This window comes from Acinetobacter sp. ANC 4173 (assembly GCF_004331255.1).
Classification (GTDB): domain Bacteria; phylum Pseudomonadota; class Gammaproteobacteria; order Pseudomonadales; family Moraxellaceae; genus Acinetobacter.
Window position 1 is genome coordinate 173,014 of record NZ_SJOF01000002.1, and the last position, 115,343, is coordinate 288,356.

General features: G+C 39.2%; 104 protein-coding genes and 3 pseudogenes (2 of these 107 only partly in view). 40 read left to right on the plus strand and 67 right to left on the minus strand.

Going from position 1 to position 115,343, the window contains the following annotated elements; translation table 11 throughout:
* The 21 genes and pseudogenes from E0H94_RS03240 to E0H94_RS03340 form a co-directional block, all read right to left on the minus strand.
* Window positions 1-815, minus strand: the start of a protein-coding gene (locus tag E0H94_RS03240; RefSeq protein ID WP_131325110.1) for an IucA/IucC family protein. Its footprint begins 1,114 nt before the window's first position; only the first 815 of its 1,929 coding nucleotides appear in the window; the start codon lies at window positions 813-815; its stop codon lies off the left edge, out of view.
* A gap of 2 nt (window positions 816-817) precedes the next feature.
* Window positions 818-2,668, minus strand: coding sequence for an IucA/IucC family protein (locus tag E0H94_RS03245; RefSeq protein ID WP_131325111.1), 1,851 nt, complete (start codon window positions 2,666-2,668; stop codon window positions 818-820).
* A gap of 23 nt (window positions 2,669-2,691) precedes the next feature.
* Window positions 2,692-4,128 (minus strand): DHA2 family efflux MFS transporter permease subunit, encoded by a 1,437-nt coding sequence (locus tag E0H94_RS03250; RefSeq protein WP_131325112.1) that lies wholly within the window; start codon window positions 4,126-4,128, stop codon window positions 2,692-2,694.
* Window positions 4,129-4,142: 14 nt separating this feature from the next.
* A complete protein-coding gene (locus tag E0H94_RS03255) occupies window positions 4,143-5,549 on the minus strand; it encodes a lysine N(6)-hydroxylase/L-ornithine N(5)-oxygenase family protein (RefSeq protein ID WP_131325113.1) in 1,407 nt (468 codons plus the stop codon).
* Entirely contained in the window at window positions 5,542-7,332 is a 1,791-nt protein-coding gene (locus E0H94_RS03260; RefSeq protein WP_131325114.1) for an IucA/IucC family protein, read from the minus strand. The genes E0H94_RS03255 and E0H94_RS03260 overlap by 8 nt, the downstream gene beginning before the upstream one ends.
* A gap of 512 nt (window positions 7,333-7,844) precedes the next feature.
* Window positions 7,845-9,161: an NAD(P)/FAD-dependent oxidoreductase gene (locus E0H94_RS03265; protein WP_131325115.1), complete on the minus strand. Its 1,317-nt coding sequence runs from the start codon at window positions 9,159-9,161 to the stop codon at window positions 7,845-7,847.
* Window positions 9,162-9,815: 654 nt separating this feature from the next.
* Window positions 9,816-12,035, minus strand: coding sequence for an OsmC domain/YcaO domain-containing protein (locus tag E0H94_RS03270; protein WP_131325116.1), 2,220 nt, complete (start codon window positions 12,033-12,035; stop codon window positions 9,816-9,818).
* Between the two features lie 431 nt (window positions 12,036-12,466).
* Window positions 12,467-12,922 (minus strand): copper resistance protein NlpE N-terminal domain-containing protein, encoded by a 456-nt coding sequence (locus tag E0H94_RS03275; RefSeq protein ID WP_227548537.1) that lies wholly within the window; start codon window positions 12,920-12,922, stop codon window positions 12,467-12,469.
* Window positions 12,923-14,980 carry a TonB-dependent receptor gene (locus tag E0H94_RS03280; RefSeq protein WP_227548545.1) on the minus strand — a complete coding sequence of 686 codons (2,058 nt, stop codon included), beginning with the start codon at window positions 14,978-14,980 and terminating at the stop codon, window positions 12,923-12,925.
* A 198-nt stretch (window positions 14,981-15,178) separates the two neighbouring features.
* A complete protein-coding gene (locus tag E0H94_RS03285) occupies window positions 15,179-15,580 on the minus strand; it encodes a DUF2946 domain-containing protein (RefSeq protein WP_319922781.1) in 402 nt (133 codons plus the stop codon).
* Window positions 15,581-15,920: 340 nt separating this feature from the next.
* Complete coding sequence (gene hutG / locus E0H94_RS03290) at window positions 15,921-16,841, minus strand: formimidoylglutamase (RefSeq protein WP_131325118.1); 921 nt, start codon at window positions 16,839-16,841, stop codon at window positions 15,921-15,923.
* Window positions 16,842-16,919: 78 nt separating this feature from the next.
* Window positions 16,920-18,125 (minus strand): imidazolonepropionase, encoded by a 1,206-nt coding sequence (gene hutI / locus E0H94_RS03295; RefSeq protein WP_131325119.1) that lies wholly within the window; start codon window positions 18,123-18,125, stop codon window positions 16,920-16,922.
* 52 nt (window positions 18,126-18,177) lie between these two features.
* A complete protein-coding gene (locus E0H94_RS03300; RefSeq protein WP_131325120.1) occupies window positions 18,178-19,590 on the minus strand; it encodes an amino acid permease in 1,413 nt (470 codons plus the stop codon).
* Between the two features lie 75 nt (window positions 19,591-19,665).
* Window positions 19,666-21,195, minus strand: coding sequence for a histidine ammonia-lyase (hutH, locus tag E0H94_RS03305; RefSeq protein WP_131325121.1), 1,530 nt, complete (start codon window positions 21,193-21,195; stop codon window positions 19,666-19,668).
* An 87-nt stretch (window positions 21,196-21,282) separates the two neighbouring features.
* The gene (hutU, locus tag E0H94_RS03310) at window positions 21,283-22,959 is read right to left on the minus strand and encodes a urocanate hydratase (RefSeq protein WP_131325122.1); all 1,677 of its coding nucleotides are present in this window, start codon (window positions 22,957-22,959) and stop codon (window positions 21,283-21,285) included.
* A gap of 416 nt (window positions 22,960-23,375) precedes the next feature.
* Entirely contained in the window at window positions 23,376-24,131 is a 756-nt protein-coding gene (hutC, locus tag E0H94_RS03315; RefSeq protein WP_165495578.1) for a histidine utilization repressor, read from the minus strand.
* A 342-nt stretch (window positions 24,132-24,473) separates the two neighbouring features.
* On the minus strand, window positions 24,474-26,651 hold the full coding sequence (locus tag E0H94_RS03320; protein WP_131325123.1) for a TonB-dependent siderophore receptor: 2,178 nt from the start codon (window positions 26,649-26,651) through the stop codon (window positions 24,474-24,476).
* A gap of 287 nt (window positions 26,652-26,938) precedes the next feature.
* Entirely contained in the window at window positions 26,939-27,829 is an 891-nt protein-coding gene (locus E0H94_RS03325; RefSeq protein WP_227548546.1) for a LysR family transcriptional regulator, read from the minus strand.
* A gap of 53 nt (window positions 27,830-27,882) precedes the next feature.
* A complete protein-coding gene (locus E0H94_RS03330; RefSeq protein WP_131325125.1) occupies window positions 27,883-29,235 on the minus strand; it encodes an MFS transporter in 1,353 nt (450 codons plus the stop codon).
* Window positions 29,236-29,285: 50 nt separating this feature from the next.
* Complete coding sequence (gene salA, locus E0H94_RS03335) at window positions 29,286-30,575, minus strand: salicylate 1-monooxygenase (protein ID WP_131325126.1); 1,290 nt, start codon at window positions 30,573-30,575, stop codon at window positions 29,286-29,288.
* Window positions 30,576-30,786: 211 nt separating this feature from the next.
* A pseudogene (locus tag E0H94_RS03340) lies at window positions 30,787-31,230 on the minus strand (TonB-dependent receptor domain-containing protein); the annotation flags it as partial.
* A gap of 100 nt (window positions 31,231-31,330) precedes the next feature.
* On the opposite strand from E0H94_RS03340, the gene E0H94_RS03345 reads away from it, so the two are divergent.
* Complete coding sequence (locus E0H94_RS03345; RefSeq protein WP_131325127.1) at window positions 31,331-32,287, plus strand: NAD(P)-dependent oxidoreductase; 957 nt, start codon at window positions 31,331-31,333, stop codon at window positions 32,285-32,287.
* A gap of 77 nt (window positions 32,288-32,364) precedes the next feature.
* Here E0H94_RS03345 and E0H94_RS03350 read toward each other — a convergent pair whose 3' ends face one another.
* From E0H94_RS03350 to gudD, 5 genes are all read right to left on the minus strand, one after another.
* Window positions 32,365-33,078 (minus strand): FadR/GntR family transcriptional regulator, encoded by a 714-nt coding sequence (locus tag E0H94_RS03350; RefSeq protein WP_131325128.1) that lies wholly within the window; start codon window positions 33,076-33,078, stop codon window positions 32,365-32,367.
* Window positions 33,079-33,333: 255 nt separating this feature from the next.
* Window positions 33,334-33,528 carry a type II toxin-antitoxin system prevent-host-death family antitoxin gene (locus tag E0H94_RS03355; protein ID WP_131325129.1) on the minus strand — a complete coding sequence of 65 codons (195 nt, stop codon included), beginning with the start codon at window positions 33,526-33,528 and terminating at the stop codon, window positions 33,334-33,336.
* A 67-nt stretch (window positions 33,529-33,595) separates the two neighbouring features.
* On the minus strand, window positions 33,596-35,182 hold the full coding sequence (locus E0H94_RS03360; protein ID WP_131325130.1) for an aldehyde dehydrogenase (NADP(+)): 1,587 nt from the start codon (window positions 35,180-35,182) through the stop codon (window positions 33,596-33,598).
* Window positions 35,183-35,212: 30 nt separating this feature from the next.
* Window positions 35,213-36,124, minus strand: coding sequence for a 5-dehydro-4-deoxyglucarate dehydratase (gene kdgD / locus E0H94_RS03365; protein WP_131325131.1), 912 nt, complete (start codon window positions 36,122-36,124; stop codon window positions 35,213-35,215).
* 248 nt (window positions 36,125-36,372) lie between these two features.
* Window positions 36,373-37,707 carry a glucarate dehydratase gene (gene gudD, locus E0H94_RS03370; protein WP_131325132.1) on the minus strand — a complete coding sequence of 445 codons (1,335 nt, stop codon included), beginning with the start codon at window positions 37,705-37,707 and terminating at the stop codon, window positions 36,373-36,375.
* Between the two features lie 291 nt (window positions 37,708-37,998).
* Here gudD and E0H94_RS03375 point away from each other — a divergent pair, with 291 nt between their 5' ends.
* From E0H94_RS03375 to E0H94_RS03385, 3 genes are all read left to right on the plus strand, one after another.
* Window positions 37,999-39,360 carry an MFS transporter gene (locus E0H94_RS03375; protein WP_131325133.1) on the plus strand — a complete coding sequence of 454 codons (1,362 nt, stop codon included), beginning with the start codon at window positions 37,999-38,001 and terminating at the stop codon, window positions 39,358-39,360.
* Between the two features lie 74 nt (window positions 39,361-39,434).
* A complete protein-coding gene (garD, locus tag E0H94_RS03380) occupies window positions 39,435-40,985 on the plus strand; it encodes a galactarate dehydratase (protein WP_131325134.1) in 1,551 nt (516 codons plus the stop codon).
* Window positions 40,986-41,064: 79 nt separating this feature from the next.
* Complete coding sequence (locus tag E0H94_RS03385; protein WP_413773003.1) at window positions 41,065-41,955, plus strand: DMT family transporter; 891 nt, start codon at window positions 41,065-41,067, stop codon at window positions 41,953-41,955.
* Window positions 41,956-42,187: 232 nt separating this feature from the next.
* On the opposite strand, the gene E0H94_RS18990 is transcribed toward E0H94_RS03385, so the two are convergent.
* Window positions 42,188-42,346: an NAD(P)-dependent oxidoreductase gene (locus E0H94_RS18990; RefSeq protein WP_227548538.1), complete on the minus strand. Its 159-nt coding sequence runs from the start codon at window positions 42,344-42,346 to the stop codon at window positions 42,188-42,190.
* A gap of 377 nt (window positions 42,347-42,723) precedes the next feature.
* Here E0H94_RS18990 and E0H94_RS03395 point away from each other — a divergent pair, with 377 nt between their 5' ends.
* Window positions 42,724-43,323, plus strand: a complete 600-nt coding sequence (locus E0H94_RS03395) for a TetR/AcrR family transcriptional regulator (RefSeq protein ID WP_131325136.1) — start codon at window positions 42,724-42,726, stop codon at window positions 43,321-43,323.
* Window positions 43,324-43,543: 220 nt separating this feature from the next.
* On the plus strand, window positions 43,544-43,738 hold the full coding sequence (locus tag E0H94_RS18960; RefSeq protein ID WP_319922782.1) for a YdhR family protein: 195 nt from the start codon (window positions 43,544-43,546) through the stop codon (window positions 43,736-43,738).
* A 20-nt stretch (window positions 43,739-43,758) separates the two neighbouring features.
* Here E0H94_RS18960 and E0H94_RS03405 read toward each other — a convergent pair whose 3' ends face one another.
* Entirely contained in the window at window positions 43,759-44,001 is a 243-nt protein-coding gene (locus E0H94_RS03405; protein WP_131325137.1) for a hypothetical protein, read from the minus strand.
* 300 nt (window positions 44,002-44,301) lie between these two features.
* On the opposite strand from E0H94_RS03405, the gene E0H94_RS03410 reads away from it, so the two are divergent.
* Complete coding sequence (locus E0H94_RS03410; RefSeq protein WP_131325138.1) at window positions 44,302-44,493, plus strand: hypothetical protein; 192 nt, start codon at window positions 44,302-44,304, stop codon at window positions 44,491-44,493.
* Here the strand turns inward: E0H94_RS03410 and E0H94_RS03415 are convergent.
* Both E0H94_RS03415 and E0H94_RS03420 read right to left on the minus strand, forming a co-directional pair.
* Window positions 44,477-45,106, minus strand: coding sequence for a LysE family transporter (locus E0H94_RS03415; RefSeq protein WP_131325139.1), 630 nt, complete (start codon window positions 45,104-45,106; stop codon window positions 44,477-44,479). The two genes, E0H94_RS03410 and E0H94_RS03415, sit on opposite strands and share 17 nt — an antisense overlap.
* A 140-nt stretch (window positions 45,107-45,246) precedes the next feature.
* Window positions 45,247-45,822 carry an FxsA family protein gene (locus tag E0H94_RS03420; RefSeq protein WP_131325140.1) on the minus strand — a complete coding sequence of 192 codons (576 nt, stop codon included), beginning with the start codon at window positions 45,820-45,822 and terminating at the stop codon, window positions 45,247-45,249.
* Window positions 45,823-46,177: 355 nt separating this feature from the next.
* Between E0H94_RS03420 and E0H94_RS03425 the strand changes: the two genes are divergently transcribed.
* Together E0H94_RS03425 and ruvC are read left to right on the plus strand one after the other, a co-directional pair.
* Window positions 46,178-48,271 carry a TonB-dependent siderophore receptor gene (locus E0H94_RS03425; RefSeq protein WP_131325141.1) on the plus strand — a complete coding sequence of 698 codons (2,094 nt, stop codon included), beginning with the start codon at window positions 46,178-46,180 and terminating at the stop codon, window positions 48,269-48,271.
* Between the two features lie 235 nt (window positions 48,272-48,506).
* Window positions 48,507-49,052, plus strand: a complete 546-nt coding sequence (gene ruvC / locus E0H94_RS03430) for a crossover junction endodeoxyribonuclease RuvC (RefSeq protein ID WP_116763599.1) — start codon at window positions 48,507-48,509, stop codon at window positions 49,050-49,052.
* A gap of 17 nt (window positions 49,053-49,069) precedes the next feature.
* Here the strand turns inward: ruvC and E0H94_RS03435 are convergent, their stop codons facing one another.
* Both E0H94_RS03435 and E0H94_RS03440 read right to left on the minus strand, forming a co-directional pair.
* Window positions 49,070-49,348, minus strand: a complete 279-nt coding sequence (locus tag E0H94_RS03435; protein ID WP_131325142.1) for an acylphosphatase — start codon at window positions 49,346-49,348, stop codon at window positions 49,070-49,072.
* A gap of 1 nt (window position 49,349) precedes the next feature.
* A complete protein-coding gene (locus E0H94_RS03440; RefSeq protein ID WP_131325143.1) occupies window positions 49,350-50,840 on the minus strand; it encodes an NAD(P)H-hydrate dehydratase in 1,491 nt (496 codons plus the stop codon).
* A 21-nt stretch (window positions 50,841-50,861) separates the two neighbouring features.
* Between E0H94_RS03440 and queG the strand changes: the two genes are divergently transcribed.
* A complete protein-coding gene (gene queG / locus E0H94_RS03445) occupies window positions 50,862-51,962 on the plus strand; it encodes a tRNA epoxyqueuosine(34) reductase QueG (RefSeq protein ID WP_131325144.1) in 1,101 nt (366 codons plus the stop codon).
* Between the two features lie 299 nt (window positions 51,963-52,261).
* Entirely contained in the window at window positions 52,262-53,251 is a 990-nt protein-coding gene (gene bioB, locus E0H94_RS03450; protein ID WP_131325145.1) for a biotin synthase BioB, read from the plus strand.
* Window positions 53,252-53,363: 112 nt separating this feature from the next.
* Here the strand turns inward: bioB and E0H94_RS03455 are convergent, their stop codons facing one another.
* The 6 genes from E0H94_RS03455 to E0H94_RS03480 form a co-directional block, all read right to left on the minus strand.
* Window positions 53,364-53,588 carry a hypothetical protein gene (locus E0H94_RS03455; protein ID WP_131325146.1) on the minus strand — a complete coding sequence of 75 codons (225 nt, stop codon included), beginning with the start codon at window positions 53,586-53,588 and terminating at the stop codon, window positions 53,364-53,366.
* A 451-nt stretch (window positions 53,589-54,039) separates the two neighbouring features.
* Window positions 54,040-54,741, minus strand: a complete 702-nt coding sequence (locus E0H94_RS03460; RefSeq protein ID WP_131325147.1) for a VIT family protein — start codon at window positions 54,739-54,741, stop codon at window positions 54,040-54,042.
* A 199-nt stretch (window positions 54,742-54,940) separates the two neighbouring features.
* Window positions 54,941-56,401, minus strand: coding sequence for an OmpA family protein (locus E0H94_RS03465; protein WP_131325148.1), 1,461 nt, complete (start codon window positions 56,399-56,401; stop codon window positions 54,941-54,943).
* A gap of 157 nt (window positions 56,402-56,558) precedes the next feature.
* Window positions 56,559-57,794, minus strand: coding sequence for a dihydroorotase (locus E0H94_RS03470; protein WP_131325149.1), 1,236 nt, complete (start codon window positions 57,792-57,794; stop codon window positions 56,559-56,561).
* A gap of 9 nt (window positions 57,795-57,803) precedes the next feature.
* Window positions 57,804-58,820, minus strand: a complete 1,017-nt coding sequence (locus tag E0H94_RS03475; RefSeq protein ID WP_131325150.1) for an aspartate carbamoyltransferase catalytic subunit — start codon at window positions 58,818-58,820, stop codon at window positions 57,804-57,806.
* Window positions 58,821-59,069: 249 nt separating this feature from the next.
* Window positions 59,070-59,423 (minus strand): hypothetical protein, encoded by a 354-nt coding sequence (locus E0H94_RS03480; protein ID WP_131325151.1) that lies wholly within the window; start codon window positions 59,421-59,423, stop codon window positions 59,070-59,072.
* Window positions 59,424-59,673: 250 nt separating this feature from the next.
* Here E0H94_RS03480 and rlmKL point away from each other — a divergent pair, with 250 nt between their 5' ends.
* On the plus strand, window positions 59,674-61,878 hold the full coding sequence (gene rlmKL / locus E0H94_RS03485) for a bifunctional 23S rRNA (guanine(2069)-N(7))-methyltransferase RlmK/23S rRNA (guanine(2445)-N(2))-methyltransferase RlmL (protein WP_131325152.1): 2,205 nt from the start codon (window positions 59,674-59,676) through the stop codon (window positions 61,876-61,878).
* A 93-nt stretch (window positions 61,879-61,971) separates the two neighbouring features.
* Here rlmKL and E0H94_RS03490 read toward each other — a convergent pair.
* The 4 genes and pseudogenes from E0H94_RS03490 to E0H94_RS03505 form a co-directional block, all read right to left on the minus strand.
* Window positions 61,972-62,178, minus strand: a pseudogene (locus E0H94_RS03490) (cation:dicarboxylate symporter family transporter); the annotation flags it as partial.
* Between the two features lie 170 nt (window positions 62,179-62,348).
* Window positions 62,349-63,638: a DUF945 family protein gene (locus E0H94_RS03495; RefSeq protein ID WP_131325153.1), complete on the minus strand. Its 1,290-nt coding sequence runs from the start codon at window positions 63,636-63,638 to the stop codon at window positions 62,349-62,351.
* Window positions 63,639-63,848: 210 nt separating this feature from the next.
* Window positions 63,849-66,428: an ATP-dependent chaperone ClpB gene (gene clpB / locus E0H94_RS03500; RefSeq protein ID WP_131325154.1), complete on the minus strand. Its 2,580-nt coding sequence runs from the start codon at window positions 66,426-66,428 to the stop codon at window positions 63,849-63,851.
* 294 nt (window positions 66,429-66,722) lie between these two features.
* Window positions 66,723-67,145: an OsmC family protein gene (locus tag E0H94_RS03505; RefSeq protein ID WP_116763217.1), complete on the minus strand. Its 423-nt coding sequence runs from the start codon at window positions 67,143-67,145 to the stop codon at window positions 66,723-66,725.
* Between the two features lie 148 nt (window positions 67,146-67,293).
* Between E0H94_RS03505 and crp the strand changes: the two genes are divergently transcribed.
* Window positions 67,294-68,001 (plus strand): cAMP-activated global transcriptional regulator CRP, encoded by a 708-nt coding sequence (gene crp, locus E0H94_RS03510; protein WP_116763219.1) that lies wholly within the window; start codon window positions 67,294-67,296, stop codon window positions 67,999-68,001.
* Between the two features lie 158 nt (window positions 68,002-68,159).
* The gene (locus tag E0H94_RS03515) at window positions 68,160-69,209 is read left to right on the plus strand and encodes an NADP(H)-dependent aldo-keto reductase (RefSeq protein ID WP_131325155.1); all 1,050 of its coding nucleotides are present in this window, start codon (window positions 68,160-68,162) and stop codon (window positions 69,207-69,209) included.
* Between the two features lie 184 nt (window positions 69,210-69,393).
* On the opposite strand, the gene E0H94_RS03520 is transcribed toward E0H94_RS03515, so the two are convergent.
* The 5 genes from E0H94_RS03520 to E0H94_RS03540 all read right to left on the minus strand — a co-directional run bounded on the left by E0H94_RS03520 (window position 69,394) and on the right by E0H94_RS03540 (window position 73,982).
* On the minus strand, window positions 69,394-70,170 hold the full coding sequence (locus E0H94_RS03520) for a M48 family metallopeptidase (RefSeq protein ID WP_131325156.1): 777 nt from the start codon (window positions 70,168-70,170) through the stop codon (window positions 69,394-69,396).
* Window positions 70,171-70,282: 112 nt separating this feature from the next.
* Window positions 70,283-70,591, minus strand: a complete 309-nt coding sequence (locus E0H94_RS03525; protein ID WP_131325157.1) for a hypothetical protein — start codon at window positions 70,589-70,591, stop codon at window positions 70,283-70,285.
* A gap of 169 nt (window positions 70,592-70,760) precedes the next feature.
* Window positions 70,761-72,080, minus strand: coding sequence for an adenylosuccinate synthase (locus E0H94_RS03530; protein ID WP_131263104.1), 1,320 nt, complete (start codon window positions 72,078-72,080; stop codon window positions 70,761-70,763).
* A 69-nt stretch (window positions 72,081-72,149) separates the two neighbouring features.
* Window positions 72,150-73,316 (minus strand): ATP phosphoribosyltransferase regulatory subunit, encoded by a 1,167-nt coding sequence (locus E0H94_RS03535; RefSeq protein ID WP_131325158.1) that lies wholly within the window; start codon window positions 73,314-73,316, stop codon window positions 72,150-72,152.
* 213 nt (window positions 73,317-73,529) lie between these two features.
* Entirely contained in the window at window positions 73,530-73,982 is a 453-nt protein-coding gene (locus E0H94_RS03540) for an Lrp/AsnC family transcriptional regulator (RefSeq protein WP_131325159.1), read from the minus strand.
* Window positions 73,983-74,124: 142 nt separating this feature from the next.
* Between E0H94_RS03540 and E0H94_RS03545 the strand changes: the two genes are divergently transcribed.
* Both E0H94_RS03545 and E0H94_RS03550 read left to right on the plus strand, forming a co-directional pair.
* Window positions 74,125-74,877 carry an AzlC family ABC transporter permease gene (locus E0H94_RS03545; protein WP_131325160.1) on the plus strand — a complete coding sequence of 251 codons (753 nt, stop codon included), beginning with the start codon at window positions 74,125-74,127 and terminating at the stop codon, window positions 74,875-74,877.
* Complete coding sequence (locus E0H94_RS03550; RefSeq protein WP_131325161.1) at window positions 74,874-75,173, plus strand: AzlD family protein; 300 nt, start codon at window positions 74,874-74,876, stop codon at window positions 75,171-75,173. Before E0H94_RS03545 ends, E0H94_RS03550 begins: the two co-directional genes overlap by 4 nt.
* A gap of 17 nt (window positions 75,174-75,190) precedes the next feature.
* On the opposite strand, the gene E0H94_RS03555 is transcribed toward E0H94_RS03550, so the two are convergent.
* Complete coding sequence (locus E0H94_RS03555) at window positions 75,191-75,502, minus strand: hypothetical protein (RefSeq protein ID WP_044738604.1); 312 nt, start codon at window positions 75,500-75,502, stop codon at window positions 75,191-75,193.
* Window positions 75,503-75,763: 261 nt separating this feature from the next.
* Between E0H94_RS03555 and E0H94_RS03560 the strand changes: the two genes are divergently transcribed.
* On the plus strand, window positions 75,764-76,285 hold the full coding sequence (locus E0H94_RS03560; RefSeq protein ID WP_131325162.1) for a hypothetical protein: 522 nt from the start codon (window positions 75,764-75,766) through the stop codon (window positions 76,283-76,285).
* A 46-nt stretch (window positions 76,286-76,331) separates the two neighbouring features.
* On the opposite strand, the gene E0H94_RS03565 is transcribed toward E0H94_RS03560, so the two are convergent.
* The gene (locus E0H94_RS03565; RefSeq protein ID WP_131325163.1) at window positions 76,332-77,354 is read right to left on the minus strand and encodes a type I glyceraldehyde-3-phosphate dehydrogenase; all 1,023 of its coding nucleotides are present in this window, start codon (window positions 77,352-77,354) and stop codon (window positions 76,332-76,334) included.
* Between the two features lie 400 nt (window positions 77,355-77,754).
* Here E0H94_RS03565 and alaS point away from each other — a divergent pair, with 400 nt between their 5' ends.
* The 3 genes from alaS (at window position 77,755) to csrA (ending at window position 82,292) form a co-directional block, all read left to right on the plus strand.
* Window positions 77,755-80,448, plus strand: coding sequence for an alanine--tRNA ligase (gene alaS, locus E0H94_RS03570; RefSeq protein ID WP_171462035.1), 2,694 nt, complete (start codon window positions 77,755-77,757; stop codon window positions 80,446-80,448).
* A gap of 65 nt (window positions 80,449-80,513) precedes the next feature.
* Window positions 80,514-81,794, plus strand: a complete 1,281-nt coding sequence (locus E0H94_RS03575; RefSeq protein WP_131325164.1) for an aspartate kinase — start codon at window positions 80,514-80,516, stop codon at window positions 81,792-81,794.
* A gap of 243 nt (window positions 81,795-82,037) precedes the next feature.
* Window positions 82,038-82,292 (plus strand): carbon storage regulator CsrA, encoded by a 255-nt coding sequence (gene csrA / locus E0H94_RS03580; RefSeq protein ID WP_116763239.1) that lies wholly within the window; start codon window positions 82,038-82,040, stop codon window positions 82,290-82,292.
* 55 nt (window positions 82,293-82,347) lie between these two features.
* On the opposite strand, the gene rnhB is transcribed toward csrA, so the two are convergent.
* Window positions 82,348-82,920: a ribonuclease HII gene (gene rnhB / locus E0H94_RS03585; RefSeq protein ID WP_131325165.1), complete on the minus strand. Its 573-nt coding sequence runs from the start codon at window positions 82,918-82,920 to the stop codon at window positions 82,348-82,350.
* Window positions 82,921-83,475: 555 nt separating this feature from the next.
* Window positions 83,476-83,853, minus strand: a complete 378-nt coding sequence (locus tag E0H94_RS03595; RefSeq protein ID WP_131325360.1) for a hypothetical protein — start codon at window positions 83,851-83,853, stop codon at window positions 83,476-83,478.
* 228 nt (window positions 83,854-84,081) lie between these two features.
* Between E0H94_RS03595 and E0H94_RS03600 the strand changes: the two genes are divergently transcribed.
* A complete protein-coding gene (locus E0H94_RS03600) occupies window positions 84,082-84,636 on the plus strand; it encodes a cytochrome b (RefSeq protein ID WP_131325166.1) in 555 nt (184 codons plus the stop codon).
* Between the two features lie 54 nt (window positions 84,637-84,690).
* Here the strand turns inward: E0H94_RS03600 and E0H94_RS03605 are convergent, their stop codons facing one another.
* Entirely contained in the window at window positions 84,691-85,689 is a 999-nt protein-coding gene (locus E0H94_RS03605) for an adenosine deaminase (RefSeq protein ID WP_131325167.1), read from the minus strand.
* A gap of 63 nt (window positions 85,690-85,752) precedes the next feature.
* Window positions 85,753-87,075 (minus strand): NCS2 family permease, encoded by a 1,323-nt coding sequence (locus tag E0H94_RS03610; RefSeq protein WP_131325168.1) that lies wholly within the window; start codon window positions 87,073-87,075, stop codon window positions 85,753-85,755.
* Window positions 87,076-88,328: 1,253 nt separating this feature from the next.
* On the opposite strand from E0H94_RS03610, the gene E0H94_RS03615 reads away from it, so the two are divergent.
* Window positions 88,329-89,039 carry a transglutaminase-like domain-containing protein gene (locus E0H94_RS03615; protein WP_131325169.1) on the plus strand — a complete coding sequence of 237 codons (711 nt, stop codon included), beginning with the start codon at window positions 88,329-88,331 and terminating at the stop codon, window positions 89,037-89,039.
* A 758-nt stretch (window positions 89,040-89,797) separates the two neighbouring features.
* On the opposite strand, the gene E0H94_RS03620 is transcribed toward E0H94_RS03615, so the two are convergent.
* Both E0H94_RS03620 and E0H94_RS03625 read right to left on the minus strand, forming a co-directional pair.
* Complete coding sequence (locus E0H94_RS03620; RefSeq protein WP_131325170.1) at window positions 89,798-90,055, minus strand: hypothetical protein; 258 nt, start codon at window positions 90,053-90,055, stop codon at window positions 89,798-89,800.
* Between the two features lie 680 nt (window positions 90,056-90,735).
* The gene (locus tag E0H94_RS03625; protein ID WP_227548539.1) at window positions 90,736-90,975 is read right to left on the minus strand and encodes a hypothetical protein; all 240 of its coding nucleotides are present in this window, start codon (window positions 90,973-90,975) and stop codon (window positions 90,736-90,738) included.
* A 469-nt stretch (window positions 90,976-91,444) separates the two neighbouring features.
* Between E0H94_RS03625 and E0H94_RS03630 the strand changes: the two are divergent.
* From E0H94_RS03630 to E0H94_RS03650, 4 genes and pseudogenes are all read left to right on the plus strand, one after another.
* A pseudogene (locus E0H94_RS03630) lies at window positions 91,445-92,588 on the plus strand (IS3 family transposase).
* Window positions 92,589-92,959: 371 nt separating this feature from the next.
* Complete coding sequence (locus E0H94_RS03635; protein ID WP_165495579.1) at window positions 92,960-93,853, plus strand: hemolysin E; 894 nt, start codon at window positions 92,960-92,962, stop codon at window positions 93,851-93,853.
* A 19-nt stretch (window positions 93,854-93,872) separates the two neighbouring features.
* Window positions 93,873-94,094, plus strand: coding sequence for a hypothetical protein (locus tag E0H94_RS03640; protein WP_131325173.1), 222 nt, complete (start codon window positions 93,873-93,875; stop codon window positions 94,092-94,094).
* A 495-nt stretch (window positions 94,095-94,589) separates the two neighbouring features.
* Window positions 94,590-95,330: an outer membrane protein gene (locus E0H94_RS03650; protein WP_131325174.1), complete on the plus strand. Its 741-nt coding sequence runs from the start codon at window positions 94,590-94,592 to the stop codon at window positions 95,328-95,330.
* Window positions 95,331-95,505: 175 nt separating this feature from the next.
* On the opposite strand, the gene E0H94_RS03655 is transcribed toward E0H94_RS03650, so the two are convergent.
* The 4 genes from E0H94_RS03655 to E0H94_RS03665 form a co-directional block, all read right to left on the minus strand.
* Entirely contained in the window at window positions 95,506-96,495 is a 990-nt protein-coding gene (locus E0H94_RS03655; protein WP_131325175.1) for a phage late control D family protein, read from the minus strand.
* A gap of 196 nt (window positions 96,496-96,691) precedes the next feature.
* Window positions 96,692-96,826: a hypothetical protein gene (locus E0H94_RS18865; protein ID WP_264757538.1), complete on the minus strand. Its 135-nt coding sequence runs from the start codon at window positions 96,824-96,826 to the stop codon at window positions 96,692-96,694.
* Between the two features lie 76 nt (window positions 96,827-96,902).
* Window positions 96,903-98,396 carry a hypothetical protein gene (locus E0H94_RS03660; protein WP_131325176.1) on the minus strand — a complete coding sequence of 498 codons (1,494 nt, stop codon included), beginning with the start codon at window positions 98,394-98,396 and terminating at the stop codon, window positions 96,903-96,905.
* Between the two features lie 79 nt (window positions 98,397-98,475).
* Window positions 98,476-98,844, minus strand: a complete 369-nt coding sequence (locus E0H94_RS03665) for a hypothetical protein (RefSeq protein ID WP_131325177.1) — start codon at window positions 98,842-98,844, stop codon at window positions 98,476-98,478.
* A gap of 86 nt (window positions 98,845-98,930) precedes the next feature.
* On the opposite strand from E0H94_RS03665, the gene E0H94_RS03670 reads away from it, so the two are divergent.
* A complete protein-coding gene (locus tag E0H94_RS03670) occupies window positions 98,931-99,131 on the plus strand; it encodes a hypothetical protein (protein ID WP_227548540.1) in 201 nt (66 codons plus the stop codon).
* 90 nt (window positions 99,132-99,221) lie between these two features.
* Here the strand turns inward: E0H94_RS03670 and E0H94_RS03675 are convergent, their stop codons facing one another.
* Window positions 99,222-99,746, minus strand: coding sequence for a hypothetical protein (locus tag E0H94_RS03675; protein ID WP_131325178.1), 525 nt, complete (start codon window positions 99,744-99,746; stop codon window positions 99,222-99,224).
* A gap of 206 nt (window positions 99,747-99,952) precedes the next feature.
* Between E0H94_RS03675 and E0H94_RS03680 the strand changes: the two genes are divergently transcribed.
* A complete protein-coding gene (locus E0H94_RS03680; protein WP_131325179.1) occupies window positions 99,953-100,246 on the plus strand; it encodes a hypothetical protein in 294 nt (97 codons plus the stop codon).
* Between the two features lie 973 nt (window positions 100,247-101,219).
* Here E0H94_RS03680 and E0H94_RS03685 read toward each other — a convergent pair.
* From E0H94_RS03685 to E0H94_RS18870, 3 genes are read right to left on the minus strand one after another with little or no spacing between them, the layout of a single operon-like run.
* Window positions 101,220-101,435, minus strand: coding sequence for a hypothetical protein (locus tag E0H94_RS03685; RefSeq protein WP_131325180.1), 216 nt, complete (start codon window positions 101,433-101,435; stop codon window positions 101,220-101,222).
* Complete coding sequence (locus E0H94_RS03690; protein ID WP_131325181.1) at window positions 101,432-102,238, minus strand: Rha family transcriptional regulator; 807 nt, start codon at window positions 102,236-102,238, stop codon at window positions 101,432-101,434. The genes E0H94_RS03685 and E0H94_RS03690 overlap by 4 nt, the downstream gene beginning before the upstream one ends.
* Window positions 102,235-102,366 (minus strand): hypothetical protein, encoded by a 132-nt coding sequence (locus E0H94_RS18870; protein ID WP_264757539.1) that lies wholly within the window; start codon window positions 102,364-102,366, stop codon window positions 102,235-102,237. Before E0H94_RS18870 ends, E0H94_RS03690 begins: the two co-directional genes overlap by 4 nt.
* Window positions 102,367-102,650: 284 nt before the next feature.
* Here E0H94_RS18870 and E0H94_RS03695 point away from each other — a divergent pair, with 284 nt between their 5' ends.
* Genes E0H94_RS03695 through E0H94_RS03705 form a run of 3 tightly spaced genes read left to right on the plus strand, consistent with a single transcriptional unit; the run spans window position 102,651 to window position 105,231 of the window.
* Window positions 102,651-103,709, plus strand: a complete 1,059-nt coding sequence (locus tag E0H94_RS03695) for a hypothetical protein (protein ID WP_131325182.1) — start codon at window positions 102,651-102,653, stop codon at window positions 103,707-103,709.
* A gap of 2 nt (window positions 103,710-103,711) precedes the next feature.
* Window positions 103,712-104,401 carry a hypothetical protein gene (locus E0H94_RS03700; protein ID WP_131325183.1) on the plus strand — a complete coding sequence of 230 codons (690 nt, stop codon included), beginning with the start codon at window positions 103,712-103,714 and terminating at the stop codon, window positions 104,399-104,401.
* Window positions 104,401-105,231, plus strand: a complete 831-nt coding sequence (locus E0H94_RS03705) for a hypothetical protein (protein WP_131325184.1) — start codon at window positions 104,401-104,403, stop codon at window positions 105,229-105,231. The genes E0H94_RS03700 and E0H94_RS03705 overlap by 1 nt, the downstream gene beginning before the upstream one ends.
* A gap of 1 nt (window position 105,232) precedes the next feature.
* On the opposite strand, the gene E0H94_RS03710 is transcribed toward E0H94_RS03705, so the two are convergent.
* From E0H94_RS03710 to E0H94_RS03720, 4 genes are all read right to left on the minus strand, one after another.
* Entirely contained in the window at window positions 105,233-105,694 is a 462-nt protein-coding gene (locus E0H94_RS03710) for a type II toxin-antitoxin system YafO family toxin (protein ID WP_131325185.1), read from the minus strand.
* A 2-nt stretch (window positions 105,695-105,696) separates the two neighbouring features.
* Window positions 105,697-105,861 carry a hypothetical protein gene (locus E0H94_RS18450; protein ID WP_165495580.1) on the minus strand — a complete coding sequence of 55 codons (165 nt, stop codon included), beginning with the start codon at window positions 105,859-105,861 and terminating at the stop codon, window positions 105,697-105,699.
* Between the two features lie 425 nt (window positions 105,862-106,286).
* Window positions 106,287-107,315 carry a phage portal protein gene (locus tag E0H94_RS03715; protein WP_131325186.1) on the minus strand — a complete coding sequence of 343 codons (1,029 nt, stop codon included), beginning with the start codon at window positions 107,313-107,315 and terminating at the stop codon, window positions 106,287-106,289.
* Window positions 107,315-109,099: a terminase large subunit domain-containing protein gene (locus tag E0H94_RS03720; protein ID WP_044738606.1), complete on the minus strand. Its 1,785-nt coding sequence runs from the start codon at window positions 109,097-109,099 to the stop codon at window positions 107,315-107,317. The genes E0H94_RS03715 and E0H94_RS03720 overlap by 1 nt, the downstream gene beginning before the upstream one ends.
* A 1,094-nt stretch (window positions 109,100-110,193) precedes the next feature.
* On the opposite strand from E0H94_RS03720, the gene E0H94_RS03725 reads away from it, so the two are divergent.
* From E0H94_RS03725 to E0H94_RS03765, 9 genes are all read left to right on the plus strand, one after another.
* Window positions 110,194-111,015: a GPO family capsid scaffolding protein gene (locus E0H94_RS03725; protein ID WP_131325187.1), complete on the plus strand. Its 822-nt coding sequence runs from the start codon at window positions 110,194-110,196 to the stop codon at window positions 111,013-111,015.
* 17 nt (window positions 111,016-111,032) lie between these two features.
* A complete protein-coding gene (locus tag E0H94_RS03730) occupies window positions 111,033-112,043 on the plus strand; it encodes a phage major capsid protein, P2 family (protein ID WP_131325188.1) in 1,011 nt (336 codons plus the stop codon).
* 7 nt (window positions 112,044-112,050) lie between these two features.
* Window positions 112,051-112,734, plus strand: coding sequence for a phage terminase small subunit (gene gpM / locus E0H94_RS03735; RefSeq protein WP_131325189.1), 684 nt, complete (start codon window positions 112,051-112,053; stop codon window positions 112,732-112,734).
* Window positions 112,735-112,829: 95 nt separating this feature from the next.
* Window positions 112,830-113,282: a head completion/stabilization protein gene (locus tag E0H94_RS03740; protein WP_131325190.1), complete on the plus strand. Its 453-nt coding sequence runs from the start codon at window positions 112,830-112,832 to the stop codon at window positions 113,280-113,282.
* On the plus strand, window positions 113,279-113,488 hold the full coding sequence (locus E0H94_RS03745; protein ID WP_131325191.1) for a tail protein X: 210 nt from the start codon (window positions 113,279-113,281) through the stop codon (window positions 113,486-113,488). The genes E0H94_RS03740 and E0H94_RS03745 overlap by 4 nt, the downstream gene beginning before the upstream one ends.
* Before the next feature lie 2 nt (window positions 113,489-113,490).
* Window positions 113,491-113,850 (plus strand): putative holin, encoded by a 360-nt coding sequence (locus E0H94_RS03750; protein ID WP_044738534.1) that lies wholly within the window; start codon window positions 113,491-113,493, stop codon window positions 113,848-113,850.
* Window positions 113,847-114,119, plus strand: coding sequence for a phage holin family protein (locus E0H94_RS03755; RefSeq protein ID WP_131325192.1), 273 nt, complete (start codon window positions 113,847-113,849; stop codon window positions 114,117-114,119). Before E0H94_RS03750 ends, E0H94_RS03755 begins: the two co-directional genes overlap by 4 nt.
* Window positions 114,116-114,970: an N-acetylmuramidase domain-containing protein gene (locus tag E0H94_RS03760; protein ID WP_131325193.1), complete on the plus strand. Its 855-nt coding sequence runs from the start codon at window positions 114,116-114,118 to the stop codon at window positions 114,968-114,970. Before E0H94_RS03755 ends, E0H94_RS03760 begins: the two co-directional genes overlap by 4 nt.
* Window positions 114,967-115,343 carry the 5' portion of a phage tail protein gene (locus tag E0H94_RS03765; protein WP_131325194.1) on the plus strand. 154 nt of this gene lie beyond the right edge of the window, so the window shows 377 of its 531 coding nt (coding positions 1-377); it begins with the start codon at window positions 114,967-114,969; its stop codon lies off the right edge, out of view. The genes E0H94_RS03760 and E0H94_RS03765 overlap by 4 nt, the downstream gene beginning before the upstream one ends.

Sequence of the window (115,343 nt, forward strand, 5' to 3'; positions counted from 1 at the left end):
CAAATATGCATCGGTAAAACCAGAAACTCATCGCCGATTTCTTTTTGATTTAATTCCTGCTCTAAGGCAGCATATTGCTCATGATCTAAAAAAATTTTAGCGGGTTGCTGAGTTTCAATCTGCGTGACCGCCTGACCATAGACCAGTTTTGCTTTTTTAACTGCGACCCAACGCACAGGAACAGGCTGGGAAAACTCTGGGCTAAATTGCAGATACTCCTCTGCCGAAAAACCATCTTTTAATTTGGCCAGCGGGTGATATGGACGATCCCTGAGTCCTGCATATTGTTCAAGTTGAATAAACAATTCGGCAGGACAATCTAAACCCCACGTTTTGGTACGAATCTGATGATGTGCAGTGAGCTGACTTTGCATCATGCTCAGTTGCAGATCATCTCTAAATGTCTCTAATTTTGCAGTTTCACAATGAGAAAAGTAGCCAAAACGCTGCATCACATCAAAAAAATCTAATGCGCTTAATGCGCGTAATTGATAATTCTGATCTGCTTGAATCCATACTTGGTAAGCAGGCATATGCGGTTGAATGACCCAATCCTGTTGAATTGCCTGCTGTAACGGGAGAACCATAAATTCCGAAAAATCGGCGTGAAATAAAAGTGCGAAAGAGGTTTGATCTAGATACGTCTCGAACAAAGCATTGAAATTCTGCTCAAAACGATCTTTTAACAGTGCCAATGCTTGTGTCTTAGTAAAAATGACATGTTCTGGAATATAACCTTCCACCAAAAAACTATTCACCAAATCCACCAAAATCATTTGGGTCGTTACGGTTGGTGAAAACAACATCGTATTCATCTTTAACCCTCTTGAGCAGTTGGTTTGCGGAACTGATAAAGTGGATTGTTCACCAGACGAAGTTGTACCTCGCCATCTCCAAATAAACGTCTTTTGGTTAAAGATTCAATGCAGAACTGCGCAGCAAACACATCAAATTTTTCATATCTATTTTGATGTTCAGGATTTTGTTGTTGGAAATGATGAATAATGTTGGCCGCAATTTGCCAAAATTGTTGTTCAGGAAAATTGATTTTCTGCTGTAATGTCATCGCAATATCGCTTAGAGCAACGAAAAATAAACAGGCACAACTAAAATCTCGTACGGCATTTAAATCATCGGTCAAAATAAATGACATGCGATTGGCTTTTGCATGTTCTGCGGGTAAGGCATGTAATTGAGGGTATTCATGAGGATGGGTTAAATGTTCTGGACTAAAGCGAACACCATCATGAAAATCTTTTAAAATAATGCGCGTAGGCCAGCCATTTTTATGCACTAAAATAATATTTTGACCATGCGATTCCGAGCCAATACCTTCTGCATGTAATAGAAATAAAATCGGTTGAATCACCACAGAGAGGAATTGTGTCAGCCATGCTTCCGTACCATATTTTTCTAGCCATGGTTGAATCAGCAACTGCCCATCACGTTGAACATGACTGACGCCATTAAGCGGAATCGCATCTTCTTCTGGCTTTAAGTAAGCGTGAACACTTTCACGCCACAAACTCCCAATCGTGCCATAGGCTTGTTTGGCGTGTGATGCAGGTAATTTGCTAAAATCAACCGCAGTGGCATGCACTTCTCTTAAAATTGCAAAATCTAAAGACTTTGCCAGTTCACTATTTTCAATTAAACGCTGTAACCAATCCGTAATTAACGGACCATTCATTGCAGCATGTGCCGCTAAAATTCGTGAACTGGAAGTATTGGTTAAACTCATTGCAAGTTTAATGTAGGGCTTTTCTGGATGCTGTAAATTGGTCAACGTTCTTAAGGACTGTTGCGCAATGTACGCATCACTGCCGTGACCTAAATAGACAATTTTTTGTTTCGCAATTTCTTCAAAGAATGTATGAACCAGCGTATTTTCCCACTGCCAAGGATGTACGGGTAGCCAGGTATATTCGCTGGTATTTAAATCCTGAGCTTTCAAAGTTTGAGAAAACAGCGCTTGATCTTGCTCAGTCAATTGTTGCTGTAAAAACTGTTCCGCATGAATAGACTTCGAGGCATTTTCTGAGAGCAAGGAATGATGAATGGCTAACCATACCAAGTGGATCGGCTGTGCGTATTCCACCCCATATTTCAGGTTGTCCTGTAAGCTAAAGCCAACACGCGACTTGTAACAAGGATGATAAGGATGACCCTCCATTAAATACGTTTCTAGAACATCATAATTGTGCTGTGTCGCAGGAAGTTGAAATTGGTTCTGGCAGTGTTGTGATTGCACATCATGAATAAATGTTCGTTTTAATTCATAAATGAAATCTTCCAATTTAGCTGCATTTGGAATCGCACGGACAATTTCCTCAATCACTTGATTTAATTGTGCCACTGACTGTTGTCCTGCATGGTCTTGACGAATCACCTCTTGTTCATCCAAACGAACTAAACCAAAGCTCAGATAGTGCTTACCGGCTGCACGGTACTGAATTTCTTTTTGATTTTGATCTAATGCTTGGATGATAAATACGTCATTTTCCAATTTTGCATCAATCACTTCTTCAAAAATTAAAGCCTGAAGCAATTGTTTGATGACACGTTGTTCTACTTTCTTCATTGCAGTTTGATCGGGTTGTTGCCAAGCTAAAGTTGCGACATAAGAGGCATTGTTTTTGTGCGTTAATGTGGGATGTAAATGACCCATAACCGATTCCTTCATATTAAATTTTAAATGTGTATATGTTGCTGTTTTTGATGTGGAAACTTCCATGCAAAAGGCAGTGCCAAGAGCGTTATGCAGGCGCAGAAGAAAAAAAGCTCTTGAATGACGTGCCTTTGTACGATGGCTAATTCATGACTTTCTAAGAAATTTTGCGTGTGTATTTGCAAATAAAGTGCGGCAATCACGACTGCAATTGCAGCGCAAAGCCTACGCAATAAGTTATTTACCGCCGCACCATGTGTCACAAGTTCTGGATTGGGTAAGTGATTCAGTCCTGCTGTGGTCGCAGGCATATAAGACAAGCCAAACCCCAAACCATGCACCACCATGCATAGCATTAATAAAACGATAGAGTGATTAGCTGCCAACCCTAAGCCGACAAAGGATATTGCGGTCAGCACGATACCCACACTTAACAGCCGTTTTGCCCCATGCTGATCTAAATAGCGACCAGCACGTTTACTACACAAGCTGGTGGTTAAGGCACTACTCATGAGTAACAGCCCTGACCAAAGTGGACTTAACTGCAAACTATTTTGAATGAGTAAAGGAATCAAAAATAAGCTCAAAAATAAGCCGATGGTATGCACAACCGATAACATCAAACTGTAATTAAACTCACGACTTTGAAATAAAGACCAAGTAATAATGGCATCTGGCTTTTTTCGGCTAGCCCAAAAAAATCCAAACCCTGCCAAACCACTCAGTCCCAATAACCACCAGAACGTAGGCTGATAGACATCCTGCAATTGTTGAATGAGACTTAAGGCCAACACGAAGCAAATAATGAAAATTGACAATAATCCAAAACCAAGCCAATCAAATTTTAAATTTTGCATGGCGGGTTGCCGAGGCAGATAAAACCACCCCACAATTAAAGCAATGATTGCCAATGGCACATTCAACAAAAATAAGGCATGCCAACTGGACACAGCGAGCATCAATGCACCTAACATTGGACCACAGGCTAAGGTCAGCATAATCATTGCTCCCCATAGCCCCGTTGCTGCACCCCTCTGTTCTTTTGGTGTAACTGAAAAAATAATTCCCAATGACAAAGGAATCATCAAGCCACTGGCAAATCCTTGTAAGGCTCGGACCGTTAACACGGTCTCAAATTGTGAAGCGAAAGCCCCAAAAACCGAGCTCAACATAAAAAGACTTAATGCGGCTAAATACACACGACGCTTACCCAAGCGCTGACTGAGAAAACCTGTCAGCAGCAAACTTAGACTCATGGTCAAAAGGAAAATTACCATGACCCAACTTACTGTTGCTTCAGCAATTTGGAAATCTTGCATCAGTTGCGGAATAGCAGGATTAAAACTACTGTTATTAATACTTACTGTACCTGTACCCAGCATCACTGAGAGCATGACGCAACGTTGCGACACCAAAGCATCAGAAGTTGCGTGAGAATCTAACTTTGACATTTCAGCCATGCCTATTCCCAGCCCTACTTCATCAAATATTCAGGATAGTGATCCGCAGCTTTTCTTGAAATCTGCGATGACATCACATCCGTACGAATATTGGTTTTGGATATTGCACTCTTCATAAATGGACGTTCAGATTCTTGGTAGTGAAAATCCTGAAAACTTTGTCGTCCTTCAATATTGAAATAGGACTCACCCAAAATCTGATTGGCAATTTTTGCAGAACGAAAAGCCCCTAATCCGAGGTCAGGTGTACCCACGCCATGATGTCGCAAATCAGTATTCTGAATATAAATCTTGCCCTCACCTTGATAGTTCAGTTGATGATGTTCATTGATCTCCCAATGATTTTGTCCATCTAAGGGAATATCACGACTCAACTTAGTTAAAAAGTCCAACGAAGGATATTGATAACCCGTTGCCGCAATCACCATGCTGGCCTGAAGGTTTAAAACTTGCTGTTTCTGGGTTTGAAAAAATTTCAGTTGAATATTTCTTTCATTGATTATTTCTGCATTTTCAAGCTGATGATGTCCTGCAATCGTGACATGTATCTCTGCATCTCCAATGCTACGCTGATATAAGCGCTCATAAATATCACGAATGGTTTTAGCACTAATGCCTTTATATAAATTTGCCTGTGTCACAGGTAAAGTATCTTTGAGTTTTTTAGGCAAGTGATAAAAATAAGACATATAGTCTGGACTAAAACTTTCCAAACCGAGCGGCGTATTTTCCATTGGGAAAAACCCAGCCGAACGCGTCAGCCAATATAAATGAAATTGTGATTTACCCGTTTCAGGATGTATTTGCTTGTCAAATAAATCTATGAATATTTCAGCGGCAGACTGACCTGAACCAATCAGAACTACATTTCCAGATAAATGATCCTTGCACTGATCAATATAATTGGATGAATGTATACACTGCGGTGTCTGCTCCGCCACCCTTTCTAGAGGCTGCGGTAACTTAGGTATGGTGCCTGTGCCTAAGACTAACTTTTGGGTTTGTTGAACCGACAAACGACCTTTATGCTCAGTAATCACCTGAAAACCACCTGAAATCGGTGCAATATCTGTTACTCGGCTTGCAAACTGTAAATTACGTAATTGTTTGACCACCCACTGGCAATAGTGATTATATTCTTGCCGTGGAATATACATATTTTCCCGAAAATAAAACTTATATAAGCGCTGATGGGCTTTTAAATAATTCAGAAAACTATAGGGGCTGGTCGGTTCGACTAAACTGACCAAGTCCGCCATGAAGGGAACTTGCATCATCGCATTCGGCAACTGTATGCCTGAATGCCAGTCAAACGCATGCCGCTTATCCACAAATTGATATTTCAGTGAAGCATGTTGATTGAGCAATGCAGCCAAACTTAAATTAAATGGTCCTAAACCAATACCGATAAAATCAAGCATGTTCAGCCTCCACTACAGTTTGCGCAACATACAGTGGGTTTTTTAAATTGACATAAATCGACTGTTGAGAAATATCAGCTTGTAGCTCGTCCAATTCATACAAACGCGTCATCAAATTTCCCTTATAAGGGAATGTCGTTTGATGTAACACTGTCTTTAACAGTTGGCTTTCCGGATATTTTTGATACGCTTGAATCAAATAAGATTGTAATTTTTCAATCAGTTGCTGTTCTTCAACCACACCTGTTATGCCAATTGCATTAATCAAGCCAAACAAGGTATTCCCAATAAAGTAATATCGGAAACGCTCATCCACTAAAGCCTGCGGGCAAACTGCCTGACCATCTGTCGCCAAGGTCGGAAAACGTGCCAAAATTTCGTTGGCTAGCTCTTGAATATAATAAAAACCCTGATTGTCTCTAAACCAAACATTTTTTGGCATTCCATCTTCAAGTTCAATCAGTGTATTTTGCTGATGGGCTTCAAATGCCATACCAAATTCATGGTACAACTCCATAAGGGGTAAAATTGTAATTTTTAAAAAGCGCTCAAACCACTGTAAAGCCACATCTGTTTGACTCAGTCCTGTCTGCTTTGAAATATCAGCAAAAATTTGACTAAAACGATTTTTAGATTCAAACGGATGATCTTGGCACAATGCAGCAATACAGGTTACATCATCACTTTGCTTGAACGGATTTTCCCGTAGAATACAGATGGTTTCATCCAGAACTTGACCATTCACTTTTAATGCAATCCAAGCAGGGTCACTGATGGTCTGTAATCGTGGATTACGCTGTCTAAAATCTAACAGACAGTCATCATTCCATAATTGGTAGCTCAATAAACCACGATGGCACTCTTTATAGAGATTTACACGAATCGAATTGGTCACAGCCACAGTCATTGAAGCCTTAAACATCCAAGGCGCTTGCTCACTATATAAAGTCCGCACTGATGTCGTCGCCTTAACATCCCAACCCAAAGCACCAAAATCAATCAATGCTCCCTCATGTAACAACTGCTGATACCAGTCTTTGTCTTTTAAATATCTTGCCTGCCACGGATGCAAAGGTAGCAAAACATAATCAGGGTGCTGCGCCATTTTTTCATGATGATACGTATTAAAGTATGGCGCTAAATCTTGTTTTAATTGACTTGGAATCGATAAATTATGCGCATTATCATGAATGACATAATCTGGATGCACATATAAAAAATGCATTTTAAAAGCAGTCTGGGTTTCTGGAGAATAACGCTTCCAATCATCTTGCACGAAACCCTGACGGCTCTTTGGTGAAGGATGCATACTATGTCCAAGAACAAGCGCTTGCTCACTTTGAACAAAGTTTTGCTTCGACGCAATGACGTCATCCATTTGATCTTTTCGATGAGTTAAAAACTGTTGTAATGCTCGACGGCTTTGAATCCAGCATTCCAGTAAAGATGAAGTATCTAACTGTTTTTCATTTTCTTTTATGGTTAGATTTTCCAATAAATTAGCGGCCAAATTTACCGCACTAATTTTTAGAATTTCATCATCTTGCTCAACCCATGGTAAATCAGCCAAACGATGCCGACCCACTTTACTCATATATTCAAGCGGTGCATAAACATATCCAGCAATGCTATCCAAAGGAATACACACCAAAACCTTGCCCTGACCCTGCTCACGTAAATGTTGTGATTGCTCGGCCACAGGAATCAAATATCCATTTCCTGTTTCTTGTAGATATGAATTCATTAAATGTTGTAAAGCGATCTTATCCGTAATTGATTTCATCGTTATCACTTCTATCTATTAAGTAAAAATAGTGTGATGCGTAAGATATACTAATCAATTTAAAATGCAAATGATAATTACTATTAATTACACTATCATTTACAACAGTGTCTATCCTGTCTCAGATATCATCAATAAGGTGTGTTTATCAATACAAAATTGAGGATGACAATGGAAAATGTTGTGCAATACTTGAATGCTGGGTTGTGTTTAACAAGACTTGCTAAGCCTATTGCCTCTACGATTTATGACACTGCTTGAGTGAGGGTTTCAATAAAGGTTTATTCAGTCGCGATCAAAGTTGGAGATTATGATGTAAACCTTGAAGCGATAAAGCATGAAAATTATTTAACTCAACCACGAACAATATTTTTTAATTGGGAGTAAATTTGCGTAAAAAAAGCTCAAATTTAACCTGATCATTAGCCCAATAACGGAGTAACAAACAAATCAAATTTGAGCTGGCTCTTTATAAAAATTTATATCAATAGACTAAATTTCTCTTTGAAATATCAATGCATTTTTAATTGCGGTCTAGCCGACTTAGATAAAACATCCTTTAACATCAAAATGCTGGTTTTAAATAGTCCATGCAATGCAATTTGATGAAATCGGTACAGTGACATATACATTAAACGAGCAACAAAACCTTCAATATTGATATTGCCCATGACATGCCCAACACTATTACGGTCGCTTAAAGATACGAGTGAGCCTTTATCCTTAAATACAAATTCTGGAAGCGGTTGACCTGCGATATAAGCCGCTAAGGCTTTTTCCAAAAAAATTGCCTGTTGATTGGCGACTTGTGCGCGCGGTGCTAAAGGACGCTCCTTGCCTTTTGGTATATAACTCGCGCAATCCCCCATTGCAAAAATAGAATCATCCCGTGTCGTTTGCAAGGTCGATTTGACGATGAGTTGATTAATACGATTGGTTTCTAATTCTGCAATGTTATTGAGAAAATCTGGCGCTTTAATTCCCGCAGACCAAACCTTTAAGTCAGCAGCTAATTGTGTTCCATCATCAAAATAAATGTATGTGTCATCAATCTTTTGCACTCGGCTTCTGGTTTTTACATGAATACCCATGTTGAGTAATTCTGCTTCAGCTAAACTTGATATTTTCGTGTTCAGTGCAGGTAATACGCGATCTGCCGCCTCAATTAGGGTAATACACACATTATCGGGTTGAATACTGTCTAAACCATATTTACAAAATTGATGTGCTGCAAAATGTAATTCCGCTGCCAATTCGACCCCAGTTGCACCCGCACCAATGATCGCGATATTGAGTAAACTGTGTTGCGTATCTTCAATTAAGGTATTGGCTTGTGCTTGGAGATACAGATTTAAAAACTCTTTCTGTAAATAATCTGCCTGTGCACGAGAATCTAGACATACACAATGTGCTTTTGCACCTTCAGTATTAAAGTCGTTTGAAGTCGATCCTACTGAAACCACTAAAATATCGTAAGCAATAGAACGACATGGCGCAATTTGATCACCTTGATGAGAACTTAATTCTGCAAGTTGAATCTTTTTTTCGGTACGATCGATATTGATCATTTTTCCCAAAAAGAACTCAAAATGATTTTTATTGGCATGCGCAAAATAATTCAATTCATCATCATGTGAATTCAATGTTCCTGAAGCCACTTCATGTAAAAGTGGTTTCCAAATATGGGTTAAAGTTGCATCGACCAAGATAATTTCGGCTTTATTTTTTTTGCCTAAACGATTCCCTAAACGCGTAGCAAGTTCGAGCCCGCCTGCTCCACCACCGACAATCACGATGCGTGTCTTACAATTTTTGTTTTCCAGTTGCATTGTTGTTTCTCCAATTGTTTGATGGTTAGGAAACGTTCGATTCATAATCATCAAATAATTGTCTAGCGTTCCGTTGCGCTTAGAGTTGTATCAAAATGTATCGTAAAATAATAAAATAGAAACAAATGATAGTGAACATTTATTTAAAAAATAATGGTGAAATTTTATTTAAAATTAACAGCTTTATTGCGCAAATCCATCTTTTTATAACTTTAAATTAAATATTTAAAAAAATAATTTTTATATAAATTTCAATATTTTATTTATATTAAATTTTAAAAAGCACACAAGTTGCGTAAAAAATAAACGATATTAAATTCTAATTTTTTAATAGACAATTCAACTTTCAATTGTTCTTTTTTTAACCAAAAAGACAATACCGAAGAAAAAAAGAAAAGATTACACCCATCAGAGTTCACTCATCAGGAAGAATTCCCACACGAACCATTTAGAAAATCATGGTTTTTTAAAACTAAAAATAGCCCCAAATTTTGAATAATTTTTTATATGCTGTATTTAAAAGTCAGTCATGAATATACAAATCTTGCTACTTAAATAAGACCGTTTTTAATTATGATATCAAGAAAAAGTCATACCCCTTTTCCAAGAAGTATGACTAAAATTATTAGATTAACTGCAACCCAATTAAATCAATTAGACCAACAATTCAGCTTTGGCAAGATTCGAATATTTGGCCCGTGCAGCATGTAGTTTTTGATAACTATCAAGTAAACGTTGATGACGATCTAATCCTTCAAGTTTCATACTGGTTGGCGTTAAACCATAGAATCGAACACTACCATCAACTGAACCTACGGCTGCATCCATGTGTTCATCACCAAACATACGACGGAAATTCACTTCATAATCTTCAAGTTCCATTTCATCATCCAGTTCAACTTCTAACACGACATTTAAGCATTGATAGAACAAGCCACGTTCAACCGTATTGGTGTTGTATTGCAGGAAGGTTTCAACCAGATCTTTGGCTTCTTCAAATTGCTGTAAAGCCAAATAAATCATCAGTTTAAGTTCTAGAATCGTGAGCTGCCCCCACACTGTGTTGTCATCAAACTCAATCCCGATCAGGGTTTTGATGTCGGTGTAGTCATCCAATTCACTTTCTTCTAGACGTTCAACCAAGGCTTCGAGTTGTTCATCATCTAGGCGATGCAAATTCAGCGTGTCTTCACGGAACCACAACGCCTTATTGGTATTATCCCAGATTAAATCTTCGACCAAATATACTTCTGAATAGTCAGGCACTAAAATACGGCAAGCTGTAGCACCTAAATGCTCATAAACAGCCATATAAACTTCTTTGCCCATATCCTTAAGAATATCAAACAAGATTTTGGCTTCATCGATATTTTTCGCATGCCCTTCAGCACTAAAATCCCAATTGACAAAGTCATACTCAGATTTTGCACTAAAGAAACGCCAAGACACCAAGCCACTCGAATCGATAAAGTGTTCTACAAAGTTGTTCGGTTCAGTGACTGCCTGTGAACTAAAGGTTGGACGTGGTAAATCATTTAGCCCTTCAAAACTACGACCTTGCATTAACTCGGTTAAGCTACGTTCAATCGCCACTTGCATATTGGGATGAGCACCAAACGATGCAAATACGCCACCAGTCCGCGGATTCATTAAGGTGACACACATCACTGGGTACTTTCCGCCTAATGATGCATCTTTCACCAAAATAGGGAAACCTTGCTCTTCTAAGCTTTTAATCCCTTCAATAATGCTTGGATATTGCGCCAGTACATCCGCAGGTACATCTGGGAGTGCAATTTCACCTTCAATGATTTCACGCTTCACCGCACGTTCAAAAATCTCGGATAAGCATTGGACTTGAGCTTCGGCAAGGGTATTACCCGCACTCATACCATTACTTAAATATAAGTTTTCAATCAAATTGGTTGGGAAATACACCACTTCACTATCGGACTGACGTACGTAAGGTAATGAGCAAATACCACGCTCGGTATTGCCTGAGTTGGTGTCATATAAATGCGTACCCAAAAGTTCATTTTCAGGGTCATAAATTGCTTTGCAATACTCATCCAGAATCTCTGGCGGCAATTCACCATTTGGACCAGGTTGGAACCATTTTTCATCTGGATAATGTACAAATTCGGCATTGGCAATTTCTTCGCCCCAGAATTGATCGTTGTAGAACAAATTACAGTTCAGACGTTCAATAAACTCGCCCAAGGCTGAAGCTAAAGCACTTTCTTTGGTTGCACCTTTACCATTCGAGAAACACATTGGAGAATGCGCATCACGAATATGTAACGACCACACATTAGGTACAATATTACGCCAAGATGCAATTTCAATTTTCATGCCTAAGTTCGCCAATAACCCAGACATATTGGCAATGGTTTCCTCTAAAGGTAAGTCCTTGCCGGTGATGTGAGTCAGGTGTTCAGACGCCAGATTCGGCATTAAAAGCGCTTGTGCATCTGCATCAATACTTTCAACTTCTTCAATGACAAACTCAGGTCCTGTTTGAATGACTTTCTTTACTGTACAGCGGTCAATCGAACGTAAAATCCCTTGGCGGTCTTTTTCTGAAATATCGGCTGGTAGCTCAACTTGGATTTTAAAAATCTGTTTATATCGGTCTTCAGGATCAACAATATTATTTTGTGATAAGCGAATATTATCGGTTGGAATGTTACGCGCAAGGCAATAGACCTTAACAAAGTAAGCGGCACACATCGCTGAAGATGCTAAGAAATAGTCGAATGGTCCTGGGGCTGAACCATCGCCTTTGTAGCGAATAGGTTGGTCAGCAATTACAGTAAAGTCATCAAATTTAGCTTCGAGTCGAAGGTTATCGAGATAATTGACTTTAATTTCCATGTTGGCACCTAATGATGCTTATATGCCTACACAGACAGATAAGCGTCGAAAATATTGAATTAAAAGCAGAATGCAATGAAGAAATTGGTTTGCAAAAAGAATCAGCCAAAGGCTTGGCGCTGATTAAAAAACGGCTTAACGAATGCGCGTAGATTTTACAGATTTCTGGCTCAAAGTGGAAATGCTATCTTGAGATTTATGCAATTTTTCCAATAAGCCCGTGCATTTTAAATGTGCACTATATTCGATTGCTCGATTTTTCAAAACAAAAAACATATCCAAACAATACACATAGTATTCTTTGAGCAAATGAATCCTGTATTGATGAAACATCGTGATATTTCCCTGAATTCTCAGGGAAATATCAAAAGTCTATTCTTGGGTCAATTCGACCCGTGCAAGCTTGGCATCACAATTTTGATGACAATATGCTAACTCAATTTCTCTAACTGAAAATCTTCAAATGCATCAAATGGTCGCCCCGAATTTGGGTCAATAACTTCCACATAATTTTGCCCCCATACGATGAGGTTACGTTCTTTCACACCATGAAGTTGAATCTGGAGCTTTCCATCATCATTAAACGCAAACTTCCCGTTAAAAGTTTCCGACTGCTTGTTGCCGCTATTGGCTGTCCGTACCAATTCAAAGCTTTGATCCTGATTTAATTTCATGTCAATTGTGGATCCTTCACAGCCATCACAGAACGTAGGACAAGTCACGCATGGTGTAATGCCTCGGTATTGCCCCACCCACAGTTGCAATTGAGGATCTACAGCTTTTATGGATTTTTCAATTTCACTGCTTGAATGTTCAGCTTGTTTTGACTGGCTACAGCCCAAACATAAACTGGCAAAAACGAATGAACACAGTAATGTTTTTTTCATTTAGAAAGTCCAGTTCAAGGTTGCGGTTGCCTTACGTGGTTCACCAGGTTGAACCCAATTATTGGTATAGCTTGCAACGTAATAATCTTGATCAAACAGGTTATCGATATTCAGTTGCACGCGTAAATCAGGACGAAGTTGTGCATACGCCCCCACATTTACAACCGTAAAATCAGGTAAGCTCGTACCATTATCAATATAATTGGCACTGCGCTTGCCATAATAATTCACATGACCAATCAAACCTGCATCATATCCCGCAAGGTTGAATTGGTAATTTGCACTCAAATTTGCCGTATGCTTCGGGATATTCTTTAATCTTGCCCCTTTTGCCTCAACCTCACTCTCAACGATAGATGCATCCGTAAACGTATAATTTACATTTAAACGCAGATGATCTGTGAGCTGGTGTTGTAATTCAAATTCAACCCCGTGGCTTTGCACGCGTCCACTATCGACGTAACTATCTGTAATTCCTTCAGTTAAAAGATGTTGTTTATCGAGATCAAAATAAGTCAGTCCCAACCAACTTTTGGCTTGGAATTGATATTTTGCACCGACTTCCCAACTTTTGGTTTTCTCTGGCTGATAAAGCTGATTGTCCTTGTTCAAGCCTGTATTCAGTTCAAAAGCTTTGCCCCAATTCGTATAGAAAGACAGTTTTTCGGTAGGCTGATAATTGATTCCTGCACGCGGACTGAAAGGTGTAAATGCCTGTTCAGAAGATTTTCCACTACGATGGTCATCGATTTGCTGTTCTAAACGATTTGCACGTCCCCCAATCAAAACGTTCCACTGATCATTCAAGAAAATCTGATCTTGTAGATTAAAGCCCAGCATTTGCTGCGTTTCTTTGGTGTTTTTGGTGGTTCGTGTTAATGGCAAAATATTCTGACCATATACAGGGTGATAAAGATTAATCTGACTCGATGCTCCCGCGGTACTACGGCGTTGTAACTGATCAATCGTATAGTGACCTGCTTCTATGTTAGTGACCAGCTCATGTCGAATGGACCCCGTATTAAATTTACCCCGCAAAATCGACTGAAAGTTTGTGGTCTCGGTTTCAAATTGACGTGAACGACGGAAACGGTTTGCGCTCTGTCCATCTGCGGTGATGGAAGAAATTTCAGTCGACGTACCCGCTCGTTCACCATGACTATAGGTGATTGCCGTGGTGTTGTTCCAATCATCATTAAATGCATGATTCACACGCAGTTGAACCATTTGATCTTGAATTTCAATATCACCGTCGCTGGGTTCGCCCAAAAATGTTTTTTTGTTCAGGTTCAATTGCCCATTAACCATTGGAATACCTCGGTCGAATACCCCTTTCGATTGAGCAAACTCGGTATCCAAATTCAACTGGGTTTGCGCTGAAAGCTTCCAAGCCAGTTGCGGTGCAATATAATAATGTTGATTATCCACCTGATCTCGGAAGCTCTGATTATTTTCATAAGCCAAACCCAGTCGATAAGCCACATCCTGATTTATTGCCCCTGTGGTATCCAATGCAGCACGATATTCTTCAAGGGTACTACCACTTAAACTCAGGCTGTTTGTAGATTCCCATTCGGGCTGTTTGGTAGTGATATTCATAATCCCGCCAATTGCGCCTTGCCCATACATCGCCATCGGACCTTTTAAGAAATCAATCGCTTGGATATTCACCATATCTCGTGGTGTATGAATACCACTCACCGAACTTAAACCATTACGCATGTAGATGGTGCCCATATTGGGGTCTGTGCTAAAGCCTCGAAAAGAATAATTATCCCAAAAACCACCGCCATAACTGTCTTGATAAACCACACCATTGACCAATGACAAGGCATCACTGATCCGCTGAACATGATGATTTTGAATGTCCTCATTAGAAACATGGGACTTCGTAAATGGCACTTCTAATAAGTCATGATTAAACTGGGTAATCGCCTGAGATGAGGTATGTCGTTCATCCTGCTTTTCAGCGGTTAAAGTAATGGTGGATAATTGAGTTGCTTCTGTTTTTGCTTCACCCTCTGCTGCATGACTGGTTTGAGCATTTAACCCATACATCACACCAAGCATTACACTACATAAAACTTTAAAAATTCGAGGGCTAATCTGTGCTTGGACATGTGGCGAAACCATAACGCCATTCCCTTTAAGGAACGGATTTAACTTGAATTGAGACATTTCAATTCCTTTAATGCGTAAAATTCCCTAAGAACTTTCCATGCTTAGAAAAGTTCTCTGACTAAAATGTTGTGAAATTTAGGCAAATAAAGGTGGGGCTCGCCCTTGAGGAGTGAGAAATAGTCGCTGTAAAACAAAAAAGACATGCTTAAATGCTTTTTGGAATGCAAGCATACGAACTTGCATACGCGTAAAGACTTCTTGGATACCAAGATTCAAATGAGCAACCAAATGCCCATACACCGTACAGAAAATACAGTGATGATCAACAGAATGTTTGTGCTCAGAATCTGAGTGCTGCATGTTTTGCAAATCATGTACAGATTTAGAATGTGAATGATGGCCAAACTGTTGAGTTTCTTTCGTCTGAACTGCTAATTCAGCAATAGTGATACAGACCTGAGCAATTTGGAGTTTCTCAGGTAACAGGGGCTGCAAAAAAACTGCAACATGTATCCACATCGCTATTAAAGCGAGCACGAAAGATGCTCTCAACCCTATTCCGTCTAAAATGATGAACGCGGAAAACTAACATATACATCCTTTTAGATCAATGCACTTTTCAACCATCAAGTTCATTGAAAACGTACTTGTAGAATTTTCCCAATGTAAAATGGCTTTATAAATAACCTATCTCTAAAGGCTTGTTCAGCAATAATTGACCTTCTTATCATCCAACACGCCTCAATCGAGGAAAACTCACCATTTCGCCTAATCCTCAACCCCAATCCAAAGCTTAGTAAGGCAGAAAGCACATGAGGAGTGTTAGGCTTCGGTATATTCATGATTCAATCATCATGTATTTAGAACATCGGGCTGCTTAATCAAATATATAATTAAAAATAATATAAGCCGCTAACTTTGCTGTTTTATGATCAATATCAAATTGAGGATTACATTCAGCCACATCAAATACTCGAATTTTACCTGTGTTTTTAATCATCTGAATTAATGGATCAAACACAGCTAAATCAATCCCTTTGACTGCTGGCGCACTCACTCCAGGAGCAATACTTGAAGCAAAAACATCAATATCAATGGTGACATAAAGATAATCGACCTGATCGATAAACTTCTGAACTTTTTGCACAAGACTGTCAAGCCGAGCAACCTGTACATCACGATCATAAATATATTCACAATTTAATTGCTCAGCGGTTTCAAATAAAACTTTAGTATTTGAATGCTTTGCTACCCCTATACATAAATAATTAAATTGTTTTTGATGTTGTTCAGATAGTTTTGCAGCTTGCAAAAATGGTGTCCCAGAAGATGCCTGTTCTGCTTCTCTTAAATCAAAATGTGCATCAAAGTTAATAATACCAATATTCTTCTCTGGCTCGTGTGATTGCAAATACTGAAACAAGCCACTAAAGCTGCCATAAGCAACCTCATGCCCACCACCCAAAACAATCGGTTTTTCACCTTGCACGAGTGACTCAGCAACTTGGTCTGCAAGTGTTTGTTGCGCCTGTTCTAACAACCCATTTTCGCAAATCACATCACCCCGATCGGCAATGCTCATCGGCTGATGCACAGGTAAATTGGCGAGTTGCTTACGAATCGCATTTGGTGCTTCAGCAGCTCCTATTCTACCTTTATTGCGCTTTACGCCTTCATCCGAACAAAAACCAATCAATACATACTCTGCACTTTCCGATTGATTCATAATTTGGAAAATACGTTGATGATGAATTGCATCACCATCATGTCGCCCCGTCCATTGGAATATATTGCTCATTTACTCATCTCGATAAAATTAATAACCCGCGCCAGAAACCAACACTTAATCTTGCTCTAAAGTTCGATCAAGCTCTGCTTAGAATTTCAATTCCTGCGCTTGATAAATGATTCGCTTGGTTAAATCGCCACCTAACCAATAGGTAATTTCAGATGGATGCTCAATTTCCCAAGCAATAAAGTCCGCAACTTTACCGACTGCTAAACTGCCATGTGACTGCTGTAAACCTAATGCTTTTGCTGCATGAATTGTGGCACCCGCCAGTGCTTCTTCGGGTGTTAAGCGGAAAATGGTACTGGCCATGTTCAACATTAAACGTAAAGACAAACTTGGAGATGTACCCGGATTCAAATCCGTCGAGATTGCAATCGGGACTTGATGTTGTTTCAGCGCATCAATGAATGGATATTTCGTTTCTCTTAAGAAATAAAATGCACCCGGTAAAAGCACCGCAACTGTGCCCGATGCTGCCATGGCTTTCACATCATCTTCAGTAATATATTCCAAATGATCTGCAGACAGAGCTTGATATCGGGCTGCTAAACTCGAACCCGCTAAAGCAGATAATTGTTCCGCATGAATTTTGACTGGAATTCCTAAATTTTGAGCTGCCTTAAAGACCCGTTCAACTTGTTCAGGGCTAAATGCCAAATATTCACAAAAGGCATCGACAGCATCGACCAAGCCTTCTTGAAAAAATTTGGGCAGCATGTCATTACAAATATGCTCGATATAAGCATCGCTTCGACCTTCATATTCAGGTGGAAGTGCATGTGCAGCTAAACAGGTGCTTTTTACTGTAATAGGCAAGTGTTGAGATATTTGACGAATCACACGTAGCATTTTTCGTTCATTTTCATAATCAAGCCCATAACCCGACTTAATTTCAATGGTGGTAACCCCATCTTGAAGCAAACTTTTTACACGCTTCAAGGCACTATTTAAGAGTTCTTTCTCGCTTGCCGCACGAGTTGCTCGAACTGTGCTTGCGATTCCACCACCCTGAGCCGCAATTTCAGCATAACTTACACCTTGCAGTCTTTTTTCAAATTCAATACTGCGATTACCCCCAAAAACACTATGGGTATGGCAATCAATAAAACTCGGTGTAACCCAAGCTTCGTTCAAATCACTGATTTCATCGTACTGATCATGTGCTAAGTCTTGTTCTGGCCCAATCCAGCAAATATTATGCTCTAAAGTGACAATAGCGGCATTTTCGATGATGGAATATTTTCCATCCTGCATTGTTGCAACGTGACAGTTGTGCCAAAGTTTCTTCATGACTCATTCCTAAGATTGCTCAAATACCCATTTATATTTGAGCAATCAATATTTAACGCTCTAATTTAAGATTATCGGGAAGCTCTGATTCAACTTTTACTGTATTTTGTTTCGGCTTTACCCAAATATTAAAAGCAATCCAAAGCAATGCTAACCAGCCTGCACCGACATATATGGCTGGGCGCGAGTCAGGGAAATAACCTATCATTGCCAAAATAAAGAGTAAGAAAACAATTGCGAATGCGGGTGCATACGGCCACCCAATGATTGGAAAATCAAGGGCTTTAATTTCAGCAGTAGATAACTTACGGCGCATAGCAACCTGAGAAAGTAAAATCATCAACCAGACCCAAACTGTAGCAAAAGTCGCAATTGAGGCAATGATCATGAAGATGTTTTCAGGGATGAGATAGTTCAGAACAACACCGACCAACAGTACGCCTGCCATAACAACAACCGTCATCCATGGCACACCATTACGTGATAGTTTTTGGAATACTTTCGGTGCTTGACCATGATTAGCCATACCAAATAGCATCCGTCCTGCACCAAATACATCACTGTTAATTGCTGAGACTGCCGCGGTAATAACTACGATATTCAAAATGGTTGCAGCTGATCCGATGCCCAGATTTTCAAAAATTTGTACAAATGGGCTGCCCTGACTACCAATTTGGTTCCATGGGAAAATTGACATTAATACAAAGATAGTCAACACATAGAATAATAAAATACGAACTGGTACTGCATTAATTGCACGAGGAATGGTCTTTTTAGGATCTTGTGATTCGCCAGCGGTTAAACCAATAATTTCAATACCACCAAAAGCAAAAACCACCACAGACAAACAAGCTACTAAGCCCATGATTCCATTCGGCATGAAACCTTCATGAATCCATAAGTTCTGAATACCTGGTACAAAACTGCTATGGTCTGCATGAAAACCATAGAACATTAACCCGAAGCCACCTAAAATCATGGCTACAATGGCAGTCACCTTGACAATGGACAGCCAGAACTCCAACTCTCCAAATACTTTGACATGGATCAGGTTTATACCACCTAAGAACATAATCAGTGAAAGAATCCAGATCCAACGCGGTACATCGGGATACCAAAAGCCCATATAAATACCAAAAGCAGTAATATCGGCCAAAGCAACAATGATCATTTCAAATACATAGGTCCATCCCGTAGTAAAACCTGCCAATGGACCAATATATTGTGTGGCATATTCACTAAATGAGCCTGAAACGGGGTTTTTAACCGCCATCTCACCCAATGCACGCATGACAATATAAATGGCAATGCCACATACAATATATGCCAATAAAACTGATGGCCCTGCCAATTTTATGGCAGTAGCTGAACCATAAAACAATCCTGTTCCAATGGCTGAACCTAAAGCTAAAAATCGAATATGACGGGTATTAAGCCCCCGTTGAAGTGAAGCCTGTTGTGACATATTAATCTCCAATCCTTGAGGAAATTGAGTTAGTTACGACCACTCCATGTGGCCGTTTTTTTATCCATCACATATTTATAAACTTGGCAATAAATTCGGAAGCAGCAATTCATTTAAACAACCGCTTGCCAGTAGTTCACTTGCCTGCTCAATATCTGGGGCAAAGAAACGATCTTCACTGTAGTAAGGCACTTGGTCGCGCAAAATTTTACGAGCTTGCTCCAATTTAGGCGAGCTTTTTAAGCCTTCACGGAAGTCTAAACCCTGACACGCGCCTAACCATTCAACCGCTAAAATGCCACGGACGTTATCAGCCATATACCAAAGACGCTTACCCGCATTCGGAGCCATTGAAACATGGTCTTCCTGATTGGCTGAAGTTGGCAAACTATCAACACTGGCTGGATGTGCGAGTGCTTTGTTATCACTCGCAAGCGCTGCTGCGGTCACTTGGGCAATCATGAACCCTGAATTCACACCACCATTTGCAACCAAGAACGGTGGAAGCTGTGACATGTGGCGGTCCATCATCATTGAAATACGACGTTCTGAAAGTGAACCAATTTCTGCGATTGCCAATGCTAAATTATCTGCCGCCATTGCTACAGGTTCTGCATGGAAGTTACCACCAGAAATCACATCACCTTGTTCTGCAAAAACAAGCGGGTTATCAGATACCGCATTGGCTTCAATTTCTAAAACTTCAGCAGCCTGACGGATTTGGGTTAGACATGCACCCATCACCTGTGGTTGGCAACGTAAAGAATACGGATCTTGAACTTTGCTACAGTCTTCGTGTGAATGTGAGATTTCACTTGATTCTGTTAATAGGTCACGATAAGCCGCCGCCACATCAATTTGACCACGTTGACCACGTACTTCATGAATACGAGCATCAAACGGTGAACGTGAACCCAGCATGGCTTCAACACTTAAGCCACCACAAACTGTCGCAGCCGCAAATAAATCTTCCGCTTCAAACAAGCCACGTAAAGCATAAGCAGTCGAAACTTGTGTACCATTTAAAAGTGCCAAACCTTCTTTCGCTGCTAAAGAAATTGGTTCTAAGCCTGCAATTTTTAAAGCTTCAACTGCGGGTAACCATTCACCTTTGTAACGCGCCTTACTTTCACCGAGTAAAATCAATGACATATGTGCAAGTGGCGCCAAGTCACCTGAAGCGCCTACTGAACCTTTAAGAGGAATATGCGGATAAACTTCAGCATTAATTAACGCCAACAACGCATCAATGACTTTACGGCGAATACCTGAGAAACCACGTGCCAAGCTATTTGCTTTCAATAGAATAATTAAACGAACCATTGCATCATCAAGTGCTTCACCTACACCTGCTGCATGCGAAAGAACTAACGAACGCTGGAGTTGTTCTAAATCTTCAGGAGCAATCTTGGTTGAAGCAAGTAAACCAAAACCTGTGTTAATGCCGTAAGCTGTACGCCCTTCATTTACAATCTGTTCTACACAAGCCACGCTTGCGTTGATTGCAGCTGAAGCACTGTCATCTAATTTAACTTTAATCGGGTTGAGGTAAGCTTGACGTAAATCAGCTAAGGTTAATTTTCCCGGTTGGATCAGTAATTCCATGTTGGCTTCCTAATTTTTTGCACTATATTCTGCTGAGACAGTGCTTTTCACAATTGCAAAAAGCACCGCCAGTTCTTCCATGTATTTTTATTGAGTAATCATTGGCAGATTTAAGCCCTGCTCTTTGGCACAATCGATGGCAATGTCATAGCCTGCATCGGCATGGCGCATTACACCAGTCGCTGGGTCATTGGTCAGTACGCGAGCAATACGTGCCGCAGCTTCATCGGTACCATCACACACAATGACAACGCCTGAGTGTTGAGAGAAGCCCATACCTACACCGCCACCGTGGTGTAAAGACACCCATGTTGCCCCGCCTGCTGTATTTAACAAAGCATTCAGTAATGGCCAATCTGATACGGCATCTGAACCATCTTGCATTGCTTCTGTTTCACGGTTAGGACTGGATACCGAACCAGAGTCTAAATGGTCACGACCAATCACAATCGGTGCAGACAATTCACCTGTGCGAACCATTTCATTGAATGCTAGACCAAGTTTTGCACGTAAGCCTAAACCCACCCAACAAATACGCGCTGGCAAACCTTGGAAGCTAATGCGTTCACGCGCCATATCTAACCAACGGTGTAGGTGCTCATCATCTGGAATTAACTCTTTAACTTTGGCATCCGTTTTATAAATATCTTCTGGATCGCCTGAAAGTGCCACCCAGCGGAATGGGCCAATACCACGACAGAACAATGGGCGGATATATGCAGGTACGAAACCAGGGAAATCAAAAGCGTTCTCAACGCCTTCATCTTGCGCCATTTGACGAATGTTGTTGCCATAGTCAAATGTTGGAACACCCATTTTTTGGAAATCGAGCATCGCTTGTACGTGTTTCGCCATCGACTGTTTTGCAGCTTTGACCACAGCTTCTGGTTCTGTTTTCGCACGTTCACGGTATTCTTCCCAAGTCCAACCAATAGGTAAATAACCATTCAGTGGATCGTGTGCACTTGTTTGGTCGGTTACCATATCGGGATGTACACCACGGCGAACCAATTCTGGTAAAATTTCAGCAGCGTTACCATGAAGTGCAATTGAAATCGCTTTACCTTCTTTGGTGTATTTCTCTATACGCGCTAAAGCATCGTCCAAATCTGTCGCTTGTTCATCCACATAACGGGTACGTAAACGGAAGTCGATACTGGCTTGTTGACATTCAATATTGAGTGAACACGCGCCCGCAAGTGTTGCCGCTAGAGGCTGAGCACCGCCCATACCACCTAAACCAGCGGTTAACACCCAACGACCAGTTAAATCACCGTTGTAGTGTTGGCGACCTGCTTCAACGAAAGTTTCGTAAGTCCCTTGCACAATCCCTTGGCTACCAATGTAGATCCATGAACCCGCGGTCATTTGACCATACATAGCCAAACCTTTGGCATCGAGTTCATTAAAATGTTCCCAATTTGCCCAGTGTGGCACCAAGTTTGAATTGGCAATTAACACACGCGGTGCATCTTTATGGGTTTTAAACACGCCAACGGGCTTACCAGATTGCACCAAGAGTGTTTCATCTTCTTCAAGTTTTTTGAGCGTTTCTACAATTTTATCGAAGCATTCCCAGTCACGCGCTGCACGGCCAATACCGCCATACACAACAAGTTCTTTTGGATTTTCAGCCACATCAGGGTCAAGGTTATTCATTAACATGCGCAACGGCGCTTCTGTTAACCAGCTTTTTGTATTTAAAGTTGTCCCTCTAGGTGCACGAATTTCAATGTCACGATAACGTGGATTATTTGCTTTCACAAACAGACTCCTTTCCTTTTTAAAAATAATGTCCACAAGAATCTTCTTATGGGAAACTACATGTTCATACTTGTATATACATATATATACTATAGATTTTTTCATTAATACAATATTTTTTTTAATTTTCCATCAACCCATTAATTTAAATACAAAAAAAAATGCATAAGATGACTTATGCATTTCCGAAAAAATTTGATTTTCTAAATTTTAAGCTTAGAACTTGTATGACTTCACGCTGTTCAACCAGCGTTTTTATTGAACACACCAGAGTTACAACGTTGTGGATGATGGTAGATGAATCTTCAAAATGAATGATTAATTTTTTTAAATTTGAACTTTTATCGGGTCTCGACAAAGCTGCGTACGGAGATATAAGCAACTTTCTATACCCGTGGTTTCGTCAATCCATTATGTTACGGATTAAACTTACCTTCCAAATGATATCGATTGCCTGGATAAATCAAACGCGCACTAGAAATGAGGTTTTTATTTGACCATGTTCTACGCTGAATAAATAAACAGGGTTCTGCCTTATTGATTTTGAGCCATTTACATTCTTGAGCAGATGCCAAAACCGCTTTTACAATATGCTCTCCCTCGGTCATGGGCGAATTTTGCATTAAGTATGCATTGGGAGTTATTTGCGAAAAATCTTGTTTTAAATAATTCGGCACCAAATACGAATTGACCAATCTATCTTCAATTTGCACAGGAATATCATTTTCATAATGAATAATAATGGAATGATAAAGGAGCTGACCTTCTTGTACCTCCATTTGCAGACTTTGCAAAGCATTCGCATGAATACTTTCTAGAACAATCACTTCAGCACGATGCTCATGCTTTCTTGCTTGGATTTCATCAGCAATATTATTGATTTGAAACAATGAAGTTTGTCCTTGTTGCTCTGCGACAAAAGAACCCACCCCTTGAACTCGAACCAATACGCCTTCTGCCGTTAACTCCCGTAGTGCACGATTAATGGTCATACGACTACAACCCAACTGGTTGACCAATTCACTTTCAGACGGAATTTTTTGATTGGTTGACCATAACCCTTGATTAATTTTAGTGGTAATTAATTGCTTCACTCGCATATAAATCGGGATCGGACTATCTGCATCAATAGTTAGCTCTAGGTCTTGTTTCGGCTCTTTTTTTATTGCCATGTAATTACTCGATACAGATTAACTTAATTCTTCGCAGTTTACCCTGTACCCCTCAAAAGGTATATACAGATATAGTCAAGTTATCTATAAGTTCCACGCCCATAACTCTAGGTCGGCAGGATTTGATGGGAAAAACTGAAAAGAACCTTCTTTTACAACTCCCATCCATACCCGTAAACCAGATTCACTTTAAAGTTTCGCTATGGCTGTTCAAAATTTATAAAACTGAAACAGAGTAAATCGGCTTATAAAAAAGTGCTTCAACCTTAAAATAAATAAGGGACATTCACCATCTGACAAATGTCCCTCAACTAAGCAATTAAACAGCTAGAAAATATTAAACTAGAAATTCACTGTCCATGAGAATTGTGCTGAACGCGGTGCACCTAAGAATAAGTAATCATCCCCAAAGAAACTCCCTGCATCACGCCAATATTTCTTGTTAAACAAATTATCAATATTTAAACGCAGCGTATTGTCATACCCATAAGCGCGGAAGTTATAAGCTGAACCAATATCGAACACAGTAAAACTTGGAACTTTGACCGTGCCTGCTTTGTTGGCATATTTGTCACTACTGTATTGCATACCTGCCAACAATCTCAAGCCATCCACTTGTGGCACAGCATATGAAACATGACTGGCAAAACGTAATTTTGGTACATTTTGTGTTTGATGCCCACTATATTCAGCCGCATCAATACCTTTAAGTTGTGAATCAATAAAAGCCATAGTTGATGAAATATCAAGGTTTGGGCTTAAGCGACCTTGTACACCCAGTTCTAGACCCAGATTATGCTGTTCACCATCTGTGACATAATCATAATTTGCATTGGTATACTGGTTATCTTGCTTGAGATCGAACAGTGCTGCGCTAAACAACAAGGCCTGCCATTGCTGTTTAATCCCCAATTCATACTGAGCAGAATATACAGGTGACAATGTTGCAAATGCATTATTGGCAAACCATGGTGCCTGTCCACCATCACTTAAGCCTTTGGCATAAGAGGCATACACATGTGTATGCTCCCAAGGTTGATACATCACTGCGAATTGTGGCAAGAAACGATCTAAATTGGTCTCTCGAATATTACTCCCATCTGCGGCATAAGCATTTTCATCTAAATGCAGCAACTTACCGCCCAATAGAACAGACCACGCTGTATTAAACTCAATCTGATCCAATACATTTAAGGCTGTTTGCTGACTATCAAGAGATTTATAGTGATTCCCCAAAGGAACATTTGAAGGGTTATAAGTTTCACTATCTGTATAAATATTGCCTGAACCGACTTGCACATTGACTGCATCATACTGTGCATGACGCTTATAGGTCTGTGATAATTCTAAACTTAGATTATGTTGCCATGTGCCCGTGTTAAACTTCCCATTTAGACCTGTTTTAAACTGGTTGGTGAGATAACTGTCATTCGGACTGCGGAACTCATAAATATCGTAATTACCCTGAGCATCAAAACTATTACCTAAACCAGAAATCTCGCACACGCTGCTATAGCACGCCCAAGGAAATGCCGAGTAATCATCCACCACGACACGACTTTGTGAAGCAGCTAAATTTGCCGTCCAATTGTCATTAAATTGGTAGGTATATTTTAAACCAGCATTTAGACTTTCATTGGTAACAGGTTTGCCCCAGCTTTGATAACCCAGTAAACGATCCCAATTCACATTGGTTGGAAGAGCCGTTCCGCCCAGTAACTGGTAACCTGGAACTGAACGTTGGCGTTGACGTTGTGACTCAAGATCAAATTCCAATTTTGAACGATCTGACACTTTCCAGTCCAAAGCCAAAGAACCGAATACACGCTGACCATCAGCATGATCCACATAAGGGTGGATTTCTTCTTTTGCAAGATTAATTCGATAACCGAACTGCTGCTTCTCGCCGAACAAGCCACCTAGGTCTGTTGCGACACGATTGCCTCCATGACTGTCCCCTTCAATCGTTAAAGAGCGAACATTTTCAGGACGTTTCGTGACATAGTTGATTACACCACCAGGCGTTGACATACCACTTTGAATAGCGCTAATGCCCTTTAAAATTTCAACTTGTGCTTTATTTTCAAGGGCTACATTTTGTTGGCCACGCAGTAAATGACCATTCAGTAAATAGCTTGACCCTGCATTAAGCATAAAGCCACGCATCATAAAATTCGGATAGTAACCAATTGGTGCATAGCCATCCCCGACGGCTGCATCATTTTTCACGACATCCGTGAGTGTTTTAGCATGTTGGTCTGCAATAAGTTGTGCTGTAACTGTCGTCAGTGAAGCCGGTATTTCAGCCTGAGTTTGCTGTGTAAACCCCGTCAAATTCACCTGAGGCTGGTAATAGGCAGCCTGTGCTTTATCAGCGGTTACCGTGATTGTCGCAAGTTGTGCGGTTTCATTTTCATCTGCTGCATAAGCCATTCCTGAGCTTAGTCCTAGATATGAAAATGAACCAACCGCCAGTAATGCTTTTTGTAAATGAGAAAATGAAAATGGATACGTATTCACAGTCGTTGCCTAACCCCAAAAGATAATCTTACAGCATGAATTTTGCGGGATGAGTATTCACAATTTTCACGTATAGAACAATGCTTTTCTCAGACTTATTTCTAGTTTTGTACGAAATAATCTTCATGAAAAGGTAAACTAAATAAATACTGAGAAGCAAGTATCCAAAGATCCATTTTTAAAGACTTGAAGATAGGAAAATCGCTCAAACATTCGAGCGAATTCAGTTCAAAAATGCACCCGAATAAGCTTTATGATTTTTAGATATTATGATGAAGCAATATGCACTATAAGCGCTGAAACACATTTTGAATGGTCTGTATAAACCATGCTCGCGCTTCTAAATCATCGTGATGGTTATACCAATTTACACTGACATTAAACGGTTTCACTGTAAAAGGTAATTCAAAAACATTCACCTCACTGTTTCGCTCATAAACTTTGGCAGCTCGCGAAGGCAAAGTGACTAAAAGTTCTGAGCTGGTCACAACATCTTGTAAAACGCTAAAATGAGGGAGTTCTAGCATGATATTTCTTTTTAATCCCAGCTCTTTCAGCTTTTGATCAATTTCAATATGCCCCGTTGAGGATTTAATCGCCGCATGTTTTTCTTGTAAATATTGCTGCAAACTCACTTGATTCTGTACACGTGGATGATGCTTATGCGCTATACACATATAGCGTTCTTCAAATAAATTTCGTGATTCGATTTTTGGCATCACGGTATAGCTACTATTAAATACCGCGACATCTAAAAACCCCTCAACCAACCACTCTTCAACTTTATTGGATTGAATTTCTTCAATTTCAATCTTCATAAACGGTGCATGTTTTGAAAGAAATTGAATCAGTGAAGGGAGTAAACAGATTTCACCCAAATCGGATAAACCTAAACGAAAAACTCGTTGCGAAGTTTGAGGATTAAACTCTTGTGAAGCCGTAATGGCTTTTTCAATCTCAGAAATAGATTGTCTGAAACTTGGATATAAACTTTGGGCTAACTTGGTTGGTTTCACCCCAAATTTATCTCTTTCGAATAAAGGATCATTCAAAAATTTTCGAAGCCGATTTAAATTATATGTGACCGACGGTTGACTTAAGTTTAAGCGTTCCGCGGCATGACTAATATTCTTGGTTTCATAAATAATAATAAAAACTTTAATCAGACTCAGATCAATCAATTTATATCTTCCATAAAATTAGGGAGACTCAATCGCCTCCCTATGTCCCTTTAGGCTTGCACCACTTTTGCTTCTAATTTTGTTTTTTTCAATCGTAAATGAATGGTAGAAACACTCATCACAGCAAGAATACAAGGTATTGCCAGTGCAATAAAATTATAATTAATCGGTAAACTCAGGCTCAGCAACCAACCACATAATATTGGTCCTAAAATTGCACCCAGTCGACCCACACCCAATGCCATGCCTAAACCCGTTGCACGAATATTGGATGAATAGAATTGCGACATATAAGCCAATAATAAAATTTGTCCCCCGATTGAAGCTGCCCCTGCCACGGCTATACAAAGATACAAGATCACCATTGGTAAACTATAGCTCAGTAAAAATAATGCGATGGCTCCACTTAAGAATAAGCAACAGAGTACCTTCGCCAAATTGAAACGGTCTGCTAAAAAGCCACCACAGATTGCACCCAACATCCCGCCAATATTCAGTGCCAGTAAAAATACCAAACTGGTTGATAAATCATAACCTGCTTCTACCATCAATTTTGGTAACCAGTTACCTAAGGCATACACCAAAACCAAAGCCATAAACACACTGCCCCAGAACAGCAACGTAATCGGTCCACGATCCTCGCCAAATAAATCTTTGACAGGCGTTTTAGAAGAAACTTGGTTATTCTGATGCAGACTAATTTCGGTTTGTGTTGTATATGTCACGGTGTCATCAATCTGCTTCAGGATAGCAGCAGCTTTTTCAGTTTTCTTTTGACGTACCAAGTAATCAATCGACTCAGGCAGTAACAGCCAAATTACAGGGACTAATAAAAGCGGAATTCCTCCTAGAATAAACATGATTTTCCAGCCAAATTGTGGCACCAACCACATGCCCAATAATGCCGAACACATCCCACCTACTGCATAACCACTAAACATCAATGAAACCAAGGTAGCACGTAGTTTCTTCGGAGTATATTCAGTCATTAAAGCGATCACATTGGGCATCACACCACCCAAACCTAAGCCAGCCAAAAAGCGGAAAACACCAAAGTTCTGAGGATTGGTTGCATAGCCACACAGCAAAGTAAAACTACTGAATAAACAAATACATAAAACAATCAGTTTTTTACGGCTAAAACCATAACCTTCTAATTTATCACTCAGGCTACCAAAGATGATAGCACCGAACATCATGCCAAAAAGCGCAATACTGCCTAGAAAACCTGCAGTAATGCTATTAATTTGCCATTCCGCCATCAGCTTGGGGAGAGCTACCCCATAAATCACCAAATCATATCCATCAAAGATAATGATCAGCGCACTGAGTAAAATCACGCGCCAATGAATGGCTTTTAATTGAGCATGATCGATGATTTCATTTGCATTAATTTTTTGCATGGTAGACCTCCCTGGTCTTTATATTCTGTGCAAATTTATATTTTTGGGGCTTAACCAGCCAGCTTTAGACCTTGCTCTATCTCCAATGTTAAAGTCGCATTTGCATTCTCAATATCTTGTTCCAGTGAATGTTGCCATAACCAGTCAAAACGGTGCGCCAAATGTAGTCCGACATCCTCAAAACTTGGATAATTTTTAGAATAAAGCTCATAAATCTCTCCCGATTCCTGCGAGGTATATTGAACTTTTACCGCCCGATCCAAGCGAATTTCTTCATAAATTTTAGAGACTGATGTTAAGTTTTTGATACTTAACTGTGGATGTGCCAATAAGTTTGCCAATATCAATGCATCTTCCAAACCTTGCCCTGCCCCTGCCCCTTGATGAGGTAACATGGCATGTGCAGCATCACCGATTAAAATGACATTTTGAGTTTTATTTTGATACGTGGTTAATGGCGCAATTTGATGTAAAGCCCAAATGGTTGGACGGTCAATCAAATTCAGCAATGCCTGACAACTACGACTCCAATCTGCAAAGTCAGCCAACATGTCCTGTTTAGACACTGCTTGAGTCCATGCTGTATTGGCTGGGAGTGTGGTTTGAGTTCGGTCTGACTTGAATGCAACAATATTAATTTCAGCCCCTTGCCGAATGGGGAAAGTCAAAATATGTTTATCCTTTCCTAAAAACATTTGTGGAACATTTGCCAGTTCCGAATCGTTTCCTAATGCCTGTATCGCGTGCTGAAAATCTTCAAACTTGATGATCCCTCGATATGCCCATGTCCCTGAAAATTCAGGGTTTACCTGTGGTAACTGGTGCGAATCCAACACATGATTCCGCACCGCTGAATGAATTCCATCACAGCCTATCAAATAATCACATTCAACTAATTCACCATCCATCAGTTGAATCGCAACACGGTCATTCGTTGCGGTAACCTCTTGAACCCGTTTATTGAAATGTACGTTTTGCTGTGGCACCAAGGGAATTAAACTTTCAAGAAAATCGGCACGATGCACCGAAGATTGTCCCACATCTTTCGCAACCGAACTGGATAAGTATTCATCGGTATAACCGTTTCGCCATTGAAACCAAATGTCGGTAAAAGGCGCTTTGACTTTATCTGCAATCTGTTCATATTCATTGGCTAGACCCAAGAGTTGAATCGCTTTAACCGCATTGGCACCAAAGGAAATTCCCGCTCCAATTTCAGAAAACTGTGCCGCTGCTTCATATAAATGCACATCTAAATTCGGATTTTTAACCAATTGGGTCATCAGGGCTAAACCTGCAATTCCACCACCAATCACAGCAACTTTTATCTTCTTGTCCATTTTTAGCATTCCTTACTAAATTGCTTAGATTTCTATCATTGGTTATTTTTTAAGATTAATCCAATTTATATTTTTTAATTCACACTATCTATTTTTTTGATATTTTAGCGTTACTTATTATTTGAACTGTTTCGAAATAACCTTATATTTTTATAATTCCTCAGACATTAAAAGCCCCTTTCAGGTCTTTTAATGTGATAAAAATTAGGCTTTAAAACTTGTAATTCATACTCAAAGTTACATTGCGGGGTTCGCCCCAAGCCATTGCACTTGCACCAATCCCTTCATAATATTTTTTATCAAAAATATTATTCACATTCACTTGAGTACTAAAGTTTGAATCAAACTTATAACCGAGCATTGCATTGGCAAGATATAAATCGCCTCGGTCAATACGCGTAGCACCTGTCCCTGTATAAATCTTACTGAGATAGTTCAAACCTCCACCTGCATACCACGCTTCATTTTTATACTTCACAAATATATCTGCTGTCGTACGTGAATTGGTCGGGTTGTCGTCATTGCCTTTGGCATCTTTGGCGCTAAAGTTAGCAACACCAAAGCTCAGCCCCCAATTATCATTGATTTCACCATCCAGATTTAATTCAACGCCTTTACTCACCACACCATCTGTAGCGTAATAAGCATTTTCAGACAATCCATCAAATTTAAGGGGGAATAGATTTCTATTCGCTAGAAATTTAAGCTTAGCAAAGATATGATGTCATACATCATATCTTATTCATCTCTTGATTATGTCTGCAATAAAAGTAACCTGTACTGAAAAATACGTCTTGATTGATCAACAGTTTCAATTTGACTTCCCTGTGAAATACACCGAATTCCAACAACTTGACCAAGACCAGTTTCAAACACAAGTCCATGACCAAGATGTCATTATTATTAGTGACTTAAATGTGAATGAACAGGTCTTAGCCAATAATCCAAACCTGAAACTGTTGGCGATCTGCTCTACTGGATTTGACCATGTCAATCTGCCCCTGTTAAAACAACATGGCGTTCAAGTCTGCAATATTCGTGGTCAAGCCAGTGATGCGGTTTCAGAACATGCATTTACCCTCATGATTAATCTAATTAAAAACTTTAATCAGCAAACTGAAGGTGTGAAACAAGGTCGATGGTCTAACGGTGGTAACTCATTTCTTCTTGCAGCACCGATGGGTGAGCTAAAGAACAAAACCCTAACCATTATGGGGAAAGGAAGAATTGGTTTATCTCTTGCGCAAAAAGCAGAAGCCTTTGGTATGAAGGTCATTTTTAGTGAACGTAAAAATACCGTCGAATGCCGTGATGGTTATGTACCGTTTGAGCAAGCCGTACAACAGGCTGATATTTTGTCTTTACACTGCGCACTGAATGCGGAAACCCAACACTTGATGGATGCTTCTGTATTTAACTTAATGAAGGACAACAGCATCCTGATTAATGTTGGACGTGGTGCTTTAGTGCATGATGCCGACCTCGTTACAGCCATTGACAGCAAGAAAATTGCGGGCTTTGGTACCGATGTCCTAAATCAGGAACCCCCTGCCGATAATCATCCATTGCTTCAGTTACAACGTCGCCATGACAATGTCTTAATTACAGGCCATATTGCATGGGGAACCAATGAAGCACAGCAGCGTTTGTTTGCAATTTTAGAAAGCAATATCAATCAAAACATCCAAGGCAATCCACAAAACCTTCTCTAAGAAAAAAGCAGAGCCATCACTGGGATGGCTCTGCTTTTTAAATCACAACAATAACTTGATGGACTGACAACCCAATCTTATTGCTTAAATTTTTTAATACTTTTGGATAAATGCGCACGCATCATTTGGCGCGCCAATAGTCCATCCTGGTCCACAATTGCATTGAAGATGTTCACATGATCATGATGTACTGTTTTTAAGTAGTCTTCACGATTGACAGGGCTTTGTTCAATTGATTTTACCCGCGCGCGTGGAATAATTTTTTCACCTAAATACTTCAGAAAATCGACAAAATATTGATTTTCCGATGCCTCGGCAATTGCGATATGAAAGTCATAATCAGCCTTTACCGTACCGTCATTTACATCAGAAGAAATATGTTGTTCAAAAGCATCCAGTGCCGCTTTCATTTTATCAATATGCACTTTTTTACGACGCTCTGAAGCCAGAAATACCGCTTCAGACTCCAAACTAATTCGTAGTTCCAACAAGGCAACAATGTCATTAATGGTTTCTAAACTGGCATTCGAAAGTAGAAAGTTTTGCTCTGTGTTCTGCTCTTTAACAAAGGTACCAATACCATGACGTGTTTCGACATAACCTAAAGAACGTAATTCAGTAATCGCCTCACGAATCACCGAGCGACTCACTTCAAACTGTTCAATAAGTTCTAGTTCTGTCGGAATTTTTTCTCCAACCTGAAAATCCCCTGACTGAATTTTTTCGATCAATTGCTCTACAATGATTTGGCTTAATTTTTTTGCAGATCTAGATTTAATCGCACTAGACATAATAAAGGAGACTCACCAAATGTTGGAAAATTAGAGACTTAGTTTACTATATTCCTGACCAATAATCCTATATCAAGTGTATTAGAGTTCAGTATCAATAAAAATCACAATTATAAAATAATAAATGCTTTAAGAGCGTATTCAAACTAGCATTGTTTACCTGAAAAGGAAATGCCATAGCGACATTCACTCCCTCTCACCGATGTAAAATGCCTCTATACAATGTCTATTTTATGCAAGCAATTCAGCAGTACGCTACAGCGACTCTTGATGTGTTGTGGGAAATTTTGCCTCAAATTCTGCCTTTTTATAAGCGTCATAAGATGCTTTACTAATCATTACCGCCGATTCTCGCCCTTTACGGGTAATTTCAACAGGATCACCAGCCACCGCCTTATCCATAATCATGGACAATACCGCTTTGGCATTGCTGCAATTAAAACTTTCCATAAAATACTGTCCTCAATAAAGCCACGCCATGATCAATCACGGCGTGGCTTTGGTTTAATCCATTAAATTAAAGTGCCGCTTTGGTCAGCTCACCATTAATCAAACGATTAATTTGCAATGGATTTTCATCTTTCAATGCTGCTGGCAATAACACCTGTGGTGTATTTTGATAACAGACTGGGCGCATGAAACGTTCAATGGCACCTGTACCTACCGATGTGCCACGTGCATCGCTAGTTGCAGGAAATGGGCCACCATGCACCATAGCATCACATACCTCTACCCCAGTCGGGAAGCCGTTAAACAGTACACGACCAGCCTTACGGGTAAACAATGCCAATAATTGATTTGCTGCTGCTAGTTCAGCATCTTCACCAATAATGGTAGCTGTCAATTGACCTGCCAATTGTTCAAGACCTTGTAACAATGTCGCTTCATCGTCAACCCCAACTACAATCGACATTGGACCAAACACTTCGTGCTGTAATTTGGCATTACCCGCCAACAACACACTTTGGTCTGCTTGGAACAAGTTCGCCGATGCTTGTGAAATCAATGTTGCTTCCTGACCTTGAGCAATCAGTTCAAAACCAGCTTCTGTTTTTAACTCAGCAATACCTTGTTGGTAGCTTTTTAGAGTTCCGGGATTGAGCATGACTTGTGGCACAGCTTGTTGGGTATGTGCAATTAAGCCTTCAACAAATTGGTCAAATTCAGGGCTTTTCACCCCTAAAATTAACCCTGGTTTGGTACAGAATTGACCACAACCCATATTAAATGATGCAACAGTCTCTTGTGCAATTTGCGCACCACGAGCAGCTAAGGCTTGAGGCATCACCACAACTGGATTCACACTCGACATTTCAGCAAACACAGGAATCGGTTGCGGACGGTTTTGCGCAAGATGATACAGCGCCATGCCACCTTCCAAAGACCCTGTGAAACCAACCGCTTGAATCAGTGGATGTGCCACCAAATCTGCACCAACACGTGAACCAAAAATCATGTTGAACGTGCCTGCTGGCATTCCACAGTTTACTACTGCTTTTTCAATGGCTTCACCCACCAGTTCCGCAGTTGCCATGTGTCCAGAATGTGCTTTAAATACTACAGGGCAACCCGCAGCTAAAGCAGCAACTGTGTCACCACCAGCAGTCGAGAACGCCAATGGGAAGTTACTTGCACCAAACACTGCCACTGGGCCTAAAGCCACTTTGCATTGACGAATGTCCACGCGCGGCATTGGTTTCCGTTCTGGCAATGCAGGATCTATACGTGCAGCATAAAAATCACCTCGACGTAACAATTGAGCAAATAAACGCAACTGACCTGTTACACGACCTGTTTCACCTTGCAAACGTGGCAAAGGCAAACCTGTTTCTAAAGCAGCAACTTCTTGCAGCTTTGCACCCAAAGCTTCAATTTGTACTGCAATTTCTTCTAAAAATTCAGCACGTTGTCCTTGCGAAGTTTGGCTATATACAGCAAAGGCAGCCTCAGCAGCTTTTGCCGCAGCGTCGACTTCTTCAAGCGTTGCTTGGCTGTAGACATAACCTGTGAGTTGGTAGTCAGTTGCATTAATACTTTCAATTGCAGGTGCATGTGTTGCTACACGCTGACCATTGATAAATTGTTTACCATTATTAATTGCCATGAATTAACTCCAATGCCTGAATTTATAAACTTATTGCGGACCCAAAGTTGCAATTAATGCAGCTAAATCTTCGTAGTCTTTCGGAGTTAAATCGCTTAATGGTGGACGGACAGGACCCGCATCATAACCTACAATCTTCGCACCCGCTTTAATCATACTTACGCCATAACCTGCTTTACGGTCACGAATTTGGATTAAAGGAAGGAAGAAATCTTTAATTAAACGGTCAGTTGTAGCCGTGTCATTTGCACGAATCGCGTTATAGAATTCCATTGCAGTTTTTGGAATGAAGTTAAATACTGCAGATGAGTACACTGGGCAACCCAATGCTTTGTATGGTGCAGCAAATACTTCAGCAGTTGGTAAACCACCTAAGTAAGATAAACGGTCACCTACAGTTTGAGTAATGCCTGTCATCATATCAATTTGACCAGAACTATCTTTAAAACCAATCAGGTTTGGACAAGCTTCTGTCAATTCTTGCAATGATTTAAGATTTAAAAGCGATACACTACGGTTGTAAAAAATGACACCGAAATCTACAGAGTTACAAACTTGTTTAACGTGCTCGATCAAACCTTCTTGGCTTGCTTCAGTTAAATAATGTGGCATTAAAAGAATACCTTGTGCACCAAGACGTTCTGCTTCTTGCGCTTGTGCAATTGCTTGACGTGTTGGACCACCTGCACCCGCAATAATCGGAACGCTACCTTTGCAAGTATCTACTGCTGTCTTAATGACTTCTGAATATTCATTGCCAGTTAATGAGAAGAATTCACCGGTACCGCCTGCAGCAAAGAGTGCACTTGCGCCGTAAGGTGCTAACCACTCTAAGCGCTTTTGATAAGTTGCTTTGTTAAAATCGCCATTTTTATCAAAGTCAGTTACTGGGAAAGAAAGTAAACCATCTGAAACAATACTTTTTAATTCAAGAGCATCCATTAGCAGTTCTCCATGTTTGTTTGCCGTTGTCAGACATCTTACATCATATGTTTTGTTTTTTTCAATCACTTTTCAAGAAACAGCTTATTTATTTTTTATTACCATTAAATATCAAACACTTATTAAACAAAAATAAACTCAACAACATATCGACCCTACACGACAACGACTCCGTTCCGTCAAATCATTTGCCAGAAAATAAAAAAAGCTGCCAGAAGGCAGCTTTCTAAAAATGTAAGATGGCTTACTTAGCGAACAAGACAAGGCTTTTTGTTATTAAACTTCCAATCTGGAATTAAAAATTGCATGCCTTCTGCATCGTTACGTGCGCCTAAACTATTCGCTTTATAAAGTTCATGTGCACGGTTAATACTGTCCCAATCCAACTCAACACCTAAACCTGGGGCTGTCGGTACTTGAATTTTACCTTCTTTAATTTCAAGAGGTTGCTTGGTTAACTGGTCTGTTCCCTCTTGCCAGATCCAATGTGTATCAATTGCTGTCACTTTGCCGACCGCCGCAGCTGCAACATGCGTGAACATGGCCAATGAAATATCAAAATGGTTATTTGAATGCGAACCCCACGTTAAATTGTACATTTGACACAATTGTGAAACGCGAACTGAACCTTCAAGCGTCCAAAAATGAGGGTCCGCAAGCGGAATATCAACGGCTTGTAATTGAATACTATGCGACATTTCTCGCCAATCGGTAGCAATCATATTGGTTGCAGTCGGAAGACCTGTTGCACGCTTAAATTCGGCCATAATTTCACGGCTGGAAAAACCTTGCTCTGCACCACAAGGGTCTTCAGCATAAGCCAATACACCTTTTAAATGCTTACCTAAAGCAATCGCTTCATCTAGATACCAAGCGCCATTTGGATCAAGTGTTACACGAGCATCTGGGAAACGGCGTGCAATAGCCGTTACTGCTTCCGCCTCTTGTTCACCAGGTAATACACCGCCTTTTAATTTAAAGTCCTTAAAACCATAGCGGTCATATGATGCTTCAGCAAGACGCTGAATTGCATCAGGTGTTAATGCTTTTTCATGGCGCACGTTATACCAATCATGCTTTAAATGCTGCGAAGTTGCATAGTCCAAAGAGGTCTGCTTACGATCACCAATAAAGAATAAATAGCCCAGTACTTCTACTTCGCTGCGTTGTTGCCCTTCGCCTAACAGACTTGCAACATTCACATTTAAGTGTTTGCCAAGTAAATCCAGTAACGCAGACTCATATGCAGTCACCACATGAATTGTTGTTCTTAAATCAAAAGTTTGGTTCCCGCGACCGCCTGAATCTCGGTCTGCAAAGGTTTGATGAATTTTCTTTAATAAATTTTTATATTCACCAATCGGCTGACCTTCAACCAATGCTTTTGCATCATTTAGTGTTGCCAGAATTTTCTCGCCACCCGGAATTTCACCAACACCAATATTGCCAGAATTATCTTCAATAACAAGGATGTTACGGGTGAAATAGGGACCATGAGCACCACTCAAATTCAGCAGCATACTATCATGACCCGCGACAGGTATTGCTCTGATTGATTTAACAATAGGTGTAGTAGCCGACATTGAAATGCTCCTTGTCTGATTGACTAAAATTTGTGATATAAAACTTATAAGACATCATATCTCTTGTCAAGATAAGCATTAAAATAATTATTTTTTTAGCTGAATGCTTGCCAAAATAATATTTTTAATCATATGATGTCATACATCTAAAGATTCCATTTAGAACTAGGACAATGGAAAGAGTGAGATGATTCCCTTTCAAGTTTCACTACTCTATTCTATCGATGAATTTGACATGACGTCACCTATTTCACGGAGCTGAAATAGGTCGCTTACTAAAAGAGTTTGTATATGGACAATTTGCAAACAAGTACAGCTGTAGTGCCATTAAGGGCAACCCATACCAAAACCCGTTATTATATTTTAGCGATGATTTTTTTGGTTACAGCTTTAAACTACGGTGATCGAGCAACTATCTCGATGGCTGCCACGCCAATGTCTCAGGAATTAGGTTTAAATTCTGTGACTATGGGCTATATCTTCTCTGCTTTCGGCTGGGCGTATGTAATTGGTCAAATCCCTGGGGGGTGGCTATTAGATAAGTTCGGTGCAAGAAGAGTTTATTTCTGGAGCATTATGCTCTGGTCAATCTTTACAGTGATGTTGGGTTTTGTTGATATTTGGGGCTCAATTCCTTTAATCATCGCATCATTATTCATCTTACGTTTTCTTGTGGGTTTATCAGAAAGCCCTGCTTTCCCAGGTAACAGTCAAATTGTGGCTGCGTGGTTCCCCACTAAAGAACGCGGTACTGCTGCCGCAATTTTTAACTCAGCTCAATATTTTGCAACAGTAATTTTTGCTCCATTTATGGGGTGGCTCGTTGCACAAATCCATTGGCAATCCGTTTTCTGGATTATGGGTGGATTAGGAATTGTTGTGGCTTTCATTTGGCTTAAGGTTATCTATAGTCCAGAAAAGCATCCAACCGTTAATACAGATGAATTGAAGTTCATTAAAGCGGGTGGCGCACTCACCAATATGGGTGAAAATCAATCCAAAGTTGTAGATGCAGAAAATAAAATAAGCTTTAAAAAGATTAAAAGTCTTCTCGCATCACGCATGCTCTTAGGTATTTTTATTGCCCAATATTGTATTACTTGTTTGACATATTTCTTCCTAACATGGTTCCCAGTGTACCTTGTAAAAGAACGTCATATGACCATTTTGCAAGCTGGTTTTGCGGCTGTTGCACCTGCACTCTGTGGTTTTATTGGGGGTATTTTGGGTGGTTTGGTTTCAGACCGATTAATTAAAATGAATCGCTCTTTAACATTCGCTCGTAAGCTGCCAATTATTTTAGGCCTATTCTTATCGACCAGTATTGTGATTTGTAACTATGTGGAATCGCATACAGCCATCATCTTCTTTATGTCATTGGCTTTCTTCGGCAAAGGGTTTGGCTCTTTAGGCTGGGCAGTTATGTCCGATGTTGCACCAAAAGAAATGATTGGTTTATCGGGTGGTTTATTCAATACCTTTGGTAATACTGCGGGTATCGTCATCCCAATCGTGATTGGTTACATCATTAATTCAACGGGTTCATTCAATGGTGCCCTAGTATTTGTGGGTATCCATGCGGTTATTGCGATTTTATGCTACCTCTTCATGGTTGGCAAAATCCAACGCTTTGAACTTAAAACAACGCCATAAATCTCCCCTTCAGATAGATTTGGGTCGAAGTGACCCAAATCTATCTTCTCACCCAATATATACAAGGAACGATCATGCAACAAAGACCACTACTCATCAAAATTAATCCGCAAGACAACGTCGCGATCGTGGTGAACGATGGTGGTCTTGCACAAAATACTTATGTTGAAGCACAAGATATCACTTTGGTTGAAGCTGTTCCCCAAGGGCATAAAGTTTTATTAACAGCATTAAAAGAAAATGATCCGATTGTTCGCTATGGTGAAATTATTGGATATGCAAATAAAGAATTAAATGCAGGCTCATGGGTCAATGAAGCGGTAACGCTGATGCCTGAAGCACCCACTTTAGACTCTTTAGAGCTTGCGACTCGCCCTGCCCCAGTACTTGAACCCCTCACTGGTTATACTTTTAAAGGTTATAAAAACAAAGATGGTTCTGTCGGTACTAAAAACTTATTGGCAATTACCACCAGCGTAAACTGCGTTGAAGGGATTGTCGATCATGTGGTTAAAATCGTAGAACGTGAATTACTGCATAAATATCCAAATGTCGATGGTATTGTCGGACTCAATCACCTATATGGATGTGGAGTCGCGATTGATGCACCGGCCGCGATTGTGCCAATTCGCACCATTCATAACTTAGCGCTGAATCCAAACTTTGGTGGCGAAGTCATGGTGGTCAGCTTAGGCTGTGAAAAAATGCAGCCTGAACGCTTACTGAATATTCCTGCAGAAAACAAACGTATTCCTGTCGAAGACCAAGACATTATTCAACTACAAGATGAACGTCATAATGGTTTCCAAAGCATGATTGACCATATTCTTGCGGTGGCAGAACACCATTTAGAAAAACTCAATCAGCGCCAACGTGAAGATGTTTGTGCATCAAACCTCGTTGTGGGTATGCAATGTGGTGGCAGTGATGCGTTCTCAGGTGTAACCTCTAACCCTGCTGTTGGTTTTGCCTCTGATCTGATTATCCGTTGTGGTGGAACAGTGATGTTCTCGGAAGTGACGGAAGTGCGTGATGGTATTCATTTACTGACACCGCGCGCTGAAAATGAGCAAGTTGCAAAAGACCTGATCCGTGAAATGCAATGGTATGATGACTACCTCGCCGCAGGTAAAGTCGATCGTAGTGCCAATACCACACCCGGAAACAAAAAAGGTGGTTTAAACAACATTGTGGAAAAAGCCATGGGCTCGATTGCCAAATCTGGCAGTTCAGCCATTGTTGAAGTATTAGCACCAGGTCAAAAACCAAGCAAAAAAGGACTGATTTTTGCGGCAACCCCATCCAGCGACTTTATTTGTGGTACACAACAAATGGCTTCGGGTATTACGGTACAAGTTTTCACGACGGGTCGCGGCACGCCTTATGGTTTAGCCGCAGTTCCTGTGATTAAAATGGCAAGTCGCAATACCATTGCTAACCGCTGGTATGACTTAATAGATATTAGTGCTGGCGATATTGCTATTGGCAAGCGTAGTATTGAACAAGTGGGCTGGGAATTGTTTGAACTCATCCTTCAAGTTGCAAGTGGTGAAAAGAAAACTTGGTCAGATCACTGGGGAATTCATAACTCTCTAGCTGTTTTCAACCCAGCACCTGTAACCTAAATTTTGTTGGGTTAAAAGTATCGTCATTACATACAACTTTTAACCCATTCAACTCAAGAATAGGATCAACTTTTTTATGTTGCAAAACACGTTCGCATCCTCTAATGCCGTGGGTAAAGCACTCCTCTGTTTAATGACCTCTGCTTTCCTGTTTTCCATTATGGGTGTGTGTATTCGTTTTGCATCTGAAACGGTAGATAATCCAACCGTGGTTTTTTTTAGAAATGCCGTCGGATTGTTTATTTTTATTCCTATGCTGTTTAAGCAGGGCTTAAGTTTTATTAAAACCGATAAATTGTGGATGCATACTTGGCGCAGTATGGTCGGTTTAGCCGCAATGTATGGTTTTTTCTATGCCATCGCACATCTTAAACTTTCTAATGCAATGGTGTTTAGCTACTCATCTCCGATCTTCATTCCACTGATTGCCTATTTCTTTTTAAAAGAAAGAATTAGTCAAGGTATGATTGTTGCTGCCGTAGTTGGTTTAATTGGGGTACTGCTGGTTGCAAAACCCGATCAGGGACTATTTAACAGCTTATCTTTTATTGGCTTAGGTGCATGTTTTTTATCTGCGATGGCCTTTGTCACGGTACGTGCACTGACCAATACCGAGCCGCCAGAACGAATTGTTTTTTACTTCTGTATTTTCGGCACACTCATCTCCTCTATTCCGATGTATTGGCACTGGCGCGTGTTTAGCCTCAAAGAATTGCTACTCTTAATTACGGTAGGACTTTTAGCGAACATCAGTCAACTCTTTATGTCATATGCCTACAGCCTTGCCCCTGCTGGGCAAATTGGACCGATGAATTATATTGCGATTGTGTTTGCAGGCATTTGGGGCTTTATTTTCTGGCATGAAATTCCAGATGTATTTAGCATTTTAGGAATCTCTATTATTTTAATGGCAATTTTAGGTTGTAACCCGACCATCATGGCTAAAATTAAACAGATGGTTAAGGCTTAGCTCTCTTTGAATTAATTAAAAAAACTTAGAAGTACATTCCACTGTCTACTTCTAGGTTTCGACATCACAATCGTTTTGGGAAGACATTTAGTAGCCGAGCATGACCTCTACTAGTAGCCGCGTATAACATCTACCTCATTGAGCAAACTTTTATACACCATCACAAATTGATTATTTTCAACAATTTGTTGCACAACGACATTTAAGTCGGCATGTGAGGCTATATGTGGCGTTACAACAATATTCGATGATGCCACAAGGGATTTTCTGAGCTTAATGGCTCATGCTCAAACACATCTAAAATAGTTCCATCTAAATGCCCTGAATCTAAGGCAGCCAATAAATCACAGGTATTATTGATTAAATTTATTAGAATCAAAAACAGGGACATTTTTGTTTCTACAAATGCTAAAAAATAATCACATCATGGATGATGTACTTTTGTAAATTTCATACAAAGCCAAAATTTTCAAAATAATTATCTGATTTAATTAGAAAAAAATTCATAATCATAATTTCTTTCAATTTGCTTTCTGCTTAAACTTTACAAAACCTTTTTAAATCATTATTTTGACCCAATTAAAGACAGGTATCCCAATTTAGATATCTCCCCTACAAGTTATAGCATGACTGTTTCAAGCTTAATCAAACTAGGTTAATTGTTGTTTTTATCGGCATTTCTTCTACAATAGTTTAATTCTGTTTAAGAAAAAGTTGCTATAGTCTTCTCACAAGTTCTTTTATAGTGATCTTATACGGAACATATGCATGAATTCAGAACGCCAACAAAATTTTCTTTTACGTAAAGAAAAAATCTTAGCAATGGCCGAAAAATTATTACTCGATAATAATCAGGACATTACTCTTGAAGAACTTGCTTCTGAGTTAGATATCGCCAAAGGTACAATTTACAAGCATTTCGACAGTAAAAATCAACTTTATTTAGAACTTATTATTCTAAACGAAAAACGTTTACTCGATATTTCACACAAATTCAACACAGACATCAATTCGTATGTTTCAGAATACATGCTCTACAACATGTTAAATTCAAACCGTACAATTTTACTGCATGTGATTGAGGAACGTCTGACCAACAACGAACGTAAGCTGAATAACTTATTTGATGAACTCTATAAAATCCGTGAAGCGCGTATTTTAAGTATTAAAGAAATCACTGATAAATATTTAAAAGAAAACAATAGTGCAATGTCTATTCGTGACTATCAGTCTTATGTTTGGACCGTCACCTATGGTGCATGCTTGTTGCTCAATTCAACCCATTACCAAAAAGCGATTGGCTCACGTGACCGTTTAATAAAATTATATATTAATCAAGTATTAATGACACCTGATAAAGTTATATAAATAGAATTTAAAGGAGATCTGATGAGGTCTCCTTTTTATTTTTGCTATCCTTTTTCCAAACTCAGCTCAGCAAAAATATCCTAAAGTAATTGAAGCTTTCAGAATTATTAATATGACCGTCTTATTACAAATCGATTTTTCCAGTACTGGACCTTTTGCAGCAGAAATGACAAAAGCATTTGCCCCACTTGCAGAAAATATTAATTAGGAAACTGGTCTTATTTGGAAAATTTGGGCAGAAAATAAAGATGCTCAAGAAGCAGGTGCAATCTATCTATTTGATTGTAGAGAAAATGCTACCAATTATTTAACCATGCACTGCGCACGTTTAGAAAATTTCGGTATTACCCATATTCGCAGCAAAATTTTTCAAGTGAATACAGATCTTTCAAAAATCAACCATGCACCACTTTAAAAGAATAAGTCCTGAATCTCTCAGGACTTATCATTACTTAAATGCAATGTTTCAAGTAAAGTTGGCTGCACAGGTGCTTCAGCCTGATTATGAAGATAAACTTGCACAACTTTAAACACAATCACAACGGCTAAACACGTCGCTATACAAAAAATCCAGAAACCAAATGGACTTCGAATGTTATGTGAGCCGCAATTCGGACACTCTTTAACATCCGAATCGACCACTAAATCACAGCAAGCACAATGGTATTGATACAGCATAGGTATACTCCTATTTCACTGTAGTGGTTGTATTTATTTTCACATTCCCAACTACAGAGCAATGTAATCTTTCTTGATGTTATGTGAGTATTTGTAAATGCACAAGAGAAGTCACCAACAAAAGCCGACTGTAGCGTTCAAAATTAATGCGTACACCACTCATCTACTGTTTGGATTTTTTTTATGGAAATGATGACTTTAATGAATATGTAACGAGGTTTGAGTTTCATAAAATTCAACTCCTCCCATAATTCAAGTAATATAGCCGTCCAGATTCATTTTTTAGTGTGGATTTCAGCGATGATACAATTGATTAAAAAAGGCGGGTTACGGGAGCGCGCGAATCGTAGCCGAAAATTTAAAGGCTCTGAAAATACTGAAACCACGCTCAAACCCAATAGTTATGCTGACACTACGAAAAATGCTGAAATCGTAAACTCAACTTCAGCACAGATTCAAGAAACCAACACTCAATCTAAAACATCTGAATAGCGTCGTACCAAAGCCAAATGGCAAACACTAGAAATAAAGCCCCCGAGAGAATATCAATAGCGTGTCCTGCTCGTTGATACAAGGCTTTAATTTTTGGTGTAGACATGATGAACATAAATAAACTAAACACCAAAAATGTTTGAAGTGGGATGATGAATGCCAATTGAGATTTTAAATTGGCATTTGCAGACGAACCCAGTGCTAAGGAAAAGACGCTACTGAAATAAATTAAGGTCTTTGGATTAGACAAATTGGTCAATAATCCCAATAGAAAATATTTTTGCTGACCCGGCAGAGTTAAAGTCCCTTCTAGTTGAGGACTTTGTGCAGAAGTTAAACCCTCCTTTAACATCCCCCATCCCATGCGAGCTAGGAAAAATCCCCCTATCAGCATCAAGATTTGCTGAATCCATGGAAATTGTTCAACCAATACCGTAAAGCCTAATAAGGTTAACACCACCCAAACAACAATCCCTGCCGATATGCCTAAAATAATTTTTAAGGTATTTAAGCGTGTGGTAGAAGCAGAACTTTTTGCAATCAGCAAAACATCTGGTCCGGGGGTTAATTGTGCGACAAAATGTAAAGCACAGATGGTCAGTAATAGAGACATATTTTTATAAAGCGATTCATTTTCCAATTGATGAATTATAACGCTTGTTTAAATTTTTACTGCATTAATCACATATTGATTATAAAAAAACCGAAGTATTTTGAGTGACTTCGGTTTAGATTTAATGATAATCGGCTTGATTATTTATTTACATCTTTCATTTCAATTTTCTTGGCATCTGGCGTTACTTCATGTGCCTCACCATCAATAATGCTTGAATCACGGTATTGACCACCTTGTTGATTTTGCATGTCTTGCATTTGACGCATTAAATCTGCAAATGGGTTTTGCCCTTGCGCACCTGTTACTCCACCCATATCGCCCATCATGCCACCCATCATTTTATTCATCATGGCTTGTTGACGCTTCATCATGGTTTTCATAAATACAGCTTGCAACGCTTTTTGAACAGCAGGAATTAACAATAAAACGGCAAATACATCACTGATCAAACCTGGAATCAGCAGTAGAAAACCAGCGAAAATTTTAGGTAAATTTCCAGTAAATGCAGGGTCTGAACTCACCTGACCTGATTGCATTTGTTGCATCTGCGGCATAATCCCCGCCGAATATTTACGGATAATATTTAATCCAATAAAGAAGGCAGCCACAAACCAGAAAAACACGTACCACATACTACCAACGAGGTCGCCCACGCCAATCCAGACGAATACTTCTAGAATTAAGCCCGCAAGTACAATCAGAAATAATTTCATGAAAATTAATCAAATCTCTAAAATAAAAAAATTGACCATATTCTAAAGCTGTCAAAGTGTTCAGCATTTTTCTATGGTTAAGAATATCTATAAGGGCAGTTTTTTATTTTTAAAGCCCTTGGTCAAAAAATTGTACAAACTATTCAAATCTAGTGACAATCTTGGTGCTGTTCTTACAACTTTATTGTTTAAACGCGTTTTAGAATTTTACGCTTCTCAGTACGTACAGCTTGAATTGAAGAAATCATGAGAATTACTCATTTGTGTTATTTATATTTCAAATAGAAATTACTCTAGCATTCTAGGCATAAAAATATAAAATGTTATAACATTACATTAATCTTTTTTATGACTTATGAAACAATCTTTTCACCTCTTTTATTCTGGCCTCAGCTTGTCTCTCTTCGCGCCATTCTGTTGGGCTGAAAGTACACCAGAAGTACTTAAAACCATACAATTACAGGCCGAAACGTTAACAGAAAGTTCAAAGCAAACGACTGCCTTAACCAAGTTTTCACATGATATTCTCGACATCCCTTTTAGTCGCAGCCTATTCTCCAAAGACCTTATCCAACAGCAAGATGTACAACGTATAGATGATGCTCTGGCTCAGGTCAGTGGTGTATATCATCAAACTAATTATGGAGGTGGCTTTTGGGACAACTATTCTTTTCGTGGTTTTAGTACCGATCCTAATATTGGGGCTCAAATGATTAGAAATGGTCTGAGCGTCAATCGTGGACTTAGTGTCCCGCGAGATATGGTCAATATCGAATCACTCGACTTTTTAAAGGGTCCTACGGCTGCACTCTATGGTCGTGGTGAAACAGGTGGACTTTTGAATATCAACACCAAACAGCCTAAATGGGAATCCCAAAGTGAAATTAATCTACGCGCCAATAGCCTAGAAAAATATCGTGCGAGCTTTGAGCATACAGGTCCTCTCAATAATGACATTGCCTATCGATTTGCGATTGCACATGAAGATAATCAAAGTTTCCGTGACCATGTATCCAGTGAACGTTGGTTTTTTTCACCTCAATTGACTTGGAAAATTTCTGATCAAACTCAATTCGATTTTGATAGCGAGTTTACGCAACAAAAGGGAACTTTCGACCGTGGAATCAGCAGTTATCAAAAACAATTTGTCATGCAACCTGAAACCTTTTCAGGCGAGCCCAATGATGGTCAGCATCTTCAAAAGGACAACTTTTACCAGCTTCGTCTCTCACATCAATATAATGACGCTTGGAAAATCAATAATGCCTTGAGCTTTAAAGATGCCCAATTAAGAGGTTTTTCTAGTGAGCCGCGTAAAATTCAAAGTGATGGTCAGACCCTAGAACGACAACGTCGTTATCGTGACAATAAAAGTGATGACGCCCTTTTTCAAACGGAATTACTGGGCGTAATTCAACAAGATTGGGCCAGACACGAAGTTCTGGTCAGCGGTGAAATTGGCCACTTGAATTATCGCCAACTTCAATTGCGACGTAATCATAGCACCAGCATCCCCAATACTATCGACATCTATAACCCCGTGTATGGACAATATCTTCCTGAACTTCCGTTATTCATTAATACAGAAGAACAACAAAGCTATTTTGCCCTGAATCTTCAAGATCAAGTTTTTCTAAATGATCAATGGAGCATCCTACTTGGCGCACGTTTTGACCATATCACGCAAGATTTTCAAAATAAACTGATTGATAGCTCAAGTAAAAGAGATGTACAACAAACCAGTCCACGATTAGGCGTAAATTATCGGCTAAATGATGATTGGTCATGGTATGCAAATTATGGACATTCATTCGCACTGAACAGCGGTGTAGACCGTCATGACCAAGTTTTTGATCCAGAAAAAGGCATAAGTTACGAAGTGGGGAGCAAATACCAGATCAACCCTCAGAGCCTGCTTAGTCTCGCCTTATTTAAAATGAAGAAAGAAAATGTCTTAACCACCGATCCCACAGATGCTAATTATCAAGTCGCGGCAGGTGAAGTTTCCAGCCAAGGCATTGAACTTGATTTAGAAATGCAACTGAATGATCAATTCTCAGCACGAGCCAACTACAGCTACACCGATGCAAAAGTTGAAAAAGACCAAATACTTGTCAAAGGTTCCAGATTAAGTAATGTGCCGAAACACAGTGGCTCAATCAATGGAAATTACGAATGGTCATTGGCAAATGCCAATAAAATGGGCATCGGTGCAACCGCGATTTATGTCGGAGATCGTAGTGGGCATAGCAGTGATAATGGATTTACCCTACCTGCATACACTTTAGTCAATTTACACGCCTATTATGCGCCATCAGAGCAACTCCATTATCAATTCAATATCAATAATTTATTGGATGAAACCTACTATGTTGCAAGTTATAGCGAGCTTTGGATTCAACCCGGCGATCCATTAAATGCATCGCTTGCATTGCAGTGGAAATTCTAAATCCTTCTTCGAACCCGTTAATTGTAAAATTTTCGGGTTTTACTTTTGGTGATCATGCTCTTTACGATTACTCAAAATCATCACCAACAAATACGCCTGTGAAAATTTAGCCAGATCGCTCAACAACACCTTGATTAAAGCGAAATAACTGTTCTTCCAAGTCGATAAAATCATATACTTCACAGATCGATTGCAATCTCTGCATCATTTTTTCAGATCTTACCAAGTTTTTATTATGTCATTAATTATTGGGATTGACCCAGGTTCACGCCTTACAGGCTATGGAATTATAGAAAAAGACGGTCAAAAATTACGCTTTGTCGATGCGGGAACCATCCGTACCGAAAGCAAAGACATGCCAGAACGCCTAAAACGTATTTTTGCAGGTGTTGAACGGATTGTGAAATTTCACGGTCCGACTGAAGCAGCGGTTGAACAAGTATTTATGGCTCAAAATCCTGATTCCGCACTAAAATTAGGACAAGCTCGTGGTGCAGCGATTGCTGCGCTTGTAAATCTGGATTTGCAAGTTGCTGAATATACCGCCCGCCAAATTAAACAGTCGGTGGTTGGCTATGGCGCTGCGGATAAAGAACAAGTTCAAATGATGGTGGTCAAACTCCTGAACTTAAGTGTGACTCCCCAAGCCGATGCTGCCGATGCACTGGCCGCTGCCATTTGTCATGCACATGCTTCAGGAACTATGAGTAAACTGGCTGTACTTAATGCTTTAGGGGGCATGGCTCGTGGACGGAGTCGTTCCAGTAGCCGACGTCGTTAATAATTCAACAATTTCGTTTATTCACGAATAATCTGAAAGTCAGTCACGTCGAGATCTTGTGATACTTCACAACTTCTCACCTGCTGCACTTCGGCATGGGATGGTCCTAAATAAGCCAGTTCGATCACGCGAGATAGACTTTCTGCATCAGTGATCACCAGAGCCTCTACTTCACCTGTTGCTAAATTTTTGACATAGCCTTTTAATGCTAAAGCTTGAGCCTGCTGATAAAACCATCGACGATAGCCCACTCCCTGAACCTGTCCTGAAATGATGAGCCGAAATGCTTTTTGCATCTTAATCTCCATTCACAACAGAATAAATTGCTCGTCCCATATCATGAGCTTGTAAACCACGTATCCCTGATTCAGCCAATATATCCCCAGCTTGTGCATGTAAACTGACAATTTGATGTAGGGCAATTTGATCATGAAATTGCGCTTTTAAACTCGCCACCATACCTGCGAGTACATCACCCATGCCGCCAGTTCCCATGCCCGCATTGCCTTGAGTACAAATATACAATTTATCCTCCAAAATCAAACTACCTGAACCTTTGAGTACCCATTGCCCAGCAAAAGTCGCACGTAATCGATGAATCGCGGCAATACGGTCTTGTTCTATATCCGCTGCTGTACAACCCAACAAAGTTGCAGCCTCACCCGAATGTGGTGTTGCATAGATATGATCATTCAACTTTTGCTTTTCTTTAGCTAAAAACCAAAGTCCATCTGCATCCAACACGACTTCTAAATGTGTACTTTGATTGAGTAGTTCGAACCATTGCTGAAAAATCTGCTCAGCCCAATCATCACGCCCCAACCCCATGCCAAAACAAACCGCATCGACATGGCTTAATAACTGTTGAATTGCCTCAGAATTTAAAGCATTAATATCTCGCAGCATCATATTTGGAGCACGCGCCAAAATTGATGAGTGATGCTTGGCATGACAGACCACACTGACTTTTCCAGCCCCCGCATGAAAAGCAGCTTCTGCCGCCATGATGACTGCCCCACCCATATCAGCATGACCACCCACCACCAGTACGTGACCATAACTACCTTTATGTCCAAAGGCTTGCCGTTGCGGTAAAGTAATCTTCTTTGGCGATAACTGCGCGATGGGGTGTAATTCATCATCTTGAGGAATAAGACTGAGTAAATGTAATTTCCCCACAAATTCCTTACCTTGTCCTGTAAATAAGCCTGCTTTATAACCCAGCAAAGTAAAGGTTTGATCAGCTTGAATGCTACAGGGTAAAGCCTGACCTGTATTCGCCTGTAAGCCACTCGGAATATCGACCGCAATTTTCAATCCCGTTTGTGCATTGAATAAGTGAATAATCCTTTGCCAATCTTGACCCAACTCACGGTTCAGTCCTATTCCAAATAAAGCATCAATATGACATTCATAACTCGATAAGTGTTGTTGCAACTCAGGCTGTGTTACAACCATTTCAATTGTAATAAAAGACACATTCTGCGACTGAGCAAATAAATATGCTCGATGTAAATCTGGTGATGGTCCACGTTCAGTGGTTAATGCAGTGACTTGAAAACCCACCTGTTTTAAGTAACCTGCAATAAAATAACCATCCCCCGCATTATTGCCTTGCCCACACCACACCGCTATTTTTTTAATCTGCTTTTGTTCAAATTGTGGTAATAACTGTTGCACAATTGTCCAAGCGGCTTGCTGCATTAAACCTAATGATGAATTTTGCTGAGCAAACCAACGTTGCTCCCATGCTTGAATTTCGCTGCTATGGTAAACTGAACGTTGCATGATTTCCCCTATTATTGGTTTATGGCTTCGACCTCTTCTTCCTCAAACATCTCACTGCAACAGCTTGATCTTCAAGAGCTAAAAACATGGATCAAAACGCAGGCTTTAGACTTGGGTTTTGCTGATTGTGTCATTGCCAAACCAGATGCTCAAGCAGAATTAGAACGTTTTAAAGAATATTTAAAGCGTGGTTATCATGCAGATATGACTTATCTTGAAGAAAATTTGGACAAACGTGCCGACCCAACGCTACTGGTTCCAGGCACTCGTAGCATTATTTGTGTTCGGATGAACTATTTAGTAGAAACCCCAAAACCACGTTATGTTCCCAATGAACCGAATGCCGCCATTATTGCGCGTTATGCACGTGGGCGGGATTATCATAAAATTATGCGCGGGCGTCTTAAAACGCTAGCAACACGGATTCGTGAGCGTGTCGGAGAGTTTGAGTCCCGCCCTTTTGCAGATTCCGCACCCATTTTTGAAAAGTCTTTGGCAGAAAATGCTGGTATGGGCTGGACAGGCAAACATACTTTACTTATTCATAAAAAATCAGGTTCATTTTTTGTTTTAGGGGAATTGTTTACTTCTCTTGATTTACCTTTTGATGGTCCGACCACGAAGCATTGTGGCTCCTGTACAGCTTGTATTGATATCTGCCCGACACAAGCGATTGTCGAACCCTATATGCTCGATGCACGTAAATGTATTGCTTATTTAACCATTGAATACAAAGGCATTATTCCCGAAGAATTAAGACGTGGAATCGGCAATCGGGTTTTTGGCTGTGATGACTGTCAGCTCATTTGCCCTTGGAACAGCTTTGCGCAAAAAGCCAGTATCGAAGATTTTAATCCACGCCATGATCTAGATCAGGTCACTTTATTAGATTTATGGCACTGGGATGAAGCAACTTTTTTAACCAATACCGAAGGCAGCCCAATACGGCGCACAGGCTACCAAAGCTTTATGCGCAATATTGCGATTGGTTTAGGAAATGCACCATTTTCTAGCTTAATTCTACAAACTTTGCACGAAACTCGTCACTTGCATGATGATATTGTGCAAGTCCATATTGATTGGGCTATTCAAGAACAATTGATTAAATTTCAAACAATTTAAAGTCATTAGTCCGTTATTAATAAAGAAACTTTGCATATCCAGTTCTTTGCAAAGTTATTGTTTTATAAAAAGGATAGTTACTTGTTTGGCGCAAAATCTATTGAACCAAATAAAAACTTTGCATGGAATATTCACTAAAAATAGCTGACTTTGTGACTAAAACTTGCATCTAATCGCTCATTACATCGACCTTTTTTAATCGTCAGATACCATAAGTTTTGGTTTTTTTTGCCTTTGGTTTTGGCACGAAATCTGTATTATAAAAGCCAATAAAGAATACAGATGATGGACTTCCTAGAATGACTGTACGTAATGATTGGACGCGTGAAGAAATTCAAGCTTTATATGAACAACCTTTTTTAGACTTGGTTTTCCAAGCTCAGAAAGTTCATCGTGAGCATTTCGATGCCAATACCATTCAAGTCAGCACTTTATTATCAATTAAAACAGGCAAATGCCCTGAAGATTGCAAATACTGCTCTCAATCTGCACGTTATGATTCAAAACTAGAAGCAGAAAAGCGTATTGCTGTAGACAAAGTCATTAGCGAAGCCAAAGAAGCCTTAGAGTCTGGTTCTTCACGCTTCTGTATGGGGGCTGCATGGCGTAACCCACACGAGCGCGATATGCCTTATGTACTAGAAATGGTTCGTGAAGTAAAAGCTTTAGGTTTAGAAACTTGCATGACTTTAGGCATGTTAAACCAGTCTCAGGCTGAACGCTTAAAAGATGCTGGACTCGATTACTATAACCACAACCTTGATACTTCACGTGAGTATTATTCAAATATCATCAGTACCCGTACTTTCGATGATCGTTTAAATACACTTGAATATGTACGCGGTGCAGGCATGAAAGTGTGTAGTGGTGGTATTGTTGGTTTGGGTGAAGACACTGCCGATCGTATTGGTCTATTACTTGAACTTGCAACATTACCTATTCACCCAGAATCAGTGCCAATTAACATGCTGGTTCCAATTGAAGGCACGCCATTGGCAGATGTAGAAAAGCTCGATGTGACTGAATGGATTCGTACCATTGCTGTTGCACGTATCATTATGCCAAAAAGCTATATTCGTCTTTCTGCAGGTCGTGAATCTTTATCTGATTCGGACCAAGCATTGGCATTTATGGCAGGTGCAAACTCACTGTTTTCTGGTGAAAAATTACTGACTACGCCAAATGCGGGTGAAGGTCGCGACAAACAGTTATTTAATAAATTAGGTTTAGTTGCTGAAAAAGCAAAACCGACTGTTTCTGAACTTTCAGTAGATGCAATGGCAGGCTAATAAGCCTTCTCAAGTTGTTAATCTGAATCAAATGCCAATTCTATGAATTGGCATTTTTATTTGTATTCCAATTAAGATTTTTATACTACTGGCTCAATGAAGAATGAGCAGTTTAACCTGCAAAGTTATGTGCGGTAATCAGAATGCCATATTGTGCAGTTAGATAATCCCCTTTTCGAATAACATCGGCACCGTTGGCGTGGAAAACCGTTAGCTGTTCGGCTACTGCATCATATTCGAAACGTTCATAACAATCTTGATGATGGCATAACCATATGAGGGTATCTACCAACTGCTCATCGACAATATAGCTTTCTTTTTGAAAATCTTTAGACATGTTTGGTCGAAAAATAAAGTTAATGCCTTGTATTGTATCGGGCTTTAATCAAATTCGAGAAGCAATACAAAAAAAATTATCTAAAAAATAGCTGTCCTAGAATGTATAAAATCCGAAATGATTGACTCATTTCGGATTTAACTAGAGCAATTCTAAGACGAAGAGGTCTTATTCTCGCCACATTTTCTGCATTCCAGATGTTCACCTATTTCCTGCATTCGTTCATATTCATAAATGTGGAAACAAAGTAACTTTCTGAGTAGTTGAAACATTTTAAACTCCTTGTTTAATTTTTTTGTTTCATGCATGTTTCAGTCCTGAAACATCAATGCATCCAAGTGATCAAATGCATAGCATTATAATTATCACATTTTTATCGAATGGCAAATAATTAACACAAGCTTCAATTGCATTTCGTCGGAAAGTAAACTCATAGCATAGACATTAGTCGTTACGCGACATTCACATTAAACATTGAACCGATGGCACTGGTAATCAGCATAGCAAAGCATCCCCAAAACAACACTCTTAAAGCACCTTTCCAAATGGATGATCCTGCGGTATAGCTTGCTAATGCACCCAAGCTCACTAAAGCAAAAATAGAAACGATCACAATCGCACTAGCTAAATAATCTTGTGGTGCCATAAGCACAGCCAACAATGGAATGGCTGCCCCAACTGAAAATGATAAAGCCGAAGACAAAGCGGCTTGCACTGGTTTTGCTGCAGTCATTTCAATAATGCCAATTTCATCGCGGGCATGTGCTGCCAAAGAATCATGTGCTGTTAACTGAATTGCCACCTCGTGCGCCAATTTTTCATCTAAACCACGATGGATATAAATTTGTGTCAGTTCTCTTAATTCTTGTTCAGGATTATTCTCTAATTCACGTCGTTCAAGTGCTAAATCTGCCTCTTCAATATCGGCTTGCGACTTAACCGAAATATATTCCCCCGCAGCCATAGATATCGCACCAGAAATCAAACCTGCTAAACACGTAATCAGAATGGTTTGTTGCCCTGCACCACTTGCCACAATACCAATTACCAGACTGGTGACTGAAATTATGCCATCATTCGCTCCTAAAACTGCCGCACGCAACCAACCCGTTTTTTCTAAATTATGTTTCTCTAAATGTATAGACCTTCTCATCAACGCTCTCAACTTGATTTTTTATTCATGCCACATAAATACCGATATTAAACCAATATTCTTAATCCGCACTTAACTCAAGCATTCGATTTACAAAAACTTTTTTAAACCCACTTTTCTAGTGAGCACGATGTACTCAAAATTAAGCGCATAACCATCAACGGGACTATGTGTCCTCTATGCAAATTAGGTTCTTCTTTTAATAACTCCCAGTACTCACGCCTTGGTCATTCACTTGGCGTGCTTTACCCGTTTCAGTATTCAGCACGGTAAATTCAATTCTACGATTTTTAAACTGCCCCTCTGGCGTACTATTTTCAGCAATGGGTTTTTCAGCACCCATCCCTACAGCTTGCAATTTAGCTGGATCAACCCCTTTTTTAATTAAATAATCCATAACTGCTTGAGCACGTTTCACTGAAAGTTCTTTATTGTCTTGTGCAGTACCTACGTTATCCGTATGCCCTTCTATCACCAAATGAACTTGCGGTGCACGCCGAATTAACGCTGCTGCTTGATCCAGAATAGATTGATTAATTTTAGGAATTTCGCTTGAGTGAGGTTCAAAATTGATGATTTGTAAATTTAAAGCCGTTGCTACATCTAAGGCACTTACATGTTCTGGATTTAAACTCGCCAGTGCTTTTTCAGCACTACTAACACTACTTCCTACAGCTTGATTTACATCTAAAGGCTGCTGCGTCACTATTTGCATATTTTTGACTAACGGTTGGATTTTTTGGGCAAGCTCGGTCGCAACTGCATTAGTTTTAGCTTGAATCGACAATTGATCACCCATCCAAGTCATTGAAACATTCGGTGTTCCTTTTATCATTTTCAACACACTGGGAATTGCCTCCTGATCAATCAAAGTTTTATGAAATTGACTATTATCATCGACCCCACATCCGACAGGATGAGTAAATATCTGTTTCACTTCCGTTTGTAAAATATCAATATAAGACTTGTTAGATGTAAAAATTTGACAGGTGACCAACATCCCATCCTGTCCAGTGGTTAACTGAAATTTTGCTGGTTGACTGGCAATATTCGTATTCTCTACCACTGAGTTAGATTGTTCATCACGGCTACACATTTTAAAAAGTAAAGCGCAGATTACCCCCAATACAACAATAAATAAAACGGGTATCCACCACCGGCTTTGCTTTTTTGCACCAATATAAGAAGCATTACTTAGGCTTTGATTTAGAGTTTGACCAACTAGTGTATTTACACCTAGTGCGGCAAGTAGTGGTTTAGCCCACAAAGGTAAAGCTACGGCAATGTCCGTATTGTGATTAAGTAAAAAATGCTCTATGGCATGCTGATCATTTGAACCGGCTTGTGTCTCTAAAACCCCCAAAGTCGGTGCAATCGCATTGTTCAAGGTTTCTTCAATTTCAGATGGTGGTGCGGTCGCACCAATTGCTTCAATAAATTTTTCTTTGAGCGATTGATGTGTCTTAAAAAGATCACTCAATCTGGGATTAAGATGGTTCTGTAACTCCGTAATATGATCTGGTTTTTCTTTTAATAAACTGAGTAAAATCGGATAAAAATTATCTAGGGCATGTTTCTTTTCCAGCAAATGCTCTGTCTCAGATTGTAAAACTATAGGTGTGACTTGTTGCTGTAGTAATTCAATGATATTGGTCAGCATTTCCTGCCCTCTTATTCTTTTGTTGTTTTATTAAGTTAGTTTATATGTTCAATTTTTATACAGTGTAAATTATTGTATTTTCTACAACCCTTGATCCATCTCAAATTTTTAGGCATAAAAAAGCCAGCGATTGCTGGCTTTTTATAACACTCAAAAATTAAGCATGAAAAGTTTGCAGTACTTTTCCTGTTAAAGTCTGATTAATTAATGGCGTATTTTTACCTTGTGAAAGAATACTCTCTTTGGTTAAGGTCCACTCAAGTTCTGGGTCAACCAATACCCATCCCGCTTCTTTTACCCAACGCTCTTGCATATTGGCAACTTTGGCTGGTGCTAAAGTCACTTTCTCCACCCATTCTAAAGGCGTAAATAAACCTTCTTTCACCAATTGCACCCCTAAAGAGACATAGGTATCAAATGCAGTAAAACCAGGTTCAGTTTCTGCAAATGGTGCCATTTTTGCCGAGCTGCTTAATGGTTCATGATGAGTACAAATCGCATCAATTACACCATCTTTTACACCTTGGCGTAAACGCTCTTGATCTTTTTCAGAACGTAGTGGTGGACGCACGTGCGCTAACGCATTAAAACCATCAATCAAGCGATCTGTTAAGTGTAGTTGATGCATTGCCACATCGGCAGTAACTGGTAAGCCCTTTTCTTTGGCAATTTTGATTAACTCCACAGAAGCGCCACATGACAACAAACTAAAATGTGCATGCACGCCCGTGGCTTCAATCATGAGTAAATATTTAGCAATCGCAACGGTTTCTGCCAACGCAGGAATCATTGGTAAACCTTGACGTGATGCAATAAAACCTTCGTGTACACAGCCATCTTTGGCCAGTTGTGGTTCTTCTGCATAGAACACAACGGTTAAACCGAGACCTGCTGCGTATTCCAAAGTTCGAAGAACGACATCATCATTGGCAAAAGATGCATTCGCATTTGAAACAGCAGTACAGCCACCTTTTTTCAAAGCCGCCATGTTCGCAGGTTGTTGACCTTTTAAACCTTGGGTTTGCGCACCAATTACCTGAAGGTAAATCCCCCCATCTAACATGGCTTTTTCAACCAAACCATGAATTAAAGCCCCATTGTCTTGCACAATCGGTTTTGAATCTGGTGGCGTAAACACATGCAGAATACCATTCTCACGTGCTGCACGACCTTCAGACTTGAGCGTACCATGCTGCTGCTGACCTGGCTCACGTAAACGCGCACACAAATCGACCATGGTTGGCATTAACCATTTGCCTTGACCATCCAGAGTTGTTTCAACGTGTTCAGAAGCAGCTACCAATTTACCCTGCTCTAAATAAACAGTTTGCACCAAATCAGTTTGCTGAATTGGGTCTAAGACACGGACATTTTCAATTTTTACAATACTCATGGCTTTTTCTTATCCCGCAATTGCTTCTAATAAACCTTGTTCTTGCAACTGACCTTGCATTGAAAGCGCTAAGACAGCCATACGCACCGCAATACCATTCGTGACCTGATTTAAAATCACTGATTGTGGACCATCTGCAATGCTGGAATCGATTTCCACACCACGGTTCATAGGCCCTGGATGCATCACGATACAATCAGGCTTCGCCAATGCTAAACGTTCTTTGTTCAAACCAAACATTTTGTAGAATTCAGACTGTGAAGACAGCGCTGGCGAATCAATCCGTTCATTTTGAATACGCAGGGTAATGATCACATCACAATCCTTCACGCCTTCATCCATTTTGTTAAATAGACGAACGCCTGCCCCATATTCTTCAAAACCATAAGGTAATAATGTATTCGGAGCAATCACACGAATATCTTTACAACCTAAAGTTTGTAAAGCAGCAACATCTGAACGTGCCACACGTGAATGTTTAATATCACCAATAATCGCCACACTCATGTCTTCAAATGGCTTTTTGGTTTCACGGCGAATGGTTAACATGTCTAACATGGCTTGTGTAGGATGCGCATGACGTCCGTCACCTGCATTGATGATCGCAACATGCGGACAAACCGTCTGAGCAATAAAATGTGCAGCACCCGAAGATGAATGACGAACCACAAAAATGTCCGCCGCCATTGCCTCTAAATTCCAAAGTGTATCGCGTAAAGTTTCACCCTTAGACGTACTTGAACGTGCAATATCAATATTCAGGACATTGGCCGATAATCTTTTTGCTGCTGCTTCAAAGGTAGTACGGGTACGCGTGGAATTTTCAAAAAACAGGTTCATCACCGTACGACCTTCAAGTAGGTTGTTGGTAATCAGCTGATTTTGGTCATTAAAAAAGGACTGCGCAGTGTCCAATATTTTAGTGAGTGTGGCTTTCGATAGCCCTTCGATGGTCAGGAAATGTTTTAAATTTCCATCTTTATTGAGTTGAATCTGACTCGGAGTATGCAATGCCGCCAAGTGCATGAGAGATTCCTTATACGTTAAGTTAACGTATTATACAGAAATCCCCCCAATTTGGCAGTTGAAGTTTTCGACACTCAACAGAAAATATGACGATATTTAAAATGACTTCTTATTTTCCTATGCGTTATTTCAATAAGATAATTTAAACAAAATTTAGCGCTGTAAATGAGAACACCAATCATCATAAATTTAGCATTATAAGATGATTGGCTTGAATTACATGATCAGCAAACTATTTTGCGACATGATTTAACGTAATGCACCAATATAGTGATGATGTACCTGAGCGCGATAAATTTCGTCCTCAGTGACCTCTTCTTCACGATACTGTGTCGGCTCAACCACAGTTTCAGCCACCACCTCTGGTTCAATCACTGTATCCAAATCCATGAAACTGCTTAGGCGTTCAGCCTGACGGACTAACTCTGCATCGCCCGTAGCGAATGCCAAATCAACCACATGTTTTGCATACGCCTTATTCTCCGTAAGGTACATAGCATCAATGACACGCCCAGAAACGCGGCGTAATCGCGTATAAATCAAAGTCGCAGCAGAAAAAGCCTCAGGATGAGCAACAAATCCATGATTAGACATCTCTTTCAATCCCCCAGTTTTATTTAATTTAATACGAATAATTCATTCACAACAGATTTAACAAATAAAGCCCAGCTTCATCCACATCGCTGTTGATACTCTTGGAGTAGCAAAATACATACCAATTTTTGAGAACCAGATCGTTAAAAGTGTATTTTTTTATGATCTGATTATTCAAACAAGCAATTTAAAAAGCTTTCAAAGCCAAAATCAGTTAAACTTTGCAAAGTATTTTTTAAAATCTTGGTCTATCTAATTTATGAATAGCTCTTCACGTTTAAGCAACTATTGGGTCACATGTGCAGATGGGCTTGAAACCTTACTCCAAGAAGAATTACAAGGTCTAGGCATTGCACAAATTGAACGCTTTCCAGGGCGTTTAATTTTTAAAGGCACATTAGAACAAGCCTATCGTATTTGCATGTGGTCACGTTTGGCTTCACGTGTTCTACTGCCTATTCATACACATGAACTAGAACGCAGTCATGATGCACGTGATGTCGCTGAAGAACTTTATGAAGGTGCGATTAGCTTTGACTGGTCACTCATTTTTGCACCACAAAGTACTTTCGCCATTCGTTTACACATTGAACGTGACATTATGGTCAACTCACAATTCGCAACTTTACGTGTTAAAGATGGCGTTGTGGATTCATTCATGGAAGCAGTTGGACGTCGACCGAGCATTGATACCAAGCAACCTGAAATTACTCTGTATGTCCTTGCAGGTAAAACCGAACATACCTATTGCTTAGACTTATCCGGCGATTCTTTACATAAACGCGGTTATCGTCGTTATATGACGGATGCCCCGATTAAAGAAAACTTGGCTGCTGCAATTTTGCAAAAAGCCAAACTTCAACAATTACGTCCAGACATTATTTTAGACCCAATGTGTGGTTCAGGTACCTTCATTATTGAATCTTTAATGTTGTTAACTGACCGTGCTCCTGGTTTAGTCCGCCGTTTTGGTTTTAATGGCTGGAATGGTCATAACAACGAGTTATGGATGTCGATTAAGGCTGAAGCAGCGGAACGTCATCAGCAGGCAATGACACAACCATTACCAAAGTTTTATGCTTTTGATGCAGACTGGGAAGCGGTTAAAGCGACGAAACAAAATATTATTGCAGCAGGCTTTGAAAATCTGCTCGATCAAATTCAAATTGAAGAACGTACCCTTTCCGATTGGCCAGATTTTGAGCTCGGCAACAAAACCGCCTTTATTGTGACCAACCCGCCTTATGGTGAGCGTTTAGGAGAGAAAGCATCGAATCGTGCTTTATATTTGGGCTTGTCTGCATTGCTCCAAAAACACTTCCCAAATCAAACGGCAGCAGTTATTGCAGCAGCAGTAGAACAAGCCGATGTAATGGCGTTTAGTGACCCACAGACTATGCGTTTGATGAATGGTAAATTACCAATCTATATTCGCTTAGGCAAAATTAAACCTGCAACCGTCGTCAAACCATTCTTAGAAACATGGCAGCCGCTTCAATTTGAACCGATTGAAGGTGCCGAAGATTTTGCCAATCGTTTGCAAAAGAATATGCAAACCTTAAAGAAATGGGCTGTAAAAGACGGTGTGTTCTGCTTACGTTTATATGATGCAGATTTACCTGATTTTAACCTTGCGATCGATTTATATGGCGATCGTTTGCATGTGCAAGAATATGCGCCACCGAAAACCATTGATCCTGAAAAAGCTAAAAAACGTTTTAACTTGGGTTTAGCCGCAATTCGTGCAGTCACAGGTTTAGGTCGAGATGCGATTTTTATTAAAACCCGTGCACGTCAAGAAGGTAAAAATCAGTACGCCAAACAAAGTACAGCTTCAAAACGCTTTATTGTGCAAGAAGGTCAAGCAAAAATTTTGGTCAATATGACCGACTATCTTGATACAGGACTGTTCCTTGATCACCGTCAAATACGTTTACGTATTGCCAAAGAAGCACGTGGCAAGCATTTCCTTAACCTGTACAGCTATACCTCAACTGCCAGCCTACATGCGGCTTTAGGTGGCGCTGCAAGTACCACCAGTGTGGACTTGTCAAACACTTACCTAAACTGGTCAAAAGAAAACTTCGTATTAAACGGTTTAACTGTTGATCATGCCGATGAACAACACCAGTTCTTTGCTAGCGACTGTTTTGAATGGCTTAAAGAAGGTCATGAACAATATGATCTGATCTTCATCGATCCACCAACTTTCTCTAACTCGAAGAAGTTCCATGGTACTTTTGATGTGCAACGTGACCATTTATCACTACTTAAACGTGCGATGAACCGTCTAACCACTGAAGGGACTTTATACTTCTCAAACAACTACCGTGGTTTTGAAATGGATGAAGAAATTTTGGCATTCTTTGATGTCGAAGAAATTACTAGTGAAACCATTGGGCCAGATTTCAAACGTAACCAAAAAATCCACCGTGCGTGGAAAATTAGTCATCCAAAAAATTAATCCCGATATTAAAAAAGACCGCTAAAGCGGTCTTTTTTTTTGATGAGAAACCCATACTAAAGTTTTTCATAATGCAGCCCTTTTGTTGAATGGGTGATTAACGTAAGCTAAGGCTGAACCGAAAAATATAAAGAAGATAAGAATCTGAAGAATCTCATTATTCACCATCGCTTCAGCAAAGCTTTTTGGGAATATATGAGTGATAAAGGTTTGTAAACTCGGGTTTGTTGCACTAACCCCTACTTCTATGGGAGCAGTAGGAGTCGGTAGGTTCATTCCAACGCCTGTTTGGAAATAGTCAATGAACCTTAAATCATAGTCAATCAACCCGCCGATATTTCATTCAGGAATGTACTCATTCTAGAAAATTTACCGCACATTCATATCTGTAAATTAACGTAAATTAAACTCTATCTCGCTTAATACAGGAAAAAGTTAGATAGAGTGCTCCTTTTAAAACTTTTATAAAATCATTCCGTTAAAAATTTCTTCTCACCATATTTATATTCCATCGACATTTTCAGCACATCACCATCTCGCTTCAATTGCCCCGATTGCTGCATACTGCTGAGCATCGTTTCAATCTCTTGATCCGACATCGACTGTGACCCCTTACCAGGAAGGCTATTCATAATTGAAGCGACCATGTTCTTATCAAATTGCACATCAGCTTTGTATTCAACTAGACTTGGCACCATAGCCACCATGCTTTTTAAGGTCTTTTGATGGCTTGGCATAAAACGACCCGTTAGGCTAGCTTTGGCTTCACCAGTTCCAATCTTGATTTGATTATCGCTAGAATCAAACTTAAAACCTTCGTTGATAACCGCAAGTAAAGCAGGTTCTAAATCTTGTAATAATTTCTCTTGTGCTATACAACTATTCTCACTCTTTTCGAGAATATCGAACAATGCTTGAAGTTTGGCACGGTTCACGTCCAATACGTTAAAATTAAAATTGACATTCTGCATCATAGGTGAAAATGGCATTTTCATTTCTTCAACCTGAACTGCCATTTTGGTATTAAGCACTCGATCCGTCAGGTCACTTTCGGCTTCAATCCGATAGTTTTTTAATTCAGCACTCATTGGATTATTCAAACCGCGATCTGCCATTTTCAGTAAATCCATTTGAACCGTGGTTTTCCCTGCTTCCAGATAATTACCATTCAAACCCTGATTGGTTTCAATTTTCAAACCTGTCATTTGGAAGTGGGTTTCGGCATCAATCACACTCAAATTAGGAATGGCTAATTTTAAATCCTGAAGTTGTAATTGATCATTCACAGGCTTCGCCCGATATTCCAAAGTGACAGGATCTAAACGCGTTTGCATTTTAGCTTCGTTTCGCACAATCACAGGTGTGGTCAGCGTTGAGTTCATTGTCCCTAACCAATTCACATGAGTTTTGAGCTTTAAAGGTTGATCTAATAAAGATTTCAATGCGCTATCAGCTTGTACAACTTTAATATCTGACTGAATTTGGTAACCATTCCAACTGCGTTGAATCTGATCTCGCCCTGTGAGTTTAATCACATCTTTTGGCTTACATGGATCCAGTACCAGATCTGCTGTCCAATCTGCCTGTCCTTGGAATGCACCCATCTGAAAATTTTTATAATTTAAGGTTAAATTATTACTTGGTTTTTTAACTTCTTGCTGATAATAGGTTTGCAAACTTTTATCTGCATATAAATTCCCACCTACAGCCAATGTTGCAACCGCGATGACGCCACCAACACCCCACTTTATTTTCGACATGAATATATCTCATATTATGTGTTTTTTATGTTTCCGCAGTATAATCAAAAACAATATATAAAGATAATTATTTTACATATAAAGGACTTACAGGTGACCACCATCACACTATTATGTACTTAATTGTCAGTTCCTGACTCAAAATATCAAATTAAAACAAACCTTGTGACATAAAAAAACCAGCCGAAGCTGGTTCTTTTATACTTAAAATTAACTTAATTTCAATTTATCAAACAGCAAATGACCATGATCTGATTTAACTAAAATAGTATCTCCAGCTTGAAACTCTCCAGCCAGAATTTTCTGAGCCAATGGATTTTCAATCTGTTGCTGAATGGCGCGTTTCAATGGGCGTGCACCATATATTGGATCAAAACCTGCATCGATCAATAGGTCGAATGCTGTGTCTTCCACAGTTAAACTCAAGTCACGTTCAGCTAAACGACTACGCAAACGATCTAATTGAATATCCGCAATACCGCGAATCTGTGTTTTCTTCAATGAATGGAAAATCACGACTTCATCAATACGGTTAATGAACTCTGGACGGAAGTGTTGAGATACCGCACTCATCACCACTGCACGCACTTCATCATCCGCTGCTCCCTCACCCAATTCACGTACATCTTGTGAACCAAGGTTAGAGGTCATCACAATCACCGTATTCTTAAAGTCGACCACGCGACCTTGTGAATCCGTAAGACGACCATCATCCAATACCTGTAGCAATATATTGAATACATCCGGATGCGCTTTCTCAACTTCATCGAACAGCACCACGCTATACGGTTTACGGCGTACAGCTTCAGTCAATACACCACCTTCTTCATAGCCAACATAACCCGGAGGAGCACCAACTAAACGGCTGACCGAGTGTTTCTCCATGAACTCACTCATATCAATACGAATCATGGCATCATCATTATCAAATAAGAAGTTTGCCAATGCTTTGGTAAGTTCAGTTTTACCGACACCTGTTGGCCCAAGGAACAAGAAAGAACCACTTGGACGATTTGGATCAGACAAACCTGCTCGCGAACGACGTACTGCATTCGACACCGCTACGACGGCTTCATTTTGCCCAACTACACGGTTATGTAAAAACTCTTCCATTTGTAGCAGTTTTTCACGTTCGCCCTGTAGCATTTTAGCGACTGGAATACCTGTTGCTGCACTCACCACTTCAGCAATTTCATTGTCCGTAACTTTGTTACGTAGCAGTTTTGGTGCTTCGTTTTCTTCAGCAACCTCAATACGCTCTAATTGCTTCTGTAACTCGGGAATCACACCATACTGCAAACGTCCAGCCTCAGCCAAATCACCTTCACGCTGCGCCTTTTCTAAAGCAATACGCGCTTGATCTAACTTGATTTGAATATCTTTGTTACCTTCCACCAAAGCTTTATCAGCACGCCAGATTTCTTCAAGGTCGTTATATTCTTTCTCTACCGTTGCAATCTGCTCTTCAAGATGTTTGATCTCGCCTTTCGCACCTGCATCTTCATCTTTCTTCACAGCTTCAAGCTGCATCTTTAACTGAATGAGACGACGGTCAAGTTTATCCAACGCTTCAGGCTTAGAGTCCAACTCCATTTTAATGCGAGATGCCGCCTCATCAATCAGGTCAATCGCTTTATCTGGCAATTGACGGTCTGTTATATAACGATGCGACATTTTTGCAGCAGCAATAATGGCAGAGTCCAAAATCTGCACACCGTGATGCGTTGCATATTTCTCTTTTAAACCACGTAAAATTGCAATGGTATCTTCCACACTTGGCTCATCTACCAATACTTTTTGGAAACGACGTTCTAGCGCAGCATCTTTTTCAATGTACTGGCGATATTCATCTAATGTAGTCGCACCAACACAGCGTAATTCACCACGCGCCAAAGCAGGTTTCAACATATTCCCTGCATCCATTGCCCCATCACCTTTCCCTGCCCCTACAAGGGTATGCAGTTCGTCAATAAATAGGATAATGTCACCTTCGTGTTTGGCTAAATCTTTAAGAACGGCTTTTAAACGCTCCTCAAATTCACCACGATATTTTGCACCCGCAAGTAACGAGCCTAAATCTAATGATAAGACACGCTTACCTTTCAAGCTTTCGGGCACCTCACCATTGACTATACGCTGTGCTAAACCTTCGACAATTGCTGTTTTACCTACCCCCGGCTCACCAATCAATACAGGGTTGTTTTTAGTACGACGAGACAACACCTGAATCGTGCGTCGAATTTCATCATCACGCCCAATAACAGGGTCAAGTTTGCCTGCTAAGGCACGCTCAGTCAGGTCTATGGTGTATTTATTCAGTGAATCACGTTGATCTTCATGATTATTACTCATGACCTTTTCATCCCCTCGAATTTTATTAACCACTTTACGTAAGCTATCAGTGGTTACACCTACACTATTTAATAAAGACTTGGTTGCACCTATTTCAGTAAGACTAAGCAATACCCAATCCGTAGAAAGAAACTCATCTCCTGCTTTTTGAGCATAACTATCTGCCAAATTCAGTGCTTTAACTGCTTCTGGGCTAAGGTTGATCTCACCTGTCGGGTTTGCTAGCGTAGGTGCATCTTTCAGTGCTTGCTGCAATTTGCTTTGCAATTCACGTAAATTTGCACCTGCCTGTTGCAAAAGACTGGCATTCGAAGCTTCTTCCAATAAGGTCGACAACACATGAATCCCGTCAATCGAGGTATGATCTTTCCCCATTGCCAAGGATTGAGCATCAGAAAGGGCTTGCTGTAGGCGGTTTGTAAATTTTTCAAAACGCATTCTTGTTATTCCTCACAACAAATTTTTAACTTGTAAGATATATGGGAACTTATTTTTAGATTTCAAATAAATTTTTATATATTTTTCAATATCTTAAATTAAAAAATATCATAGACGTTAGTTATAATATTGGTCTGATTATTTTTATTTTCAAGAGTATTGATGTAATTTTTCTCTATCTAAAAAATTTATTCAATTAAAACCAAATTCTAAAAGTGTTTTGTTGCATATTCGGATGCAAGCTAGCATATTTTAAATCAAAAAAAAGCTGATGAATCATCAGCTTTTTCACGCTTATACAGCTTCTATAATTTCAAAATCGTGGGTAATTTCAACACCACCATCCGAGAGCATTTTACTCGCTGAACAGTACTTTTCTGCAGAGAGTTCTACCGCCTTCGCAACCTGTTTTTCCTTCACTGCTTTACCTGTTACAACGAAATGAAGGTGGATTTTGGTAAACACTGCTGGAATGCTATCGGCACGTTCTGCCTTAAGCTGACATACAACATTTGTCACATCTTGACGAGATTTTTTCAAAATGGTCACAATATCGAAGGAAGCACACCCACCAAGTCCCATTAATATAAGCTCCATGGGACGTGGTCCACGGTTTTCACCACCATACTCTGGGGATCCATCCATCACCACGCTATGACCACTTTCTGATTTCGCTTCAAAAGCAACATTCTCTAGCCAATGTACACTTGTTTGCATTGCAACTACCTAAAAAAAGCTATAAATTTACCGTATACCTGTACACTAACATAATTTGAGTTGATAAGGAATTTCACCTCTTCAGTGTGACAAGTTCATTTTAGGTCTTGTGCGATCTATTATTTATCCATTTTCGGAAACCAAAAGCATGACTTCAAATTTTTCACAGCTAAGCACTGATGCCCTATCGCCAGGTCAATTACCTGAATCAGTCAAAGCATTATTAAAACGAGCATATATAAACCGTTATCCTAAGCGTACAACTATTGTTGATGCGGGGATGGAGTCAAAATCACTTTATTTGATTTTAAAAGGGTCAGTATCTATTATTTTACGTGAAGATGATGAGCGTGAAATTGTAGTCGCATATTTGAATCCAGGAGACTTCTTTGGGGAAATGGGGCTCTTCGAATCAAATCCACAGCGTACTGCTGAAGTGCGTACACGTGATGTTTGTGAAATTGCTGAAATTACCTATGAAAACTTCCACGAGTTAAGTAAACAATACCCAGACTTGAGCTATGCGGTATTTGCTCAATTGGTGCGTCGTTTAAAAAACACAACACGCAAAGTAACTGACCTTGCATTCATTGATGTTTCTGGTCGTATTGCACGCTGCCTGATTGACTTATCAGGACAACCTGAAGCCATGATTTTACCAAATGGTCGCCAAATCCGTATTACACGTCAAGAAATTGGTCGTATTGTCGGTTGCTCACGCGAAATGGTTGGTCGTGTACTCAAAACCCTCGAAGATCAGGGCATGATTCAAACTGACGGTAAAGCCATTCTTATTTTTGATGTATCTTTAGAACAGTCAAATACTGATGATGACTACGAAGATGATGAAGAGTAAATCTTCCGATTGTCTAAAAAAAGCAAATCAAATGATTTGCTTTTTTTATGCTAACTAATTCATTTTTTTCACAAAACAATATACAACTATTCATTAACAAACTCTCATGTTTACGATAGCCTGAAGAAATTGTTCAGCTCTTATTCAGGATAGTCTTTATGCAATTCAAACCTTTAGGCGATAGCGGTATTCTTGTTCCAGAAATTTGCTTGGGCACCATGACTTTTGGTGAACAAAACACACAGCAAGAAGCCTTTCTACAGCTGAATTATGCTTTAGAGCATGGACTAAACTTCTGGGATACAGCAGAAATGTATCCTGTCCCGCCAAAACCTGAAACGCAAGGTCGCACGGAAACCATTATTGGGAATTGGATTGCACAACATGGTGCTCGTGACCAATTATTGATTGCCTCTAAAATTGCAGGTCCCTCACAAGGAGGAAGTCATATTCGTGATGGACAAACCCGTTTTAGCGCGAGTGAAATTGCCTCCGCTTTAGATAATTCTCTCAAACGTCTACAAACAGACTATATTGATCTTTATCAACTCCACTGGCCACAGCGCAATACCAATTTCTTTGGAAAGTTAGGTTATGGCAATGCTGAAGCCTTAGACGAAAAGCCCATCACTGCACTTGCCGATACATTACTCGCACTAGCGGATGAAGTTAAAAAAGGGCGTATTCGCCACATTGGACTATCCAATGAAACCCCATGGGGAACCATGAAATTTTTGCATCTTGCCGAGCAGCTAGGACTTGAAAAAATCGTCAGTGTGCAAAACCCATATAATTTACTGAATCGTAGTTATGAAATTGGGATGGCTGAAATTGCAAAATATGAAGGTGTCGGATTGCTCGCTTATTCCCCACTCGCTTTTGGTTATCTGACTGGGAAATTCCGTCATGGTGCCCGCCCAGCCAATGCTCGTATTACCTTATTTTCACGCTTTAGCCGTTATAGCAATCCAGAAAGTGAATGGGCAACAGAACAATATGCACTTCTTGCAGAACAACATGGTTTGAGCCTAACACAAATAGCGCTTGCTTATATTAAGCAACAGTTTTTCGTGACCAGTACAATCATTGGAGCAACCAATCTCGATCAACTCAAAGAAAATATCGCTGCCTTTGACCTCGATCTATCTCCTGAAGTGATTCAAGGTATCGAAGCCATTCATCGCCAACAACCCAATCCAGCACCCTAAGTAGCAAAAACATGACTTAATTTGCTTGGGATAATGAACCTTTAATCTGCTTCTTTATGGTATAGCTAAGTTCCAATCTTATAATTCGGACTGATCGGCCACAAATGATCATCGCATTTTAAAACAATGACCCCAGAATCAAAAAAGGATGCCGAAGCATCCTTTTTTTATATGAATTAAACGATTAACGTTTGTTATATACTGCTTGTGCTACAGGTAAGTTTTTACGCATTGCTTCAATACGCTGGCTGTTTGAAGGGTGAGTCGACAAGAAAGCCGAACCTCCCGCGCCATCAAGCTTATTCATTTTTTCCCAAAGTGTAATTGCTGCTTGTGGGTTATAGCCTGCTTTCGCCATGAGCATCAGTCCACCTTGGTCAGCACGACTTTCTAGGCTACGTGAGTAAGGCAAGCCCACGCCTACTTGTGTCCCTAACTGTGCTGCCGCAGCACCCAATTGACCAACATTGTCACCCGCATAACCCAAACCAATATTCAGTGCCAAATCAGTTAATGCTTGAGCACCAATTTTGTTTTTCGCATGCTCTTCCAAGGCATGAATCATCTCATGCCCCATCACTGCGGCAATTTCAGCATCAGTCAGGTTAAGTTTATTCACAATACCTGTGTAGAACACCACCTTTCCACCAGGGGCAACATAGGCATTAACTTGGTCAGATTTTAATACTGCCAATTGCCAATCAAATTTAGTCCCTGTTTGGTTCATTTGATCAGCATAAGGTTTCAACCGCGTGAATACCGCATAAATTCGTTTATACGTCGAAGAAGAGCTATCTAGCGTATTGTTACCGCGAGCTTCCTGAACAGTTTTGTTAAAGCCCTGGGTTGCAGCAACATTTAAAGATGCTGTATCTGCACCCGCCATGTCAGCAACTGTTGTGCAACCAGAAAGTGTGACAGCTCCTGCCACACACAAACTCAACATCAGTTTGTTCTTCATTCTTTTAATCTCCACCATTCTTGGATCACTTTAATATATGCGCATTATAAGCAATCAGTGTGGAGCTTTGAATGAATAACAACTTCATAAACATAGTATTTATGTAATTAACTTAATACATAAACTGGTAACTTAACCAATAAATTAAACACACCACATTCAACACCAGATAAACCTGCCCTACAGGTTTGATTTTTTCTGCTAATTTCTCATTATGACGTTTAAACCATAAATAGGCATTTTGAATCAGAATAAGGGGTACCAAAACACAAGCAATAATCACCGACAATCCAATTAAAGCATTATAAATCACATTTGGATCAGTGGTTTGCCCTTCAATAATCATCATGGCTATGGTGGGCGCGCCGCCCATAGCAAAAATTAAAGAATATAAAATGGTATTTGAAATATTTTTGTGCATCCTGCCTAAATCCAGACTTACTGTTAAGTTATTGTATCAAGGCTATTTTGAAAAAGTGTACAAGCAAATGCAACTTTAGTCTGGATTTCAAAACCATAAAATTTTGCAATTTAGACGCACAAGAAAAAGCCCCGCATCTGCGAGGCTTTTTAGCATAAACTATGATCGATTAAGCATCAAATGGATGACGCAATACGATAGTTTCTGCACGATCTGGACCCGTTGAAATAATGTCAATTGGGCATTCAATTAACTGCTCAATACGCTTGATGTAGTTAATTGCATTTTGTGGAAGCTGCTCTACAGTGGTCGCACCAACTGTTGATTCAGTCCAACCTGGCATCGTTTCGTAGATTGGTTTTAGGTTTTCATACGCAAGCGCATCAGAAGAACCTACACAACCTGAATCTGTATTTTCATAACCCACACAGATTTTCACTTCTTCCAAACCGTCTAATACATCAAGTTTAGTTAAGCAAATACCAGAAAGTGAGTTTACATCTACAGAACGACGAAGAATTTCCGCATCGAACCAACCACAACGGCGTTGACGACCTGTAGAAGCACCAAACTCATGGCCCACAGTACCTAAGTGACGACCAATTGCATCACCTGTATCTGCCGCAGCATCGTAGTGCAATTCAGTTGGGAATGGACCAGCACCTACACGTGTTGTGTACGCTTTAGTGATACCCAATACATAGTCTAAATGCAATGGACCCAAACCTGAACCAGAGCTTACGCCACCAGCTGTCGTGTTTGAAGAAGTCACAAATGGATAAGTACCATGATCAACGTCAAGTAGTGAACCTTGAGCGCCTTCAAACATAATGTTGTCACCGTTTTTACGGTAGTTGTGTAATTCTGTAGTTACATCAACCACTAACGGAGCAACAACTTCACGCCATTGATCGCAAAGTGCAATTACATCTTCCAACTTAACTGCTTCAACACCGTAGTATTGAGTTAATTGGAAGTTATGGTAATCCAATACTTCAGCCAATTGTGCTTTTAATGCCTCACCGCCACGTACCAAGTCAGCAACACGTACTGCACGACGCGCAACTTTGTCTTCATACGCTGGACCAATACCACGACCCGTTGTACCAATTTTTGCATTGCCACGCTTTTTCTCACGTGCTTGGTCAAGTGCAATATGGTTCGGAAGAATTAATGGACAGTTTGGAGAAATACGCAAACGCTCTTTAACAGGTACGCCTTGCTCTTCAAGAATGGTCATCTCTTTGATTAAAGCTTCTGGTGAAAGCACAACACCATTACCAATTAAGCACAATACGTTTTCACGTAAAATACCTGATGGAATGAGGTGTAATACAGTTTTCTTACCACCAACCACGAGAGTATGACCTGCGTTATGTCCGCCTTGATAACGAACTACCGCAGCCGCTTGATCTGTGAGCAGGTCGACGATTTTACCTTTACCTTCGTCGCCCCATTGGGTACCAAGTACCACAACATTTTTGCCCATAATAGCCTCATTACATCATGCTGTTAAAATTAAAACTCCAAGTAGTGACATGAACACTACTCGCAGTGGTTAAATTGGTTTAACTTGCCACTCACCAGCAACATCAACCAGTTGATGTGTTGCATTTGGAATAGAGTTTAAATCATCATTACCCAATAACTGAATTACACTTAAGCCTTGTGCTCTCACAGACGCAATCGCTTGTTGTAAATCAGCGTTCATGCCTTTAGGTGCGACAACTACAGAGATTGCGTTAAACTGCCCTGCACTGAGTGCATATAAGTCACAACTAAAACCTGTTGCAGGACGCGCACGACCAAAATGTTCACCGATACCGTCATAACGACCACCCTGTGCCAAAGAGGCAGCTCGGTTTGGTGCATACACGGCATACATTAAACCTGTGTGGTAGTGGTATGAACGCAACTCTACAACATCAACGCCAATCAATAGGTTTGGCCAACGCACCTGAATTGCTGACTGTGTGGTTTTTAATTCATCCAAAGCATGTTTGAATGCTGTGTCTGCTAAAATTTCTGCACTAAGATGCGTTTGTAATGCATCAAGATCACTTGCATAGCGACCTAATGCATAAAAGTCTGCACCGAAGTTTAAATCTTGGGTAAATTCCGCCAACTCAGGCAGTGCTTTACGTTGATAAAGGTCAGACAGTTCATGCTCAGTGTTTTTGTTTAAACCCGCACGCTTAACTAAGCTACGGAATAAACCCACATGCCCTAAATCCAGATGGATACCATCTACCAAGCCTGCTTTGTTAATCAGACCCAGCATGACGTCGACCATTTCAACATCAGCATCAATGCTGTCTGACCCAAACAACTCTGCACCTAATTGCAACGGTGCACGTGTGGTATTAAAGCCTTGCGGCTTGGTATGCAAAACAGTGCCTGCATAGCAATAACGAGCCACACCTTCTACGGGATGAACGTGTGCATCGATACGCGCCACCTGTGGTGTCATATCCGCACGCACCCCAAGTAAACGTCCTGATAACTGGTCGATTACTTTAAAAGTCGCAAGGTCTAAATCGTGATTTGATTCGGATAAAGAAGAAAGAGATTCTATGTATTCAATAAACGGCGTGTACACCAACTGATAACCTCGAGAAGCAAGGAAATCCAAGGCGTCACGGCGCAAGTTTTCAATTACTTGCGCTTGCTCTGGTAATACATCAGCTACACCATCAGGTAATAACCATGTCTCTGAAATGGGCATGTTGTAAACCTAAATTCTTGTCAGCGCGGAAGTAATCCGCATAAAAAAATCGGGAGCACACCCGATTTCTCCTAGTTTAGCACGATAGTTCACACCATGCACTGAGATTTTTACATTTAATAGCATTACTCTGCACAATCTCATCCTGACTGAATAATGCACTAAGCTAACGTTTATTATCAACAAATTAAGCCTTGATCAGTACCATTGCTTCTACAACGGCAGTTCAGTCGTCTGTTTAACACTCTGGAGTGGAATTTCAGTTTTTACATTCTGAATCCCGGTAATTTTATTTAAATGCTGAATTTGGAATTTTCGATAGGCATCTAAATCAGACACCACAATTCTTAAAAAGAAGTCACAATCACCCGCCATCAGTTGGCATTCCACGATTTCAGGAATTTCTCGGACTGAATCAATAAAGTGATTGACCGTTTTCGCATCTTGCCCTTTCAGCCAAATTCGAGCAAATACGGTCAACCCCAAATTGACTTTTTGTGGATTGACCAAGGCCACATACCTTTCAATAATGCCAGCATCTTCAAGTTGTTTGACCCTGCGCAAACAGGGTGAAGCTGAAAGCCCCACTCGCTGTGCAAGCTCATTGTTCGCCAACTTTCCATCTTGCTGCAACGTTTGTAAGATTCTTCTGTCAATTTTATCCATATTCACGCTCTTGGCATTAAACACTCTTTATTTTAATTTTAGAGCAATTTTATGCTCAATTCTTCATAAATACTGCTTAATTTAGTGTCAAATATCACAACAATATTTTTAAAATGGCTAGCTACTTTGTGAGGTTTCTTCCATGTCCACTTTAAAAAGCAGCTCATCTTATTCGTTGAGCTTGAACAGTCAGGAGCAAGCTGAATTTTTTCGTGGCATTAAAACAACACTACCGATGCTGCTTGGTTTTGTTCCTTTGGCATTAGTACTTGGAACCCAAGCCTCTCAAAAGGGTTTTTCTATTGTAGAAGTATCACTCTTAACAGGTTTAAATTTTGCGGGTGGCTCTGAGTTTGCCATTCTAGAAATGTGGACTAATCCCCCACAATTCCTACTGCTGATGTTCATTACCTTTTTAATCAACAGTCGTCATTTGCTTATGGGGGCAAGCCTCGTTCCTTATTTAAAACATTTGCCTGACCGTCAAGTTTATCCTGCTCTCTTTTTCCTTTGTGATGAAAGCTGGGCCTTGGGATTATCCAATGCACAAAAAAGGATTCATCAGGTTGGGCTAAGGCATGCTTTTAATATGCCTTACTATGCAGGGGTGTGTTTAGCGCTATATGTGATGTGGGTATCCGTCACGACCTTAGGCGCTGTACTTGGTCCAGTCTTGGGAGATATTCATCCGTATGGTTTTGATATGGCATTCCCAGCCATCATTTTGGTGCTACTACGTGGAATGTGGACTGGATTTTCTGCCACACGACCCTGGTTAGTTAGTTTAGTGGTTGCTGCAATTTCTTATTTATATTTGCCCGCAGGTTGGCACGTGCCTTTAGGTGCAATCAGTGGTATTGCATCTGCCTTTTTCTTGATAGGAGAAGACGAATGATTCATGCCAGCACTATGATTGCGATTCTCCTAGTCGCCTTAACCACTTATTTAACCCGTTTATTGGGCTATGTTTTATTAAAAAATAAAACCTTGTCGGCTAAACACAAAAAGATTTTAGAAGTTATACCAGGCTGTGTCCTGATTTCCGTCATTGCGCCTTATTTTGTCAAAGATAATCCAGCCGACTTAATTGCAATCGCAATTACTTTATTGGCAGCATCTCGACTCCCCCTACTTTCAACAGTCATCATCAGTATGTTAAGCGCAGCATTATTACGCCAAATTTTAATTTAAAATTTGGCGTAATTCGCTCAGAATGGGCGGTCTGTTTGCCCGACTGACTTGCTTAACAAACTAACCAATTCAGCATTTTGCAACTCCAACTGATGCGTTCTTTTTACAGTTTTATCAATTGCTTCTTGTTGCACATGCATTTTCTTGGCAAGGTCTTGCATAATTTCGAGCGTTTTCTTTAAGTTTTCTTCAAGGTGTACCACTTTCTGCTCCAGATGTTGCTGATACTCTGTATCCCCTGTGCTCTCACCTTGCTGTTTAAATTGAAACCACACCAGAAAAATAACTGCAACTGCTAATAACAGGATAAATCCCCAAATTAACATCATCATATGTTTCTCATTGTCATTATGTCTTTCTTTTATAATATGCCAAGATGACTTTAATTTTTATAAAAAATAAGAGATAAACCCGATATTTTTCAATCATTCACTCATCATGCCTATTATTGATATCAACAGAAGCAACCAAAGCCAAGCGAATGATATTTTGATACATGTTTTCTATTTCAGAAAGACACCTCAACCGATATATTCAATTCGCTAACAATTATTCAACTTTAGAAAAAACTGTTTATTGAGATCATCACTATGGAATTACATAGCAATCTTTACTATCACCATCCTGATAACATCATCATGGATCGACTTGATCATTTATTCCAACAACATCAAGACAATCCTGTGACTTTTGTGCAATTGGCTAGCGCAATCAATGCAGAGTATGGTGCCGAACTTGCACAAGAACTTATCGATCAAGTAGATCAAATCGAGTATGACCTTGCACCAGAAACAGTCTATCGACTTGCAGGATTTAGTATTCTGCACTTTGTCCACGGTTCGGAGGGTGATGACATTATGGAAGCCATCCTGTTTTTCTTAAAAGCCTTAGTCCCTGCATTACATGTACAAGCATGGGGTTGTGGCGATGATGACCCTTGGGAATTCTGGCTTAAATTTGAAGGTGATGAGCTCATTCGTGAAGATGATGAACCTTTTAATGATCCCGAAGATGATCTCAACATTAAAGCCGAAATCTACACTTGGTGGCATCAAGATATGCCTAAAGAAATTCAAGAAGGCTTTTTAAACGAAACGGAAGCAGAAGAATAATAACCAAAGCACCTTATTTGCAGAACCAAATAAGGTGCTTGATTACTTATACAAAAGATTCACACAAATCCAGTAAGCGGTTGGCATAGCCCCACTCATTATCATACCAAGCAAACACTTTCGCCTGATGTCCCACCACCATAGTCTGACTTAAGTCCACAATAAGTGAATAAGGTGAATGATTAAAATCACTAGACACCAACGCTTCATCGGTCACTTGCATAATTTCAGCATAATCACTTTCTGCTGCACCAATCAATACTTCGTTCAGTCTGTGTACGGTAACTGGAGATTGCGACACAAAGGTCAAATCAATTGCAGCAACATTAATGGTTGGTACACGAATGGAATAACCATCAATGCGGTTTTCCATTTTCGGCATCACTTGCTTTAACGCTCCTAATGCCGAAGATGTCGTGGGAATAATATTTTGCCCAGATGCGCGGGCACGACGTAAATCTCGATGTGCGTGATCCAAAACCGATTGATCAGCAGTTACCGCATGAATTTCAGTCATTAACGCAGTTTGAATCCCAAAAGCATCATCAATAATTTTGACTAAAGGCACCAGTGCCTGCGTGGTACAAGACACACTGGAAATAATTTGATCTGAAGCTTTCACTTCATGATGGTTCACGCCATAAACAATCGCCGCATCGACTGTATCAAAAGGCGCAGCGCCAATAATCACGCGCTTTGCGCCTGCATGAATATGGCGCGTGGCTGCTTCGCGTGAACGGAATAAGCCCGTACATTCCAATACCACATCAATATTTAACTGCTGCCAAGGTAACTGAGCCGGTTCGGCCTCACACAAAACTCGAACTTTTAGGCTGGCAAGCCCTGCATGAATATGCAAATAAATTTGCTCATTTTCATGCTCAAGTTCAACTTTGCCCTTGAAACGACCATGTGTTGTGTCGTACTTAAACAAATGCATTAAGGTTTCAACATCGGCAATATCATTAATTGCCACAATCTCAAAATGGAAATCTTTAGGATTTTCGAACCATGCCCGCAAAACATTACGACCAATTCGACCAAATCCATTAATCGCCACCTTTTGCATGACTTTTCCTTTGTATGAAACCTTAATTTAAGCTGCCTTATGTTAATTGATTTTGTACTTTAGCCAAGATATTTTCTTGCAAATCCAGTATAAAATTAAAAAAAATGATGGTCCTGATAGAAAAACTTCAGCCAAATTCAACCTGAACAGCACCTTCTACTGGATTGACTTAAATTTAGAAAATTTTAAAAAGTTTATTTACGTAAAATAAATACAGACTAAAGGATGCCTTACAATTCCATAGTTTTGTCATTAATTCATAGTAAAGTGATTGTGCGTGGGGCTTTTTCCGTTATAATTTGGCGTTTTAAAAAATTAAGCCTGTATTTTATAGAATGTGCTAAAACCACCTATAAACAATACATTTAGCCAAATTCAAGATTTATGGAGTGACTTGGTTGTGAGTACTCGTTTTATGACATCCGCTGAAATTCGCGAAGCTTTTTTAAGCTATTTTGAATCGCAAGGGCATACACGTGTCGCGTCGAGTTCTCTAGTACCCGCCAACGACCCAACATTATTATTTACTAATGCTGGTATGAACCAGTTTAAAGACTGCTTTTTAGGTCTTGAAAAACGTGATTATGTACGTGCAACCTCATCGCAAAAGTGTGTCCGTGCTGGCGGTAAACACAATGACTTAGACAATGTCGGTTATACCGCACGTCACCATACCTTCTTTGAAATGCTAGGTAACTTCTCTTTTGGTGACTACTTCAAACGTGATGCTATTAAATTTGCGTGGGAATTCCTGACTGGCGATAAATGGTTAGCACTACCAAAAGACAAACTCTACGCCACGGTTTATCACACTGATGACGAAGCATTTGACATCTGGAACAAAGAAATTGGTTTAGATGCATCGCGCATTATTCGTATTGGTGATAACAAAGGTGGCCAATACGCTTCAGATAACTTCTGGGCAATGGGTGATACAGGTCCTTGCGGTCCGTGTTCTGAAATTTTCTTTGACCATGGCGATCATATTTGGGGTGGCTTACCAGGCACACCTGAAGAAGATGGTGACCGTTTCATTGAAATCTGGAACAACGTATTCATGCAGTTTAACCGTACTGCGGATGGTGTACTGCACCCTCTTCCAGCGCCTTCTGTTGATACAGGTATGGGCTTGGAACGTATTTCTGCTGTTTTACAACACGTAAATTCAAACTACGAAATCGACTTATTCCAACACTTACTCAAAGCTGCAGCAGAAATTATTGGTTTAGATACCGCTACGCTTGAAGCTAAAGCCACTGAAAAAGGTACGCCTGTTCAGTACCCTGCTTCACTTAAAGTGGTTGCAGACCATGCTCGTTCTTGCTGCTTCTTGATTGCAGACGGCGTAAACCCTTCTAACGAAGGTCGTGGTTATGTACTACGTCGTATTATCCGTCGTGCAGTACGTCATGGTAACAAGCTAGGCGCAACAGGTTCTTTCTTCCACAAAATGTTACAGCCTTTAATTGAAGTGATGGGTGCTGCATATCCAGAACTTGAAGCACAGAAAGCGCGTATTGAAGCACAATTACTGAAAGAAGAAGAACAGTTTGCTAAAACTTTAGAGCAAGGTTTGAAATTGCTTGAAGGCGAATTGGCCCAACTGAAAGGTTCTGTAATTCCCGGTGAAGTGGTCTTTAAACTCTACGACACTTATGGTTTCCCGACAGACTTAACAGCTGATATCGCACGTGAACGTGATTTAACGATTGATGAAGCTGGCTTTGAAGTTGAAATGGCTGCACAGCGCCAACGTGCGCGTGATGCTGGTAAATTTGCGATTGACTACAACAGCGTTGTAAAAGTTGAAGGTGAAACTCAGTTTGATGGTTACGATGCAACTGCTGGACAAGGTCAAATTATTGCTTTGTATAAAGATGGTGAGCAAGTTGATGAAGTGGTTGAAGGCGATGAAGCGCTCATCGTACTGAACCAAACTCCATTCTATGCAGAAAGCGGTGGTCAGATTGGTGATACAGGTATCTTCAAAAATGACACGGGTATTTTTGAAGTTCAAGATACCAAAAAATCTGGTGGTGCATTTGTCCATCAAGGGATCGTAACTGTTGGTAGTCTGAAAGCATCACAAACTGTTGACGCTATTGTAAAAGCAGACATCCGTGCTGCGACTGCGCGCAATCACTCTGCCACTCACCTTTTACATGCTGCATTACGTCAAATCTTAGGCTCACATGTACAGCAAAAAGGCTCATTGGTTGCCTCAGACATCTTACGTTTTGACTTTGCCAATGATCAGCCAGTTTCATTTGAACAACTTCAAGAAATTGAGCGTTTGGTCAATGCTGAGGTGATTGCGAATACTGCTGTTAGCACTGAACTTCTTGACATCGAATCTGCGAAAGCTAAAGGCGCGATGATGTTGTTCGGTGAAAAATATGGCGATGAAGTTCGTGTACTTTCAATGGGTTCAATCATTGAAGAGAAGAACTTCTCAATCGAGCTGTGTGGTGGTATTCACGTACAACGTACTGGTGACATCGGCTTATTTAAAATCACTTCTGAAGGCGGTGTAGCTGCGGGTGTACGTCGTATTGAAGCAGTAACAGGTACTAAAGCTTTAGACGTTGTACAAAAAGCTGAAGCAGATATTGTACATATCAATGGTGTATTGAAAGCTCAGAAAGATCAAACAGTAGAAAAAGTTGAAGCAATTGTTGAAACTTCATCTGCATTGCAAAAACAGATTGAACAACTCAATCAAAAATTAGCAAACTTGCAAGCTGCGGAACTTTTAAGCCAAGTTCAAACACTTGCAGGTCGCACAACTTTAATCACAACTGCTCAAGGTATGGATGCAAAAGCACTTCGCAACCTTCATGACGGTGTGAAATCAAAATTAGAAAATGCAGTAATCGTTCTTGCAGGTGTAGAGGGTGACAAGGTTAGCTTGATCGCATCTGTAGCAAAAGAATTTACTGCTTCTATAAAGGCGGGTGACATCATCAAACACTTGGCAACTGAGCTTGGTGGTAAAGGTGGTGGTAAACCTGACTTGGCACAAGGTGGCGCGCCACTAAACGAGAAGTTTGCACCAGTGATGGCAGATTTAACTGCTTGGCTTGAAGCAAAATAAAACTTCACCTTTTGTGTAACTGACCCTGATTGGCACTTCAGGGTCATGGCTTATATGGAACAACTATGGCATTAATCGTTCAAAAATATGGCGGTACTTCTATGGGTACCCCCGAGCGCATTTTAAATGTTGCTCGTCGTGTGAAGCGCTGGCATGACCACGGCCACAAGGTAGTGGTTGTAGTATCAGCAATGAGTGGTGAAACAAACCGCTTATTAGCTCTCGCGAAAGCCATTACGGACACCCCTGACCCACGCGAACTTGACCAAATGGTTTCAACGGGTGAACAGGTAACGATTTCCATGTTAGCGATGGCGCTCAATTCAATTGGTGTTGAAGCTAAGTCACTCACGGGTCGTCAAGTTGGTATTAAAACGGACAGTGCGTTTACCAAAGCACGTATTGAATCGATTGATACCGACGTAATGACTAAACACTTAGATGCAGGTCGTGTCATTGTGGTTGCTGGTTTCCAAGGCTTTGATGCCGATGGCAATACTACAACTTTAGGCCGTGGTGGCTCAGATACTTCTGGGGTAGCACTGGCAGCTGCGCTGAAAGCAGATGAATGCCAAATCTACACCGATGTAGATGGTGTTTATACCACTGACCCACGCGTTGCACCGAAAGCGAAAAAAGTTGACCGTATCTCTTTTGAAGAAATGCTAGAAATGGCATCTTTAGGTTCAAAAGTTTTACAAATCCGCTCTGTTGAATTCGCAGGTAAATATCAAGTTCCACTGCGCGTATTATCAAGCTTTGATAATGATGATGATGGTGCATTTGATGAAGATTTCAAGCAAAACGTAGGCACATTAATTACGACTGAGGCAGAAGACGATATGGAACAACCAATCATCGCAGGTATTGCATTTAACCGTGACGAAGCAAAACTCACTATCTTGGGTGTTCCTGATGAACCAGGAATTGCATCTAAAATCTTATTGCCAATCAGCAATGCCAATATCGAAGTGGATATGATTATCCAAAACGTAGAAGAAGATGGCACAACAGATTTTACTTTTACCGTAAATCGTACTGACTTAGCAAAAGCAAAAGCAATTTTAGAGCAAACAGCGAGCAGCATTGAAGGCTGTGAAGTTGTTACTCGTGATGATATTGTTAAAGTCTCAATCGTTGGTGTAGGTATGCGTTCACATGCAGGTGTTGCGAGCAAAATGTTCACAGCCTTGGCAGATGAAAGCATTAATATTTTAATGATTTCAACATCAGAAATTAAAATTTCTGTGCTTATTGAAGAAAACTATTTAGAACTTGCTGTGCGTTGTTTACACACCGCATTTGGTCTAGACCGTGAACATGGTGAGTCAAGCGCACGCGCTTAAAAGATAATTGTCTTTTGTAAGACAATTATCTTTAAAATTCCATAAAAATACAGAGCCACTATAGTTTTTTCTATGGTGGCTCTGTTATATTAGCCCAGAAGCGTTTTAGTAAATTTCAACAGAATTCTATAAATACCCACCTATTTGTCTTTATAAGTTCTGTTAAAATTTTCTTTATAACCAAGGTTGTGTTTTTTTAACTTTTTAATCAATGCAGGTTTAGCATTTTGCAAGGAGATAAACATGCTGATTCTGACCCGTCGTGTCGGAGAAACATTAATGATTGGGGATCAAGTCAGTGTTACTGTGCTTGGTGTTAAAGGCAATCAAGTTCGTATTGGCGTAAATGCTCCAAAAGAAGTATCAGTTCATCGCGAAGAAATTTATCAACGCATTCAACATGAACGTGCGATGCACGAACACCTTCAACATATCGATCAAGATTATCAACCTTCTTTTGAAGAAGATAATTACTCCCAGAATAACTTTAATCGTTAAAATTAAACGTTATCTCCTAAAGCGGCTTTTCTAAGCCGCTTTAAATTTTTCTAGCCTAATCAAATTGTGCCAAGGCTTTTTTTACTGGTGCATAACTACGACGATGTTCCGCAATCACCCCATGTATCGCAATAGCTTCAAAATGCGCTTTGGTTGGATAACCTTTATGTTTGGCGAAACCGTACTGTGGGTATTTCTGATCTAAAGCGACCATGTCTCGATCACGTGTGACTTTAGCTAAGATACTGGCCGCAGAAATTTCTGCATGCAATGCATCCCCTCCAACTACAGCATCACAACTCATGCTTAAACCTTGAGGAATTTTATTTCCGTCCACCAAGACATGCTCTGGCCTGATTTGTAATGCCTCCACTGCACGACGCATTGCCAACAATGATGCTTGTAGAATATTAATGTCATCAATTTCTTCGTGACTTGCTTCTGCAATGGCCCATGCCAATGCTTTTTCTTGAATCTCTACAAATAATTTCTCACGCTTTTTCTCTGTGAGTTTCTTAGAATCATTTAGCCCTTCAATTGGATTATTCGGGTCAAGAATCACAGCCGCAGCTACGACCGATCCAACTAAAGGGCCACGCCCTGCTTCATCCACACCCGCTACTCGCATGTCTTACTCTCATAAAAAATGGCTGAAAAATCAGCCATCTTAGAATTAATCATATATTCAATGTATTTATTTTAACATTTCAGAAGCACATGTTGCAGAAGTTTTTTTTGCAGCCAATGTCGAATAAGCATCTTTAGCTTTTGGATCTATAGCCGCTCAAGCCAATTACTCTTTAGAGAACATTTTCGGCGTATTGTCTCCCACACATTGGCATACTTCACGTTTTTTCTTTTGTTTTTGATCTTTAGACAAAGGTTTACTGCTTAAAATCCACATTAGATTATTTTCAATATGCTCCGTACATTTTTAGTTTGATGCCCTTCGAATCACAGAAATACCATCTGATTCTGAATCAGATAATGCTGAAGATACACATACACAGAGCATCAATACCCCCAATTAAACACATTAAAAATTTATATTTTTTCATTATTATTTAACCTTTGTTTTACGCAAATAGATTTATAGGTTATTTATTATTTTGAACAATATAAAATAAGATAAAGCACAAAAAGTATTGCAATAAAAAAGCTAGGAGATTCCTAGCTTTTCAGATTATTTATTTACTGCTTCACTTACACAACTTTGAATGGTCTTCGTCACAACGTTATTCACAATCGTTGTACGTGCCGCAGGGTCGATAGCAGCTGTAGCCAAATCTACAGTCGTCACATTTTGTGGTGCCTTTTCGCTCACACAACCACAAATATCTGTTTGAACATTTTGCTTTTGCTCAGCAGTCATCAGCTGTGTAGCCTTTTTCCAAGCAGGAGTGTTATTTAATTCTGTCACGCATTTTGAATTGATTGCAATTTTGATTGCTGCCATTCCTACTTGCTGAGTTGTTGTCGCAGTAGTTGTTGCTGTTTCTGTGGTAGCACAAGCAGTAAGTACTAAAATAACAGGTGCCAATGCAGCTAATCTTTTTTTCACAATATTACCTTGATGATTCATTTAAAGTAGCGCTATTGTGCCGTAACACCAGTAAATAAAAAGCCCTGATTGACTTAATCATCAATTGGTTGTGCAATTTAGCAACAAAACCCATCAAATAACATCAGCGTTGCAACAAATATACGCATCGTTGCAGAATTTGCATTTTTTTGTAATTTTAACTTCAGTAAGATTATAAAAATTATTCAGCCTATTCACTCATACTTTATGAAAAATACATCCCCCTATTACACGCGCACTGCACAAGTCTTACACTGGATCATGGCGATTATTTTTATTGTCGCTTGGATCATTGGTTTCTATAGTGGGAACTTTTTAAGCTATGAGACTGATGGAAGTTTCAAAGGTGACGTCATCACCTTACACAAAAATATTGCTACGACCATTATCTTTTTGGTCATGATCCGTATTTTATGGCGTTATACGCATCCAGCCCCTTCACTACCTGACAGTATGTCTCCAACAATGAAGGTATTGGCACATCTTGGGCATTTAGCGCTCTACCTAATGTTACTTGCCTTGCCAATCACGGGGTGTTTATTCAGTTGGAGCGCAGGTCATCCCGCACCTGTTTTATATATGTTTGAGATTCCTCGCCTTCTAGAAGAAAACTATGATGTGTTGGAAATTGTAAAACCGTTACACATCTATCTATCTTGGGCAGCAGGTTTATTGGTTGTAGGCCATATTGTTGCTGCATTAAAGCACCACTTTATTGATAAAGATGGTGTGCTCACCAGTATGACGCGCCAACCTAAATAAAACGAAATCATAAAAAACCGCACAATATTGTGCGGTTTTTTATCTTTATCAGAATTACAAACTTTGAATTTCAGCAATCCTTTTTTGCTTTTCAGCATCGCTAATAAATGACGCTTCAAAAGAATTTTGAGCCAACTTTTTCAATTCATCATTTGATAAAGACAGTGCTTCTGTAATCGCAATAAAATTATCATTCATATAACCACCAAAATAAGATGGATCATCTGAATTTACTGTGACATGCACGCCTTGTTGCAATAAACGACGGATATTATGCTGCGTCATATCATCGACCACGCATAACTTTAAATTACTGAGTGGACAAACCGTTAACGGCATTTTTTCAGCAATTAAGCGTTGCATTAAAGTAGGATCTTCTTCTGAGCGTACACCATGATCAATACGATTCACTTTAAGTAAGTCTAAAGCTTCCCATACATATTCTGCTGGACCTTCTTCACCCGCATGTGCAACGACCAAGAAACCTGCTTCACGTGCTTTGGCAAAGACACGTTCAAATTTTGCAGGTGGATGTCCCACTTCACTAGAGTCCAGCCCAACACCAATAATTTGATCTTTAAATGGCATGGCTTGTGCCAATGTTTCAAATGCAGCTTCTTCACTTAAATGGCGCAAGAAACACATAATTAAACGTGAACTAATACCATATTTCGACTGAGCATCATCACAGGCACGCTGTAAACCATTAATTACGGTTTCAAATGCAACACCTCGATCGGTATGCGTTTGTGGGTCAAAGAACATTTCTGTATGCATGACACGATCTTCATGACACTTTTCGAAATATGCCCAAGCCAAATCATAGAAATCCTGCTCATGCACCAGTACGTTTGCACCCGCATAATAAATATCAAGGAAGGATTGCAGGTTATGAAAGTTATAGGCTTGCTTGACTTCTTCAACTGATTTGTAAGGAATTTCAATCTGATTACGTTGTGCAATTGCAAACATCAGTTCAGGCTCAAAAGTCCCTTCAATATGAACGTGTAATTCTGCTTTTGGTAAAGCACGGATGAGCTCAAGTTGATTCATACCTTATCCTTAAAAAGAAAAAAGGGTGTAAACAAGTTTACACCCTTAACATTGGTGTGGGTATTAACCACCAAAAAATGTAAATTTAATTGCCCAAAGCACTGCAACAATCCAAACCATATAAGGAACAGTTGATGCTTTGCCTGTACATAATTTAATTAACGCATAGCTAATAAAGCCCATCGCAATACCATCTGCAATTGAGTATGAAAATGGCATAAATACGATAGTTAGGAATGCAGGTACAGCTTCAGTAATATCATCCCATTCAATATGGGTAATCCCCTGAATCATCAACACACCCACAAATAACAATGCAGGAGCTGTTGCAAAACCAGGTACAGATTGTGCCAATGGAGCTAAAAACAAACACAAGATAAATAAAATACCAACCACAACAGCTGTAAGACCTGTACGACCACCTGCTGCTACCCCTGCTGAAGATTCAATATAAGGCGTGGTTGATGACGTACCTAATGCAGCACCTGCAACAATAGCGGTTGAGTCAGCAAATAATGCTTTTTTCAAGCGAGGTAATTTACCATCTTGAAGTAAGCCAGCACGATGCGCAACACCTACTAATGTACCTGTTGAGTCAAATAAGTCCACCAAGAAGAAGACAAAAATGACACCCACTAAACTTGCGGTAAATAAGCCTTCAAAATCCATCTGTAAGAATGTTGGTGCAATTGAAGGAATTTCTCCTACAACACCTTTGAATTCGCTTAACCCCATCATGGTAGAAATTGCTGTCAGCACTAAAATACTGATAATAATCGCACCACGTACTTTAAACTGGTGGAGTACCACAATCATTAAGAATCCAAACAACGTCAACAGTACTGTCGGTTGCTTAAGATCACCTAAACCAACCAGTGTTGCTGGATTATCAACAATAATGCCTGAGTTCTTTAACGCAATCAGCGCTAGGAACAAACCAATACCACCGCCAATCGCAAACTTAAGCGACATTGGAATTGCATTGACAATCGCTTCACGGATTTTAAACATGCTAATGGCAATAAAAACTAAACCAGAAACAAATACTGCTGCCAAAGCGGTTTGCCACGGCACACCCATCCCCATACAAACAGAATAGGTAAAGTAGGCGTTAAGTCCCATACCAGGTGCTAAAGCAATTGGATAGTTCGCAATAATCCCCATCACTAAACAGCCAATCGCTGCAGCGAGACATGTTGCGACAAAGACAGCTCCATGATCCATCCCTGTTTCGGATAAAATCATTGGATTAACAATAATGATGTAGCACATGGTTAAAAATGTGGTTACACCTGCAAGAACTTCAGTACGAAAAGTCGTCTTGTTTTCGCTTAGTTTAAATAAGCGTTCAAGTACGTTTTCTGAAGATGGATTAGGAGTCGTCATGACCTAGCCCCTGTAAAAAAACATTATACCAAAATTCCGAATTGGGCTAAAAATTAAACTTTTTGCCATTTGATTCTCGAAATTTAAAGCAATGGGTATGCCAAATATCCAATGCCTTTTTTTAAGCTAAACAAGGAAACTGTCGTTGCCAAACATAAGGCTTCCTCATATAAGTAAACGAAAAAAGCTGCATATATTATGCAGCCTTAACACTTATACTTTTTAAATCAATAGCTTAAATAAAAAACATAAACATTTCTTTAAATTCGGCGTGGATTATAACATATTGATTTTCACGTTGTTTCTAGAATTTACGCATGCCATAGGCTACGCCTAAAAAATGAGATGCAAGTAAATTTAAATCTTTAATTACAAAAAAGAATTCATACTGCTATTGATCTTTTTTTCTAAAAATATTTTTTGATTGAGCATCAGCCTCAATTTGCTGTAACGAACTGTGCGCTTCATTTATCAAACGGTCAATTTTTTGCTTCTGCCTGCTCTCAGATTCGTAATATACACTCAATCCTAAGATACAGACTAACAATAGAAACACAGGTATAAGGAACTTTTTCATTATAATCAAATAATTTTTTAATTATTGGTAAAATATACACTATATTTTTTTCTGGTTCACTTTGTTTCAGACCAATAGAACAAACTTAGTTTAAATTTATATTTTTCAATTACTTAAAAATAATTTTGTAATTTACTACATTCATACACGATGTATTGCGCCAGCAACTTCTAACTGCAAAATTGTGCTCGCTTAACTTGATTTTAAGGTTAGCAACAATTTATTTATGCATTATTATTCAATAGCTTAATTCTTCCAATAAACTCTGTTTATATTTCTCTCATAAAAATCTGATTATGGATCTTCATATATTGTTTACGAAACATTCACTGAACGGATTTGAGTCAGAATTATGTAATCTTCAAAAACTGAAGAAACATAATTCAATTTAGCAAATACAAACTCTAAATGCTCTATTTAGTACTTATTCTAACAATAGTATAAGCTGACTATCATATTGTTTCTGACCTGACTCCCCCTCCCCCCGTCCAAAAAAGTTAAATCCTTTAGAAGTGGCAATATACGGGTACATATTGTTAAAAACATTAATTTCTTAAATAGACTCATGTTTGAATATATCTAGTTGGCAAAGAAGTATTGTACTGCTTAATCTTGACTTTAGACTTACTCTATAGTTTTTAATCTAATCACCAACTTCAAATTGAAAATATAAATCATGGAAAAATATCTTAAAGAAACACCACTACTTGATTATAACCACCCATCAATCAAAAATTTAATTCAAGAAAAAAAGTGGTGCAAGTTGAATAATATTGAACAAGTGAAGCAGATTTATAACTTTGTTAGAGATGAGATTCAATTTGGCTATAATTTAAAGGACTCAATTCCAGCCTCCGCTGTTTTGAATGATGGTTACGGTCAATGTAATACTAAAGCGACTTTATTGATGGCTTTATTAAGAGCCGTCAAAATTCCGACCCGATTACATGGCTTCACCATCAATAAAAGCTTACAAAAAGGGGCTATAGACGGTATTTGGTACATGCTATCTCCCCAAAATATTCTGCATAGTTGGGTGGAAGTCTATATCAATGAAAATTGGTTTATTTTAGAAGGAGTAATTCTGGATAAAGCGTACTTAACAAATCTCCAAAAAATGTATAAAAGCTCTTCAAATACTTTTTGTGGATTTGGTGTCTTTACACAGAATTTTGCAAATCCGCCTATAGACTGGAATTTAAGTCATACATATATTCAGGATAAAGGGATTAATCAAGATTTTGGAATATTTGATAGCCCTGATGATTTTTATAACCAACATCAGCAACAACTTAGTTTTATTCAAGGGATAATGTTCAAAAATATAGTCAGACATTTAATAAATAAAAATGTTGATAATATTAGGAATGCTAAGATTACCGAGTAGCTGCATTCAGTTAGCATATATGTAGATATTTCTATGAAAATATGGCTTTTTGAAAGTTAGTATTATTCTTATATGTTTGATTCATAGCCATCCTTTCAATATCATTGGTGTTTATGAACACAGAAATACAATTGCGACTTGTATGAGTTAAATTATTTAAAGAAACCACAAATACAGATCTAGTTTACCGGAGATGTATATTTCTAGACCAATGTTACGCAAGGGCCTGAAAACAATATTCTGCGCAAGGTCTTGATGGATTAAGTCCCTAGAGTGAATATCCTTTAAAATCTCTAAATACTCAAGTCAATGCGGAACCAGAAGCCTTAATATTAGAAATGCGCCCGGCTAGAAATCTTGGTACTCGACGTTTAACAGAGTTGATGAGACTGTATCAAGTCTCATTGTTCTTAGTGACTATCCATAAGGTACTATCCACTCACTAAGTCAAACCGATTAAAAAACTCTGTCATAAAGTAATTTTCATTCGTCATGAACGTTCACTATCAGGCGATAGAATTCAAATGAATCCCGATACAGTACAGATATATCGATGGCTGCACACGATATTGTGTTTAAGACTATATAAACACCGAAAAACAGCGAATACTTTCGACTTTTTAAACTGCGAAATTAAAGAAATACTCTTCTCAGATGAGGTCCAAATACAATACAACTCAGCGAATGAACACATTCAACATGCTCATTACAAGAGAGATTTAGAGATCGTCAAATTAAAACAATCTCTATGATATAAATTATTCCGCATAAAACTCTTCATTAGACATTAACCCTAAATAAGTAATACACGTTGCGAATATGTCCATAATTTGTGGATGCCCATTACTCTCTAGCCAATCTTTTCCCAGCATCGAAAAATGCTTCACCATGGCTGCATTAATGTTTTCATATTTCTCCTCCATTGGAAGGAACACAACATGATTCTTAGGAATTGGATTGCTATCTTGTAAAAAATTCAAGTTAACCATGTACCAGTGTAATTTGTTCGTTGTCATTTTTATTCTCCAATCATTAGCCAATAATTTTTAATATTATACGACGATCAATTAGTTCTTGATTTATTTGCTTGTAACTTCCTTTGAAACTTAGCAAATTTTTAAATATCAATAGCTTAAAAAAACAGAAGCAAGTTGAGTGATCAAAACTCCAAGTAAAATATTAGGCAACTGTATATACGGCCAAAATACGTAATTGCTTATTTTTAGCTAGTTTTCTCATCATTCTTACACCCCCACATAAAATAAACCTATATTTAGCAGTATGTTTGTCACCATCAAGACTATTACAATTAAAGTGAAAGTGCAGAATATTTTCACAAAACTTTCTGGTTTTTAAGTTTATAGCTTCCATTGTTACGCCTAGAAACTTAACTAATATTGAGTATTGTTATGACTCATGTTTTTGATCCTTACTTCATCTAAAGGTGAGAAATATGAAGCCAAGAATTGCCGTTTTTTGCTTTTGTACTTATTACTCCGTTTTCCTCGCTCAGATCATTCTTGAAGATTTGTCGCATCCCCTCTTACAAAAAGGTTTCTTTAAAGACTTCTTGTGAACATTTCATATGAGAAAAATTCAACCAGCTCAGTTATGGTTTTTTAGAATTCTTCTTTCAAAAAATAATGCTCAGATAATTTCCATCATCTGAGCATTATGAGTAGTTTAAATAATTAATTTAATTCAGTTTTGAAACATAAATTTCGTAATGCGGATTTGTATACTTATTTGAAATCACTTCATCTATTACGTATTTTTCAACAATTCCATCGGGCAATGAATGGTGAAGAAAATCTCCCTCTTCAACTGGTATTTTGATGTCTTTACTAGTAATCATTATTGACTGAACGATACAATATTTTAAAACTAACTCCTCTCCTGTACCATTTTTTATTAATTTTAAATCTATTCTATTCATCACTTTAGGTCTCCTTTAAGTGATTAATTTATTCTAGATAAATCATTATGATTATTAGCATTTTGACATTGGCCTGTAAAGAAAAACTCCTCTCAGCCTGAACAGATATTGTTTCATTTTGTTTATTAAATTTTACTATTCGGTCTAATTATAGAAATACTAGTTTGAAAGCATAATTTTACTTTATATATTTAGAGCGACTGGTCTTTTTGATGATTTATTTATGTGACTTTTACTCAGTTTTCGACTCAAATCATGTCTTGTGATTTGTAGTATCCCCTCTTACAAATCCAATTTATTTACTCATATCGTCGGGCTTTTGATGATGCTCATTATTTGATGAGTAAATTCTAGAACGGTTAGTCTCTTTTACTGTAGACCATGACGGATACGAACCCATTACTACCACGCTGCCTAGGTTAAATAGCCACCGATTTTGTAGACACCTTTTAGTTAGATAAAATGGCTAATTAACGAGGTGCTTAACCCTGAAAAATTCAAAATTGAAGCAGTAAAACAGGTCACAGAGAAAGCTCATAGTGTTGCTGATGTCGCAACACGTTTAGGTACGACTACACATAGTTTGTATGTCTGGATTAAACGCTATGATCCTCAACAGCCCAGAACAACAGAATCTACTGATCCAAGTGCAGAATTGGCAAAGTTAAAAAAAGATCTGCAAAGGGTCACTGAAGAAAGAGACATATTAACAAAGGCCGCGGTGTACTTCGCAAGCCAGTCCAAATGAGGTATGCCTTTATTCAGGACAATCAGCACTACGGCCTGTCCGTCGTTTATGTTCAACTCTGGATGTTCATCACAGTGGTTATTATGCATGGTCAAAGCAACCCACCAGTAAAACTGTGAAGAAGCAGCAACAGCTTTCAGGATTGATTAAACAATTCTGGCTGGAATCTGGCGGAGTCTACGGTTATCGCAAGATTCACTGTGATTTGAAAGATGTTGGTGAAAATTGTGGTATCAATCGAGTATATCGGCTCATGAAGGCGAATGGTCTTCAATCACAGCGTGGCTATCGCAAACATAGAGCTCATGCTGGCACTCCAGCTGTCGTGGCAGCAAACACTTTAGACCGACGATTTAATCCAACTCATCCCAACCAGCTGTGGGTGACAGATATTACCTATTCCATATTCATGAAGGATGGTTGTATCTTTCAGTTGTGATTGACCTGTTTTCACGTCTTGTTGTTGGCTGGTCTATGAAATCCAGAATCACGACAGATCTGGTTTTAGATGCATTATTGATGGCTTTGTGGCGAAGAAACCCAAAGAACAAAGTCTTGATCCATTCTGACCAAGGCAGCCAATACACCAGCCATGAATGGCAGACATTTCTCAAGCATCATAATCTTGAAAGTAGTATGAGTCGTAGAGAATTGCCATGACAATGCTGTTGCAGGAAGCTTCTTCCAGCTATTAAAGTGGGAACGAATTAAGAAGAAAATATATGCATCAAGAACTGAAGCTAGGTCTGATATCTTTGAATATATTGAGATGTTCTACAATTCAAAACGACGGCATGGTTCCAATGATCAGCGTTCTCCATTAGATTATGAAAAAGCCCATCAAAAGATGGTTAGGTCTGTCTAGAATTTTGGTGACTATTCATTCATATAGTCCAATATCATTTAAAAAATCATTATAAGGTATAATATAAATACATTTAAATTAATAAAAAATCTTAAAAATAAATCAAACAATATGATTTCTATAATTTAATTCTGGGAAATAAAATTATTTATATAAAAACACTTTAATTTTAAAAACTTAATTAAATAAATTTAAACAAAAAATATGACAAACCCATCACAAATAAAATTAAAATCAAAAATAACGGCTCAAAACATTTCTTTTAAACCAAAAAATACCAATAAAAATTTAATTTAGTAACACTTAAAAAAACCTTTTTTCAACACATGATTTATATTAATAACTCTCGATACTTAATAATGAGATTAAAAATGAATACTTCAGTAAACCCAGTAGACCCTATGGCAATTAGTGAGTTTGCAAAAGATGCAATAGAAAGTGTTGAAAAGGCCTTAGATGTTTATAATAAAGTTATTGATAATCTCATCCCTTGGGATAGCTATATCGAAACATGCAAAGAAATTGAACGGTTTAAATCAGATTATTCCAATGAAGCAGCCGATTTAGTCGGTCAAGCAAAGACATTATTATTAGATTCACAAGATGCTTATTTCAACTCCACACAATGTATTTATAAATGGTGCGGAATCACTTTAAATTTAGTTCCTATATATATAAAGAATCTTGATGCTGGCACCAATCTAGATGCACAACGTGCAATTCTAAAACAGGTAATCACTATAGGAATTAAGAATATCGAGGATTCTATAGAAAATTTAAATAAAAGTTCCGAATCATTTAACCAACTTACAGGAAAGCTTACGAGCCTAGGAGTACGCTTAGATAGCGATTTTGACACCAAAAGTGCATATTTCAATCGCAGAATCGATGATCTTAGAAAAAAAGCATATGGAGGTGCAGCTGCTGGAGCAATACTTGGACCTTTTGGCTTAATCATATCTTATTCAATCGCTTCAGGTGTTTTAGAAGGTAAATTAATTCCTGAACTTAAAAAACAACTTGAAGGAGTTAAAAAATTCTTCGAAGAATTAAACAAAAAAGTTGAGAACACTAAATCTAATATAGGTGGTGCAAAACAAACAATTAAAGATGAAATACAATCTATAAGTGACCTAGAAACAACTTCTAGAACCATTGATTCATTGGTTGAGTTTGACACTAGCCTTAAAGATGAAATGATTACTTTATGCAACAGATTAATTGATCAATGCAATGCTTACCAAAAACGTCATGGCCGCAAGTAATTATATTAGAGGCGATATCATGAAAGTATTATTTAATTCTATTTTATTATCTGTATTTATTTTAAACACACCAATCGCTCATGCAAATGGACCAAAAGGTGTTTGTTATAACAAATCAAACTGTGGAGGGAAAGTTATTAATCATAGTGTCGGAATGCACAATTGCAAACAACAAAGTGGTAAGAGTTGGTTTGGTTCCAAGGATAAAAACTCACCTGCTAAATGTCACAACCACATATAATTTTTTAATAATTAAGGTACTCACAACCTTGGCTACTACTCTACAAAACTTATTTTATCATCCAAAACTAAGTGACTTATTCATAAAATAAGTCACTTGCTCAATTATCCACGATCCATTAATTCCTTCTCGAACTTCACTCTTTTTTAAAGGCATCTTCATTATCTGGCTTGCTTAGCAATGGTGCAACGTAGTGCCAGTGGACAACGGCCTGTTTAATTATCGCGTTCATACTCATCTTCCTTCCAATGACCTTTGTCATATTCTTTATGGGACAAGACATAACGGATATACACAGGTTTTGCCTAATTCGAAAGATAGTGAAAAGATAAAGCACCTCACGGCGCTCTAATTTTTTCACATCTCACTAAATAAAAATTATTAGAAAAAAATCACAAAAATTTGAAGTAATGAGACTAAATATGTAACAAAATGCAATAGCAGTACATAAAAAATACGATAGTATTTACATAATAATTACACTGGAGTTACATCATGAAACAACTACTCTTAGTCACAGCTATTTCATTTTCAAGCTTAGCTTATGCTGACAATGGCTTCTATACATCACTTAAAGCGGGCATCAGCGATACAAAATTTGACAATAGCGAAGATCAACTCTCTGATTCTAATATCACACAAACTTTACATTATGATGATGCTGACGAAACCGTCTATCCAAATATCTCTGCTGCTATCGGTTTTGATTTCAGCAAAATCAGCAACGTAAATGCCCGTGCTGAATTGGAATACACATACAAAGACAACGTTAAATTTAGCCCAGAGTTAAACAAAGTTTCATTCCAATCAGGTGATATCAGCGATAGCATAGATGTACCTAATGGAACCCCTGGTTTCTTTGTCAATGAGCTTCGTACTCAGTCGTTGATGTTCAATGCTTACTATGACTTTAAAAATAAATCTAAATTTACACCATACTTAAGCGTGGGTGCGGGTGTAACTCGTATTAAGAATGAGCAAGACTTAAACCCTGTTTATAATTTTGGAGAAGACTTAGGACTAACGGATACAAGCAACAGTTTCACTTGGTCAGCGGGTGCTGGCGTAGCATATAAAGTAACTGAAAATGTTGCTCTTGATTTAGCTTACCGATATGTAGATGCTGGCGAAATCGAATTCAATAACAGCAGTGTTGATCTAGGTAATTTTAACTTAAAGAGTACAGCTGACCTAACTTCACATGACTATTCATTAGGTATTCGTTACAACTTCTAAGAGTTCGTAACAACTGAAGGGGGATAATTTATTATCCCCTTTTCTTTTGGGAAAAATAAAAGGAAACCATGACAGTGCGCTGAACCCTATCATGGTTTCAAATAAGATATTAATGCGTATAAGAAAAGTTCAAGCATTTCGTATAAGGTGTAGCTAGAGAGCAAGTTTACTGTGACTACTCACCATTCAAACTTTTCACAGCCTCAATACTTGTCTTAAATCCAACCAATTTATCAATGCTGTGTGTGGCTTGCTCAATAATCCAATCTCCAGCAATCCCCTCGCGAAATCCCACAAGTGTGAGCGGCTTCTCGGCCGAAATTTCAGGATTCCCTGGTAAATTTAAACTTAACCGCTCTTCACCACGGCGCGATTGATCTAAAGATGCTTGAGCAGCTGATTGCGCGCTTTTAGCATCCTGATAGATGTGCCTGAGTCTTTTGACTGGCTCCCCGTCACCAACTTTCACCTCATGCTTTTTGGCGCCCTTTTTATCATGCCAATATGCGATCGCGGTCCCGACACTATCACTTGTACTGGACGTCATTTCCCAATCACTCACCTGCTGTTTCGCTAAAGTTAAACTTGGTAATTCAATTTCACCGCGCTTTACGAATAGTAACTTTCCACCTGCAGGCTTACACACCACATCATATCTTTTGGCGATACGCATTATAAAGTTTATATCCGACTCATCAGACTGGTCAAAATGAGGAAGCTTCAAGGACGACACTGAATTACTCACAATAGGCTCTAGAGCATGTTCTCTTGCGATCTTAGTCACGACAGCAGAGATAGTCGTACCTTTTGGCCATGAACGTGTTTTTTGCGAGGACAATGAAGTCATTCCGCTTTTACTGGTCAATTGTGGCAGCGCACGGCCACGAATCACCATTTTTTCAGGTGGACCAGATAACGATATTTCACTAACAATAAATAACCCCATAGCCGTCATGTCATAGTCATAGCCCATAGAGATTCTTAATTCAGCACCTTTTTTAGGTAACTCAATCGGCTTGATCGGATCATCTATAAGCGAAATCTCACAGGTATCTGACTCATAGCCTGTTCCATCTGTAATTGAGATCGACTCATACAGGTCTGCAATCAATGTTGTGATATCTGCACCATTCGCAATCACAGAAAAGCATGGTATTAATCCCATAGTTTCACCATGCGCGTTTCAGTGCGCTGTTTTACTTCGGCTAACGTCGCAGCCTCTGTTTCGCCTTCTTCAATGCGGACTATAACCAACACGGCGCCAATTTGATCAAAAATAGAATCAATGGCTTGAGGTAAAGTACCAGTCTCGCCCAGTTTGGCTGCCTCAAGTCGAGAGCCTGCAATCAGTACAGGTTTATTTAAGAGAAAAATAGAGGATCAGCATGTGGAGCCGACCCAATGATTCCAATGGTCGAACTTCGCACTGTAGTAATGGGGCGCGAACCATCATCTACCGTGACGTTTTGAATCCCATGTAAAAAAATATCGCTCATGCACCGCAATCTCAGTTTAAGATTTTGGTTCATTTTTACGATTTAATCAGCAGTTTTCATTATTCACTATTGCGAATTACTTGAAATCATAATCCTTGAAAACTTCATAAAAAGCTCTTTTCTTCAATTTTTCAGTATTGGTGATATGCGGATTGGTTGCATTCTTTTCTGTTGCAAACATTCCTCGTGGAACTCCTGCACTTTCAACAATGCGTCTAGCGATAGGTCTATTATAATTACCCTTTATTGAATAAGGTTTCATATCACTTAAGAAATTTAATCTATAAATGCTTATTGGGAAAATAGCGCCAATAGTCGGAACAGGGATATGAGCAAATCCTTTCTTGAGTCGATACTCAGTCAAACTTTTCCCATATAAAACCCTAACAGGAATACCATTTGGTGGTTGACTAGTAGCCCCCCAAATAGTATCTCCTAGTGCACCAGTAAATATGATTTTATCATCTAAGTGTTTATCAAAAGACAAAAATACTGAATCATCTCCTAAGCCTTGCGTAGCAAAAAAATCATTAGAAAGTTCTGCTAAATCTGTTGAATATTCAATATCACCCAAATTCTGAATACTTGAGCCTACTGGATGCTCACATGAGATACAATTAATCCCTAGTTTTTCAGCGATTTCGAGCCCAGAGTCATTTAGACCATTTACTTCAACATTTATTGTTGCGCAGTCAAAATCTGCAACATCTTTTAATAAACATGTCACTGCTGGACTATCGTACCCCTTGCTTAGCGTTGAAAAATTTTTCAACTGTTTGACTCTATTCTGACTCTCCCCATTCTTAATTAAAGAACTTAATGTATCTTCTAAAAAGTTCTTGTAGGATTCAAAATTTGCATAATTTTTTTCATGTAATCTTGATTCTAATTCAACACCTGTAGGAGATATAGAAAAATTATGATAGTACAGTGCAAACAAGTTAAAGCTATCGTGCTCATAAATTAAAGGCTCAAAACCAAACACGCCCAATTTAGTTTGTTTGTCATTATTTTTTCTAATATCTTCAAAAATTTCATCTTCATTTTTGATGTCATTTTTAAAAAACGATAAACAATATGCTAGTGAATTTGAAATTATTACCTCATTCACTACTTTATTCTTTATTAAAAAAATACACTCGTACATATGAGATGGAGGCGTGATTATGAGTTTTTTATTCTCTACAGTTAGACCCGATCCAAAAATATGCTCAGAATTTACGTAATCAAAATTATTAAACTCTCCCTGCCAAACACCCTCTACAATTCCTTTGGAATGACAAACAACACCTGAACCATAATTAATATTAATACTCGATTCTGCTATTTTCACACACCAAGCTAATTTAGGTATATTACGATTCAAAATCAAACTTACGTCTGCAAAACTCTCGCCACTTACTTTAATTTCACTTAAAATTTTATTAATTTTTTTTTGGTTTTCTTCCCAGTTTAAGTGAATCTTTTTATTATTAGATTTCACGTAATTCATATTTGATAAAAGTATGTATTTAAAAAAAAGATTTTGAATACTAAGTTTTCGTTTTCTAAAAGAACGTAAAATTTTCATAGAAAAATAAATAAGATAACTGGTTGAAATTATTTTATCATAAATAAAATACGCTCTTGAAACTTACAAAATTTTAATTCTATAGAGCCAAGGCATACTCCCAAAGCTCATCAAGCTTTTCATCACTTAAACCAAGAACAGTTTGCATAGCAATCATGCTGTCATCTGTACGCACAAAATTAGTCGCTTCTTTAAAACCTAGGAGTGCGAGTTCACGGCTAAATTCATCTTCGTTTGTTTGAATTTGGGCTTCAATATCACCTGCTTTAAATCCATTTTCTAACAGACAACGCAAGAATTGGTAGCGCGTGAGGCTTGGATATTGAGAGCGGTTATAGGCAAGCTTTTCATCTTCTGTACGAAGGTCTATCCATTCAGTACCATTCCATTCTGTGTGAAATTGAGATGGTTTTGGGGTTTCATGCATTAAAATTTCATCATTAGTCATTAACCGAGCAAATCCGTAATGCGAAACTACATCCTTTTGCAGTAACGGAAGATCATATTACCAAGCAGTTTAAGAAGTATCGGGACTTGTCTGGAGCGTATGATCATTTGGAACCAAACCAACGACCATCGCTACATGACTTACGCGCTTTGGGTATTTATAACATTACACAGAAGTATGGGAAGAAGTACGCACAAGCACTGGTTGGACATGCAACTGTGAAGATGACCGACCACTATTTAGAAGGACATGAAGCGCCTAAACCAGAGCGGATTAGCTATCGTTAGTCATACCAATAAAGCTGATGCTTTCATTACATGGATCATCAGCTTTGGTACATTTAACCCAATTTAAAAATTTGTATAATCGCCATTATGTTAAATGGGATCAAATAGGTTGAAAATTCTTTTACCAGGGTAATCGTTCAAGTACTTATATCGGCTATGTCTATAATATTCGTTCCAATAACTTACCATTCTTTGATAGGTTAGATTTGTAAGCTCATGATTATTACTTATAAATTCAATAAAAAATTCTTTATTTTTTTCAATAAATGGATATATATCATTGATGATTTCTACGACATATTCGCCAACTAACAAAAATACATAAGGGATCATAAAGTCTTGAAATTCGATTTCTATAAGTTTTTTAACCATTTCTTGACGGATATAACCATCAGAGTGTCTAGAATAAAGACAGTAAATTATCGAAAGCTCTTGAGTGGATAAACTATTAAGCTTTGAAAAATTAGGAAGATCATTATAAATTCTATACGGAATTTCTAAAATATCTCCATTCAAGCAGACCATTCTTTGCCCTGCTACATTGATGTCAATTAATAAAATTTTAATAGCTTCTATTTGCTGAATAGGAAAAGCTTGTTCTAATATATTTTTCATTGCTTTTAATGAAGTAAAAAACCTTTAGCAATCTACTAATTTTTTAATATTTCTACAATTAACATAATGCACGTTATACGAAATTTTAAAATTTGAGTCTCAAGCTACTATTTTTACTGTATTTTTTAAATTTCGTATAACCACCATTATGTTAAAGTGACCGAAATTCTTTAATAATAAAGAACCATCTTTAATATGATTAAGTTATGAATGAAGATCTATTAACACTTAGGTTAGCAGTACAAAATGCTTTACTTGGCTATACAACGCATGAATTAAGAGCTGTATATGTAAAGATATCTAATAAAATAATTTATTTAACAATGATTTTTGATGGTGAAATTTCAGAGTATTGGAGTGAAATAGCTCCTGAAATAGGAACTGAAATTATCTCTCATTTTTCTAATCACAGTATTCATGAAAATTTTATGAGAAAAGATTATCCTGAAAAATTAAATTTTCCAGATTTCATCTGTGTATATAAAAGATATGAGAAATAGGGTTCTGTATCATTAAGAATAGATGTCCAAGTAGTTATTTCTTTAGCTACCGTTAGTCATCGTTTTTAAATTTAAATAGGCGAGTTTTCCACATTGGGGAATTACGCCATTCCCCGAAAGTTCCCCGAAAACAAAAAGCCCACTTTTGAAGTGGGCTTTAAGTTGCTGAATTAACAGCTATATTTGGTAGGCATATCCAGACTCGAACTGGAGACCTCTACGATGTCAAATTCAGCGCATCTTATTTAAAAATAATGGCTTATATCAGGCTGGGGAAAATTTGGGGAATTTTCACGATATATAGACAATGAAATAAAGTCCCATAAATGATGATTGATCATTTAAAATACAATTTTAGGCGAATCTTAAAATAATTCTCAACTTTTGGGTATGGTTCAAAAGCTGTAACTAGAGTAACGATTTTTAAAATTAGTACTTAATATATTGAAATTAATATAAATATTACCCCTAGAGATACTGTAACGATTGCGTGACGATTCTGTAACGAGTTACGGTGTTTTACTGTAACCCTCGGTTTCAAAATATATTATTTATTATCAATAATTTACTTAATTTTTAAGGCTTGGGGTTTCGCTGGGTTACGCACCTTGAGTAACCGTGTAAGTCATTGTTTATAAATTAATAAAATCTTGAATTTAGCGTTTTTTTGAAGGGGTTACAGAATTCGGGAAAGTCGTTTTGACCCTTGAATTCCCCTACTTTTCCCTTGCTGTCTTATGGTCAGTTTTTCTTAGGTGCAGGGTTTTGCAGATTTGTCGGGATTTTTGCAGAACTGCCCTTTCCCCTGTTTTTTGTATGCCAAGCCCAGTCTATATAAGGCGTTGAGGGTGGCTTTTTGTCCTGAAATTTTAAAGTGATTCCGAGACAAAAAGCCCGCAGGTGACGTGGGGGGTCAACCGCCCGCGTGAATCCTGAATGTGCAGGTGGCTGCACATTCTTAGGATGGTTTTGTTTATGGTTTTGCTGCGATTTGCTGTTGGATCTCGTGGACTTGGAGGTGAAGGCTGCACATGATGGCATTAAACTCGTCACTTGGTATGCCATCGTCATAGTGCATGCGGGACATGGCGGAGATAAACAGCTCTAGCTTTTCTATGGAGTCGCCTACAGTTTCCAGTAGGTCTTCTAGGTCTGCTGGTGGGTTGCCTACTTTAAGATGTGGAATCATGCTGCACCTCCCAACTGTACTGCGGTTTGCTTGAAGACTATGCAGCGATGGGTTTTATCATCTATCACGCTACGCACGGCATACCCATGCTGTATGTAATGCGGGTATGGATAGGTACTGGCTGCAAGTTCTTGTATGAGTGCTTTGCTGTCTGGTAGTCCGTGAATGGCTGCGCAGACTTGTGGTAGGTTCAATGCAATGTGGTCTGGCTTGTGACTATGGTTGAGTAGATGCAGACCGTACTTGTGGATGGCTTCCCAAAAGTGTTGCAGGACTGCATTATTCCGTGCAACCACTGGGACGACTGCATGTATAGACAGTATGGTTTTGTGCAGTCGGTTGCTAAACCATGTGACTTCGACTTGGTCGAGTATGCCTTCTGCATTGGTGATGAGTTGGTTTATGGTGAGTTCTGGACTACCTGAGTTTAGGCGTACTTTTGTGCCGACTTGTATGCCCTGCTGCTCGATGAGTTGTTGGTTTTGGAGTAGTGTTGCCATGGCATTAAAGGCATTGATGAATGCGATTTTGATTTGCGCGGCTTTCTCTCCAGTAAAGCCCATAACCAAGAACATCCAACCGTCTTTGGTCATTTCGTACATCGGACGAGGTTTACCTTGTTCATCGATGTAATTAGCCAGCTCAAAATTGAGCGCGCTAAAAGATTTTGCGCAATCTAAAGTTTCAATTGCACGTAAAACATTGGTATGTCTTTTACCAAATGCTTTAGCAACTTTAAGGCTATCGGTTTTGATTTGTTGGTCTTGAATAAAGACAGCTTGGCTTAGGTCGAGTGCATTCATTTTGCACCGCCTTTCACCCAACGGATGATACGTACTTTTAAACTAAGTTTTTGCGCAAAGTCTGGAGAGGTTAAACGTTGGAAACAGATTTCATTTAGGCATACTGGTGCCTGAGTATTATTCTTCATAAGAAAACCCTTTTGTATCAGTGTTTTCTGCTACCCCACGCCAATAGGGTGGCAGACTGAATGAAGTTGGCGTACCGCTACAAAAGGAAACGGTGGACAAAGTCCCATCATCCAGCCTGCCATAACAAAGTCATGACTGACCTTCAGACAAAAAAATACCGCTTTAGCAGCGGTTTGTCTGCCTTTTGTATATTCGAGACGCCAATCTCGACCACGATGTAGGTGGTTTTTTTAGAGTAGCTTAGATACTATACGCGGGTCAAGACTTTATAAAAATTTTCGCTATGCAATTTGATATTCTTACATTAATAATTATTTTTTCAGTACTATTTATTTTCGCTACAATGCTAGCACCACATTTCATTAATAAGAAATATAATAAATACGACCAAGCATCCTTCCCAATAGAACAAAACAATACAGTAAAAGAAATAACTGATAATAGTACAAAGTATCGTGAAAAATATTTAAATTTAATTGGTAAACTTAATTCAATTAGAGTTATTTTCGATGAATACAGAGATAATAGACATACAAAATTATTTAGCACTATTGACAACATAGTTGATTACATCGGAAGACTTGGTGATCATGAAATCTATCTAATAGAATATTTAGAACACTCGATTGATGGTATAAGCACAAATTATACAGAAGAAAATGTTATTGAAAAAATGAATCAAATAAATATAAAACTACTACCAATTCAAGAACTACTCTCTTATTATTTTTCTTCTGCAAAATTATATAAAGAAAATATTCAACCATTTTACCGATCAGCTTTAGGGGAGATATCCAACGAATTAAAAAAATTTAGAAAATTAAAGAACATACTAGCAAACTCCTCAACAACTGAAATTTATCAATTAGAAAAAAATCAACACAATATCTCTTATAGAATTTACCTAGGAAGTTTTTTTGCAACTATCCTTTTAGTATTTTTCTTTACCTATATTAGTTTAGAGTTTAAAGATGCTATTGTTGGTGCTAACAATAAAAATATTATTGATTACTGGATTTTGAAAGCATCTGGAGTCTTTATCTTTATTACATTAATTTCCTTTTTTTTAAAACAGGCCATTCATCATCAAAAGAAACGAGACCAAGTAGAAAAGATAATGCTTGAACTTAAAGCCTTACCAGCATACATGGCAGATTTAGATCCTCAGGATGCTATCAATTTAAGAAAGGATTTAGCATCTAAATACTTTGGAAATACAACAGATCATTCGACCATTAATGATTTAAGTAACATAGTTAATGAGCAACTTAAAACATCAATTGAGCTTATAAAAGTCTTTAACGTTCAAAAAGGTACAGATAAAACTAAGGATAAGGAATAAATATGGACTTCCTAAAAGATAGACACATTATTAATGGGTTATTGGGAACATATTTGGGTGAATTTCTTATTGCAATACTTGTACTTGCATTCAGTTATAACTACATATTGAAGTCAGGAATCATCCAACATTTATTTTTCGTTATCAACTTTAAGTCTTGGAAAGTTAAAAAGGAAATAGAACAAATTACTGAGCTTCTAGACAACACAGAGCTAAGTGAAACGATGAAGAAAAATCTAAAGTTCCGTGTCAAACTCCTATATTTACAACTGTCTTTGAAAACTAAAGAAACAGATCTAGAAATTTTAGAATACTTGAGTGGTTATTGTGATTTGAATAGTGCAATGAAGAAATACAACCGTTCAAAAAAGAAGCTCGTATTTGTTCCACAGAATCAAAGTTTTTCTTTGAGTCCAGATTATTCTTTCGACCAAAATTTTAAGAAAGCGCAAAGACGTAACTCTTGGATTCCATTTTGGTATTGGGTTTTAACCTTACCAGCTATCATTTGGGTGCTATACCTAAATAACTTTAAGCACTTTGATTCATCTTCTACTAACTTTTTCTATAGTGCGCCAGTGACCATGATTCTATTTACAATTTGGGTGTTTTCTGTAGCCTTTTTCTTACGTCACTTACTTGAAAAAGCGAATGCCGTAGAGTTGCTTCATATGGAAAGGATTGAACACTAATGGATGATTTAAAAAATCAGTTAGAATCTGTCAGGGTTTCTAGTAAGTTAAAAGCTGCAATTACAAGGGACTTCCTGAAGTTTAAGAATAATATCCAGTTTTTCATCTTAGTACCTGGTATTTTAGGCGCTCTTTGGCAATCTATTGAACTTGCTAAAATTAGCCCATCCTATTTAAGGTTCTTCTCTATGAATCAGATGATCCCCGATGGAGCTTCAGTTTTATTTATTCTTTTCATCTGTTATTTCTCATACCTAGTTATTATAACAATCACTGCCTTCGAATTCTTTAAGTACGAAAATCTAGTTAAAATCAGTGAAAAAAATTTGATTTCAATAATTTTACTTTGTACTTTTTTTCTAATATTAGCTATTCACAAATATATAACTTTCAACCAAGTTTCATTCTCAGATATTTTTTTAGCAACAGGTTTACTGATTGCATCGATTACTTTTACAAGAATTATTTTCAAATGCTTGGATATTTACTTTCTTAAATCAGATATGAGTCTAAAATATAAAGCATACTTTGATAAAGACTTAAGATTTCATGTCTTTATGCTCGTATGCACTATTTTTGTCTGTGTGATTTATTTTCAAATTAAAAGTTTTGCTTCTATGACAATGAAGCCTAGCAATATCAATAATTTCACAGATATTGAAACAAAGTTAATCAAAGAATATAAGCTATGCGAGAACCCTAAGTTACTTTACTTCAATAGAGATTATTTATTCTATGAAATTATTGTAGATAAAATACAGTTAATTCAGATTTTAGAAACAAAAGAGCTTTTTGAAAAATCTACCGATAAAAAAGATGATAATGATTAATTTATGCAGATAAATTAATCTTGCTTAAGCGATACTGCTCTGCTTCATGAATAAAAATCTGAACGTCCTGCTCATATTGGGCATGACTCCCCGACTTATAAAATTCAATTACAAAGTAATGGTGAATGCCATTATGTTCAAAATAAGAATAGACCAGATAGCTGTCACTGGTGCATTCCCATTGGGCCTTCGCAGCCCCATCAAGGAAATTCCACTTAGAATGTGGTTGCCTCACATGCAAATGTTGAATATTCTGATTGCTGGCTTCTGGATATTTTTTATCGAAACGATCACGCCCAAATAGAGGTGACAAGCACTCATAAGTTTCTTGTGTATGACGTGTAGGTGATGGATGTTCGTAAGGTTCGCTGTCTTCTTTATAACAGCAAAATTCTTCAAATATATCTTTGAAGTTAGAATCGTTATTAAATTTAGGATGATATGCAAAGAGGAATTGAGACAATCTTAGCCTCGGGTATTAGCAGACTGTCTCACTTTTTCCATACGTTCCGTACCACGTTGAGCAGCTTGTTCAGCACTATTTACTAACGCAGCTAAACGCTCTGGTGACATTTCACGACGGTTGGTACGTTTTACAGCAGGGCGACGAGGTACTACCATAGTATTCATAACAGACCTCCTTTTTTTGAAAATATTATATGTAAGATTACTATGCCTGAAAGTTCTTTAGAACTTTCAGGCATAGTATCTGAGTAGCGTTTTTTCTTCAATTATTTTTACAAAATTTATACTATTACTTGCTTAACTAGCTGAAAAACCACATTTTCCCCATGTGTACCATGGTTGCATTATCTTCTAGATAATGCAACCATGGTACACATGGATTATACTGGAGTATCTAAGTATCGACAATTGCCGAAATGACATTTTTTGTTTTATTTGCAATTTTATAGTTATTTTTGCCCTAACTTCTTAAAAAATAAGCCAGCGCACAAATGAACGGACTAGCAGCAATCAAAAGAATTGCCGTCCCTATACAAAATCTTAAATATGGCGATAACTTTATTTCCATTTTTATTCTCCTTATGACTTCTTCATTTTTCATTCAAAAGCTTGCCACGTACTTCAGCATAAGACTTAAAAGTAATGAGCTTCTGCCCTGCCCATTCATTCACCTGATCTGCTATACGATGCTGAAGCGGAATAATTTCTGAATTCCAATGCACCTGCTCTGCTTCCGTAATTGACCCAAAACCACCCGTATTATTAGGAATAATGCCAAGTAACTGAGGTGGAGTACGCATAGCTGCCAAAATGTCATCCCGCGTAATAGACTTAATATGTGCAAACTCATCCTTTGCTGCCACTTCCGAAACGGGTATCAACTTAATACCATCGGGCTTACCACTCGGTGAGTACAAAAACAGATTTCTAAAATTCCCTGGTCCTTTACTGTCTTTAAGTGCCTGACGTAAATTGTTTACATCATCTTCATTCTGCTGTGGATCGGTCAGGTACAAAATAAATCCAGCATGTGAACCATTGTTGTAGTACTTACGACGGAACAAAGTCGCAGACTCATTTAGCCAAGCAGACTGCAAAGCCGCCAAATATTCAGGTGTGCCATACACTTCCTGATTAATATCGCACTCACGTACCTGAAAAACTGAATCTCGCTCAAAATGGTGGTACTTCCAGTTTTCCGTAATCATTAAAAACTCTTTCGGGTCTTGCTTACGTCGCATGTATTTGGCTAAAGGCGTAGTGACCTGCACCACTTGGTTAGAGCGACTTTTTATGGCTTCCACATAGCCCATACCAAACACCAAAAAGTCCATAACCAATTGTTCAAAGGCTTTGGAAGACATCAACTTATTCGGCTTAAATGCAGAAACCAACTGATTACGTTTATAAATAATGGCGGTCGACAAATAAGGCGTAGAACGGAAAGACTTTGCCAAACCCTCTAAACTCACTGGTGGCTCATAGTAAGTACCATTCCAGTACACCTGAAACATACTCATGTAGTCATGCGTATTTAGAACAGGTTCAGGGTCACCAAAGGTAAAGGCTTGAATGGCATTATTTTGCGCCACAGCAGGCAAGTTTTGAGTTTCAGACATTAGAATATTTCCATTGCAGCAGTATTGTGGACGTTACGCCCTTCCAGTGGTTCATTGGCAAAGACATGCATACACGCCCAAGCAAGGTCGGCATGCCCGACTTCCTCCGAACGTGTGGCTTCAAAAGTGAATTGACGACCTGAACCAGTCATGGTCTTTTTAATGGCCATAAAGCTTTGCGCGACATCGGTCCAGCCTGCATCAAACTCAAAACGCCCTTGATGCACCACATCCATAGCTTTGAGTACCAACATGGTTTTAACTTCGACCGAATAGCTAAAGGTGGTCAGTGCTGGGAAGAACTGGCGTACCAATTGGGCTACGCCTGTTCCCATGCCTGTAGTGTCTAAACCTATGTAGGTCACACGGTAGTTTTCACAGACTTTTTTGATGTAAGCCGCCTGAGCCTGAAAATCCATGCCTTTGAATTGATGACGTTCCAGTAAGCGGAATTTTGGGTAATTGATGGATGGCGGTGCGATGACCACTAAGCCTGCGGTATCACCTGTTTCGGCAGGGTCATAACCGACCCATACTTCCTGATAGCCAAATGGACGCAGTGCCAAAGGTTTAAAGTCTCTGTCCCAGAGTACCCATGAGTCCACCATGCACGGTTGCATGACTGAAAGTGGAAAGACTGAATGCCCATCGTCCATGAACATACACATGAGCAAGTTGGCAAAACTTTCTGCCGAATACTCAAAGCGTAATTCATCAATATCGAACAGGTCGCAGCCACCGCGTTCGGCATCTAAAATGGTGACAATCTGTCGCCAAATTTTGTCTTCACACAGTCGACCATCTTTTAAGGCTTCATGGCTGACATCAATGTTTAGGCGTTTGTCTTTAGCTCTGCCTTTGTTAAAGATTTCCCCTGTCCAGAAGTTATAGGCTTCGTGGCTTTTTGAAGATGGTGTGGAGAAATAGGTTTTGCGCCAGCGTTTATGCATTGCCATACCAGAAGCAACTTTCTGTAAGGTCTGGAAGCCATGCACCCAAAAGTATTCATCGAAATAAAAATTGCCGTGGAAGCCCTGAGCAGTTTTGGCGTTGGTGCCTAAGAATATAAGTTCTGAAGGTGGACCTTCTTCAAAGTTAAGGACGATTGGATCGCCTTGTAAATCCAGATCAATCGACTCCGCGGCAAAGGACTTAATGTAGGATTTGAAAACGTGTGCCTGTGCTTTGGAGGCAGAAAGGAAAATCTGATTGCCCCCGCCTGTAATGGCATCGACAAAGGCTTCACGTCCGAAGTAATAGGTTGCCCCAATTTGGCGGCTTTTTAAGATATTGCGTGAACGCTGATTTTTAGCTTTGAACCATGTGCGTTGGTAGTCGAATAGCCCTTCTTCAAAATCTGCCTGAACCTTTTCAATCATTGCCTGAGTAATGAGATTACGCTTCGGCATCTTCTTCGGTTTGGCATTACGGTTTTGAATTTTTGGGTTAATGTCGGCTTCATTACCGCCATCGGTCAGGTATTTTTCGCGTCGTGCGTATTTGTCTTTTTGACGTTCTAACAGGTCGATTTCTTTAAAATCGCCTGGTGTTTTTTTCTCTAGCAAATACAAGGTACACAGACGGGCTTCGAGTGCCTGAGCTGCAATTCCTTCAGGTGCGTCTTTGTCCCATTCATCACGGGCTTTCCATGAGTGAACGGTCTTTTCATTTTCCTGAAGGTATTCAGCAATACTGCTAATACGCCAACCCATCCAGTAAAGGAACTTTGCCTTTACTCGGTTGTCGAAAGTTAGCTCGAAGCGTTCGGTGTCAAATGTATTCATGCGCCAATTAAAGCAACGCACTTTGCACAATGCTTGATTTGGCTTTTGTAGCATCCCTTCTTACAAAGAGGATTTAATCATAATCTCTAGGATTTTAACGACTTGTTCAAGAATAGGTGCAGCGTGGGTTATAAGGCTTGTTCCCCAAATACCAATAATCACAATAAAGGTCCAAGTTTTTAAAGATCCGCTTTTAGACAAATGCTTCACTACTTTATCTGCCTTAATATCAAAATTTCAAAAGGATTTATTGTAGAGCTTGGATAACGTTGGCAATAGCTGTAAGGATTTCAGCCAGTTGGATAATTAAAATGCCAATTAAAATGTATGTAAGCTGAATGTACGTCCAAATACGTAATTCCTTATTTTTAGCTAGTTTTTCCATCATTGTGGAAGCCCTACATAAAATGAAACTATATTTAAAAGTGTTTTAGTCACCATCAAGGCTATTGCGATAAAAGCGAGATTCCAGCATAACTTCACAACACTATCGGAACTTAATTTTTCAGTTTCCATAATTATTCTCTCTACTGATTAACATCAAACCACAAACCTAGAAATGGCATCCAAATATTCTGGAAAACGGATCAGAATAATCACCCCAAATAAAACAACGCCAAAATGCAAAAGGATTTTGCTAAATTCGTCAGGTGTAATTTTTAAAGTTCTCATTGTCATGCCATCATTTACGAGTATTCATTGAATCTAATTTCAGTGTCTTCTCTAAGTATCTGACAATTAAATTTATTAACCGTACGCAAGCATACAAGACGACAATCCAAATAAAAAAATCGATTAAGCTATCAGGACTTAAATTGATAATTTTCATTTCGACTCCTAGTATGTGGAATGAAAAAATGCTAGTTTTATCACTCATATTTCTGAGCCTTAGTGATGTTAGGGTTCGGGAATAAAAAGCCAAGAATTGCCGTTCTTGGCTTTTTGCTTTTGTGCTTATTATTCAGTTTTCTTTTCTCAAATCATGTCTTCCTTTTTGTAGCATCCCCTCTTACAAATCCAATTTATTTACTAATGCCGTCGGACTTTTAATGATGCTCATTATTTGATGAGTAAATTCCAGAACGGTTAAACACATGACAAATAAATCTAAGTTCTTTCGTGTTGCAGTCGAAGGAGAAACTATTGATAAGCGCGTGATTGAACGCTCTTGGATTGAACAAGCTGCAAAAAACTATAACCAGTCTGTATATGGCGCTCGTATTTGGGTTGAACACTTACGTGGTGTAATGCCCGATTCTTCCTTCCGTGCTTATGGTGATGTACTTGCTGCAAAAGCCGAAGAAGTCGACATTAACGGTGAAAAGAAACTGGCATTGTTTGCACAAATTGATGCAACTGCTGACTTAGTGGAAATGAATAAAAAGCGTCAGAAGATTTTCACCAGTATTGAAATTGACCCGAACTTCCAAGGCAAAGGCGAAGCCTATTTGGTGGGCTTAGCTGTGACCGATTCCCCTGCCTCTATCGGCACTGAAAAATTGAGCTTTTCTAGCATGGTTGCCAAGTTTGGTGAAAATGCAGAAAAGAATGCCTTCTCTATTGCTGAAGAAACCCACATTGAATTTGAAGATGACAGCAAAGGCTTATTTGCAGGAATGGTTCAGAAGTTCAGTGACCTGTTTTCTCCTCAAATTGAACAGCAAGGCGCAGAAGCCAAACTGAACTTTACCGAAGTCAAAAAAGTACTCGAGCAAATTGCAGAAACTTTTGGCAAGCAAAGTACGGCTTTCTCAAAAATGCAGCAAGAACTGAATGAGCTGAAAAACCAATACAGCGAACTTGAACAAAAGCACAACGCCCTTTCAGATTCTTTCAATCATCAACCTGACCCAAACCATAACAAGCGACCTGAAAGCACTGGGCATTCGGGCAGTAATGCTGCTGTTGTTTATTAATACGGAATTCTTTAATCATGCGTAACGATACACGTAAAAAGTTTAATCACTATATGGGCGAAGTTGCCCGCATTAACGAAGTCGACAGTGCTGCGGTTCAGTTCACTGTTGCCCCGACACCTGCACAAAAGCTGGAAGAAAAGATTCAACTCTCAAGTGAGTTTTTAGGGCGCATCAATGTCATTGAAGTGGTTGAAGCGATAGGTCAAGCCATTGGTCTTTCTGTAAATAGCACCATTGCAGGGCGTACAGATACCACGGGTGATGCCAAGCGTAATCCATCCGATCCGACTGGCTTATCGGCAAATACCTATGCTTGTCAAAAGACCGATTTTGACATTGCCTTGCTCTATTCAAAAATTGATGCCTGGGCAAAGTTTGCCGACTTCCCTGAAAAATGGGCAGGTGCTTGTGCCAAAGCCATTGGTCTTGACCGTATCATGATTGGCTGGAATGGTACAAGCATTGCAGCAACCACCAACCGCAACACCAATCCATTGCTGCAAGATGTAAACGAAGGCTGGCTACATAAAATTCGTACCCGTAGTCCTGAACGCAACATGACTGAAGTTGCAGTCGGTTCAGGAAAAATCACCGTTGGTCCTGCGGGCGACTATAAAAACTTGGATGCCTTGGTCAAGCAGTCGGTGGATAGCTTAATTGATGAAGTTCATCAAGATGCAACGGATCTGGTGGTGATCTGCGGTCGTTCATTATTGAACGATAAAAACTTTGCCATTTTGAACCAAGATCAAGACAACCAAAACACACTTGCGGGTCAAGTTTTGGTGGGTCAAAAACAGATTGGTGGCTTACCTGCTGTTCGCGTCCCCTTCTTCCCAGACAATGCCTTCCTGATCACTTCTCTCGACAACCTGTCTATTTATTACCAAGAAGGTGGTAAACGTCGCTTCATTCGTGAAGAGCCAGAGAAAAACCGTGTTGCTGACTATCAGTCAAGCAACGAAGACTATGTGATTGAAGCCTATGAAAAAGTGGCTTTGGTTGAAAACATCGAAGTTCTGTAGGTGACCAATGAATCACGCACGTAACCACTTCCTTCGCGTTTTGGCAGAGAAATCTGCCAAGGCGGATGCCTTTGGTGCAACCCGCCATGATGCTTCCGTTTACCAACTTCAACTGGCTGAACTGAAAAACGATAAATCACTGCTCTCACACATCAAATCAGATGAAAGCCGTGCTGAAGCAAAAGCCAAACTGATTCCAAAATACCAGCCTTATGTCGAAGGCATTTTAGCTGCCAACCAAAAGGTGGATGACGAAGTTGTCACCACCATCATGCTGTGGTGTTTTGATGCTGGCATGTTCCAGCAAGGCTTAAAAATAGCTGTGTTTGCTTTAGAGCATGGTTTGGATATGCCCGATTCCTTTAGCCGTGATACTCCAAGTATTGTGGCAGAAGAAATTGCCAATGCCGCATTGAGCAAACTGAAAGCAGGTGATGTTTTTGATTTGAACATTTTGCTTCAAGCAGAACAACTCACTGAAAGTTACGACCTACACGATCCAATTCGCGCCAAGTTGTACTGCGCGATTGGCAAAATTTTCTTGTCTGTAGAGAACTACGTACCTGCGATTGAGTACATGAAAAAAGCCATTGCCAAGAAAGACAATGTCGGCTGTAAGCAAGACCTAGATCGTGCTGAAAAGCTCTTGGCCAAACAATTAGAAGAGCAGCAAGCTGCTGCGTCTTCTTAACCTGTGCCCCCCGCACCTGGTCGGCATGATGGGGATGACAAAACTTTTAAGTTGTTGTTCTGAACCATCATCCACCGACCACCTAGGATATGACAATGACTGGTTTTAGCTTTAATGCCCCAACCACCACACCAGATGAGTCGATTGGCAATGATGGCTTCTTTCCAAATCTGCAATTAAATCTGATCCGTGAATCTGTGCGTTTAGATGGCAGTGTTTCTAATGCTCGCCTGAAAGATGCAGCAATTGCAGCCATATTGGAAATTAATGACCAACTGCGCTCACTCAAATTGAAAGCAGCAACTTTAAATGAACTTGCAACGTCCACCATCGATGGTAAACCCAACACGGAACTGTTGTATTTACGGGCAGTTCATTCAGCGATTGCCGCAGACATTAACGAAAAATATCGCAGCTACGACAGCACCAGTGATGGTCAGAAACGGGCTGAACAATTAGCACCTACCATTGATGACCATCGACGAAACTTACGCTGGGCAATTCGGGACTTGTTGGGGACAAGTCGCTGTACTGTGGAATTGATATGAAAAAAGTGAAGTCTGTTCAGGGGGACACGATTGATCTGATCTGTTGGCGTTATTACGGTCGGACTGCGGGTGTCACAGAAACTGTATTGGAATCTAACCCTGCTTTGGCTGAACAAGGACCAATACTCATGCTGGGCACTGAAGTGATTTTGCCTGATATCCCTACGCAACAGCAGATAACAAAAACAATTAACTTATGGGATTAAGCATGCCTGAACCTACTGCTACAACCACCACCGCAACAGCTCTCAGTTTAAGTGCTGTTTCCATTCTGCCCTTTATTAACGGTAATGCCCTACTTGGTGCTGTATTGGGTGCCGCATTTATTGCAACTTATGAAAAAGACTTATCGGCATGGCAACGTTTACGCACCATGCTGCTTTCGACAGGTATTGGCTACTTACTTGCCCCTGAAATTACCAGTCGGACCTTTATCACCAGTGATGCCACTGCTGCCCTGATCGCATCGACCTTCTCGCTATTCATTTTGGTCAAGGCGGTAGATTGGGTGAAGGCATCCAAACTTTCTGATATTTGGAAAACTTTTCGAGGTGGAGGTGCATCATGATCGAACTCTTATTTCAAACCATTGCCGTTTTAGCTTATCTCTTTTGTGGTGTTCGGATTATCTGCTTTAGCCGTGAAGAAACACCTTTTCACCGTGGCTATTCTTGGCTCGCAGCATTGTTGATTGCCTCCTTCCTTGGGCAGTCTGTTCACATTCTTTTCTTTAAAGATCCCGTCACTCTATGGGATGCCATCTTCGCCTTATTGCTCGCCATAATCGTGCTACGTAGTCGCGGTAATGTTGCCAAACTGATCTGGAGTACATCATGAAATTATTAAAGTTTGGAAGTAAAGGATCAGCCGTTTCTGAGCTACAGAGACTCCTGATTAAACAAGGCATGAAGGGAAAAAATAACAAGTCGCTATCTGTGGATGGTGATTTTGGTGAAAGCACTGAATATGCAGTGATTCAATTCCAGAAAAAAATCGGCATAAAAGTGGATGGCATTGTTGGAAATGCAACATTCAATGCCCTCAAAGGTCTAGACCTTTCTAAACACCTAAAAGATGCAGACTTAACGACTGGTGCAAAACGTCTAGGTGTCCCTGAAATTGTCATTCGTGCAATTGCCGAAGTTGAAACACTTGGCGATGGTTACTTGCCTGATGGTCGCCCGAAGATTCTGTTTGAACGTCACCGCATGTATTTCTACCTCAGCCAAAAACGTGGAAAAGACTTTGCTGACCAAATGATGAAGCAGTCTCCCAATGTCGTGAACAGTCAGACTGGTGGATACCATGGCAATGCTGCTGAATACACCCGTTTGGCTTTAGCCAAACAAATTGATGAGGACTGTGGCTTGATGTCTGCTTCTTGGGGACGTTTCCAATTGATGGGTGAAAACTGGAAAGACCTTGGCTATTCATCTGTTCAAGAATTTATCGAACAGCACTATCAAAGTGAAAGCCTACAGTTTGAAGCTTTTCTACGTTTCTGCGAATTCAAGTCAGGTACAGTCGCTGGCAAAAAGTGGACTTTACTGGAGGCACTACGCCAGGAAAACTGGGATGCTGTATTTAGTCTGTATAACGGTCGCAATTATAAAAAGCTCGGCTATGACACCAAGTTTCTTCGCGTCATGAACCGCCTAGATCCTAGCTATCAGAGCAATGCTGCATGAAAAAGCCCAATAACCTTCGAGAGTATTTAGTGAGCCATCTGAAGTTCCTTCAGGATAATCCAGACCAACTCAGCATGCATATTGAAAGTGGTCGCTATCGTTCTACCCTTGCCAACGGCTACGGCATGGAAAGCATTTCACCAGTGAAGTTCATTATTCAGGACTTCACTGGTGATGCCGACCTGATTGCCTTTTTACTGTTTCAATGGCTGCGGGTGAATCAGTCTGAATTGCTCGCCAATTTAGAGAAGAACAAGAATGCTGTGAAGTTTGAAGCTGAATTTCTGGACAATGACAAAGTCGATGTGATGTTTGAATTGGAGCTGACAGAACGTGTGATTATTCAAAGACAAGACAATGGCAGCTTCAATTT

What these genes read in the sequence shown, in the direction of transcription:
- E0H94_RS03245 (WP_131325111.1), bottom strand. Translation starts at nt 2,668, where the DNA reads ATGGGTCATTTACATCCCACATTAACGCACAAAAACAATGCCTCTTAT.
- E0H94_RS03250 (WP_131325112.1), bottom strand. Translation starts at nt 4,128, where the DNA reads ATGGCTGAAATGTCAAAGTTAGATTCTCACGCAACTTCTGATGCTTTG.
- E0H94_RS03255 (WP_131325113.1), bottom strand. Translation starts at nt 5,549, where the DNA reads ATGCTTGATTTTATCGGTATTGGTTTAGGACCATTTAATTTAAGTTTG.
- E0H94_RS03260 (WP_131325114.1), bottom strand. Translation starts at nt 7,332, where the DNA reads ATGAAATCAATTACGGATAAGATCGCTTTACAACATTTAATGAATTCA.
- E0H94_RS03265 (WP_131325115.1), bottom strand. Translation starts at nt 9,161, where the DNA reads ATGCAACTGGAAAACAAAAATTGTAAGACACGCATCGTGATTGTCGGT.
- E0H94_RS03270 (WP_131325116.1), bottom strand. Translation starts at nt 12,035, where the DNA reads ATGGAAATTAAAGTCAATTATCTCGATAACCTTCGACTCGAAGCTAAA.
- E0H94_RS03275 (WP_227548537.1), bottom strand. Translation starts at nt 12,922, where the DNA reads ATGAAAAAAACATTACTGTGTTCATTCGTTTTTGCCAGTTTATGTTTG.
- E0H94_RS03280 (WP_227548545.1), bottom strand. Translation starts at nt 14,980, where the DNA reads ATGTATGGGTTAAATGCTCAAACCAGTCATGCAGCAGAGGGTGAAGCA.
- hutG (WP_131325118.1), bottom strand. Translation starts at nt 16,841, where the DNA reads ATGAGCAATATATTCCAATGGACGGGGCGACATGATGGTGATGCAATT.
- hutI (WP_131325119.1), bottom strand. Translation starts at nt 18,125, where the DNA reads ATGAAGAAACTTTGGCACAACTGTCACGTTGCAACAATGCAGGATGGA.
- E0H94_RS03300 (WP_131325120.1), bottom strand. Translation starts at nt 19,590, where the DNA reads ATGTCACAACAGGCTTCACTTCAACGGGGGCTTAATACCCGTCATATT.
- hutH (WP_131325121.1), bottom strand. Translation starts at nt 21,195, where the DNA reads ATGGAATTACTGATCCAACCGGGAAAATTAACCTTAGCTGATTTACGT.
- hutC (WP_165495578.1), bottom strand. Translation starts at nt 24,131, where the DNA reads ATGGCAATAAAAAAAGAGCCGAAACAAGACCTAGAGCTAACTATTGAT.
- E0H94_RS03330 (WP_131325125.1), bottom strand. Translation starts at nt 29,235, where the DNA reads ATGCAAAAAATTAATGCAAATGAAATCATCGATCATGCTCAATTAAAA.
- salA (WP_131325126.1), bottom strand. Translation starts at nt 30,575, where the DNA reads ATGGACAAGAAGATAAAAGTTGCTGTGATTGGTGGTGGAATTGCAGGT.
- E0H94_RS03345 (WP_131325127.1), top strand. Translation starts at nt 31,331, where the DNA reads ATGTCTGCAATAAAAGTAACCTGTACTGAAAAATACGTCTTGATTGAT.
- E0H94_RS03350 (WP_131325128.1), bottom strand. Translation starts at nt 33,078, where the DNA reads ATGTCTAGTGCGATTAAATCTAGATCTGCAAAAAAATTAAGCCAAATC.
- E0H94_RS03355 (WP_131325129.1), bottom strand. Translation starts at nt 33,528, where the DNA reads ATGGAAAGTTTTAATTGCAGCAATGCCAAAGCGGTATTGTCCATGATT.
- E0H94_RS03360 (WP_131325130.1), bottom strand. Translation starts at nt 35,182, where the DNA reads ATGGCAATTAATAATGGTAAACAATTTATCAATGGTCAGCGTGTAGCA.
- kdgD (WP_131325131.1), bottom strand. Translation starts at nt 36,124, where the DNA reads ATGGATGCTCTTGAATTAAAAAGTATTGTTTCAGATGGTTTACTTTCT.
- gudD (WP_131325132.1), bottom strand. Translation starts at nt 37,707, where the DNA reads ATGTCGGCTACTACACCTATTGTTAAATCAATCAGAGCAATACCTGTC.
- E0H94_RS03375 (WP_131325133.1), top strand. Translation starts at nt 37,999, where the DNA reads ATGGACAATTTGCAAACAAGTACAGCTGTAGTGCCATTAAGGGCAACC.
- garD (WP_131325134.1), top strand. Translation starts at nt 39,435, where the DNA reads ATGCAACAAAGACCACTACTCATCAAAATTAATCCGCAAGACAACGTC.
- E0H94_RS18990 (WP_227548538.1), bottom strand. Translation starts at nt 42,346, where the DNA reads ATGTCCCTGTTTTTGATTCTAATAAATTTAATCAATAATACCTGTGAT.
- E0H94_RS03395 (WP_131325136.1), top strand. Translation starts at nt 42,724, where the DNA reads ATGAATTCAGAACGCCAACAAAATTTTCTTTTACGTAAAGAAAAAATC.
- E0H94_RS03405 (WP_131325137.1), bottom strand. Translation starts at nt 44,001, where the DNA reads ATGCTGTATCAATACCATTGTGCTTGCTGTGATTTAGTGGTCGATTCG.
- E0H94_RS03410 (WP_131325138.1), top strand. Translation starts at nt 44,302, where the DNA reads ATGATACAATTGATTAAAAAAGGCGGGTTACGGGAGCGCGCGAATCGT.
- E0H94_RS03415 (WP_131325139.1), bottom strand. Translation starts at nt 45,106, where the DNA reads ATGTCTCTATTACTGACCATCTGTGCTTTACATTTTGTCGCACAATTA.
- E0H94_RS03420 (WP_131325140.1), bottom strand. Translation starts at nt 45,822, where the DNA reads ATGAAATTATTTCTGATTGTACTTGCGGGCTTAATTCTAGAAGTATTC.
- E0H94_RS03425 (WP_131325141.1), top strand. Translation starts at nt 46,178, where the DNA reads ATGAAACAATCTTTTCACCTCTTTTATTCTGGCCTCAGCTTGTCTCTC.
- ruvC (WP_116763599.1), top strand. Translation starts at nt 48,507, where the DNA reads ATGTCATTAATTATTGGGATTGACCCAGGTTCACGCCTTACAGGCTAT.
- E0H94_RS03435 (WP_131325142.1), bottom strand. Translation starts at nt 49,348, where the DNA reads ATGCAAAAAGCATTTCGGCTCATCATTTCAGGACAGGTTCAGGGAGTG.
- E0H94_RS03440 (WP_131325143.1), bottom strand. Translation starts at nt 50,840, where the DNA reads ATGCAACGTTCAGTTTACCATAGCAGCGAAATTCAAGCATGGGAGCAA.
- queG (WP_131325144.1), top strand. Translation starts at nt 50,862, where the DNA reads ATGGCTTCGACCTCTTCTTCCTCAAACATCTCACTGCAACAGCTTGAT.
- bioB (WP_131325145.1), top strand. Translation starts at nt 52,262, where the DNA reads ATGACTGTACGTAATGATTGGACGCGTGAAGAAATTCAAGCTTTATAT.
- E0H94_RS03455 (WP_131325146.1), bottom strand. Translation starts at nt 53,588, where the DNA reads ATGTCTAAAGATTTTCAAAAAGAAAGCTATATTGTCGATGAGCAGTTG.
- E0H94_RS03460 (WP_131325147.1), bottom strand. Translation starts at nt 54,741, where the DNA reads ATGAGAAGGTCTATACATTTAGAGAAACATAATTTAGAAAAAACGGGT.
- E0H94_RS03465 (WP_131325148.1), bottom strand. Translation starts at nt 56,401, where the DNA reads ATGCTGACCAATATCATTGAATTACTACAGCAACAAGTCACACCTATA.
- E0H94_RS03470 (WP_131325149.1), bottom strand. Translation starts at nt 57,794, where the DNA reads ATGAGTATTGTAAAAATTGAAAATGTCCGTGTCTTAGACCCAATTCAG.
- E0H94_RS03475 (WP_131325150.1), bottom strand. Translation starts at nt 58,820, where the DNA reads ATGCACTTGGCGGCATTGCATACTCCGAGTCAGATTCAACTCAATAAA.
- rlmKL (WP_131325152.1), top strand. Translation starts at nt 59,674, where the DNA reads ATGAATAGCTCTTCACGTTTAAGCAACTATTGGGTCACATGTGCAGAT.
- E0H94_RS03495 (WP_131325153.1), bottom strand. Translation starts at nt 63,638, where the DNA reads ATGTCGAAAATAAAGTGGGGTGTTGGTGGCGTCATCGCGGTTGCAACA.
- clpB (WP_131325154.1), bottom strand. Translation starts at nt 66,428, where the DNA reads ATGCGTTTTGAAAAATTTACAAACCGCCTACAGCAAGCCCTTTCTGAT.
- E0H94_RS03505 (WP_116763217.1), bottom strand. Translation starts at nt 67,145, where the DNA reads ATGCAAACAAGTGTACATTGGCTAGAGAATGTTGCTTTTGAAGCGAAA.
- crp (WP_116763219.1), top strand. Translation starts at nt 67,294, where the DNA reads ATGACTTCAAATTTTTCACAGCTAAGCACTGATGCCCTATCGCCAGGT.
- E0H94_RS03515 (WP_131325155.1), top strand. Translation starts at nt 68,160, where the DNA reads ATGCAATTCAAACCTTTAGGCGATAGCGGTATTCTTGTTCCAGAAATT.
- E0H94_RS03520 (WP_131325156.1), bottom strand. Translation starts at nt 70,170, where the DNA reads ATGAAGAACAAACTGATGTTGAGTTTGTGTGTGGCAGGAGCTGTCACA.
- E0H94_RS03525 (WP_131325157.1), bottom strand. Translation starts at nt 70,591, where the DNA reads ATGCACAAAAATATTTCAAATACCATTTTATATTCTTTAATTTTTGCT.
- E0H94_RS03530 (WP_131263104.1), bottom strand. Translation starts at nt 72,080, where the DNA reads ATGGGCAAAAATGTTGTGGTACTTGGTACCCAATGGGGCGACGAAGGT.
- E0H94_RS03535 (WP_131325158.1), bottom strand. Translation starts at nt 73,316, where the DNA reads ATGCCCATTTCAGAGACATGGTTATTACCTGATGGTGTAGCTGATGTA.
- E0H94_RS03540 (WP_131325159.1), bottom strand. Translation starts at nt 73,982, where the DNA reads ATGGATAAAATTGACAGAAGAATCTTACAAACGTTGCAGCAAGATGGA.
- E0H94_RS03545 (WP_131325160.1), top strand. Translation starts at nt 74,125, where the DNA reads ATGTCCACTTTAAAAAGCAGCTCATCTTATTCGTTGAGCTTGAACAGT.
- E0H94_RS03550 (WP_131325161.1), top strand. Translation starts at nt 74,874, where the DNA reads ATGATTCATGCCAGCACTATGATTGCGATTCTCCTAGTCGCCTTAACC.
- E0H94_RS03555 (WP_044738604.1), bottom strand. Translation starts at nt 75,502, where the DNA reads ATGATGTTAATTTGGGGATTTATCCTGTTATTAGCAGTTGCAGTTATT.
- E0H94_RS03560 (WP_131325162.1), top strand. Translation starts at nt 75,764, where the DNA reads ATGGAATTACATAGCAATCTTTACTATCACCATCCTGATAACATCATC.
- E0H94_RS03565 (WP_131325163.1), bottom strand. Translation starts at nt 77,354, where the DNA reads ATGCAAAAGGTGGCGATTAATGGATTTGGTCGAATTGGTCGTAATGTT.
- E0H94_RS03575 (WP_131325164.1), top strand. Translation starts at nt 80,514, where the DNA reads ATGGCATTAATCGTTCAAAAATATGGCGGTACTTCTATGGGTACCCCC.
- csrA (WP_116763239.1), top strand. Translation starts at nt 82,038, where the DNA reads ATGCTGATTCTGACCCGTCGTGTCGGAGAAACATTAATGATTGGGGAT.
- rnhB (WP_131325165.1), bottom strand. Translation starts at nt 82,920, where the DNA reads ATGCGAGTAGCGGGTGTGGATGAAGCAGGGCGTGGCCCTTTAGTTGGA.
- E0H94_RS03600 (WP_131325166.1), top strand. Translation starts at nt 84,082, where the DNA reads ATGAAAAATACATCCCCCTATTACACGCGCACTGCACAAGTCTTACAC.
- E0H94_RS03605 (WP_131325167.1), bottom strand. Translation starts at nt 85,689, where the DNA reads ATGAATCAACTTGAGCTCATCCGTGCTTTACCAAAAGCAGAATTACAC.
- E0H94_RS03610 (WP_131325168.1), bottom strand. Translation starts at nt 87,075, where the DNA reads ATGACGACTCCTAATCCATCTTCAGAAAACGTACTTGAACGCTTATTT.
- E0H94_RS03615 (WP_131325169.1), top strand. Translation starts at nt 88,329, where the DNA reads ATGGAAAAATATCTTAAAGAAACACCACTACTTGATTATAACCACCCA.
- E0H94_RS03620 (WP_131325170.1), bottom strand. Translation starts at nt 90,055, where the DNA reads ATGACAACGAACAAATTACACTGGTACATGGTTAACTTGAATTTTTTA.
- E0H94_RS03625 (WP_227548539.1), bottom strand. Translation starts at nt 90,975, where the DNA reads ATGAATAGAATAGATTTAAAATTAATAAAAAATGGTACAGGAGAGGAG.
- E0H94_RS03635 (WP_165495579.1), top strand. Translation starts at nt 92,960, where the DNA reads ATGAATACTTCAGTAAACCCAGTAGACCCTATGGCAATTAGTGAGTTT.
- E0H94_RS03640 (WP_131325173.1), top strand. Translation starts at nt 93,873, where the DNA reads ATGAAAGTATTATTTAATTCTATTTTATTATCTGTATTTATTTTAAAC.
- E0H94_RS03650 (WP_131325174.1), top strand. Translation starts at nt 94,590, where the DNA reads ATGAAACAACTACTCTTAGTCACAGCTATTTCATTTTCAAGCTTAGCT.
- E0H94_RS03655 (WP_131325175.1), bottom strand. Translation starts at nt 96,495, where the DNA reads ATGGGATTAATACCATGCTTTTCTGTGATTGCGAATGGTGCAGATATC.
- E0H94_RS18865 (WP_264757538.1), bottom strand. Translation starts at nt 96,826, where the DNA reads ATGAGCGATATTTTTTTACATGGGATTCAAAACGTCACGGTAGATGAT.
- E0H94_RS03660 (WP_131325176.1), bottom strand. Translation starts at nt 98,396, where the DNA reads ATGAAAATTTTACGTTCTTTTAGAAAACGAAAACTTAGTATTCAAAAT.
- E0H94_RS03665 (WP_131325177.1), bottom strand. Translation starts at nt 98,844, where the DNA reads ATGACTAATGATGAAATTTTAATGCATGAAACCCCAAAACCATCTCAA.
- E0H94_RS03675 (WP_131325178.1), bottom strand. Translation starts at nt 99,746, where the DNA reads ATGAAAAATATATTAGAACAAGCTTTTCCTATTCAGCAAATAGAAGCT.
- E0H94_RS03680 (WP_131325179.1), top strand. Translation starts at nt 99,953, where the DNA reads ATGAATGAAGATCTATTAACACTTAGGTTAGCAGTACAAAATGCTTTA.
- E0H94_RS03685 (WP_131325180.1), bottom strand. Translation starts at nt 101,435, where the DNA reads ATGATTCCACATCTTAAAGTAGGCAACCCACCAGCAGACCTAGAAGAC.
- E0H94_RS03690 (WP_131325181.1), bottom strand. Translation starts at nt 102,238, where the DNA reads ATGAATGCACTCGACCTAAGCCAAGCTGTCTTTATTCAAGACCAACAA.
- E0H94_RS18870 (WP_264757539.1), bottom strand. Translation starts at nt 102,366, where the DNA reads ATGAAGAATAATACTCAGGCACCAGTATGCCTAAATGAAATCTGTTTC.
- E0H94_RS03695 (WP_131325182.1), top strand. Translation starts at nt 102,651, where the DNA reads ATGCAATTTGATATTCTTACATTAATAATTATTTTTTCAGTACTATTT.
- E0H94_RS03700 (WP_131325183.1), top strand. Translation starts at nt 103,712, where the DNA reads ATGGACTTCCTAAAAGATAGACACATTATTAATGGGTTATTGGGAACA.
- E0H94_RS03705 (WP_131325184.1), top strand. Translation starts at nt 104,401, where the DNA reads ATGGATGATTTAAAAAATCAGTTAGAATCTGTCAGGGTTTCTAGTAAG.
- E0H94_RS18450 (WP_165495580.1), bottom strand. Translation starts at nt 105,861, where the DNA reads ATGAATACTATGGTAGTACCTCGTCGCCCTGCTGTAAAACGTACCAAC.
- E0H94_RS03715 (WP_131325186.1), bottom strand. Translation starts at nt 107,315, where the DNA reads ATGTCTGAAACTCAAAACTTGCCTGCTGTGGCGCAAAATAATGCCATT.
- E0H94_RS03720 (WP_044738606.1), bottom strand. Translation starts at nt 109,099, where the DNA reads ATGAATACATTTGACACCGAACGCTTCGAGCTAACTTTCGACAACCGA.
- E0H94_RS03725 (WP_131325187.1), top strand. Translation starts at nt 110,194, where the DNA reads ATGACAAATAAATCTAAGTTCTTTCGTGTTGCAGTCGAAGGAGAAACT.
- E0H94_RS03730 (WP_131325188.1), top strand. Translation starts at nt 111,033, where the DNA reads ATGCGTAACGATACACGTAAAAAGTTTAATCACTATATGGGCGAAGTT.
- gpM (WP_131325189.1), top strand. Translation starts at nt 112,051, where the DNA reads ATGAATCACGCACGTAACCACTTCCTTCGCGTTTTGGCAGAGAAATCT.
- E0H94_RS03740 (WP_131325190.1), top strand. Translation starts at nt 112,830, where the DNA reads ATGACTGGTTTTAGCTTTAATGCCCCAACCACCACACCAGATGAGTCG.
- E0H94_RS03745 (WP_131325191.1), top strand. Translation starts at nt 113,279, where the DNA reads ATGAAAAAAGTGAAGTCTGTTCAGGGGGACACGATTGATCTGATCTGT.
- E0H94_RS03750 (WP_044738534.1), top strand. Translation starts at nt 113,491, where the DNA reads ATGCCTGAACCTACTGCTACAACCACCACCGCAACAGCTCTCAGTTTA.
- E0H94_RS03755 (WP_131325192.1), top strand. Translation starts at nt 113,847, where the DNA reads ATGATCGAACTCTTATTTCAAACCATTGCCGTTTTAGCTTATCTCTTT.
- E0H94_RS03760 (WP_131325193.1), top strand. Translation starts at nt 114,116, where the DNA reads ATGAAATTATTAAAGTTTGGAAGTAAAGGATCAGCCGTTTCTGAGCTA.